This is a genomic window from Brevibacillus sp. HB1.2 (assembly GCF_013332495.1).
In the GTDB taxonomy this organism is placed as follows: domain Bacteria; phylum Bacillota; class Bacilli; order Brevibacillales; family Brevibacillaceae; genus Brevibacillus; species Brevibacillus porteri.
This window is the reverse complement of record NZ_JABMIU010000005.1, coordinates 173,014-288,356: the sequence shown is the minus strand read 5'-3', so window position 1 is coordinate 288,356 and position 115,343 is coordinate 173,014. Positions and strand designations below refer to the sequence as shown.

General features: G+C 48.4%; 100 protein-coding genes and 2 riboswitches (2 of these 102 only partly in view). Of the genes, 18 read left to right on the top strand and 82 right to left on the bottom strand.

All coding sequences use genetic code 11. The features are described 5' to 3' along the window. From prmC to HPY28_RS15125, 14 genes are all read right to left on the bottom strand, one after another. On the bottom strand, positions 1-764 hold the 5' portion of the coding sequence (prmC, locus tag HPY28_RS15190; RefSeq protein ID WP_174230855.1) for a peptide chain release factor N(5)-glutamine methyltransferase. It extends 127 nt beyond the left edge of the window; 764 of the gene's 891 nt are visible here — the first part of the coding sequence; it begins with the start codon at positions 762-764; its stop codon lies beyond the left edge, outside the window. After that, positions 748-1,824, bottom strand: coding sequence for a peptide chain release factor 1 (prfA, locus tag HPY28_RS15185; protein ID WP_017252377.1), 1,077 nt, complete (start codon positions 1,822-1,824; stop codon positions 748-750). The genes prmC and prfA overlap by 17 nt, the downstream gene beginning before the upstream one ends. A 235-nt stretch (positions 1,825-2,059) precedes the next feature. Continuing rightward, entirely contained in the window at positions 2,060-2,557 is a 498-nt protein-coding gene (locus HPY28_RS15180) for a Sporulation lipoprotein YhcN/YlaJ (Spore-YhcN-YlaJ) (RefSeq protein ID WP_017252378.1), read from the bottom strand. An 86-nt stretch (positions 2,558-2,643) separates the two neighbouring features. Then, the gene (locus tag HPY28_RS15175; RefSeq protein WP_017252379.1) at positions 2,644-3,219 is read right to left on the bottom strand and encodes a thymidine kinase; all 576 of its coding nucleotides are present in this window, start codon (positions 3,217-3,219) and stop codon (positions 2,644-2,646) included. Between the two features lie 28 nt (positions 3,220-3,247). Beyond that, entirely contained in the window at positions 3,248-4,702 is a 1,455-nt protein-coding gene (locus tag HPY28_RS15170) for a cryptochrome/photolyase family protein (RefSeq protein WP_174230854.1), read from the bottom strand. An 86-nt stretch (positions 4,703-4,788) separates the two neighbouring features. Next, on the bottom strand, positions 4,789-4,986 hold the full coding sequence (gene rpmE, locus HPY28_RS15165) for a 50S ribosomal protein L31 (RefSeq protein WP_017252381.1): 198 nt from the start codon (positions 4,984-4,986) through the stop codon (positions 4,789-4,791). 106 nt (positions 4,987-5,092) lie between these two features. Next, on the bottom strand, positions 5,093-6,358 hold the full coding sequence (locus HPY28_RS15160) for a radical SAM family protein (protein ID WP_026043394.1): 1,266 nt from the start codon (positions 6,356-6,358) through the stop codon (positions 5,093-5,095). Positions 6,359-6,428: 70 nt separating this feature from the next. Beyond that, entirely contained in the window at positions 6,429-7,331 is a 903-nt protein-coding gene (locus HPY28_RS15155) for a M23 family metallopeptidase (protein ID WP_069851039.1), read from the bottom strand. A 75-nt stretch (positions 7,332-7,406) separates the two neighbouring features. Then, complete coding sequence (gene rho, locus HPY28_RS15150) at positions 7,407-8,687, bottom strand: transcription termination factor Rho (RefSeq protein WP_017252384.1); 1,281 nt, start codon at positions 8,685-8,687, stop codon at positions 7,407-7,409. 66 nt (positions 8,688-8,753) lie between these two features. Beyond that, positions 8,754-9,716, bottom strand: a complete 963-nt coding sequence (gene glpX, locus HPY28_RS15145) for a class II fructose-bisphosphatase (protein ID WP_017252385.1) — start codon at positions 9,714-9,716, stop codon at positions 8,754-8,756. A 28-nt stretch (positions 9,717-9,744) separates the two neighbouring features. After that, positions 9,745-11,028: a UDP-N-acetylglucosamine 1-carboxyvinyltransferase gene (locus tag HPY28_RS15140; protein ID WP_174225223.1), complete on the bottom strand. Its 1,284-nt coding sequence runs from the start codon at positions 11,026-11,028 to the stop codon at positions 9,745-9,747. A 79-nt stretch (positions 11,029-11,107) separates the two neighbouring features. Beyond that, positions 11,108-11,752, bottom strand: coding sequence for a fructose-6-phosphate aldolase (fsa, locus tag HPY28_RS15135; protein ID WP_017252387.1), 645 nt, complete (start codon positions 11,750-11,752; stop codon positions 11,108-11,110). A gap of 14 nt (positions 11,753-11,766) precedes the next feature. Continuing rightward, positions 11,767-12,621, bottom strand: a complete 855-nt coding sequence (gene fba / locus HPY28_RS15130) for a class II fructose-1,6-bisphosphate aldolase (RefSeq protein WP_048035114.1) — start codon at positions 12,619-12,621, stop codon at positions 11,767-11,769. 103 nt (positions 12,622-12,724) lie between these two features. Then, positions 12,725-13,099, bottom strand: coding sequence for a response regulator (locus tag HPY28_RS15125; protein ID WP_007725537.1), 375 nt, complete (start codon positions 13,097-13,099; stop codon positions 12,725-12,727). A 171-nt stretch (positions 13,100-13,270) separates the two neighbouring features. Between HPY28_RS15125 and HPY28_RS15120 the strand changes: the two genes are divergently transcribed. After that, complete coding sequence (locus HPY28_RS15120) at positions 13,271-14,065, top strand: lipid II flippase Amj family protein (protein WP_017252389.1); 795 nt, start codon at positions 13,271-13,273, stop codon at positions 14,063-14,065. A gap of 71 nt (positions 14,066-14,136) precedes the next feature. Here the strand turns inward: HPY28_RS15120 and HPY28_RS15115 are convergent, their stop codons facing one another. From HPY28_RS15115 to speE, 22 genes are all read right to left on the bottom strand, one after another. Beyond that, entirely contained in the window at positions 14,137-15,732 is a 1,596-nt protein-coding gene (locus HPY28_RS15115) for a CTP synthase (protein WP_017252390.1), read from the bottom strand. Between the two features lie 206 nt (positions 15,733-15,938). After that, the gene (gene rpoE, locus HPY28_RS15110; RefSeq protein WP_017252391.1) at positions 15,939-16,499 is read right to left on the bottom strand and encodes a DNA-directed RNA polymerase subunit delta; all 561 of its coding nucleotides are present in this window, start codon (positions 16,497-16,499) and stop codon (positions 15,939-15,941) included. 468 nt (positions 16,500-16,967) lie between these two features. After that, complete coding sequence (locus HPY28_RS15105; RefSeq protein ID WP_017252392.1) at positions 16,968-17,591, bottom strand: thioredoxin domain-containing protein; 624 nt, start codon at positions 17,589-17,591, stop codon at positions 16,968-16,970. A 34-nt stretch (positions 17,592-17,625) separates the two neighbouring features. Next, positions 17,626-18,246, bottom strand: a complete 621-nt coding sequence (locus HPY28_RS15100) for a MauE/DoxX family redox-associated membrane protein (protein ID WP_254613127.1) — start codon at positions 18,244-18,246, stop codon at positions 17,626-17,628. Next, the gene (locus tag HPY28_RS15095; RefSeq protein ID WP_217444803.1) at positions 18,203-20,005 is read right to left on the bottom strand and encodes an ABC transporter ATP-binding protein; all 1,803 of its coding nucleotides are present in this window, start codon (positions 20,003-20,005) and stop codon (positions 18,203-18,205) included. Before HPY28_RS15095 ends, HPY28_RS15100 begins: the two co-directional genes overlap by 44 nt. Positions 20,006-20,025: 20 nt before the next feature. Further along, positions 20,026-20,553 carry a TlpA family protein disulfide reductase gene (locus HPY28_RS15090; RefSeq protein ID WP_174230852.1) on the bottom strand — a complete coding sequence of 176 codons (528 nt, stop codon included), beginning with the start codon at positions 20,551-20,553 and terminating at the stop codon, positions 20,026-20,028. Positions 20,554-21,159: 606 nt separating this feature from the next. Then, entirely contained in the window at positions 21,160-24,411 is a 3,252-nt protein-coding gene (gene icmF / locus HPY28_RS15085) for a fused isobutyryl-CoA mutase/GTPase IcmF (RefSeq protein WP_017252397.1), read from the bottom strand. A 122-nt stretch (positions 24,412-24,533) separates the two neighbouring features. Next, positions 24,534-25,166: a TetR/AcrR family transcriptional regulator gene (locus HPY28_RS15080; RefSeq protein WP_017252398.1), complete on the bottom strand. Its 633-nt coding sequence runs from the start codon at positions 25,164-25,166 to the stop codon at positions 24,534-24,536. Between the two features lie 171 nt (positions 25,167-25,337). Then, positions 25,338-26,480 (bottom strand): acyl-CoA dehydrogenase, encoded by a 1,143-nt coding sequence (locus HPY28_RS15075; protein WP_017252399.1) that lies wholly within the window; start codon positions 26,478-26,480, stop codon positions 25,338-25,340. A 36-nt stretch (positions 26,481-26,516) separates the two neighbouring features. Continuing rightward, positions 26,517-27,659, bottom strand: a complete 1,143-nt coding sequence (locus HPY28_RS15070) for an acyl-CoA dehydrogenase (RefSeq protein ID WP_174230851.1) — start codon at positions 27,657-27,659, stop codon at positions 26,517-26,519. A gap of 212 nt (positions 27,660-27,871) precedes the next feature. Next, entirely contained in the window at positions 27,872-28,723 is an 852-nt protein-coding gene (locus HPY28_RS15065; RefSeq protein WP_017252401.1) for a 3-hydroxybutyryl-CoA dehydrogenase, read from the bottom strand. Positions 28,724-28,738: 15 nt separating this feature from the next. Next, entirely contained in the window at positions 28,739-29,917 is a 1,179-nt protein-coding gene (locus HPY28_RS15060; RefSeq protein WP_017252402.1) for an acetyl-CoA C-acetyltransferase, read from the bottom strand. Positions 29,918-30,077: 160 nt separating this feature from the next. Further along, entirely contained in the window at positions 30,078-31,193 is a 1,116-nt protein-coding gene (locus HPY28_RS15055; protein ID WP_174230850.1) for a hypothetical protein, read from the bottom strand. Further along, entirely contained in the window at positions 31,190-31,729 is a 540-nt protein-coding gene (locus HPY28_RS15050; RefSeq protein WP_173623315.1) for a sigma-70 family RNA polymerase sigma factor, read from the bottom strand. Before HPY28_RS15050 ends, HPY28_RS15055 begins: the two co-directional genes overlap by 4 nt. Positions 31,730-31,842: 113 nt before the next feature. After that, a complete protein-coding gene (locus HPY28_RS15045) occupies positions 31,843-33,918 on the bottom strand; it encodes a heterodisulfide reductase-related iron-sulfur binding cluster (protein ID WP_174230849.1) in 2,076 nt (691 codons plus the stop codon). 268 nt (positions 33,919-34,186) lie between these two features. Further along, positions 34,187-35,551 carry a lysine 2,3-aminomutase gene (gene kamA, locus HPY28_RS15040; protein ID WP_173623313.1) on the bottom strand — a complete coding sequence of 455 codons (1,365 nt, stop codon included), beginning with the start codon at positions 35,549-35,551 and terminating at the stop codon, positions 34,187-34,189. A 164-nt stretch (positions 35,552-35,715) separates the two neighbouring features. After that, the gene (locus tag HPY28_RS15035) at positions 35,716-37,134 is read right to left on the bottom strand and encodes a sigma-54 interaction domain-containing protein (RefSeq protein ID WP_174225231.1); all 1,419 of its coding nucleotides are present in this window, start codon (positions 37,132-37,134) and stop codon (positions 35,716-35,718) included. A gap of 77 nt (positions 37,135-37,211) precedes the next feature. Further along, positions 37,212-37,604: a membrane protein gene (locus HPY28_RS15030; RefSeq protein WP_017252408.1), complete on the bottom strand. Its 393-nt coding sequence runs from the start codon at positions 37,602-37,604 to the stop codon at positions 37,212-37,214. Positions 37,605-37,678: 74 nt separating this feature from the next. Next, the gene (locus HPY28_RS15025) at positions 37,679-38,092 is read right to left on the bottom strand and encodes a YwiB family protein (protein WP_106654809.1); all 414 of its coding nucleotides are present in this window, start codon (positions 38,090-38,092) and stop codon (positions 37,679-37,681) included. A gap of 55 nt (positions 38,093-38,147) precedes the next feature. Continuing rightward, on the bottom strand, positions 38,148-39,392 hold the full coding sequence (locus HPY28_RS15020; protein WP_173623310.1) for an MFS transporter: 1,245 nt from the start codon (positions 39,390-39,392) through the stop codon (positions 38,148-38,150). A gap of 181 nt (positions 39,393-39,573) precedes the next feature. Beyond that, a complete protein-coding gene (gene speB, locus HPY28_RS15015) occupies positions 39,574-40,443 on the bottom strand; it encodes an agmatinase (protein WP_017252411.1) in 870 nt (289 codons plus the stop codon). Positions 40,444-40,462: 19 nt separating this feature from the next. Then, entirely contained in the window at positions 40,463-41,296 is an 834-nt protein-coding gene (speE, locus tag HPY28_RS15010; protein ID WP_026043396.1) for a polyamine aminopropyltransferase, read from the bottom strand. Positions 41,297-41,491: 195 nt separating this feature from the next. Between speE and HPY28_RS15005 the strand changes: the two genes are divergently transcribed. Next, positions 41,492-43,543: a transglycosylase domain-containing protein gene (locus tag HPY28_RS15005; protein WP_174230848.1), complete on the top strand. Its 2,052-nt coding sequence runs from the start codon at positions 41,492-41,494 to the stop codon at positions 43,541-43,543. Positions 43,544-43,593: 50 nt separating this feature from the next. On the opposite strand, the gene HPY28_RS15000 is transcribed toward HPY28_RS15005, so the two are convergent. From HPY28_RS15000 to HPY28_RS14960, 9 genes are all read right to left on the bottom strand, one after another. Next, a complete protein-coding gene (locus HPY28_RS15000; protein ID WP_017252414.1) occupies positions 43,594-43,851 on the bottom strand; it encodes a hypothetical protein in 258 nt (85 codons plus the stop codon). A gap of 239 nt (positions 43,852-44,090) precedes the next feature. Continuing rightward, positions 44,091-44,588 (bottom strand): YwhD family protein, encoded by a 498-nt coding sequence (locus HPY28_RS14995; RefSeq protein ID WP_069851084.1) that lies wholly within the window; start codon positions 44,586-44,588, stop codon positions 44,091-44,093. Positions 44,589-44,671: 83 nt separating this feature from the next. Next, entirely contained in the window at positions 44,672-45,004 is a 333-nt protein-coding gene (locus HPY28_RS14990) for a hypothetical protein (RefSeq protein ID WP_174230847.1), read from the bottom strand. 30 nt (positions 45,005-45,034) lie between these two features. Continuing rightward, positions 45,035-47,797 (bottom strand): lipase/acyltransferase domain-containing protein, encoded by a 2,763-nt coding sequence (locus HPY28_RS14985; protein ID WP_174230846.1) that lies wholly within the window; start codon positions 47,795-47,797, stop codon positions 45,035-45,037. A gap of 66 nt (positions 47,798-47,863) precedes the next feature. Beyond that, entirely contained in the window at positions 47,864-51,847 is a 3,984-nt protein-coding gene (locus tag HPY28_RS14980) for an ABC transporter permease (RefSeq protein ID WP_174230845.1), read from the bottom strand. Next, positions 51,847-52,746 (bottom strand): S-layer homology domain-containing protein, encoded by a 900-nt coding sequence (locus HPY28_RS14975; protein WP_174230844.1) that lies wholly within the window; start codon positions 52,744-52,746, stop codon positions 51,847-51,849. The genes HPY28_RS14980 and HPY28_RS14975 overlap by 1 nt, the downstream gene beginning before the upstream one ends. A gap of 36 nt (positions 52,747-52,782) precedes the next feature. Next, complete coding sequence (locus tag HPY28_RS14970; protein WP_174230917.1) at positions 52,783-53,172, bottom strand: thioredoxin family protein; 390 nt, start codon at positions 53,170-53,172, stop codon at positions 52,783-52,785. Between the two features lie 183 nt (positions 53,173-53,355). Then, positions 53,356-53,886: a YwgA family protein gene (locus tag HPY28_RS14965; RefSeq protein ID WP_069851095.1), complete on the bottom strand. Its 531-nt coding sequence runs from the start codon at positions 53,884-53,886 to the stop codon at positions 53,356-53,358. Then, the gene (locus HPY28_RS14960; protein ID WP_173623305.1) at positions 53,879-55,174 is read right to left on the bottom strand and encodes an HD domain-containing protein; all 1,296 of its coding nucleotides are present in this window, start codon (positions 55,172-55,174) and stop codon (positions 53,879-53,881) included. Before HPY28_RS14960 ends, HPY28_RS14965 begins: the two co-directional genes overlap by 8 nt. Positions 55,175-55,372: 198 nt before the next feature. Here HPY28_RS14960 and HPY28_RS14955 point away from each other — a divergent pair, with 198 nt between their 5' ends. Next, positions 55,373-56,224: a CPBP family intramembrane glutamic endopeptidase gene (locus HPY28_RS14955; RefSeq protein ID WP_017252422.1), complete on the top strand. Its 852-nt coding sequence runs from the start codon at positions 55,373-55,375 to the stop codon at positions 56,222-56,224. A gap of 61 nt (positions 56,225-56,285) precedes the next feature. Here HPY28_RS14955 and HPY28_RS14950 read toward each other — a convergent pair whose 3' ends face one another. The 5 genes from HPY28_RS14950 to HPY28_RS14930 form a co-directional block, all read right to left on the bottom strand. Next, positions 56,286-59,396 carry an efflux RND transporter permease subunit gene (locus HPY28_RS14950; protein ID WP_174230843.1) on the bottom strand — a complete coding sequence of 1,037 codons (3,111 nt, stop codon included), beginning with the start codon at positions 59,394-59,396 and terminating at the stop codon, positions 56,286-56,288. Beyond that, complete coding sequence (locus tag HPY28_RS14945) at positions 59,393-60,625, bottom strand: efflux RND transporter periplasmic adaptor subunit (RefSeq protein ID WP_174230842.1); 1,233 nt, start codon at positions 60,623-60,625, stop codon at positions 59,393-59,395. Before HPY28_RS14945 ends, HPY28_RS14950 begins: the two co-directional genes overlap by 4 nt. Positions 60,626-60,656: 31 nt before the next feature. Then, the gene (locus HPY28_RS14940; RefSeq protein ID WP_174230841.1) at positions 60,657-61,283 is read right to left on the bottom strand and encodes a TetR/AcrR family transcriptional regulator; all 627 of its coding nucleotides are present in this window, start codon (positions 61,281-61,283) and stop codon (positions 60,657-60,659) included. A 127-nt stretch (positions 61,284-61,410) separates the two neighbouring features. Continuing rightward, a complete protein-coding gene (locus HPY28_RS14935) occupies positions 61,411-62,139 on the bottom strand; it encodes a polymer-forming cytoskeletal protein (protein WP_017252426.1) in 729 nt (242 codons plus the stop codon). Between the two features lie 14 nt (positions 62,140-62,153). Further along, the gene (locus HPY28_RS14930; protein WP_026043397.1) at positions 62,154-62,777 is read right to left on the bottom strand and encodes a YhbD family protein; all 624 of its coding nucleotides are present in this window, start codon (positions 62,775-62,777) and stop codon (positions 62,154-62,156) included. Between the two features lie 139 nt (positions 62,778-62,916). Between HPY28_RS14930 and HPY28_RS14925 the strand changes: the two genes are divergently transcribed. Continuing rightward, positions 62,917-63,930 carry a hypothetical protein gene (locus tag HPY28_RS14925; protein WP_174225240.1) on the top strand — a complete coding sequence of 338 codons (1,014 nt, stop codon included), beginning with the start codon at positions 62,917-62,919 and terminating at the stop codon, positions 63,928-63,930. A gap of 92 nt (positions 63,931-64,022) precedes the next feature. Here HPY28_RS14925 and HPY28_RS14920 read toward each other — a convergent pair whose 3' ends face one another. Together HPY28_RS14920 and HPY28_RS14915 are read right to left on the bottom strand one after the other, a co-directional pair. Next, a complete protein-coding gene (locus HPY28_RS14920) occupies positions 64,023-64,967 on the bottom strand; it encodes an RluA family pseudouridine synthase (protein ID WP_174230840.1) in 945 nt (314 codons plus the stop codon). A 549-nt stretch (positions 64,968-65,516) separates the two neighbouring features. Beyond that, positions 65,517-66,629, bottom strand: a complete 1,113-nt coding sequence (locus HPY28_RS14915) for an aminopeptidase (protein WP_106834756.1) — start codon at positions 66,627-66,629, stop codon at positions 65,517-65,519. Between the two features lie 568 nt (positions 66,630-67,197). Between HPY28_RS14915 and HPY28_RS14910 the strand changes: the two genes are divergently transcribed. Next, on the top strand, positions 67,198-68,445 hold the full coding sequence (locus HPY28_RS14910; RefSeq protein WP_174230839.1) for an MDR family MFS transporter: 1,248 nt from the start codon (positions 67,198-67,200) through the stop codon (positions 68,443-68,445). A gap of 79 nt (positions 68,446-68,524) precedes the next feature. Continuing rightward, positions 68,525-69,172, top strand: coding sequence for a hypothetical protein (locus HPY28_RS14905; protein WP_174230838.1), 648 nt, complete (start codon positions 68,525-68,527; stop codon positions 69,170-69,172). A gap of 55 nt (positions 69,173-69,227) precedes the next feature. Here the strand turns inward: HPY28_RS14905 and HPY28_RS14900 are convergent, their stop codons facing one another. Then, positions 69,228-71,762, bottom strand: coding sequence for a DUF4855 domain-containing protein (locus HPY28_RS14900; protein ID WP_371813485.1), 2,535 nt, complete (start codon positions 71,760-71,762; stop codon positions 69,228-69,230). Positions 71,763-72,037: 275 nt separating this feature from the next. Continuing rightward, positions 72,038-73,195, bottom strand: a complete 1,158-nt coding sequence (locus HPY28_RS14895) for a THUMP domain-containing class I SAM-dependent RNA methyltransferase (RefSeq protein ID WP_173623297.1) — start codon at positions 73,193-73,195, stop codon at positions 72,038-72,040. A gap of 205 nt (positions 73,196-73,400) precedes the next feature. Here HPY28_RS14895 and HPY28_RS14890 point away from each other — a divergent pair, with 205 nt between their 5' ends. Beyond that, positions 73,401-74,207, top strand: a complete 807-nt coding sequence (locus HPY28_RS14890; RefSeq protein ID WP_174230836.1) for an Fpg/Nei family DNA glycosylase — start codon at positions 73,401-73,403, stop codon at positions 74,205-74,207. 18 nt (positions 74,208-74,225) lie between these two features. Here HPY28_RS14890 and HPY28_RS14885 read toward each other — a convergent pair whose 3' ends face one another. Continuing rightward, the gene (locus tag HPY28_RS14885) at positions 74,226-75,134 is read right to left on the bottom strand and encodes a GNAT family N-acetyltransferase (protein ID WP_174230835.1); all 909 of its coding nucleotides are present in this window, start codon (positions 75,132-75,134) and stop codon (positions 74,226-74,228) included. A gap of 143 nt (positions 75,135-75,277) precedes the next feature. Here HPY28_RS14885 and HPY28_RS14880 point away from each other — a divergent pair, with 143 nt between their 5' ends. Then, positions 75,278-75,688 (top strand): 2Fe-2S iron-sulfur cluster-binding protein, encoded by a 411-nt coding sequence (locus HPY28_RS14880; RefSeq protein WP_017252439.1) that lies wholly within the window; start codon positions 75,278-75,280, stop codon positions 75,686-75,688. A 33-nt stretch (positions 75,689-75,721) separates the two neighbouring features. Then, positions 75,722-76,363 (top strand): thiamine diphosphokinase, encoded by a 642-nt coding sequence (locus HPY28_RS14875; protein ID WP_017252440.1) that lies wholly within the window; start codon positions 75,722-75,724, stop codon positions 76,361-76,363. 78 nt (positions 76,364-76,441) lie between these two features. Here HPY28_RS14875 and HPY28_RS14870 read toward each other — a convergent pair whose 3' ends face one another. Beyond that, entirely contained in the window at positions 76,442-77,131 is a 690-nt protein-coding gene (locus tag HPY28_RS14870; protein WP_069851122.1) for a uracil-DNA glycosylase, read from the bottom strand. A 223-nt stretch (positions 77,132-77,354) separates the two neighbouring features. Here HPY28_RS14870 and HPY28_RS14865 point away from each other — a divergent pair, with 223 nt between their 5' ends. The 3 genes from HPY28_RS14865 to HPY28_RS14855 all read left to right on the top strand — a co-directional run bounded on the left by HPY28_RS14865 (position 77,355) and on the right by HPY28_RS14855 (position 79,367). Beyond that, a complete protein-coding gene (locus HPY28_RS14865; protein ID WP_017252442.1) occupies positions 77,355-77,870 on the top strand; it encodes a stalk domain-containing protein in 516 nt (171 codons plus the stop codon). 203 nt (positions 77,871-78,073) lie between these two features. Further along, the gene (locus tag HPY28_RS14860; RefSeq protein WP_017252443.1) at positions 78,074-78,967 is read left to right on the top strand and encodes an arylamine N-acetyltransferase; all 894 of its coding nucleotides are present in this window, start codon (positions 78,074-78,076) and stop codon (positions 78,965-78,967) included. A gap of 76 nt (positions 78,968-79,043) precedes the next feature. Continuing rightward, positions 79,044-79,367 carry an antibiotic biosynthesis monooxygenase family protein gene (locus HPY28_RS14855; RefSeq protein WP_017252444.1) on the top strand — a complete coding sequence of 108 codons (324 nt, stop codon included), beginning with the start codon at positions 79,044-79,046 and terminating at the stop codon, positions 79,365-79,367. Positions 79,368-79,433: 66 nt separating this feature from the next. Here HPY28_RS14855 and HPY28_RS14850 read toward each other — a convergent pair whose 3' ends face one another. The 4 genes from HPY28_RS14850 to HPY28_RS14835 all read right to left on the bottom strand — a co-directional run bounded on the left by HPY28_RS14850 (position 79,434) and on the right by HPY28_RS14835 (position 84,823). Then, complete coding sequence (locus HPY28_RS14850) at positions 79,434-80,888, bottom strand: sigma-54 interaction domain-containing protein (RefSeq protein ID WP_017252445.1); 1,455 nt, start codon at positions 80,886-80,888, stop codon at positions 79,434-79,436. Positions 80,889-80,914: 26 nt separating this feature from the next. Next, entirely contained in the window at positions 80,915-82,123 is a 1,209-nt protein-coding gene (locus tag HPY28_RS14845) for a trans-sulfuration enzyme family protein (RefSeq protein ID WP_017252446.1), read from the bottom strand. Between the two features lie 220 nt (positions 82,124-82,343). Beyond that, a complete protein-coding gene (locus HPY28_RS14840) occupies positions 82,344-84,065 on the bottom strand; it encodes a GMC family oxidoreductase (RefSeq protein WP_017252447.1) in 1,722 nt (573 codons plus the stop codon). Between the two features lie 14 nt (positions 84,066-84,079). Next, positions 84,080-84,823, bottom strand: a complete 744-nt coding sequence (locus tag HPY28_RS14835; protein ID WP_217444801.1) for a gluconate 2-dehydrogenase subunit 3 family protein — start codon at positions 84,821-84,823, stop codon at positions 84,080-84,082. Positions 84,824-84,976: 153 nt separating this feature from the next. Here HPY28_RS14835 and HPY28_RS14830 point away from each other — a divergent pair, with 153 nt between their 5' ends. Next, positions 84,977-85,675 carry a hypothetical protein gene (locus HPY28_RS14830; protein WP_254613126.1) on the top strand — a complete coding sequence of 233 codons (699 nt, stop codon included), beginning with the start codon at positions 84,977-84,979 and terminating at the stop codon, positions 85,673-85,675. Between the two features lie 39 nt (positions 85,676-85,714). Here the strand turns inward: HPY28_RS14830 and HPY28_RS14825 are convergent, their stop codons facing one another. The 5 genes from HPY28_RS14825 to HPY28_RS14805 are packed head-to-tail and all read right to left on the bottom strand — an operon-like array spanning position 85,715 to position 89,626. Further along, a complete protein-coding gene (locus HPY28_RS14825) occupies positions 85,715-86,563 on the bottom strand; it encodes an alpha/beta fold hydrolase (RefSeq protein WP_173623293.1) in 849 nt (282 codons plus the stop codon). 16 nt (positions 86,564-86,579) lie between these two features. Beyond that, entirely contained in the window at positions 86,580-87,368 is a 789-nt protein-coding gene (locus HPY28_RS14820; protein WP_173623292.1) for an energy-coupling factor transporter transmembrane component T, read from the bottom strand. Position 87,369: 1 nt separating this feature from the next. Continuing rightward, positions 87,370-88,185 carry an energy-coupling factor ABC transporter ATP-binding protein gene (locus tag HPY28_RS14815; RefSeq protein ID WP_173623291.1) on the bottom strand — a complete coding sequence of 272 codons (816 nt, stop codon included), beginning with the start codon at positions 88,183-88,185 and terminating at the stop codon, positions 87,370-87,372. Next, positions 88,182-89,024 carry an energy-coupling factor ABC transporter ATP-binding protein gene (locus HPY28_RS14810; protein ID WP_174230833.1) on the bottom strand — a complete coding sequence of 281 codons (843 nt, stop codon included), beginning with the start codon at positions 89,022-89,024 and terminating at the stop codon, positions 88,182-88,184. Before HPY28_RS14810 ends, HPY28_RS14815 begins: the two co-directional genes overlap by 4 nt. Continuing rightward, on the bottom strand, positions 89,021-89,626 hold the full coding sequence (locus HPY28_RS14805) for a QueT transporter family protein (protein ID WP_017252454.1): 606 nt from the start codon (positions 89,624-89,626) through the stop codon (positions 89,021-89,023). The genes HPY28_RS14810 and HPY28_RS14805 overlap by 4 nt, the downstream gene beginning before the upstream one ends. Before the next feature lie 479 nt (positions 89,627-90,105). Between HPY28_RS14805 and HPY28_RS14800 the strand changes: the two genes are divergently transcribed. Then, positions 90,106-90,534 (top strand): GNAT family N-acetyltransferase, encoded by a 429-nt coding sequence (locus tag HPY28_RS14800; protein ID WP_174230832.1) that lies wholly within the window; start codon positions 90,106-90,108, stop codon positions 90,532-90,534. A gap of 70 nt (positions 90,535-90,604) precedes the next feature. On the opposite strand, the gene HPY28_RS14795 is transcribed toward HPY28_RS14800, so the two are convergent. The 3 genes from HPY28_RS14795 to HPY28_RS14785 all read right to left on the bottom strand — a co-directional run bounded on the left by HPY28_RS14795 (position 90,605) and on the right by HPY28_RS14785 (position 94,425). Then, positions 90,605-91,939, bottom strand: a complete 1,335-nt coding sequence (locus HPY28_RS14795; protein ID WP_069851145.1) for an APC family permease — start codon at positions 91,937-91,939, stop codon at positions 90,605-90,607. Between the two features lie 121 nt (positions 91,940-92,060). Further along, positions 92,061-93,728: a glutamine--tRNA ligase/YqeY domain fusion protein gene (locus tag HPY28_RS14790; RefSeq protein ID WP_017252458.1), complete on the bottom strand. Its 1,668-nt coding sequence runs from the start codon at positions 93,726-93,728 to the stop codon at positions 92,061-92,063. A 79-nt stretch (positions 93,729-93,807) separates the two neighbouring features. Beyond that, positions 93,808-94,425, bottom strand: a complete 618-nt coding sequence (locus HPY28_RS14785) for an SET domain-containing protein (RefSeq protein WP_174230831.1) — start codon at positions 94,423-94,425, stop codon at positions 93,808-93,810. Positions 94,426-94,674: 249 nt separating this feature from the next. Next, a riboswitch (cyclic di-GMP riboswitch) is annotated at positions 94,675-94,763 on the top strand. 182 nt (positions 94,764-94,945) lie between these two features. On the opposite strand from HPY28_RS14785, the gene ggt reads away from it, so the two are divergent. Together ggt and HPY28_RS14775 are read left to right on the top strand one after the other, a co-directional pair. After that, the gene (gene ggt / locus HPY28_RS14780) at positions 94,946-96,664 is read left to right on the top strand and encodes a gamma-glutamyltransferase (RefSeq protein WP_173623288.1); all 1,719 of its coding nucleotides are present in this window, start codon (positions 94,946-94,948) and stop codon (positions 96,662-96,664) included. A 119-nt stretch (positions 96,665-96,783) separates the two neighbouring features. Beyond that, a complete protein-coding gene (locus HPY28_RS14775) occupies positions 96,784-98,772 on the top strand; it encodes a methyl-accepting chemotaxis protein (protein ID WP_174225253.1) in 1,989 nt (662 codons plus the stop codon). Between the two features lie 63 nt (positions 98,773-98,835). Here HPY28_RS14775 and HPY28_RS14770 read toward each other — a convergent pair whose 3' ends face one another. Genes HPY28_RS14770 through HPY28_RS14740 form a run of 7 tightly spaced genes read right to left on the bottom strand, consistent with a single transcriptional unit; the run spans position 98,836 to position 105,069 of the window. Further along, positions 98,836-99,555, bottom strand: coding sequence for a glycerophosphodiester phosphodiesterase (locus tag HPY28_RS14770; RefSeq protein WP_017252462.1), 720 nt, complete (start codon positions 99,553-99,555; stop codon positions 98,836-98,838). A gap of 30 nt (positions 99,556-99,585) precedes the next feature. Further along, positions 99,586-100,914 carry an ABC transporter substrate-binding protein gene (locus tag HPY28_RS14765; RefSeq protein ID WP_017252463.1) on the bottom strand — a complete coding sequence of 443 codons (1,329 nt, stop codon included), beginning with the start codon at positions 100,912-100,914 and terminating at the stop codon, positions 99,586-99,588. A 31-nt stretch (positions 100,915-100,945) separates the two neighbouring features. Next, positions 100,946-101,773: a carbohydrate ABC transporter permease gene (locus tag HPY28_RS14760; protein WP_017252464.1), complete on the bottom strand. Its 828-nt coding sequence runs from the start codon at positions 101,771-101,773 to the stop codon at positions 100,946-100,948. A gap of 26 nt (positions 101,774-101,799) precedes the next feature. Continuing rightward, positions 101,800-102,756 carry a carbohydrate ABC transporter permease gene (locus HPY28_RS14755; RefSeq protein WP_017252465.1) on the bottom strand — a complete coding sequence of 319 codons (957 nt, stop codon included), beginning with the start codon at positions 102,754-102,756 and terminating at the stop codon, positions 101,800-101,802. Next, positions 102,756-103,823 carry an ABC transporter ATP-binding protein gene (locus tag HPY28_RS14750; protein ID WP_174230830.1) on the bottom strand — a complete coding sequence of 356 codons (1,068 nt, stop codon included), beginning with the start codon at positions 103,821-103,823 and terminating at the stop codon, positions 102,756-102,758. Before HPY28_RS14750 ends, HPY28_RS14755 begins: the two co-directional genes overlap by 1 nt. A gap of 6 nt (positions 103,824-103,829) precedes the next feature. Further along, positions 103,830-104,492 carry an HAD family hydrolase gene (locus tag HPY28_RS14745; protein ID WP_173623285.1) on the bottom strand — a complete coding sequence of 221 codons (663 nt, stop codon included), beginning with the start codon at positions 104,490-104,492 and terminating at the stop codon, positions 103,830-103,832. Next, the gene (locus tag HPY28_RS14740; RefSeq protein ID WP_017252468.1) at positions 104,470-105,069 is read right to left on the bottom strand and encodes a glycerol-3-phosphate responsive antiterminator; all 600 of its coding nucleotides are present in this window, start codon (positions 105,067-105,069) and stop codon (positions 104,470-104,472) included. The genes HPY28_RS14745 and HPY28_RS14740 overlap by 23 nt, the downstream gene beginning before the upstream one ends. A 296-nt stretch (positions 105,070-105,365) precedes the next feature. Here HPY28_RS14740 and HPY28_RS14735 point away from each other — a divergent pair, with 296 nt between their 5' ends. Both HPY28_RS14735 and HPY28_RS14730 read left to right on the top strand, forming a co-directional pair. Then, on the top strand, positions 105,366-107,090 hold the full coding sequence (locus HPY28_RS14735) for a SulP family inorganic anion transporter (RefSeq protein WP_174230829.1): 1,725 nt from the start codon (positions 105,366-105,368) through the stop codon (positions 107,088-107,090). Between the two features lie 24 nt (positions 107,091-107,114). Then, a complete protein-coding gene (locus HPY28_RS14730; protein WP_005827573.1) occupies positions 107,115-107,441 on the top strand; it encodes an ArsR/SmtB family transcription factor in 327 nt (108 codons plus the stop codon). Between the two features lie 327 nt (positions 107,442-107,768). Here the strand turns inward: HPY28_RS14730 and HPY28_RS14725 are convergent, their stop codons facing one another. From HPY28_RS14725 to HPY28_RS14695, 7 genes are all read right to left on the bottom strand, one after another. Further along, positions 107,769-108,494: a nucleoside phosphorylase gene (locus tag HPY28_RS14725; protein WP_173623283.1), complete on the bottom strand. Its 726-nt coding sequence runs from the start codon at positions 108,492-108,494 to the stop codon at positions 107,769-107,771. A gap of 1 nt (position 108,495) precedes the next feature. Continuing rightward, entirely contained in the window at positions 108,496-109,161 is a 666-nt protein-coding gene (locus HPY28_RS14720) for a sulfite oxidase-like oxidoreductase (RefSeq protein ID WP_173623282.1), read from the bottom strand. Positions 109,162-109,202: 41 nt separating this feature from the next. Further along, entirely contained in the window at positions 109,203-110,117 is a 915-nt protein-coding gene (locus HPY28_RS14715) for an ABC transporter permease (RefSeq protein WP_017252473.1), read from the bottom strand. After that, the gene (locus HPY28_RS14710; RefSeq protein ID WP_174230828.1) at positions 110,104-111,174 is read right to left on the bottom strand and encodes an ABC transporter permease; all 1,071 of its coding nucleotides are present in this window, start codon (positions 111,172-111,174) and stop codon (positions 110,104-110,106) included. The genes HPY28_RS14715 and HPY28_RS14710 overlap by 14 nt, the downstream gene beginning before the upstream one ends. Then, complete coding sequence (locus HPY28_RS14705) at positions 111,149-112,678, bottom strand: ABC transporter ATP-binding protein (RefSeq protein ID WP_174230827.1); 1,530 nt, start codon at positions 112,676-112,678, stop codon at positions 111,149-111,151. Before HPY28_RS14705 ends, HPY28_RS14710 begins: the two co-directional genes overlap by 26 nt. Positions 112,679-112,816: 138 nt before the next feature. After that, positions 112,817-113,845: a BMP family lipoprotein gene (locus tag HPY28_RS14700; protein WP_017252476.1), complete on the bottom strand. Its 1,029-nt coding sequence runs from the start codon at positions 113,843-113,845 to the stop codon at positions 112,817-112,819. A 201-nt stretch (positions 113,846-114,046) separates the two neighbouring features. Beyond that, positions 114,047-114,169, bottom strand: a riboswitch (SAM riboswitch). A gap of 271 nt (positions 114,170-114,440) precedes the next feature. Beyond that, positions 114,441-115,343 carry the 3' portion of a methyl-accepting chemotaxis protein gene (locus HPY28_RS14695; RefSeq protein WP_174230826.1) on the bottom strand. It continues 573 nt past the right edge of the window, so 903 of the gene's 1,476 nt are visible here — the last part of the coding sequence; the start codon falls outside the window, past its right edge; its stop codon occupies positions 114,441-114,443.

Here is a 115,343-nt window from a genome sequence, read left to right as displayed (position 1 = left end):
AACGCTGCGACCGCTCTTTCTTTCAATAGATTCGGCAGCGCCTCACACAGTCGACGGTAGCAATCTAGACCATCTTCACCGCCATCCAAAGCCAAGCGAGGTTCATGTACGCGTACTTCATCGTCCAGCTCCTCGACATCGCGACTCGGGATATAAGGTGGATTGGACACGAGGATGTCTACCTTTTCGCCTGCTTCCAAAAGCGGTTGCACCAAATCCCCTTGTAGAAAGCGGACATCTGCACCAAGACGACTTGCATTTTCCCGTGCGGTTGCCGTTGCCTCAGGAGACAGGTCCACCGTAGTCACGCGCCATTGCGGTTTTTCTAACGCGAGCGTAATGCAGATGGCTCCGCTCCCTGTGCCGATATCCACCACTGCTAGCTCTTCCCGCTCAGGCCAGAGCTTTGCTGCAGCATCCATCACTTGCTCCACCAGGATTTCCGTTTCCGGTCTTGGGATCAGCACACCTGGTCGTACCGTAAAAGGACGACCGTAAAACTCCTGTTCGCCAAACATGTATTGCAGTGGCTCGTTATTCGCCCGGCGCACGCACAGTCCGTCCAGCTTCACCAATGTTTCTGCATCGATTGAATCCGTCATCGCCATTAAAAAGCGCGTCCGATCCCAGTCGAGACAATGACGAATCATTAGCTCCGCTTCGAACAAAGGATCCTTTGTCCCTTTTTCCCGCAAAAAGGAAGAAGCCCGTAATAGGGCTTCTCGAATCGTCGTGACATCAGACCAATCAAGCTGAGTGTGCATGGCTTTTCAAAAGCTCCGTTTGTTCATGCAGGATCAGGTTGTCGATCACTTCATCCAATTCGCCTTCCAATACCGATTCCAGTCGGTGCAGGGTCAGACCGATGCGGTGGTCGGTCACACGGCTTTGTGGATAGTTGTAAGTGCGGATGCGCTCGCTTCGGTCACCAGTACCCACCAAGCTTTTGCGCGTAGCATCTGCTTCCGCATTTTGTTGTTGCATGTAGAAATCATACAGACGTGCGCGCAATACACGCAGCGCCTTGTCTTTGTTGGAATGCTGGGATTTCTCGTCCTGACAAGAAACCATGATCCCTGTAGGAATATGCGTTACGCGAACCGCAGACTTGGTCGTGTTAACGCTCTGACCGCCCGCACCACTGGAGCAGAACGTATCGATGCGGATATCTTTTTCGTGTACTTCCACTTCCACGTCTTCTGCTTCTGGCAGAACCAGTACAGTCGCAGTAGAAGTATGGATGCGTCCACCGGACTCAGTAGCCGGGATGCGTTGCACACGATGCGCGCCGCTTTCGAATTTCATTTTGCTGTAAGCACCGCGGCCAGACAGCGAGAAGACAATTTCTTTGTATCCACCGATATCGGTTGGGCTTGCCTCCAGCACTTCAATTTTAAAAGCGTTGCGCTCCGCAAAACGAGTGTACATACGGAAAAGCACCGCTGCAAACAGTGCAGCTTCATCGCCGCCCGCAGCACCGCGGATTTCCACAATGACGTTTTTCTCATCGTTCGGGTCTTTTGGAAGCAACAGGATCTTCAAACGATCTTCCAGTTGTTCCTTGCGTGATGACAATTCATTGAGCTCGAGCTTGACCATTTCACGCATCTCGTCATCCAGTTTTTCTTCGAGCATCGCTTTGGCGTCATCGATTTGACTCACCACTGATTTATATTCACGGTATGTCGTTACCGTCTCTTCCAACGAAGATTGTTCCTTAGACAGTTCACGCAAGCGTTTTGTATCACTAATGACGTCGGGGTCACATAGGAGATTCGTTACTTCTTCAAAACGCTCTTCGACTGCAGATAAGCGTGTAAACATTTTTATTTCACCCCATCGCAAAGAATAATAGCCTTTTGGCGCAGGCGAAGCCTTGGTAGCATGTATGTTAGATATGAATTGCGATAAAATGCTATCTACCATAAAAACGGTTATAACAGATAAATTATAGGAGGAATGTCGCAAGAAGTCAAAGCGCATTATTACTGGAAATGTTTTACCGATGCCAAACAGGCCCGGCTATGCCGAGCCTTGCTACATACGTCCTGCTCACCTGTCAGCGATGGTAACCGTCATGCGAGGTTAAGTGAAAATCGTAGTTTGGAATTCTTTCTCGTAGAAGTGAAATCACCTGCTGCTCGATGGTACGCGCTTGATTCGCAGTGATGTTATGCACAAGGTCAAGAGTAACATATGCATTGGCATCGCTGAGTGTGATGCGTGCATTTTCCACACCTTTCACCGACATAGCGGTCCTCTCCATATTCGTCACTTCGACTGGCGTATTGCGCACATTCGTTTTACCAGTAACCATGTTCGGGTTTTGATTGCGCCCCATTAGCGAGTCGCGATCAGCAGCAACAGGGGTACGGCCTTGCAGCGTATTTCCGCTTTGATCCCCTCTGACCTTCATATTGTGCTGCGTATTCCTCATATCCGTACGATAGCCCTGTTGCTTAGCCGTATTTCCACCGCAACCGACGGTGAGAGCAGAAGTCAGTGTCACCACGCCCAGTATGACCAACGCGCTTCGCCAAAAAGGCTGTGTCCGCATGAAAAAGCCACCTCCTGTTTTGCTTAGTCTGCGCATCGCCTCTTGGGCTCATGCACGGGACAAACAGGGGGTGGCTTCTGCTTTCTTTATTCGACAACTGGAGGCGTATAGTAATGCTTGCGACAGACGCTGCTGTACGTATCATTTCCAGCAATTTCAATCGTCTCGCCAGCGTAGACGGGTTGTCCATTTTTGAACTTGAGAATATGCGTCGCCTTTTTATTGCAGTAAACACAGACGGTTTTAATCTCTTCTACTTTGTCAGCCTCGCACAACAGGGCGGCGCTACCAGGGAAGAGCTCATTCTTGAAGTTTTTCAATAAGCCATAAACGATTACAGGGATGCCCAGCTTGTCTACAATCCTGACGAGCTGATCCACATGGTGGCGGCTGATGAACTGAGCCTCGTCAACCAACACGCAATGCGGCTTGACTGACTCTGCCTCTACGATTTGATACAGATCGGTCTCTTCGTTAATCGGAATCGCTTCTCGGCTAATCCCAACACGCGAAGCAACTTTTCCCACGCCATAGCGATCATCCACTGCTGGAGTAAACACTACTACTTTTTTCCCCGATTGCTCGTAGTTGTGGGCAACGGTCAATAATTGAATGGATTTGGAAGCATTCATCGCTCCATACCGAAAATATAGTTGTGCCACGTCTCTATCTCCCTTTGCCTAAAAGTCATTACTCAGTCTTTTGATGGCGGTCTTTTGCCTCTTGAAACAAGGCCATGGCCAGCTTTCTTCTTTGTGCATGGTCCACACACGGAATCGGATAGTCGAAGCCAATCTTACAGCCTGCTTGCTCTTGGATATGCTCCGGCATGTCCCACGGTTTATGAATATATTGTAGAGGTACTTCACGCAATACGGGAAGATATTTTTTGACGAAAATGCCGTCTGGATCAAACTTTTCCCCTTGTGTGACAGGATGAAAGATCCGAAAATACGGTTGCGCATCGGTACCAGTCGAAGCACTCCACTGCCAGCCCCCGATGTTTGCCGCTTCATCGAAATCGATCAACTGCTGTGCAAAATAGGCCATTCCCCAACGCCAATCCACGAGCAAATCCTTTGTCAAAAAAGAAGCGGTAATCATCCGCAGCCGATTGTGCATCCAACCCGTCTCATTCAACTGCTTCATAGCAGCGTCGACAATCGGGTAGCCCGTCTCCCCATGACACCAACGGGTAAATAGGTCCTTCCTATTTTCCCAAGCGACCGTTTCAAATTGTGGCAGGTAGGCATGGTCAGTCGTGTGCGGATGGAAATAAAGCACCTGCTGATAAAATTCTCTCCAAATGAGTTCCGTAAGAAAAGCTTCGATCGAGGTAACCTGCTCACCCCGCGCGGAAGCAAGCACTTCCTGTACGCTATGATACACCGTTCGTATAGACAGCGTACCTGCGTTTAGGGCAAAAGACAGCCGGGAGGTCGCATTTACCCCTGGCATGTCGCGTCGTTCTTTATACGTATAAATGTCTCCATCTAAAAATTGCTGCAATCGTTTACGTGCCGCCAGCTCCCCGAACTGCTCCATTTCCCACTCGGGGCCGATCGGTCGTTGCCGTCCAAACGCTTCCATAGTAGGAACTGGCTCACTCGCCAACTCCTTCAACCGCTCAAATAGATTCCATCTTGTCGGCTGAGAAAACGGTCTATCTTTGGTCAGCGTCTGCCAAACGCGGCGATAAGGTGTAAATACGGCATACGGTGTCCGCTGCTTCGTCATAATTTCCCCGGGCTCATGCAAAACCAGATCCTTGCATGTATGTACAAACACGCCTAGACTGCTCAACACTTCTGACACGAGCTCGTCTCGCTTGCGAGCCTCTGGCGTATAATCCCGATTGAAAAACAACTTATCTGCACCCGTCTCTTGCGCTAATTGACAGAGCACTTGCTGTGGGTTGCCGTGACGAATCAAGAGGCGTCCTCCCAGTTGAGCCAAAGTATCGCCGAGTGCAGCTATCGCGGCAAAATTCGCATGCAGTCGCTTATCTCCTACAACCGCAGAACGACAAAGCGAATCTTCCACTATATAAACAGGAATAATCGGATCGCTTGTGAGCATAGCTGCGTGCAGAGCAGCATGGTCATGCAAGCGCAGATCCCGACGGAACCAGACGATAGCAGTCATCGTTTGTCCTCCCGAAAAAATTAGTGCCAGAAAAAGACAAAACCAGGCAGATTGCTCTACCTGGTTGTTCCCATACATTCTGATACTTACAGATTGTATTTGCGTTTGAAACGGTCTACACGGCCGCCTGCATCAACGAATTTTTGTTTTCCTGTGAAGAAAGGATGGCAGTTGGAGCAGATCTCCACTTTCAACGCTTGTTTCACGGAACCGGATTCAAATTCGTTACCGCATGCGCAGCTAACTGTAACTACGTTGTACTTAGGATGAATGTTTTGTTTCATCTCTTCTACACCTCTTTCCGCCCTGAATCGTTTGCCGAAACAGAGTTATATAAACACATATCAGATAGTAGCATGAAACACTGCCGAAATGCAACTGGTTGGCCGATTACGCCATGTTTTTCCTGCGCTGGAGTTGATCTGGAGGAATATGTGTAAACGAACCGATTACAACATCGGGCAGTTCCTGCTGATAAATTTCGATGGCTTGCTTCATGCCGAATACTTCGCCTTGCGCTTTTGGAATCATCGCCAGATAACTCTCTGGATCGATATTCAGATTCCGCAGCTGAATCAGCTTAATGCCTGTTCTGCGAATGAACTCGATCATCGCTTCCATTTCCTCTTCGCGGTCAAATACACCAGGGAAGCACAAGTAGTTAATGGACGTATACACACCCTTGGATGCAGCGTACTCAGCAGAACGCGCTACATTTTCCAACGTGTAGTTGCGCGGGCGATAGTAAGCATTATAGTGTTCGTCAATCGCGCTGATAATACTCACGCGCATCAGATCAAGACCAGCATCGACAATGCCTTTGATGTGATCCGTCAAGCCCGCATTCGTATTGATGTTGATAAAGCCCATATCTGTCGTTTCCCGTACCCGACGCATAGCAGGAACAATGATGGAAGCCATCGTAGAAGGCTCACCCTCACAACCCTGTCCAAAGCTGATGATGCTCTCCGGTGTCTTCAGATGGTGCAGCATGACTTCCACCAGCTCGTCCTCTGTCGGCTTGAAATTCATCCGCGTCTGTGGAGAAGGGAATCCACTGTCATCTGGTTGCTCGGAAATACAGCCGTAGCACCCTGCATTACAGGTATAGGAAACAGGCAAGCTGCCTTCCCAGCGGTTGAAAAAGTTATTGGAGGCCGTTAAGCATTCGTATTCCAACGCACAGTGGGACAAGTGGTTCAAAATGCGGTTTTGCGGAAACGTCTCCAACGTCTTTGCCACTCGCTGGCGCAGTTCATCCATCGGGAAGTTCAACGGGTCCCATTTGTAAATATCGTCACTCGCTCGACCCGTTACCCAGAAACGGTTATCCTTCCAGACAACTGCGGAGTAGCCGAACAATGGCAGCTTGCTTTCCTTGTTCGTTTTCACGTAGCCTGGCAGCAAGAGTCTTGTAATTCCTTGTGGCACAAGTGCGCCTACTGCTGTACAGCCATCCAACTTGACCATTTCCCCTGTGTCAGGGTCCATTCCGATCGGCTCGGTGTCCGGCAAACTAACCAACGTCGATCCTTCTGGGAGTGGGATCAGTTCTTCTTCCAGAATTTCTGTCAATATATCTCCGTTACGAGCCACTGCAAAAAGACCTGGGTGGTCGTATACATTGCCTTTTTCATCTGCGTAAACTAAATACATGGGAAAATCGCCTCGCTTCTTTGCTTTGCCCATTGTATCGCATTGAAAAAGCAATGTAAATTGTATAGGGTTACCTGCCAAGATAGGGAAGTGGATTGATCGGCACATCATCCTGTCGCACTTCAAAGTGCAAGTGGTACCCCGTAGAATTACCCGTTTGCCCCATGTATCCCAATATCTCACCCGCTTCTACGTTTTGACCAGGTGACACCAGCAACAGACGCATATGGGCATAAAAGGTTTGCAAGCCATCGCCGTGATCAATCACGACCATCCGCCCGTACCCTGACCGGTTGGCGCCTGCCTCCACAACAACTCCTGCCCTCGCTGCCAAGATCGGGGTCTTTGATTCCTGTTCATTCCACAAATCCACACCCTTGTGTGTTTTTCCCCAACGCGCTCCAAATCCGCTTGTAATCGTAGCTTCTCTGACAGGCCAACTTAGACCAGCGCGAATCCTCGTGATGACTTGCCGACTTGCCGCTTGAACGGCACTTCGCTTCTGCTGAGGATCGTTGCCCAACATCGGATTGCCTTTAGCGATGGGGACATACACAACCTGCCCTACATACAGGTTGTCCGACAGCCATTTTAGCAGCGGATTTCGTTCGATTAACGATTCCCGACTTACACCGTACCGCCTTGCTATGTAATCCAGTGTTTCTCCGCGTTTCACCATATGTCCGACTTCATCACGCTTGATGATTAGCTTCATGCCCACGCTTAAAAGATGGGGGTTCGTAATGCTATTAGCCTCTACCAGATTTTTTAAAGAAAGACCGTAACGCTGGGCAATACCGGATAGCGTATCTCCTTGCCGAACAGCGTACATCACTGAATTTCCTTTTGTCGCTGGTGCAGGTGAAGCCAGACTAGCATAGGGATTAAACGCTTGAAATAGCGCCTGCTCCACGACTGCTTTTTTTGCTTCCATCTGTGACTCCACCGGAGCGCTAACTTGCACGTACTCCACAAAGCATCTCCTCCTTCTTTTCCAGCTCCCTTCCTAACGGTATGCCAACGCCACAAAAAAAATGACGGTGAGTCATCATGAACTCACCGTCGTGCTAGCTGCTTTCCCTCTGCCCTGTTGCTTAGACTCAAGGGTTTGCAAAAATTCTTCGTTTGTTTTTGTATCTGCCAACTTTTTAATAAAGGAGTCGACAAACTCATTTGTTTCATTCATGTTCTTCCGGATCATCCACAGCTTATCCAGCTCTTCTTTGGTGAGCAAAAGCTCTTCGCGACGCGTACCCGAACGACGGATATCGATCGCCGGGAAAATTCTGCGCTCCGCCAGCTTGCGATCCAAATGAAGCTCCATGTTTCCGGTTCCTTTGAACTCCTCATAGATCACATCGTCCATACGTGAGCCGGTCTCAACCAAAGCAGTCGCCAAAATGGTCAAGCTGCCGCCTTCTTCAATGTTCCGCGCAGAACCAAAAAAGCGCTTCGGACGATGGAAGGCTGCCGGATCAATACCACCGGACAATGTTCGACCACTTGGAGGAATAACCAAGTTGTAAGCACGAGCGAGACGTGTAATGGAATCCAGCAGGATCACCACGTCTTTTTTGTGCTCAACCAATCGCTTTGCACGCTCCAAGACAAGCTCAGCAACTTTGATGTGATTCTCAGGCAACTCGTCAAAAGTCGAGGCAACCACCTCTCCTTTGACAGATCGCTGCATATCCGTCACCTCTTCCGGACGCTCATCAATGAGCAAGACAAACAAGTGGATATCCGGGCGGCTTTCGGTAATGCTGTTGGCAATCTCTTTGATCAGCATGGTTTTCCCCGCTTTTGGCGGAGCCACAATCAATCCACGCTGACCCAGTCCAACAGGAGAGAGAAGATCCATCAGGCGAGTGGAAACACGTGCAGGAGCTGTCTCCAGTACAAGCTTGGTTTGAGGATACAACGGTGTCAATGCGGGGAAATGAAGACGCTCTGCGGCTGTCTCAGGGTCTTCTCCGTTCACTGCCTCTACTTGAAGGAGTCCAAAGTAACGTTCATTCTCCTTCGGTGGTCTTGCTTTTCCTGATACCACATCCCCCATCCGCAGATCAAAACGGCGAATCTGCGATTGGGAGATGTAGATATCTTCCGAGCTAGGGAGATAGTTAATGGGGCGGAGGAAGCCGTATCCCTCCGGCAATATTTCGAGAACCCCCTCCATAAACATGAGACCATCCCGCTCCGCCCGTGCTCGAAGAATCGCGAAAATCAATTCCTTCTTCTTCAGCTGGGAGTAGTACGGAATATGGTATTCCTTGGCCAGCTTATAGAGATCGGTCAGCTTCTTTTCTTCTAGTTCAGAAAGTAACATACATCCACCACTCTTTATTTACTCTTAAAAAACCTAGCTCAACATATAAATGCGAAAATTGTTTTCTTACAAACCGTTACTCGGATTGCGTTCTAAGCGGTGGTTCCCTTCAATGAAACGTACCGTTCCGGTTTTCGCACGCATAACAACGGAATTAGTCGTCGCACGAGTTCCTTGGAAGCGAACCCCTTTGAGCAACTCGCCATCCGTCACACCTGTCGCTGCAAAAATGGCGTCATCACCTTTCACCAAGTCGTCCATGAATAGGACTTGATGAGGGTTAGTCAATCCCATTTTAACACAGCGTTTAATCTCTTCTTCATTTTGCGGCAAGAGCTTACCCTGGATTTCTCCCCCGAGGCATTTCAGGGCAACTGCTGCCAGAACACCTTCCGGAGCTCCTCCAGAACCGAACAAAATGTCTACACCTGTATCAGGGAATGCAGTGTTGATCGCAGCGGCTACGTCTCCGTCTGAGATGAGTCGAATACGCGCGCCTGCCTCACGAATTTCGTGGATCACCTGAGAGTGACGATCACGGTCAAGCACAATAGCGACCAAATCGCTGATATCTTTCCCCTGTGCCTGCGCTACCGCTTTCAGGTTATCACGAACCGGTGCGTTGATATCGACTTTGCCGACTGCTTTAGGCCCTACTGCCATTTTCTCCATATACATGTCAGGAGCATGCAACAAATTTCCTCGGTCTGCAATGGCAATGACCGAAATCGCTCCCCATGTACCTTTTGCGAGGATATTTGTTCCCTCCAAAGGGTCAACAGCCACATCGACTGCCGGAGCCACTCCCTGGCCCAGACGCTCACCGATGTACAGCATTGGCGCTTCGTCCATTTCGCCCTCGCCAATTACTACGACGCCATCCATCGGCACTTTCATAAATTCATTGCGCATTGCGGTCGTTGCCGCATCATCAGCCTCATCTTTTTTTCCGAGACCCATCCAACTGGCAGAAGCCAAAGCAGCGGCTTCAGTCACACGTACCAGTTCAAGTGTTAAACTCCGTTCCATTCTGGAAGACTCCTCTCCTGGTGATTGGTTAACGCTGGTGGTTTTCCATGCTCTGCAGACCTACCCGAGTAATATCGGCTCCCAAGGCTTGCAGCTTGCCCACCAAGTTTTCGTAGCCACGATCTATATGTTCGAGTCCTTCTAATTCTGTCGTGCCGTTCGTTGCCAAGCCGGCAATGAACAGAGCTGCTCCCGCACGCAAATCCGAAGCTACCACTTTGGCACCATTCAGTTTGCTTCCGCCTTCGATGACAGCGGATCTTCCTTCAATCTTCAAGGAAGCTCCCATACGGCGCAGTTCATCTACATGACGAAAACGCGAGCTGTAAATATTGTCCGTCACGATGCTCGAGCCTTTAGCAAGAGTCAGCAAGGTCGTGATCGGCTGCTGGAGATCCGTTGGAAAACCCGGATACGGACTCGTTTTCACGTCGATTGATCGATAAGAATCATGTCCGATGACTTGGATGCTGTCATCCTCTTCTACCACTTGCACACCGATTTCGCGCAGCTTGGCCGTTACAGACTCCAAATGCTTTGGAATGACATTCTCCACCATCACATTGCCGTTGGTAGCTGCTGCCGCAATCATGTACGTCCCCGCTTCGATCCGATCGGGGATAATCGTATGACGGCATCCGCGCAAGCGTTCTACGCCTTGAATGCGGATCATGTCCGTTCCGGCGCCTTTGATGTTTGCTCCCATATTATTGAGCAAGGTTGCTACATCGACGATCTCAGGCTCACGGGCAGCGTTTTCAATAATGGTCACACCATCTGCTTTGGCAGCAGCCAGCATGATGTTAATGGTGGCACCAACACTGACCAGATCGAGATAGATTCGCGCACCCTGCAAGCGTCCATTTTGGGCACGGATAGTCATGACGCCGTTTTTGTTCTCCACCTCGGCGCCCATCGCTTCAAAGCCTTTGATATGCAAATCTACTGGACGCGGGCCCAAATCACAGCCACCCGGCAAGCCAACCTGGGCTTCACCGAACTTGGCGAGCAAGGCTCCCCACAAATAGTACGAGGCACGGAGCTTTTTGATGCGACCATTTGGCATGAGCATCAGCCTCATACTACGTCCGTCGATTTCCATCCAATCTTCTTCGAACAGCACGTCAGCTCCCATTTCCCGCAAGAGCTCGTGATAGATACCTACATCCTGAATACGGGGGAGATTCTCAATAACAACGGGTCCATCTGCCAGCAACGCTGCTGGGATGAGTGCGACTGCGCTGTTTTTTGCTCCGCTGATGGTCACCGTCCCCGCGAGCGGTTTTCCACCGTTGATGATCAGCTTATCCATGCTTTGCTCTCCTCAGGCGTAATCGGGAAAGAAGCACCTTCCCCGATGGAAAAGGTGCTTGGACTTTCAACACGTGTCCTTATTTTTGCATACTTGCCCAGTCAGCGAGGAATTTCTCCAAGCCACTGTCTGTCAGTGGATGGGCAATGAGTTGTTTAAATACTTTCGCTGGAATGGTAGCGAAGTGAGAACCACGGCGTGCTGCCTCCGTTACGTGAACAGGGTGGCGCACAGATGCCGCAATGATCTCGGTGTCGATACCGTGAACAGAAAAGATTTCAGCAATATCTTCGATCAATTGCATGCCATCTTGACCAATATCATCCAGGCGTCCCAAGAACGGAGACACGAAGCTCGCACCTGCGCGCGCAGCCAAAAGTGCCTGATTCGCGGAGAACACCAGTGTTACGTTTGTTCTGATTTTGCGTTTAGCGAAATACTTGGTTGCCTTCAAACCTTCTGCGGTCATTGGCAGCTTGATGACGATGTTTTTCGAAAGAGCAGCGAGCTTATCTCCCTCTTCGATCATGCCTTTTGCATCTGTACTGATGACTTCGGCACTAATCGGACCGTCAACAATATCGAGAATTTCTTTCAGGGTTTCTACAAAATCGCGTCCTTCTTTGGCAACCAGAGACGGATTTGTCGTTACGCCCGCCAGAACTCCCCATTCGTGAATCTCGCGGATTTCTTCAACGTTTGCTGTATCAATCAAAAAACGCATGATTATCCTCCCAGTTACGCGCGGTTGCTACTTCCGAACAAGCGCATTTTTCCTTTTACTACTTCCTTGATCGCATCGCGAGCAGGGCTCAGGTATTTGCGTGGATCGATCTCATTCGGCTTGGCAGCTAGCACTTTGCGAACTGTTTCCGTGCATGCGACTTGGCTTTCTGTATTTACATTGATTTTTCCTACGCCCAAACGGATGGATTCGATAATCGCTTCGTCTGGTACGCCGGAACCACCGTGAAGAACGATCGGCGCTCCAATGTTGCTCGCTACTTTTTCGATAATGTCGTAGCGGATTTTTGGAACTCCTTTGTACATACCATGTGCTGTACCTACAGCAATCGCTACGTAGTCTACTTTTGTTTCTTCCCAGAAGCGGATTGCTTCCTCAGGATTTGCCAGGGTAGCATCTTCCTCGTCAACAGACAGGTCGTCTTCTACCCCACCGATGGTACCGAGTTCACCTTCTACCGATACGCCAACAGCGTGAGCAGCCTCTACAACCTGTTTGGTCAGGCGAAGGTTATCTTCAAACGAATGATGGGAACCATCGAACATAACAGAAGAGAACCCAGCGCGAATGCACTTCATTACCATGTCGAAATTGCTACCATGGTCAAGATGCAATGCTACAGGGACTCCTGCGCGTTCAGCAGCCACTTTTGCAATCGCTACTGTATAATCGATCCCCATGTATTTCAGTGCACCCTCAGAAACACCAAAGATCACAGGCGATTTTTCTTCCATCGCAGCTTCAGTAATCGCTTGAGTAAACTCCAGATTGTTCAGGTTAAATTGTCCGACGGCGTATTTATGCTTTTTGACGTCTTCGGTAAAAGCGGTCATAGGTACCAGTGGCATTTTGTAAATCCTCCTCTAGCAGACTTCAGTCATGTGGCTTATTATACCACAGACAAGCATTTGTTAACAGGGACGCTTGTACCCTGACCTTAGCAGTCAGTTCTTAACAAGCTAATTGCTGATGCACTGCCATTCGTAGTTCATCGATATCAAACGGCTTTGTAAAATGAGTCAATGCTCCCAGTTGTGTTGCTTCTTTGATCATGTCCAGCTCTCCGTAAGCTGTCATCATGATGACTTTGATTTCCTGATTGATCTTCTTGATGTGTTTCAAGATCTCAATACCATCCATCCCAGGGATCTTCATGTCGAGGATAACCAAATCTGGCGATTCTTTTTCCACGATTTCCAATGCCATTTTCCCGTTTGCTGCCTGAAAGGTCTTGTACCCTTCTTTTCCCAGCACCTCATACAGTAAAATGCGAATCCCATACTGGTCATCCACAACCAGTACCTTTTTATCTTGCTTGTCGAACATTCTGATTCCCCCCTGACGAATGCGTTTTCTTAATTATTATGGGTTCGCCTAAAATCAGGAAACTCCTTCACCTTTTTTGCTGAACGTCTGCTTAAAATTTCCCATAAGCCTCATTTCGAGTATAATGGGAAAAACCAATTTCCCCTACACACAAGGAGCCAGATACTTACTATGGATGCTCTGTGGCTGATTTGCTTGTTAACATTTATTATCCATACGACAGAGACACTTACCTACGGAATCCGTTTTGCAGGGGTACAAACGGGCAGGATTGCTGTAGCGATGTCTCTGGTCGGGATCGTATTGCTCCTCTCCCGTACTTCCAACCTGATTCAAGGACCATTCACTGGGGGATTGATGGATCAAGCTGCGATCGAGCACGTTGATCCTAGCACACAGTTGCACGTGATTATTGCAGCGTCCTCGCTCGGAACCTTGGCGGCTATCGTACTGTTTCCCACTTTCGTCCAAATATCGAAACGAATGATCTCGCACTTGGAGTTAGCGGGCTCGATTCCGCAAATGATTCGCACGGCTGTTACTGTTGAAACCATCCGACGTGTTCACCATCATGTCCGGATTCCTAGCTGGCAAGCCATCTCTCGTTTTCGAATCAAAGGCATTCCCAAACGATTACTGTTATTAAATGCATTTGGGACAGCTATCTACACAAGCAGCGTACTGTCCGTGTTATACGCGACATTACTAGCCCCGGATTACAAAGCAACCGTTTTGATGTCTTCTGGATTAATCAACGGTTTTGCCACGATTTTCATGACGATTCTAGTAGACCCGCAAATTGCCCTTCTGACAGAAAAAGCAATGCAAGGGAAAACCACGCAGCAATCGATTCGCGACATGTACCTGTGGCTGATGTTCTCACGTTTTATCGGAACGATTTTGGCTCAATTCCTGCTCATTCCGGCCGCCTACTGGGTAGCCTGGCTATCGCCCTTGTTCCATTGATCTGCTTTTGAAAGCACAAAACGCACCTGCGACTTTACATCGCGGGTGCGTCTTTTATTTATGGAACTATGTTATTTGTTCAGGGAAGCCTTCACGAAGTCACGGAACAATGGCTGTGGACGGTTCGGACGGGATGTGAACTCTGGGTGGAACTGTGTCGCTACATACCATGGATGTTCTGGAACTTCCACGATTTCAACCAGTCGACCATCTGGAGTTGTACCCGCAAAACGCAAGCCCATTTGCGCCAATTGATCACGATATTCGTTGTTCACTTCATAGCGATGACGATGACGTTCATAAACCAGGGTACTTCCGTATGCAGCCTCAGTCAGCGTGCCTTCTTCCACTTTGGTTGGACCGAGACCCAGACGCATTGTACCGCCCTTGTCCTCGATATCTTTTTGCTCTGGCAAGAGGTCAATAACCGGATATGCTGTATTCGGGTTGATCTCGGAGCTGTTTGCGCCGTCCATACCCGCTACGTGGCGAGCGAACTCGATCACAGCGATTTGCATACCCAAGCAAATTCCGAGGAATGGCACTTTATTTTCACGAGCATAGCGTGTAGCGATGATTTTACCTTCGATACCACGATCGCCAAAGCCGCCTGGTACGAGGATACCATTTACATCACCGAGCAGTTCGCCAACATTTTCTGGCGTAACTTCTTCCGCGTGTACCCATTTGATTTCTACTTTGGAATCGTTCGCATAGCCACCATGATACAGCGCTTCTGCTACGGACAAGTACGCATCATGCAATTCTACATATTTACCAACGATTGCAATGGTAGTCGTTTTGGACAGGTTTTTGATTTTCGATACGAGCGATTTCCACTCTGTCATATCCGCTTCTTGGCAAGTCAGACCCAAGTGACGGCATACGTAATCGTCCAACCCTTGTGCTTGCAATTGCAGTGGTACATCGTAAAGGCTGTCCGCGTCTATACATTCCACTACCGCGTTTTTATCGATATCACAGAACAGAGCCAACTTGTCTTTCATTTCTTGCGTCATCGGTTGCTCGGTACGTGTCACGATCACATTTGGTTGAATACCCAAGCTGCGCAGTTCTTTCACGCTGTGTTGCGTAGGCTTGGTTTTCATTTCACCTGCTGCCTTGATATATGGTACCAGGGTTACGTGAATGTACATGACGTTTTCACGACCGATGTCACTTTTGATCTGGCGAATGGATTCAAGGAATGGCAAGCTCTCGATATCCCCAACAGTTCCACCGATCTCGGTAATCACTACATCTGCCCCGGTTTCGCGACCTGCACGGAAAATGCGATCTTTGATTTCGTTCGTGATGTGAGGAATAACTTGAACGGTTCCTCCCAAATAGTCGCCACGGCGTTCTTTGGCAATGACAGTCGAGTAAATTCTACCAGTTGTCATATTGGAGTTAGCGCTCAGGTTGATATCGATAAAGCGCTCATAGTGGCCCAAGTCCAGGTCTGTTTCCGCACCATCGTCCGTTACGAAAACTTCCCCGTGTTGATACGGACTCATCGTTCCCGGGTCAACGTTGATGTATGGGTCACACTTCTGGATGGTTACCTTCAGACCCCTATTTTTCAAGAGTCGGCCCAGAGAAGCCGCTGTAATTCCTTTTCCCAACGAGGATACAACCCCGCCTGTCACAAAAATATACTTCGTCATCGTTAACGTCCCCTCTTTCCCTCACCCTTAAGTTGTTATAAAAATCGAATGAAGACGGCTCCAAAAAAAAAGAAAAACAAAAGCGAGTCCTATCCCGTAAAGAAATGGGGTAGGGGCACTTTTGTTTTATAGTTTCCCATATTTGATCCTTCTTCATGTGAAGCCCAAGGAGTATTTTATCTGTCCCTTAAGCGGAAGTCAAGGACCTATTTATCGTCTTCCTCGTCGAGCTCTTCGTCAGATTCCTCTTCCGCAAGCTCTTCGTCTTCTTCGAACATCTCATCATCTTCGTCTTCGAGTTCTTCCTCGTCGATTTCTCCATCGATTTCTTCTTCTTCGATTTCAGAATCTTCGTCGACGAATTCCTCTTCGTCCTCAAAGATGACAACATCGTCTTCCTCGTATTCCTCGACACCTTCGTCTTCGGAATCGTAATCGTCGAAGTCGTCTTCCGTGACGATTTTCTTCTTCTTCGTTCCGCCACCCTCTTGGGTTTCTTCCACGGTGTCGGTTGGGTACCAGCGTTTCAATCCCCATACATTGTCACCGAGGCACACGAAGCGGCCATCAATGTTAATTTCTGTGTATACTTGCGCGATGATTGCCATGAGTTGTTCATCAGTCAGCTTGCGCACTGCAACCAGTTCATTCATCAGCTCGCGGAAGTTGTAAGTGCGGTTAGTTTCACGCAAAATTTCATACGCAATGTCAACTAACGCCATCTCACTCAGTTTCTCGGAATCAATATGAGCAAACAATTGACTCACTCAGGGCACGTCCTTTCCATATGAAAACGATTGATTTGAATACTGACCCGGTGCCCTGTTCGGGGGACGCAGGTTTGTATAAGTCATTCATAAATGATGTCAAAATCCCTAATTACACAACGCACAACATACGAAGGCTAACATACAGTATTCCTTATTTTAGCCGAAAATGCAAGGCTTTCAAACAAGCGAGACTCTTTTTATTAGGTAATGGTCGTAAATTTCCTTAATAATGAACTCACCCCTATACCAACCACTGATTAAACAGTTGGGGGCTAAGATAAGTGCTAACAAACGACCATTTGGAATGGACATACAAATTTTTATTACATAACATTTTGGAAAAGTAACGTACGATAGATAATATAATGAAGAGTAGAAGTTTAACTTCTACTCTTCATTATTACACACGACACCGCGTTAATTTACTGTAATATTCTTAAAATATGAATGGTAGGTTTTCTACAGTCATGAATATGGTTGAGGGGCAATTTTATTTGCTTTATTTTCTCCTAGATTTGTTGAGAGCGACGCAGGAATGAACTCCGAGGTGTCCGCTTCGATATGCACATGTTTTTCAAGCAATGCCAGTAGATAATGAAAGGTAGGAACCGATTCTTTGGCAAGGATAATTCCTTTTTTGTCGATCAGGACAGCAGATGGGATGGCATCGATTTGGTACATTGAAAACGAAATGGAAGAGTTGATATACTGAATATCGTCCTGGTTTTGAGTGTCGTGAATGAGCTTTCCTGAATAAACAACTAGTAATTTAAGCTGAGGAAATCGTAGTTTTACCTTCTCTAAATGTGGAATAATTTGCTGGCATATGGGACAACCTTCTGCCGTGAAAAGTGCAAGTGTAGAGTGGCTTTTCATCTCTGTAAAATCAATGCTTGTTCCAGACGGACTGTTATCGATCAGAACCGGGGCTCTGGAGCCTATCCAGTTGTCTACACTCGGTTCTTTTTCTTTTGCTTGTAATTTATTGATAAAATCTGCTACTAGTTTTGTTAGCAGGTAAATAACGACGAATTGCACAATGACAAATACCCATAACGCAATCACAGACCATTGTATAAACGTTTCCACAGAGGATCTCTCCTTTTTCGTGAGGGAATGATATTTACTTTTGTGCGACTAGCTCGTGTACTTTCTTCCGAATGCTCCCTAGATGTTGACCAATCAGAATCACAAGTGTGGACAACAATACGATGATCATTAACGTCCAGTACTCTTCTCCATATACGGTCCTGAAATTCCCTGTTTCTAATGCCCATGAGAGATTCCCATAGGTGGTCGGTATTTGATAGACCCAGAGACACATCGCAATGAGCAAAACGTTTCGGCTGACCAGTACCCATGATAGATTGTGATTGCCGACGATGCCACCGCAACCACATGATATTTCTCGTCTTCCGCGCAATAAATTGACCACAATAGCCACGCTATACAGGAGTAGTAAACCACTACCAGCCAGAGCTGCCCAAGAATAGTACAGCCCGAAAATGAGTAGCAATCCAATCAGCAATTCAGAATAAGTGTCGAGGACGGCAAAAAATCTAATAGATCGTTCAGGCAGTATTTTGTAGTCTTTTACAATTGAAGCATGAGTCGTTCTGTTTTTGATTTTTGATACAGACGAGCTTATAAACAACAGTGCTAGAATCATGCGAAAGATAAAGGATGCGATTTCCAATTTTTCACCTGCTTTCCACTGGTGTTGCATACCATTGTGCTTGAGCATGATACATCTGCGCATATTCTTTATTACGTGAAATCAGTTCATCATGCGTTCCAGACTCGACTAACTGACCATCCTTCATCACGATAATCCGATCTGCCATTTTAGCGGCAGCCATACGGTGTGAGACAAATAGGGTTGTTTTATTTTCGGTCAGATTTCGTACGAGTTGGTATACAGAAAGCTCAGTCATGGGATCAAGAGCTGCTGTTGGCTCATCTAAAATCACAATATCACTATTTCGAAATAGAGCACGAGCCAAGGCAATTTTTTGCCATTGTCCTCCAGAAAGATCGGTTCCCTCTTGCAAATAGCGACTTAAATAGGTTTGGTAGCCATCTGGAAGTTTGGAAACGATTTGATCCACGCCAGCTGTAGCGGCAACTTCTTGCATCCATTTTAGATCGTTTATTCGTTCGGTATCACCAAAACCAATATTATCTTGTAACGTATAGGCATATTTGATGAAGTCCTGGAAGATCACGGTCATATTTTTGCGTAAATCATCAGGTTTGATCTGGCTAATACTGAGGCCATCGAAGGAAATGTCACCCTGTGATATGGGATACAACCCCATCACACATTTGACTAAGGTTGATTTACCCGAGCCATTTTCACCGACGATTGCGATTTTTTCACCAGGCCGTATGTGCAAGTGAATATCCCTTAGAACAGGATTTGTCGTATTCACGTAGGTAAATGACAATCCTTTTATAAAAATGCCCTGTTGTAGCGGTGCAGGAAAGAGAGCCGAGCCTTCGTCGCTTGCATCCTTTTCAGGGTGTTCATATTCGATGAAATAAAAAAAATCGTTTATATAAAGAATCTCTCCAAATATTTTGGCAAACTGGTTAGATAGCTGATTGGTCAATCCTTGTGTTCCCTGCACAGCTTGTCCGATTGCTACAAACTCACCGATTTGCATAGAGGTGGTACGGATTAACCAGATGATAATTCCAGCTGTCCCAAAGTACAAAAGTGCGGTAAACCCATCTAGGCCGACCTCAGTTGCTTGTTGCTTTCGCAGCACCTTTAATGTTTCAGTGAACTGGTGGGTAATGGAGGTTGACCATCTTTTCAGTAGCATTTGACCTAAGCCAAATAGTCGAATTTCCTTGGCTGACTGCCGATCTTTCAATAAAAAACTGGTATATTGTATGTCGCGAATTAAGGGGGTTAAGCCGTATCTGAGCCAATAATTGATACTGCCAAACCGAATTTGAACAAAGAAGACGGGAATTGCCGCGATCAGACTTAAAATGACGAGGCTCCAGTGAACGGTAAACAAAAAGAGCAAGAAACTGAAAATAGTAATGCTGGCTCTAACGATCTCTAGTAGGATCGTGAGTGGTGATAAAAAGCGTGTGCCCACATTCAAGTGAACTCTCTCTAAATGATTGTAAAAATCGGGAATATCAAAATAGAAAAGCGGTACCGCTTCTACCTTTTGAAGTACAAGTGATTGTGCCGCGAGTTCCAAAACATTTTCAAGCTTTCCATTCAGGTATTGTTGGATATTGAGAAGCACAGATGTAGCCATCGCTATTAAAAATTGAAGTGAGAGTAAGAAAAAAGCATAACGATAATCACCCACTTGGAGTTGAATGATTTTCGCGACCTCATTGATCATTTCTTTGGATAGCCAAAGGGTGGCTACTGGTAGTAAACCAATCATGATTGTTAAGCAAACTAGAAGCGCGAGAAGTAGCCGGGCATGTGCCCATAAGAAAGTGAACAGCTTGATAAATGATTGAACAATCATGAGGAACACCTTTTCTAGTTTTATTGGATGTTGTGGAGCTCTTGCTTCTCCTTGTGCTTCAAGATGTCTACTAGCTCACCAACTGAGCGTCCTACATATCGAATGATCCCCTGTGAGTCAACAATAAACAGGCTTGGGAAGTTGAGGATTTGTAATTCGCTCATGGTTTTTTTGTCGACGGGAACCATCGTAATTTTTCCGCTAAATGTGTCGATAAAGTGCTGATAGTCAGAATCATCCTGCTTAACCGCACATAAGAAAGGAAGGTTGGTTGTTTTTTTCTTGATATGGGTTAAGTATCTTTCTACTTCATGATGGCATGTATCACATGAGGGGGCAGCGAACATGACAATGGTTGGTGTTTGTGAAAAATGCGTGGGGAATATAAGTGACTCTTTGAGATTTACACCGATAAAATACTGGTTTAGGAGTGAAAAAAAAGAATCTTCTACAGAAAAGAGAGTAACGATATTCCTGAACTTTCGGTATGAATAGAGTTGCATGCCGAATAAAGCAACTGCTACCGTTAGTGGAATGAGAACGTACACAGAAACCTCCCTCAAACTCTATTTTGGTAAATATTTGTAAATAATATATCATTTGACAGTTTTTGTTGCAATTCTTATAATTGAATCGAAAGTAAAAAAATGTAAAAATATGGAGGTTATGACTATGTTAGATCAATTTTCAAAGTTAATTGGTGTCAAGAATGATTCTAAAAACGGTTTCATTGATCCTCCCTGCACCATTAATGTGTTTTGTATTCTAGAAAAGGGGACAGCAAAACATAACTTGCAGAACCCTCTTAAATTTACTTGCTGCTAGGAAAAAGAATCATTTAGGGGATGAGGGTACCAGCAATACACGAAAAATTTGCTAGGATGCTAAATCATCCTCTCCAAACAAACCTTCAAAACCACTAGAAATGTGGAGCTGGAGGTTTGTTTTGCATTCACAAATTTTCTTCCTAATGAAAGAAACCCCGAAAATAGCGGGGTTTCTCTACAGTCTTAAGAGTAGAAGTTAAACTTCTACTCTTGTTTTACATTTTAGAATAAGACAAGGACCACCTCGTAACAAAGAAGTGGTCCTTGTGTGATTTTCGAATCTTTCCACGTTACCCTAGGATTTCTTTTAAGCCAATTACTCTGTTGCTACATATTTCTGCGGTATTGGCCGCCCACTTCATACAAGGCACCACTGATTTGTCCAAGCGATGCTACTTTGACCGTCTCCATCAGCTCGGCAAAGATGTTCTCTCCCGCCATAGCCACTTCTTGCAGACGCCGCAGCGCAGCCGCAGACACATCCTTGTGGCGCTCCTGGAATGCCCGGAGATTAATGATTTGCTGTTCTTTTTCCTCTTCGGTCGCCCGAGCCAATTCAATCTCGTAATCGTCCTCAGATGCATTCGGATTAATGAACGTGTTTACCCCAATAATTGGAAGCTCGCCCGTATGCTTTTTCATTTCGTAATACATGGACTCGTCTTGAATTTTGCCGCGCTGGTATTGAGTCTCCATCGCTCCCAGAACGCCTCCGCGAGAACTGATCCGCTCGAACTCTTGCATAACTGACTCTTCTACCAGATCAGTCAACTCATCGATGATGAATGCCCCTTGAAGTGGGTTCTCATTTTTCGCGAGTCCCATTTCCTTGTTGATGATCATCTGAATCGCCATTGCCCGTCGCACAGAGTTCTCTGTCGGGGTCGTAATCGCTTCGTCGTAGGCATTCGTATGGAGAGAATTACAGTTGTCGTAAATGGCAATCAAGGCCTGCAAGGTCGTTCTGATATCGTTGAAATCCATCTCCTGCGCATGCAAGGAACGGCCGGACGTCTGGATGTGGTACTTCAGCTTTTGGCTGCGGTCATTTGCACCATAACGATTTTTCATCACGGTTGCCCAAATCCGGCGAGCCACACGTCCAATCACGGTGTATTCCGGATCGAGACCATTAGAGAAGAAGAAGGACAGGTTCGGCGCAAAGTCATCGATGTTCATGCCGCGGCTTAAATAGTACTCAACATAGGTAAATCCGTTAGATAGCGTAAACGCAAGCTGCGTAATCGGATTCGCCCCTGCCTCCGCAATGTGATAGCCGGAAATGGACACAGAGTAGTAGTTCCGCACTTTCTGGTCGATAAAATACTGCTGGATATCCCCCATCATCCGCAAGGCAAATTCTGTCGAGAAGATACACGTGTTTTGCCCCTGATCCTCTTTCAAAATATCTGCCTGAACGGTTCCGCGAACAGTCGACAGCGTGTACGCTCTGATTTGCTTCGCTTCGTCCTCGGTAGGCTGACGCCCTTCTTTTTGAACAAAAGCATTCAGTTGCTGCTCAATCGCCGTATTCATGAACATGGCCAAAATCATGGGCGCGGGACCGTTGATGGTCATGGACACAGAAGTGCTAGGTGCACAAAGGTCAAAGCCGGCGTACAGCTTTTTCATGTCATCCAGGGTGCAAATGCTGACCCCACTCGTACCGATTTTTCCGTAAATGTCCGGGCGGTAGTCAGGGTCCTCACCATACAGCGTAACCGAGTCAAAAGCCGTACTGAGTCGCTTCGCTTCATCATTTTGAGACAGGAAGTGGAAGCGTCTGTTCGTCCGCTCCGGAGTACCTTCGCCTGCAAATTGTCGCTTGGGATCTTCTCCCTCGCGTTTAAACGGAAATACTCCTGCGGTATACGGGAATTCACCTGGAACATTTTCTTTTAACGACCACTTTAAAATTTCGCCCCAATCCTCGTAATCAGGGACGGCTACTTTTGAAATGCGTGTACCCGACAACGATTCGCTGAACAGCTTGGTAACCAGTTCCTTGTCGCGAATTTTCGTGACGAATTGATCCTTCCGATACGCTTCCTTGAGCTTGGGCCAATTTTCTAGGATACGTCGGCACTCCGGATGCAGCTTTTCTTCAAAGAGAACGATTTGTTTATCCAGCACCGCCACCAACTCGGCAGCTGCCGAATCTCCCGAGGCCAGCACCGTCTCCTTTGCACCCTGCAACTGGAACAGCTTGCGTGCAATCAACGACTGCTCTTCGGCATAGGCACGGTATTGGCGGACGGTGTTGGCAATGTCTTGCAAATAATTGATTCTCTCTGTCGGAATCAACGAAGTTTTATGAATCTTTACAGGAGTCGTATCCAAATTCTCTACAGACCAGTCAACGCTAGTCTTTTCTACAATTCGATGCATCAAGGCAGCAAACAACACATTCGTTCCCGGATCGTTAAACTGACTCGCAATCGTACCATACACAGGAACCTTCTCATCCGGCAGCTCAAAAAGCTGATGATTGCGTCGATATTGTTTGCGAACCTCACGAAGAGCGTCCTCTGAGCCTTTACGCTCAAATTTGTTGATCGCGATCACATCAGCAAAGTCGAGCATATCAATCTTTTCCAACTGAGATGGTGCCCCGAATTCACTCGTCATGACGTACATGGAGACGTCGCACACTTCTGTGACCTGCGCATCCCCCTGACCAATCCCGCTCGTTTCCACAATAATCAAATCAAAATGGGCAGAACGCGTTACTTGAATCGCGTCTTTTAAGGCAGCAGACAGCTCCATGCCCGATTTTCGGGTGGCGAGACTGCGCATATAAACACGCGGTGTCGAATTGGCATTCATGCGGATGCGGTCACCAAGTAACGCTCCGCCTGATTTTTGCTTGGATGGATCGACAGACAAGATCGCGACCGTCTTCTCGGGATAAGTGCGAATAAATCGACGAACAAGCTCATCAGTTAATGAGCTTTTTCCTGCTCCACCCGTACCTGTAATCCCTAATACCGGAATGGCTGAATCGGCTTCCACTAAACTTTCACGGAGAGGTTCTGTCCATTCACGCTGGTCCACTGCGTACTCTGCAACGGAAATAAGCCGGGCAATCGCCTGATGGTTTTGCTCACGCAAGCCTGCTACTTCTCCCTCCAGCTGCTTAACGGTTGGGAAATCGCTACGTCTAATCATGTCGTTGATCATGCCCTGCAAGCCCAATCGTCTGCCGTCATCTGGCGAATAAATTTTACAGACTCCGTACTCTTCCAATTCCCGAATCTCGCGTGGAACGATAACGCCGCCACCGCCGCCAAAAACACGGATATGCTCTGCTCCCCGCTCGCGTAATAGATCAATTACGTATTTGAAATACTCCACATGGCCGCCTTGGTAGGAGCTGATGGCAATCCCTTGCACATCCTCCTGAACAGCGGCTGTTACAATATCATCAACAGAGCGGTTGTGTCCGAGATGGATTACCTCTACTCCCGACGATTGTAAAATACGGCGCATGATATTAATCGAGGCGTCGTGACCGTCATACAGACTGGCTGCGGTCACAAAGCGAACCTTGTTTTGCGGACGATACACTTCTGTTTCCATCGTTCCACTCTCCTTTTAATTACGTTTAAAAAGGAGGAAAAACAGGGCCAAGCAGATCAAGGCGCGGTAGACGCGAGGTATGCTTGGCACTCTATGTTTCCCTGACTTTTTAAACTCTCCGCTTAATCGGAGACACTGATATCGCGAAGCAGAAGCGCGATCTGCTTCTCTGTGTACTCCTCAATGGTATAGTGCTTTTTCAATGCCCAGCGGCGGAATACCCACATTTCGCCCAGTACCATGATATTGTCCGCCATCAGCTTGACGTTCTTTTCGTCAATGTGCAGCGAACCATCGGCAATCCCTTTTTCCAGGATTTCGACGAAAATATGCGAAATGGCTTCTTCACGCCCCAACACGTAGCGGAGTGTTTCTTTTGGCAATGATTTGGCTTCCTGATAAATAAGCAAAACGCGGTCGCTCATCTGATCCATCACGCGGATCAGGCTCTTTAGTGCTATCTTTAATGTTTTCAAACCAGTTCCGTTGAAGTTGATCGCTTCACGCAAGCGCGTCTCCATCTCCGCATGAATGGCATCACAAACAAGATAGAGCACGTCTTCTTTTGACTCAATATACTCGTACAACGTACCAATACTAAATCCAGACGCTCGGGCAATCTCCCTTGTCGTCGTTTTATGAAAACCTTTATTAATGAAGAGATGAACGGCAGCCTCAATAATCTGCTCTCTTCTTCTCTCGATCAGTTTTGGGTCCTTTACTAGGGACGGTATCGCTTTTCTCTTGTCAGACACTCCAAAATCCACCTTTCCAACCGACTGAGCGTTTGGTCAGACGCCTCATAGAAAAGAAGGCGCAAACACTCTACTTTTGTATCATTCGCAGATCATTATACGCGAGTAAGAGCACAAAGCCAAACTTTTCTTTTCTATGTGTGTCATCGTGTTGGAAGACTGGACAGTTTCCTACTCTTTTAGCAGGAAATTACTGATCACGACACGTTGGATTTCATTGGTTCCTTCATAGATTTGTGTAATTTTGGCATCGCGCATGAAACGCTCCACAGGATACTCCCGCGTGTAGCCGTAACCCCCGAAAACTTGAACAGCCTCGATTGTTACTTCCATTGCTGTATCTCCTGCAAAAACTTTGGACATCGCAGATGCTTTGCCATATGGAAGACCTTGATCCTCCAACCACGCTGCTTGGTAAGTGAGCAAACGGGATGCCTCGATCTTGGTAGCCATGTCTGCCAGCTTGAACTGGATTGCCTGCAAGGAAGCGATTGGTTTGCCGAACTGATTGCGTTCTTTAGCATAGTTCCGCGCATGCTCGTAGGCACCTTGTGCAATGCCCAATGCTTGAGCGGCGATACCGTTTCTTCCACCGTCCAACGTCATCATCGCGATTTTGAAGCCTTGGCCTTCTTCGCCCAGCCTATTTTCTACTGGCACGCGCACATCTTCAAAATTGACTGCAAGTGTTGGCGAGGAACGGATACCCAGCTTCTTCTCCTTTTTCCCCATTGTGAAGCCGTCCATGCCTTTTTCTACGATGAAAGCCGTGATGCCTTTATGGTTCAACTCTGGTTGGGTGACCGCGAATACGATGTAGATTTCTGCTTCGCCCGCATTGGTAATGAAAATTTTGGTGCCATTTAAAATGTAATGATCACCATCGCGTACGGCTGTCGTCCGCATTCCCGCAGAGTCAGAGCCAGATCCCGCCTCGGTCAAACAGTACGCGCCCATCTTTTTGCCTTCTGCTAATGGACGCAAAAACTTTTGTTTTTGCTCCTCTGTCCCGAATTTGTAAATCGGCCAGCTCGCCAAGGAAACATGTGCGGACAGTGTCACACCGATGGAGGCATCCACACGGGAGAGTTCTTCCACTGCAATGACGTAGCTCAGGTAATCTGCACCTGCTCCGCCGTATTGTTCCGACCAAGGAATGCCTGTCAGTCCAAGCTCAGCCATTTGCTCAAATATGGAACGATCAAAACACTCTTCTTCGTCGCGCTCGGCTGCTGTCGGAGCTACTTGATTCTCTGCAAAGTCGCGAATCATTTTGCGCATCATTTCATGTTCTTCCGTCAGTTGGAAATTCATATGGATCACTCCCCCATGTCTTTTTCATCTGTCTATTTAATCAGCAAGCAAATGCTTGGCGATAACGATTCGTTGAATTTCGTTGGTGCCCTCATAGATTTGCGTTACTTTCGCATCCCGGAATAGACGTTCAACCGGATATTCTCGAGTGTAGCCATATCCACCAAAGATTTGTACGGCTTCTGTGGCGAGCTCCATCGCGGAGTCTGTGGCAAAACACTTTGCCATCGAGGCTTCCATCCCACAAGAAATACCTTGGCTGCGCAGCCACGCCGCTCGGTATACCAGCAACCGGGCAACTTCTGCTTTCGTCGCCATGTCAGCCAGCTTGAAGGCAATGGCTTGCTGCTTGGCAATCGGTTGTCCGAACTGCTTACGTTCCCGCGCGTACTCTGTCGCATACTCTACTGCCGCCTCAGCAATCCCGAGTGCCTGTGCCGCAATCCCGATTCGACCGGAATCCAGATTCGCCATCGCGATACAGAAGCCTTCCCCTTCCTGCCCCAGCAGGTTGGCAGCCGGTACACGCGCATTGTCGAATACGAGCTCTGTCGTATAGGAACCGTGCAGTCCCATCTTCTTTTCTTTTTTCCCAACCGTGAAGCCTGGTGTATCCTTGTCTACAATGAAGGCCGATATTCCCTTGGTTCCTTTTGTAGAGTCGGTTACGGCAAATGCGATATACGTATCTGCCTCCCCACCGTTTGTGATGAACACCTTGTTTCCGTTCAAGATGTACTCATCGCCCTTTTTCACAGCTGTGGTTCGAATACTGCTCGCATCAGAACCTGCATGCGGCTCGGTCAAGGCAAAAGCCCCGAGGTATTCCCCACTCGCAAGCTTGGTCACGTATTTGCGTTTTTGCTCCTCGGTACCGAAGTAGAGAATCGGGTTCGTCCCGACGGAGGTATGCACGGACAAAATGACGCCTACTGTCGCACTCACTTTGGAAATCTCGTGAATGGCCAAAATGTAGGAAATAAAATCCGCCCCTGCTCCTCCCCACTCTTCGGCGATCGGAATGCCCATGAGCCCCATCTCGCCCATCTTTTTCAGGATCTGACGCGGGAACTGGTCCGTCTCTTCCATCACAGGGATGAAAGGTGCGATCTCTTTCTGGGCAAAGTCTCGCACCATGCGGCGCATCATCTCTTGCTCTTCATTCAATCGAAAATCCATGTCCGTCCTACCTTTCTGCAAAGTTCCTCTCTAGCAAAAGTTCAAAAAGTCGTCATTTCAGCACCGAGAAAGTGGCGAGAACCTGAAGAAGGAGGAGCGGAATGTAGAGAACTACATGAGCACCGGACTTCAAAGGTGAACGCCACTTTCGACGTCGCATACGCTTTCAGTACTACTTCGTGATCAAAAGACGAATTTTTGAACTACCTTGCCTAGTTGTACACGTAGAAACCACGACCGGATTTTTTGCCTAGCCATCCTGCTTTGACGTACTTGCGCAGCAACGGGCATGGGCGGTATTTCGAATCACCGAACCCTTCGTGCAGTACCTCCATAATGTAGAGGCAAGTGTCCAGCCCGATGAAATCAGCCAACTGAAGCGGCCCCATCGGATGGTTCATACCCAGCTTCATGACTTCATCGATCGCTTCCGGTGTTGCAACTCCCTCGTACACACAATAAATCGCTTCATTCAGCATTGGCATCAGTACCCGATTGGACACAAACCCAGGGAAATCGTTTACGCTCACGGGCACCTTGCTCATTTGTTTGGACAAATCTTCTGTCAGCTGATAAACCTCATCGGATGTTTGCAGGCCGCGGATGATCTCAACCAGCTTCATCACGGGAACAGGGTTCATGAAGTGCATGCCGATTACTTTTTCCGGGCGCTTCGTCACTGCCGCGATCTCGGTAATCGGCAACGAGGATGTATTGCTCGCGAGCACCGTATGCGGCGGACATACCTCGTCCAGCTTGGAAAAAATTTGCGTTTTGACCGACATATTTTCCGTCACTGCTTCTACTACAAAATCTGCATCTGATGCATCAGCCAGATCGGTAGACAGCGTCAATCGTCCGAGAATGGCTTCCTTTTCCGCTTCGCTGAGCTTGCCTTTTTCCACGTTGCGCGACAAGTTTTTCGTAATCGTAGCAAGACCGCGTTCCACAAACGCCTGCTGAACGTCGTTCAAATAAACACGAAAGCCAGCCTGCGCTGCTACCTGGGCAATCCCACTGCCCATCTGTCCTGCCCCGATGACCATAATCGTTTGTACGTTCATGCAAAAAGGCCTCCCTTACTCTACTTTAATCAAGATGGCGTCACCCTGTGCGGCACCACTGCAAATTGCCGCGATCCCTAAGCCGCCGCCTCGTCTTTTTAATTCATAGGCGAGGTGCATAATAATCCGAGCACCACTCGCGCCAATCGGGTGTCCAAACGCGATCGCTCCGCCGTTCACATTCACTTTCTCCGCGTCCCAGCCGACGATTTTACCACTGGTCAAAATCACCGCAGCAAACGCTTCGTTCACCTCGAACAAATCGATGTCAGAAAGAGCTACTCCCGTCTTCTCCAGAAGCTTGTTAATGGCAAGCCCCGGAGTTGTCGCGATATAAGGTGCATCTGCGCCGACCTCGGCGTGACCAAGAATCGTCGCAAGCGGCTTGATACCCAGTTGCTGCGCTTTTGCATCCGACATCAACACCATCGCTGCCGCTCCGTCGTTGATTCCTGGAGCATTGCCTGCCGTGATTGTCCCGTCCTTTTTGTACACGGGAGGCAGCTTCGCTAATCCTTCCTCAGTGGTATCTGGACGCGGTCCTTCATCCACGATTACTTGCAGCGGCTCCCCTTTTCTTTGCGGAATGGAAACTGATACTAGCTCTTCGGCAAAAAGTCCTTTTTCCATCGCTTGAGCAGCTCTCTGCTGACTGCGCAGTGCCCACGCATCCTGCTCTTCTCGCGTAATCCCGTTCTCTTCCGCCACATTGCTACCGTGGACAGCCATCGCCACTTGATGAAACGGGCAAGTGAGGCCGTCATACATCATGAGGTCGCGAACAGTCGCATCTCCCATCCTCATCCCGTTGCGTGCATCCGGCAGTGCGTACGGTGCGTTGCTCATGCTCTCCATGCCGCCAGCGACTATGATTTCTCCATCTCCTGCGCGAATGATCTGGTCCCCCAACGTCACTGCACGCATCCCTGACGCACATACCTTGTTAATCGTCTCGCTCGCTACATTCCATGGCAAACCAGCCTTACGAGCCGCCTGGCGTGAGGGCACCTGACCCGCACCTGCCTGCAAGACCATGCCCATGATCACTTCGTCCACCTGATCGCCGGAAATGCCAGCGCGCTCTACCGCTTCCTTGATTACAATGGAACCGAGCTCAACTGCCGATAACGCTTTCAAAGATCCGCCAAATTTACCAAACGGGGTACGCGCTGCCCCAACAATGACCGTTTTCATCGAATGACCTCCATTCGGATGATTTTCACATCAACAAAAACTAAATTGATCGAGCGTTCGTTCATTTTGCATACTTTTATTTTGCCGTCTTCCGTACGAATAGTCAATCAATAATGAAAAAAAGAGCAGCCTGACTTTTGGGAGAGTCAGGCTGTTCTTGCTATTGTCGTGCCATCCAGCTTAGTTTCCAGAAGCCTTGCTTGTTTTTCTGCATTTTATAGGCAATCTTATCACTATTGTCCTTGAAGGCCACCCATACAACCGCTTCCTTGTCAGACGTTTGCTCAAGCGTTATGTCACTTGCCAATTCTCGCATCTTTTTCAACTGCTTCCAGCTATTTCTTGCTGCCACTGGATCTTTCTTCATATCTTCCAAGTATTGCTCCGGTGTCGGCTTCTCTGATCCATCGTCCTCGATATGCAAAGCGTACTGCATTTCGAGCTGACCCTCTTGCTGTGCTTGCACATACAGCTTCAATACATCAATTGGAGATAAACCACGCAAAAGCTCATCTTTTTTCTCATACATGTAATTGTAATAACGATCCTGTTCCTCTGGCTTTAAATCAAATACGGACGTAGCTACTGGGGTTTGTGTGCCATCCTGTGGGACATCTACGACATCCTCATTAACGGTACCGTTGCTGTTCAGTTTAAAAAGATAGACCTCTTTGCCTTGGACATAGCTTATGGTATACCAATAAAGCTTTTTATCCTTCCATCCAACAAACATCTCCAAGCCCACGTCTCTTTTTAGCAGAGCCTCCGTCTCGATCATTGTCCAATCTTTCCGCTGATATCCTTCTTTTGCGAGAATCGAATAGCCCCAGTACTCCTCTGTGCCATCGTCCCCGCTTCCGCCATAATTGTCTACAACTGTGTAAGGGAACGAAATCTTAGCTTTGATTTGGTCTTGTGTCATCCCAACACGCAAGACATCGATGATCTCATCTACCGTTCCCATAATCACCTGATCATCAGAAGCTGGGTGAGCCTTTGGATCGGGCTTTTGATGGGTACCTGGCTCAGCAGACGTTCCGTTCGGCGTATGTGTACTCGTGCTTTCCTTTTGCAGTAAATAAGGGGCAAACCCAATGACAAGCACAACCGCAACAAGTGCTGCGCTTACAGGGTAGATGAAACGAAACCTTTTCTTGCCTTTCTTCTCGATATTCATGCGAATCCGCTCCTCCAAGCCAGTCGTATTGTCCATTCCGCGCAACAGTGTCCGGTCAGCCGTTTCCTTGAATTCCTCCAGCAATTTATCCAGGTTCATTCGATCCCCTCCTTTTCCAGGAGCGCTTTAAGTTTCTGGCGTGCACGGTGCATTTTTGTATAAATCGCTCCTGCGGACGTGTCCATAATCACCGCAATCTCCTCGACGGACAGCTCTTCGTAGTAGTGAAGAACAATCAACTGACGATAGCTATGCGGCAGCTTCATGACAAGATGAGCAAAACGGGCGCGAAGGTCATTTTGCAAAACGGTCGACTCTGCTCCCTCGACTACCTCTATGTCCACTTCCGGTTTGAAAAACAGGTGACGGAACGACCACGAGCGTAGGTGTTTTTTCGCTTCGTTGACGGCGATTCGGTACACCCATGTTTGCATCGAGCTCTCTTGGCGGAATTTCCCCAAATTTTTGTAAGCTAACAGGAACACTTCCTGTGTGATATCCTCTGCAAGGCTGCGGTCCTTGACCATCAAATACACGAGTCGCAACACCTTTTTCAGATAGTGCCGGATCAATTCATCGAATAATGCCTCTTTTGTTTTGGTTAAGCCTTTCTCTGCAAGCTCCAGCTTCCTCACTCCCTTCCCACTCCATTAGATTCAGCTGGCTCCTCTATCTTACAGTTTTTTTGCAAAAAATAATGCGCAAGCCTCGTCGCTTGATCAGCACGAGACTTGCGCATGGTATGAACCTAGATGGCGTCTGCGAGAATTTCCGCGACGTCGCGTGTTTTGACGTGATCTTCCTGCTCTTTGGTCTTGATTCCATCGTTCATCATCGTCAGGCAGTATGGGCATGCACTGGCGATTTCCGTCGGCTTGACCTCCAGAGCTTGCTCCGTACGTGTAACGTTCACACGAGAGCCCTCATGTTCCTCCATCCACATCAAGCCGCCGCCCGCTCCACAGCACATACTGTCGCAGCCGCTGCGCTTCATCTCGACCACCTCTACGCCAGGAATGGCTTCGAGAATTACACGTGGCTTGTCGTAAATTTCGTTGTAGCGGCCCAGGTAGCAGGAATCGTGGTAGGTGATGCGTTCCTTGACTTCCTTGGTTGGCTTCAATTTGCCTTCCTTCACCCACTCCGCCAACAGCTCGGAGTGGTGGTACACCTCTGCATTCAATCCAAACTCCGGATATTCGTTCTTAAACGTATTGAACGCATGCGGGTCGCAGGTGACGATTTTTTTCACTTCATACGCTTCAAACAAGGCAATATTTTCTTGGGCGAGCTGCTGGAACAAGAACTCGTTACCAATGCGGCGGGCCGTATCGCCAGAGTTCTTTTCCTCGTTGCCCAAAATGGCGAACTTCACACCCGCTTCGTGCATGAGCTTCACAAATGCCTGCGAGATTTTTTGGCTACGCAAGTCAAATGATCCCATCGAGCCTACCCAGAACAAGTACTCGAATTCTTCGACCTGCTTCACAGTTGGCACCTCGTATTCACCGTTCAGACCTTCAATCCATTTCGTCCGGTCTTTGCGGTTAATTCCCCACGGGTTGCCCTGACGCTCGATATTGTTCAAGGCGCGCTGCGCTTCTGCTGGCATGCTGCCTTCTGTCATGACCAAGTAGCGGCGCATATCGATGATTTTATCTACGTGCTCGTTCATCACCGGGCATTGGTCTTCACAGTTACGACAGGTCGTACAAGCCCACAGCTCCTGCTCGGTAATGACATCGCCGATCAAGCTTTTCTCATAGACTGCAGTTGCTCCTTCCGCTGTCGCCGCTACTTCAGATGCTTGGATTGCAATCTGGTTGGCAGTCGTCTGCGAAAAGGCGAAGTTAGGCATCCATGGTGTACGCGATGTCACCGACGCACCTTTTTCGGTCAAATGGTCGCGCATTTTCGTAATCAAATCCATTGGGGAGAGCATTTTTCCCGTTCCAGAGGCCGGGCACATATTCGTGCAGCGACCACACTCCACACAAGCGTACAGGTCGATGAGCTGCGTTTGCGTAAAATCCTCGATTTTGCCGACACCAAATTCTTCCTGCGTCTCGTCCTCGAAGTTGATGCTGGTCAGCTTACCTGGCGGGTCCAGCTTCTTGAACCACACATTGACAGGAGCAAACAGCAAATGCGCGTGCTTGGACTGCGGCACATACACCGCGAAACCGAGCAGGATGATCAGATGCAGCCACCAGAAAACGTAAAAGCCTACCACTGCACCTGTTGTCCCTACTCCAATCGCAGAGAGTACGATCGCGAAAACAGATGAGATCGGAGCGAACGCCGATGGCTCATGTCCGAGCCAAATTTGTTCAAAAGCGAGCGAGAACAGCACAGTCGCCATCAGGGAGGAAATCAGCAAGAGGACGATCCCCGATTTGAAGCCGCGCTTCAGACGCTTGAGCTTTTCGATATAGCGGCGGTAAAAAGCGTAACCGACCGCAGCCAAAATGAGAAATGTGGTGATCTCCTGCATGACAGAGAAGTATTTGTGGGCGCTACCAAAAGGAAGCTCGTAGCCTTTCGAAAGCCCTTTGATAACCAGCTCGATGGCTCCGAATTGCAGGGTGATAAAGCCGTAAAACATCACAACGTGCATCACGCCGCTCTTTTTGTCCTTCAACAGCTTCTTGTGGAAAATGACGTTGTCCAGCATCAGATTGATGCGTGCCCCAAAGTCATTTTTCACATCCGGCTTTTTCCCCAGCTTGATAAACAAGTATCTGCTGTACACGACATGCCCGGCTAAATACAGCCCGTAAGCGAGAACCAGGAAAAAGGCGATCAAATTAATGAGTGCCAGCATGTTTTCTACTCCCCTCTATTGCGAGTTTGTCTTTGGACGTGGAAATCGTTTTTTCTATCTTATCAGAATCATGGAAATAAATGAATGAGTATTCAGTCAGTCCGTTTATTTTTTTCGAAAAATGCAACGATACTGAGCGACCGCTCATAATGAGTACAACTCGATCTTATCACACAAGTTGCGAATCATCCATCCTCTTCGAAGAGTTGGAAATATTCTTACGAAAAAAAAAAACAGCTACCTTCATACAGGTAGCTGTTGATCATGTTTATTTTCCTGAGGCTTCCTTCGTCTCGGCAGTAGGTTGGTCTTTCTTGGCCTTTTGCTCTGACCGTACATCTGCGAGTGATTTGACCTTGGTTGCTTTGATGCGCTTGTTACGCGGCAGATCAGTCGGCTCCAGATTGTCTACCTCGTCTTGCATGAGTGCTGCGATACCAACCGCTTTGCCTTTTGCAGCCATGCAGTATTCGCAGTTTTCCTCGTCGTGCTCGTGGTATTGCTTCGGCTCTGGATAGGACGTGATAACGCCTTCAAAATTGCGCAGCACAACTTTATCGGATGCTTGTGAGATGATGTAGTTCGGGCTGACAGGAATTTTGCCTCCGCCGTGTGGAGCGTCTACTACAAAAGTCGGAACTGCATAGCCGGAAGTATGGCCGCGCAGGTGCTCCATGATTTCGATCCCTTTGCTGACAGGTGCGCGGAAGTGTCCGATTCCCTCTGACAGGTCGCATTGATAGATGTAATACGGGCGAACGCGGATTTTGACCAGGTCCTGCACCAGCTTTTTCATCGTATTCGCACAATCGTTGATACCAGCCAAAATAACTGCTTGGTTGCCGAGCGGAACACCAGCGTTGGCGAGCATTTCGCAAGCTAGCTTCGCTTCCGGTGTAATTTCTTTCGGATGGTTAAAGTGTGTATTTAGCCAAACTGGATGGTATTTTTTCAGGATATTGCACAGGTTTTCGGTAATGCGCTGCGGGAATACAACGGGTGCACGCGTACCGATCCGAATAATTTCAACATGTGGGATGTCGCGCAGGCTGCTGATGATGTATTCCAATACACGGTCATTGATCAACAAACCGTCTCCACCGGAGAGCAGTACATCGCGGACTTCTGGTCTTGAGCGGATGTAATCGATACAGGCATCCAGCTGTTTCTTTGGTACGCCCATGCCGATCTGACCGGAAAAGCGACGGCGCGTACAGTAACGGCAATACATGGAGCATTGGTTCGTCACCAAGAAAAGCACGCGATCTGGATAACGATGCGTCAGACCAGGCACAGGAGAATCGGTATCCTCGTGGAGTGGGTCTTCCATGTCGTATTTGGTACGAACCATCTCAGAGGACAAAGGTACAGACTGCATGCGAACCGGATCGCTTGGATCGTCTGGATCCATCAGATGAGCATAGTACGGTGTGATATTGAGTGGAATGGTTTGCGTAGAAATACGTACGCCCTCTTCCTCTTCCGGTGTCAGGTTGATTACCTGCTTCAAATCATCGACCGTCTTGATGGTGTGCGTAAGCTGCCACATCCAGTCATTCCATTGCTCGTCCGTGACATCCTTCCAAAGTTCTATCGAACGCCAATCGCGTTTTGTCGCTACTGTCATGTGCATCCCGTCTCCCCTCGTCTTATGGTGAACCTCTTCGTTTCACTCAACCAACAAGAGATGCAAGTGCCATGCCAACAAATCAAAAGATTTAGAAAATAAGGAATAGAGCGTTTCGTGAGCGCTTCTTATCCATTTGATCCTTCGCGAGTCTGCCGAATTTTCGGCAATCAACAGGGAGGGATCACCCGCTGCGAGAGCTTGTATTGCAGTGTCTGTCTGGGGATGCCCAAGAGTTTGGCAGCACGAAGTACATTGCCGTCCGTTTGCTGCATCGCATCTTTGATCACCTTTTCCTCTACCTCACGCAAAATCTCGGGCAGCGTACAGCCTTCCTTTGATAAAAGTTGTGCCGAAATAGGTGCTTCATTTTTCTCAGACGGCGAGCGTTCCAGCAAATGAGCCGGAAGATGGTCCAACAAAATGATGTCCGACTCCACCATATTCATGGCTGCTTCTATGACATGTTCCAGTTCACGTACGTTTCCCGGCCAATCATACGCAGCAAACAAACTAGCCACTTCACCGCTGATTCCACGAACATTCATACCGAAGATCCGGTTGAACTTTTGCAAGAAATGATCGATCAGCATATCCACATCTTCTCTGCGCTCGCGCAATGGCGGCAGTTCAAAAGAGACGACGTTGATCCGGTAATACAGGTCGGTTCGCATGATTCCTCTCTCCACGAGTGACTGTGGTGCTTCGTTGACTGCGGCGATTACTCGTACATCCACTTTGGTCGACTGGCTCCCACCGATCCGTCTAATCTGACCGTCCTGGAGGACTCGCAGCAGCTTTGCTTGCAAATCGAGCGGCATGCTGTTCAGTTCATCCAGAAATAGAGTACCACCGTCCGCCAGCTCGAATAACCCTGGCCGATCATCGGCTCCTGTGAAGCTTCCTTTTGTCGTGCCAAACAGCAAGCTTTCGAGCAGCGCGGCCGGCAGTGCGGCACAGTTTTGCGCGATGAATGGCTTACTGCTGCGGACAGACGCGTGGTGAATAGATTGGACAAACAGTTCTTTTCCCGTCCCGGTTTCGCCGTATATCAACACGGGAGAAGTTGTCCGTGCAGCTTTTCGAGCGCGTTCTTTGAGACGTTTCATTTTTTCACTCATCGTCAAAATGTCTTCGAAATGGAAAGTCGTTTCATCCACCGAGCGTTTTGTCCGTTTCGGCTTGCTAATCTGGGCCTGAAGATCAACCAAGCGCTCCGACAGTTCTTTTAGCTTGCCGATATCCTTCGCCACCTCGACTGCCCCGACTAACCGTTTGCCTACTCTCACTGGAAGTGTCGTGTTGATTGTCTCCACGCGCATTCCCTTCCAGTTCTTATATGTCTGTGTCTGGTTGTAAATTGATTCGCCACTATCGATGACACGAAGCAGGGTACTCGACTGCCGATCAAGCGAAGGAAAAACCTCCAACAATGGCTTCCCCAACACCTCTTCTGAGGTCAGCCCATCTAGCTTGGCTGCGACGTGATTGTAGAAAATCGTAATGCCATTAGCGTCCACAACGTGAATTCCTTCATCGATAGCGCCCAAGATCGCCTGCAACATTTCTACCGTATCTGACAACGGCATCCTGGCTTTCACTCCTTCCTTCCATCCATGCTGCCAAAAAATCATCACTTCGCCGAATATTCGGCACTTTTACAAGGTTATCGATTACGCCCTACCTGAATGGCAAGCATTGCGGTATACAATAAATGTCCCAATACCCAGATGAAAAACGCTGTCAAACTCATCGCGGATTGACTCAACAGGCTAAATGGGAAAAACGCGACAGAAAAACCGAGCATCCAGTACAGCAAGTATCGTACCGATCGGGCTTTTCGTTCCCGCGGGTAAAAGTGCATGAGAAAAAAGGCGACGATCACACTAATCAGCAGATGAATCAATAGTTCTACAATAGAGGGCAGGTTTTCCATACCCGGCACATAGCTGACATCAATTAAAACGGGAAAGGTATTGGTATCAAACAAACCATCTCCGAGCGCCAAAAAAGCAGCAAGACCCAGACCGGCTATTAGTCCATTTGTGAGTACAAACATGCTGTATCCCCCTTTCACTTCAGCCGCAAGTAATCCTATTGTACGTGCAAAAAACCGCCCTTGCAAAGGGCGGCTTATTTTCCTAGCTCTATTTTCAGCTCATGCTCACCAGCATACTGCTCATTCATCCATAGCTGGTACGCAATTTCTACCTGTACAGGAACCTCTGCTTCGTAGCGGATTCGCAGTTTGTTCGTATGCGTCTCCATTGCAAACGGACCATAGGGACTTTGATAGGTAGAATGGGTGCTGGCTCCTTTTTCGAATTGCTGTCTGGTTGAAACTCCGCCCTGACGAACCAGCGTAATGGACGTATCTGTTAGCTTCAGTGTCGTGCTTACCTCGCCTACGCCTTCCATCTGCTCTTTGTAGGTCAAGTACCACGCGGTTGCTTTTTGTACGCGCTTGCCTTCATAACTGTGGGTCGTTTCTTCCCAGTTGCCTTCGACATGATGTCGTGCCGTCAATTTCACTTGTATGTCTTGCATGCTGCTTCCACACTCCACTTTCTTTCGCTTCCCATTTATCCCTACATTCTACCCTTCATCGCTCTGGTGTGGCAACCGCCGCCTCCGCTTTGGCATCAGCCAGCAGGTATTTCATGGTAGCAGCAATCCCGATCGCCGCAAGCAACAGCAGACCTGCCAACACCAAGTACCCGACTCCTGCCCCCGTGTAATCGATCATAGCCGTAAACAAACCAATAAGGACCAAACGCATCATCATTCCGATTGAGTTGAAAAAGCTCATCACCCGCCCCATCTGATGCTTCGGCACAACTGTCATATAGAGCGATTGCCGAATCAAGCGCACGGAAGCGTTACTCCACCCGTAAAACGTGTACGCCGCAATTAACGCCCAGCCATACGGCAAAGCAACCATGACAACAATGGCAATCGCGAACAACAACGTATTGACGATCATGGCTGCCAGCTGCCCCATCTTGCGAACGACGATCGCAACGAGTAAACCTGCCGCCACGGCCCCCAGTGCATACGTGACTTCACCTAGCGAATAAACCGAGACACCCTCCTGCAGCGTTTGGCTTATGTAAACAGGCTTCAATAAGTTCGTCGCCATAACAGCAATGAAGGGCATGAGTGCCGATATGCCAAACAGCAGGAATCCTTTCTTTTGCCGAATGTACCGCCAGCTTTCCATCAGCTGCCCCGTCCAAGCGACACCCTGGCTTTGCTTCGCTTCTTTTTCCAGCGTGAAGGTATACGTCATGGTAGACAGCAAGGTAAAGGCGAACAAGTAGGTAATCGCATTGAAAATAATCACCACATGCAGCCCGTAGGAGCTAAGCAAAATCCCTGCAAACGCGCCAGCAAGAACAGATGCAGTCTGTCCTTCGATCTCGAGCAGACTGTTGATGCTGTTGTAATGCTTGGGCTCAAACGTCTCCTGAACCAGTGCGGACTGCGTCGGGTAATGAATTTGGTACATAAAAGTCGTCGTCAAATAGATAACAATCAGCATCCACTCGGTGTACTCTCCGAAAAAGCCCCAGATCGCAAGCATGCCAAGCACACCAAATCCGATCAAGTTTTCTACCAGCAGCATTTTTTTGCGGGAATAACGATCGATGAGCGTCCCGATATACGGCCCGATGAAAAACATCAGTACCGCAGAAGTAAACATGGTGGAGCCCAAAAGTTGAGCAGAGCCTGTCGTTTCCACGAGGTACCAAGCAATCCCGATCATCGTCATGCCTTGCCCAAAGCCGGAGAACAGATTGGAAAAGAACAGCTTTCGAAATGGTGCGTAGGCAAATACTTCTCTCATGCAGACAACTCCTTTGTAAGAAAACCTCCGTCGACTATTAAATCATCTCACTATTATGATTGTACTGACGATTTTATACTTTGTAAACTAAAATGTTTATTAATTGAATTGAACGTCTACCACCAATAAGAAAAGCCCCCGGTTCTTTTACAAAAACCGGGGGCTTAATTACGCGGATATCTTATTTCACAAAGCTCAAGAGCAGCTCGCGAACGATTTTGGATGCCGCGATTTGCGTCATTTCACTGTGGTCATACACAGGAGCAACCTCCACCAGGTCGCAACCGATGACATTCGCACCGTTGTTTGCCATGAAGTGAATGGTATCGAGCAACTCACGAGAAGTGATGCCGCCTGCTTCTGTTGTGCCTGTTCCCGGAGCGTGCGCAGGGTCCAATACATCGATGTCAATCGACAGGTAGATTGGACGGTTGCCGATAGTAGGCAGCACTTGCTTCACTGGCTCCAGTACATCGTATTTGTACAGATGCATGTTTTCTTTTGCCCACTCGAACTCATCTTTCATACCGCTACGGATACCGAAAGAGTAAACATTTTTGCCGCCGATCAGGTTGCATACCTTTTTGATCGGGGTGGAGTGGGAGTATTCGTATCCCTCGTAGTTGTCGCGCAGGTCTGTATGCGCGTCAAAGTGGAATACGACCATATCCTTGTACTTTTCATAAACCGCTTGGAATACTGGCCAGGAAACCAAGTGTTCTCCGCCCAGACCCAATGGGAACTTGCCATCTGCCAATACTTTTGCCACGAATGTACGGATCGCATCCAGGCTACCTTCCACGTTTCCGAAAGGAAGGGGAATATCGCCAGCATCAAAGTATTTGATGTCTTCCAACAGCCTGTCCAAGTACGGGCTGTACTCTTCCAGACCGATAGAAACCTCACGAATACGGGCAGGACCAAAACGAGAGCCTGGACGGAAGCTCACTGTCCAGTCCATCGGCATACCGTAAATAACGGCTTGGCTTTCCTCGTAATTCCCGTGACTACGGATAAAAACATTTCCAGAGTATGCTTCGTCAAAACGCATAGGTGTTGTTCTCCCCCGATTAGTCGCGGGTCAGCTCAGCCACAAAGTTAGGCAGTTTGAAAGCAGCGTGGTGAACTTCCGCATTGTAGTATTTGGTGCCCAAATCTTTGATTTTCGCTGGATCTACTTCCAACGGATCGTGTTGCTTGGATGCGATGGTGAAGCTCCACAGTCCGGATGGATAAGTAGGGATGCTGCAAGTGTAGAGACGAGTAACCGGGAAGATCGATTTCAGGTCTTTGAACACGCGCTTGATCAGTTCACGGTTGAACCAAGGAGATTCCGTTTGAGCAACCATGATGCCGTCTGGTTTCAAAGCATCGTGAATGCCTTGGTAGAAACCTTTTTCGAACAGACCTACAGCTGGACCAACTGGCTCTGTAGAGTCAACCATGATCACATCGTACTCACCTTTGTGGTCATGAATATGTTTAATACCATCGATGACTTGTACATCTACACGCGGATTGCCTGTCAATGCACTCGCAATCTCAGGGAAATATTTTTTGCAAGACTCAATGACGCCACCGTCGATTTCAGCCAGAACTGCTTTTTCTACAGACGCGTGCTTTACGATTTCACGAATAGCACCGCCATCGCCGCCGCCTACAACCAGAACCTTTTTCGGGTTTGGATGCGTATTCAACGCGATATGAGAAATCATTTCATGGTAGACAAACTCATCGACATCGGTAGTCATAACCATGCCGTCGAGCACTAACATGCGACCAAACTGCTTCGTATTAATTACGTCGATTTGTTGAAACTCGGATTTCTCACTGTATAGGGTTTCTGTAATTTTCGTTGTTATCCCGTGATTTTCCGTCTGTTTTTCGGTGTACCACAATTCCATGTTCATGGCTATGTAACCTCCTTCAATTAACCGCATGAAAATACATATAACAAGAAAATTATAGTAGCTGTCTTCCAAATTGCAAGATATTTTTCTAGCAAGGAAAGTTTAACCAGCTTGCAAGCGACACATACTACTAGTAACGTAGTATGTCCTATTTTATTGATTCAACCGCAGAAAGGAGGAGAGGCACACATGGAAGTCATTCGCGAAGCCCCATTGCTGCGCTATTTGCGTTGGGCTAAGAGATTTGTAAAATTTACCATTCTCAGCCTATTATGTTTTTCTTTTGCCATCTTGCTACTCATTTTGTACTTACGCTCTCAACCACTCCCGGAAACGTTTGTGAAGCAAACCACGACGATCTACGCTTCCAATGGAGAGGTTTTGGATACGATGCACCGTGGCGAGAACCGGATTTCTGTGCCACTTGCAGAGATTTCACCCGCATTGCTTGATGCGACTATTGCGATCGAGGACCGTTCGTTCCGCGAACATTTCGGTTTTGATTGGAAACGATTAGCCATGGCCGCTTATGTCGATGTCATTAACATGGACAAGCGCCAGGGTGCCAGCACCATCACTCAACAATTGGCAAGAAATCTGTACCTCAGCTTGGACAAGACATGGGAACGAAAAATCAAAGAAGCTTTGCTTTCAATTCAGCTTGAGCTGAATTACAGCAAGGATGAAATATTAGAAATGTACGTGAATCAGATTTATTATGGTCACTCAGCTTATGGGGTACAAGCTGCTGCCCAAACCTATTTCGGCAAGAACGCCAAAGATTTGACAGTTGCAGAGAGCGCCATGCTGGCTGGCATCCCAAAAGGTCCTACTTATTATTCACCATTTGTCGATTTAGAACGCGCCAAAGCCAGACAAAAGCTCATTTTGAATGCCATGGAGCGTGACAATCTACTGACATCGAAGGAAGTAGAGCAAGCCTACGCGGAACCAATCAAGCTGAAACAGCGAACAAACGAAAATGTAACCGAGCCAGCTCCTTATTTCCGTGATTACATCGCCAATTTGGTAAAAAACAAATATGGCATCGACGAAGAAAAATTTATTCATGGAGGCCTAAAAATCCATACGACCCTTGATCCAGTCGTACAAAAAAAGGCCGAGGATATTGTCGCCTCTGTCTTACCGAAGAACAATCCGAATTTGCAAGTAGCCCTCGTCGCCATGGACCCAACTACCGGCTATATTAAAGCGATGGTAGGTGGACGTGACTACAAGGTGAGTCAGTTCAATCGCGTGCTTGGCAAGCGGCAGCCCGGTTCCTCCTTCAAGCCAATCATGTATTTGTCAGCCTTGCAAAACGGCTATACACCGCTCACTTTGATGAAAAGCGAACCGACCGTTTTTACCTACGATAACAATAAACAGTACATTCCCGGCAATTTTGGTGGAAAATATGCAAACGCACTGATCAACATGCGTGATGCAATCAAAACTTCCGACAACATTTATGCCGTCAAGACCATTGATTTTCTCGGGCCACAAAAAGTGGTGGATCAGGCAATGCAATTAGGTATCACCAGCTCGATGCAAGCAGTTCCCTCTCTGGCACTGGGAACTTCACCCATCTCCCCCTTGGAGTTAAACGCAGCTTATGCAGCAATTGTCAACAAGGGACAAGCAGTGAAGCCCATTGCTATCACCTCCATCGAGGACAGCGAGGGCAACATTTTGGTCGAAGAAAAACCGGAGAAAACACAGGTAGCCGATCCTGTCGCGTCTGCTCTCTTAGTGAATATGATGCAAAGTGTATTTGAACAAGGCGGTACGGGATATCGCGTAGCTGGCGAAATGAACCGACCGGTAGCAGGGAAAACAGGATCTACGGATTATGACGCTTGGCTGAGTGGGTTCACTCCGCAGCTAGTCTCTACCGTATGGGTAGGTTACGACAAAAATCAAAAGGTCGATGATGTAAAGGAAGGCTATCTGTCCAAAAAAATTTGGGCCCAGTTCATGGAAAGTGCGCTTAAAGGTCAACCCCCTGCACTCTTTGACATGCCAGCTGGTGTGGTTTCTGTCTATATTGATCCCGCTTCTGGAAAACTGGCGACCGAACATTGTCCGAATCCACAGCTCTTTTATTTTGCCAGCGGAACAGAGCCTCAAGATTACTGCACGGATCACATCCCGACAAATGAGACACCGACACCTTTAAAGCCGCCAGATTCTGCGACCTTCTGGCAGCGCATGGGCAGTTGGTGGAAACCGAATAACTAAAGAAAAAAGGACGTTTCTCTTCATCGAGTACGTCCTTTTTAATATACCTATTAACCTTGCGTGCTCTGATTGTCCCCGCCGCCCACGACTCCATCTCCATCTGCAAAAACATGGTCGTTGACGATTGTAATCAGACCGGCATTATCAAGCTGCTCCAATACTTCAAACAAGCTTTCCCTTTTTCCAGCAGGGAGCTTACTCACAAAGTTGTTTATCTCGGTCGGAGTCACGTGTGTGTGGAAATGGACGCCACCGTGCTTCACAAAATGATCATGCGATTGTTCATTACCACGGAGATCTTCTCCCAATGGGTACCGCCCCTTCCGTCAAACAGTTTGGTTCAATCCCCATTAGTGTTCCGCGATATCCCAAAAACTATGATCAATAAAAGAAATTATATACACAAACAGGGAAAGAGTGACGGCTCTCTCCCTGTTTGTTGACCTAGTGTACATGTTACACAGATATGGAAATAAGTTTACCTGACTTCAATTGTGTGAACAATTGATTTCACGATTTGTTCACAGACCGTTCACGATTTCCAACTTTAGGACAAATTTTGCTTTAATTCCTCGGTGGAGTTCTCAAACATGTCCGCGTTATTATCAATCAAAAGCTTTTTCAGAGCGGCTTTTTCCTTCTCGGATAGATCGGACAGCATAATACGTCTCTTCATGGAGTAATCCATGCGATTCACGTGATCTGCCAAAATTTTGTAGCCCCGACGCGCTTCCCTATCGATTTCCATATAGCACGCGGTTGCCCCTGCATAATAAGGACCAGCTTCATTGCGATCGACGGTTACCCAAACGAGCCAATAAGGCTTTCCATTTGGTACTTCTTCTTTATTCATCGTCCATTTGATGCCCTTTTCTACAGAACTTTTGGCATGCAAGGCACCCATGTCAATGTACGCTTCGTCCCCATCGATAATGACCGAAGACACAGCATTCAGGTCAAGTACACCTTGACCAAAACCTCCGTGTACATCGGTTTTTCCACTCATGATGGTAAAACCACCTTTTTTATTATCAAAAATATCCATTTGAACAACCTCCAGACAATCATTCTCCTTCCTTTTATTCTACTCGAAAAACGTGCGATGACGCAATTTGCCTATGTGCCCAGTTATTTATCCATGGGATTTTGGGTGTTTCGTTTTTTGTTTACGAGCTGGATGATTTTTTCGATGCCCGACATGATCAGGATCGTAACGACTGCTGTATGGACAGCCATAGCTACCTTCATGACTAACAGTTCACCTAGCATCGTGTCAGAGGGAACAATAAACAGGTAGTACACAAAGCTGATAAAAAGAACACTTAGAAAGATCAGCCAGCCTCGAAAGCCTAACGTGAAGCGAATGAATGCGGCGATGAGCAAACCGATCAAAGGCCCCGCAAACATCAATGAGAATACGAAAGGACCGAGTATGAACCAGACAATCCAATTATCATCCATTGTCTTACTCCCCTTGCTTTAGGTGACTACTCAATCATTGAAAGCCATTGATTCTTCTACCTCTGCCAGTCCACGCTCATCGAGCACGTAATGTCTACCTGTTTCTTTGTAACGCTCCGAATCATCTGACGAGAAACGTTTGATCAGAAAGCGCGCTGGCTCCTCTCCCTCTACAGCTACAGGCGGCTGGAATTCCAGGTCTTCACCATCTCGAACATGGATGACAACGATGCGATCGTGATATTCAATAGACAGGTCTTCCCGTACTTCTTTTTTATTGGCGTCGAGCGTAAAGGTCTGGCCGGATTTTTGTATCGTCACTTCAGGAAAGCTTTTGTTAGCTTGTGCAATGATGTAATACAGATAGTCAGCATTTTGATCCGGAGCATTGCGCAATCCTGATTGTAACTCCTCATCTCCCTGTAGCAATCGCGTTACTTGGTCGATGACTTCTGGTATGGTCGGGAGCTTGGCGTGTTCGCCTTTCACGTAGTAACGTTTTTTCATATCCTTCTGGGCGTAATTGGCACTCATATACGGAACGGTACCGTCTCCAACGCCAGGATCGAGAATCGGGGACCACTCGTTATAAAAAGAATCATAAAAGTAACCGAGCAGTGTTACTTGACCTGTACCGACAATGGAATACTGTGGAACATTGATCGTTTTGTTATCCCACTTTTCATGCATCTTGCCGCCATGTCTAACAAGCGGCGCATAGTCGAGGCGAATATTTTTGTCCTTTAAAAACTCGTCGTAGGTGTAGTACTGGATGTTACTCTTTTTCAGGAAGCCAACCGTTTCAAAGTATTTTTTGGAGGGTAACAGCTCGTAAACGGCAGGCGCATAAGAGGAAATCACTTTCCCTGTCTCCTCATCCAGCCATGGGATCGAAAAATTGTATCCATGCTTAAGAGCCTGATATGCCCGTGGAGAGCCTAGGAAGGGTGTGCCCATATACACGACACGATTCACTTTGCGCTGGTAGGACACATTGGATAGAAGTGTTTCTTTTACCAAGAGCCCACCCATGCTATGTGCCACCAAATGCACCTGATTTGCCCCGCTTGCTTTCAGTGCAGCATCAATTTTTTCTTTTAGAAGGTTGGCATTTTTGGTGCTGCTGTATCGCCAGTCGTACGGCAGTGCAAATAAGGTGCGATGCTTTTTGTATCCCGCTTTCTCCAGTTCCTTTACCATGCTGTAATACTGTTCGGTAAGTTCTTTTAAAAACGGCGCATAGGAAAGATATTCGATGGCATAAAAATCATCTTTTTCCGGGTGGATCGTCGCATCACGGACGACTGGCTGTACATCTACACTGTTTGGCTTGATCGGCTCCAATGAAAGCAGCCTGCGGTGTTTGGGATCATTAATACCAATGAGACTATCGCCAAGTGCCAACCATATTTCCGATCTCTTTCCATTCTGCTCCACTTCGAGTCGCGATCCACCTACTCCCGGGATTAAGATAACTGGGATCGTTCTGTCTCCAATATAAAGACTGTACGAGTTAGCGGTAAATCCCGAGCGTTTGCTGGCCATGACCTTGACTTTATAAGTTCCAGGATAGGCATTGAAAATCATATGTTCATCCGAATTCTTTGCTTTCTCAGATCTAGCAACAACTTTTCCAGCCTCGTCGAGCAGAAATACGTCCATATCCATTCCAGTAGGGATATCCTTGAGGGAGACCTCCACAGTAGAGGAGAGCTTAACGGATAAGCTGTAAAAATCCACATCTGTCTGTGAATGAAGATTCCCTACGATATTTCGGTTATACGCATCCAGCTCGTAGGCCTCTTCCATTGTGTCATTCGGCTCGTACCCATCCGCCTTGCCCCCTCCTTGATCCGCGAAAAAATCAACTCGCAAGCGGTAATAGTAATCTTTCGAAAAGGAGCCCTGCTTTCCAACGACCTTGATGTAGTACCATTTGTCTTTTTCCAGTGCCAGTCCCTCGATTAGCTCAGGCTCATTTCCATGTTGCTCTGAACGGGCAAGCTCCCGCTCCTCCTCATCATACACATACAAATCGTAGTCTTCGTTTGTCTGAATATCTGTGAGGGATATATTCATCTGTCCATTTGTTGTTCCTCTGATTTTCCAAAAATCCACATCATCTTTACTACTAATCTTTCCATGGCTGTCCTTTCCATCAAAGAGCCAATCCGATCTGCTGCCCAAGGTGTCATTCGGTTCTACCTCAAAGCGAGCTTCTCTACTGCGCAGTTCCACTTCTCCAGGCTTCTTCTCGCCTGAAAAATGCGCATAAAATTCCTCTGCCAGCCGCGAAAGCTCTTCATCGGTGGCATCCTGCTCTGGCGGAGCTTCGTTTGGGTCTTCGATCTCTAGTTCAACCAACTCTAACGGTTCTCCCTGATCGGCAGCCATTTCATTCCAAGGTGCCTTTTTGATTTTTATTTTATCTACGGTCGGCTCTATGTGTTCAGGCAACGACAGCTCCCAGCTACGTAACGGCTCTTCTGAATCATCTATGAACATCGTTATCTGGAGAGGGCTATCATCCAAAGGCATTACAGCGAGGGAAATCTGAGACTCCTCGTGAAAAGAACGGGTTTTGCTGTCGATGTCCTGATTGACAGACAGCTCGATTTTATCCGGAGTACCCGATAATTGTGCCTGAAAACGCACCTCTCCCTCGTCGATCCATGCCCACGCCTCCTCTACGAATATCTCCCGTTCATTTGCCCAGCCCTGTTCCACTGTATTTCCCAAGCATAAAGCGAATAGGAGAAGTGCACATAGCAAGCGCCGCGTGATTAATCCCACAAAAATCCCCCTCATCCTTTTTCTAGCTTTACAGTAGAAAAAGACAGAGAGGGGGTGCAAATATTTTTACTGTGTCGTATGGTTGCGGATTCCTTGTCGTTCCCATGCATTTGCAATGATACGGAAAGGTAGTTGATAATCTTTTAGCTCGTGCCCTTGCCCAGAAGCTTTATTTTGATAGGAGAAACCCTTGTTCACGTCAAAACGAAAGGAAACAGAGTAATAGACAGCGTAGCTCGCATCCTTTTGGAAGCCATGCTGTTTATCCCCCATCAAAGGCGTATCTACTCCCACTTCGCGAGTTCCTAGCTTGGAAGCGGAATAAGAAGGACCTCTCCAGAGCTGGGGAGTCGCTTGTTGCAAGGCTAACAACGACTGTAACGGCGTTTGGCGTAAGCCAGTTTCTGAAATCCACGCCCGCGCAGATGTTACGACAGGAAACTGGTTGCTCACGGGATGGCGATGTCGATCCTGCAGCTCCACTTGTGTCAAGATTCGCTCCCCCGCATAGTAATCGTTTGGCTGGCTGTTTGGATACCGGTCCCTGGCATGATACGCTGCCCATTCGGCTGTATGGCGAATCGAGCCTGTTGCATTCGGCTCAAATACTTCAAAGGAACGCTCTCCCCCTTTTACCGTTATGGTATAGCCTCCTGTCATTGTTTTGGATATGTTCTGTGGTTCACAAACCTCTTCATCTTCGTCGTTCATCGCGCAGCTCTCGTAGGACAATTCAAAATCGACCTGATAATCCATTACGATGACAAAGCCGTTGATTTCTGCTTTGTACTTTTGCGATTGGAGTACTTGGCGCCAAGTCGTCTGCGTGGGGACAGTGGTTCCTGTGTACACGACCTCTGTACCTGTAGATGCACTGCTTACCTGCCATTGCATCGGCGCACCGGGGCCTGTCAGCTTCAGATCAAGCTGCGATGGTGTATACACCGCCATGCTCTTTGCATCTGAAATCCACCCGGGATTCGCAGTGACGGTTACGTTTTTGATAGTGTCCCCGCTGACTGAACTCTCCAATTGTGCTTTAAATTGTGTAATTTTCTGATTGATCTCCTGCTCTGTTTTTTGGAAGCCTTCATTTATTTTCGTCTGATCAATGACCACGCGAATCGTAGCAGGCTCACGTTCCCACACGCCATCTGCATGTAGCGGCAGTTTTTGTAGCTGTCGACCATCACTGTCATAAATCTCTAATCCAATTTCACCGCCATCAAAATCGTCTCCACCACCAGGCGGCTCGAGAACTCCCCCACCAACTATCTTCACGGGCCAAACCGCACGATTGTCTGTCCAGATCGTCTCATTTTCCGGCATGGATTTCGCAGGGTTGATATGGGCGATGAAATCCTCCGATTTTTGCGGATACTTCGTCGGAACCGTGATCTTACGAACCTCACCCGGCTTGAATTCCTTCACATCCAAGCTGGTTTCCTTCTCTGAGCTAGCCCACCGAACAGCCAATTTCGTATCATGCGTTAATTTCCCGGCATTCTTCACGTTGAATGTAATTGTCGCATCGGTTCCTGCGGCTTGAGGGCTCTTCGGATCAATTTGAAAGCTCGATTTCACAATAAGCAAATTCTCTCCATCCGGCTTTGGAGTGCCTTTGCCAATTTGCACAAAAAAATGACCGTCGCAGCCATCACTCTGGGTTGAGTAAAATTGCACCTTGTACAGACCTTCTAGAAGAAGATCGTTCCCATCTTCCGGAAAATACACCCAATGTCCATTTGTGGAGGTGTTTGATCCATCCAGTTCTTTTCCATTCCGCTTTCTTTCCCAGTTTCCTGTGGCCGGATCGAACCACCTCATCGAAAAGTGACTATCCTCGGACAAAAACATGTGAAAACGATACCCGTCTGGAATTTCATCTGCTGCTAATTCAATTGTTTCTCCACGTTTAATTTCTTTGCTCCACTTTTGGTTTTTCAGATTAATTTCTACAGACACCAAAATATCCTGGCATTTTTGGTCAGATTCAATGGTGAATCGTACCTCACCCGTGCAGCCCGTCTCGGACTCGAACAGCAGTACAATTTCATCACCAACATCCACAGTGACTGGCAACATCAGCCTGAATTGATCTCCCGCTGCAAGCTTGTCGGTTAACGCTGTTTTTCCTTCGGGGGTCTTCAAATACCAGGTACCAGATACCTTCGAGGAAAACCATAGATTGGTATCGTAGTGGTTTCCGAGATCAGTAAAGTATTTGAAATATACCGGGTCTGTCAGTGTATATCCTGAACTGGGTGATCCATTCATCAGTTCGCCTTCTGGAGAAAATGGTAGCGGCGGCTCGCTATGTACCAGGAATTTAACCTTTTTTTGGTCCGCTATTGTACAAGAGGCATCTTTTACTACGATCGTGATTTCCCAATTGCAGTCAGGCCGATCTTTCCACTGTGTCCCATCGAAGTTAAGCTTAAGTTTGTACGTTTTTCCTCTCTCAAACTGAACATCATACGGGTCATGAATATTCCCGTACGGAAGTTTTAAGCTGGAGGAATGATAGGATCGCCATCTGCCATTGTCACTTTCCTCGACTGGTAAGGTATAAATTTTTCCGTTTGGAAGTGTTACATCCCACTTGAGCGATGCTTCCTCGCTATCTCCGTATTTGGTTGTGTATTTGGCTCGGAACGTCAGCGTGTCAAACGGCATAATCTCAATCGTTTCACCGTTTCTCACTGCTGATGTCGACAGTGTAACGATGGGGCATGAGCCTTCGCCGTCTGGCGACTTGACTCTCAAATATTTCTCCCAGCATTCGGTTCCATCATCACTGACGTAGATGACTTTTACCCGTCCAGAGCTACCGATGCTTCCTGTCCCGACTTTCCTGTTGCCATTCGCCCCAGGCTTCATATCATAACCATTCATGGTGAACTTCCCCGATTTATTGGCATAGAGAGTGATTTCGGCATTTTTTTCGACAGCAATATCTGAGCCGCCGCTTGCAACAGCATTGTGGTCTTTAATATCCTTATCGCCAACGACTTGAATGTTCAGTTTGGTTTTTGTTGATCCGATCGAACAGGCTGGACCTGGATCAGGCTTTTCAGGATCGGGTTTTTCCGGTGGGGTTACATCACCTACTGTGAATTGTGCTGTGTAAGGTGTCGAAACGCTTATGCTGCTTGATCCTTGGCGACTTCTTTGATGCAAGTCAGTGATTGTCAGCGACACCTCATACACGCCTGGCTCGGAAGGCTTATATTCGGTATTTTTATAGGTCCACTTGTAGCCTGGGGGACTGCTTGTCTCGTTTACCGTGGGAACGGCGGTACTGGGATCGTTGAATTGTCGATTAGACAAGAGGCTTTTGTATCCACGTCCCGTTGTCTTGTTGATCACGTTTAAAGACCATACAAAAATGCCGCGGTCATAGTAAGAAAAGTCCGTGGCATTTGCATGAATCTCAACTGTTTCGTTGAGGTTGTATTTGGTTTTGTCGGTGGTTATGTTGCCGCTGGGTTGTGGGGTTGTTCGGAAGTGGCCTACTGAGATGTATCCGCCTTTGCCGTCTGGGACGAGGTTGTCTCCTTTGGTGTAGCCTGCGCCGCCTGAGGCGGAGGCTAGTTCTGCGAGGTTGTAGGCTTGGTACTCATTAGGAACGGTTAAATTGATTACTGTCTTACTATAAACATTAGCAGTTCCACCTAGAATAAAATTAGAATTCCCCCCCAACCGATTGATCCAGTATACAGCTTCACTGTTATCTACAAAGTACCATCCCCTATCTGCTTTCGCGTTTGTATCAGCAAAACCCAATACTTTGGTCCCATCGATAACTCTATCTACTTCTATTTGAGAAATAGTTGCACCTAGATATCCTACTATGTCAGTAATCTGAATAGTGTCGTACTGTCCTTTTGGAGTAAGTTCTTTATTCGAATCAACAGTCGCAACAGTAATACCATGGAGGTTAGGAGCAGCCTCAACAAAATTAGGCTGAATGGTAAGTAGCCCGCACAAAAGAAAAAACGAAAGCACAGAAAAAAATAATTTCCTGTACTTCATAAAATGTATGCGCATTATTTAGCACCTCTTGGTGTATGGAATTTTTGACTTATACTTAATCGCTCCAATTCGGGAAATTTTGAATATCTAAAAGAACCGGCATCTGTTGAGTCATTCTTATTTGTCACAAAAAAAACCATACTACTTACACTATTTATTAAGATGTTAAAAGATTGGTTGTTTATGAAGCCTTCTCTTCCATTTTGCTTAGTAACAAATGTTGCTGTAATCATAAAATCACTATCACCCTTAGGTACCTTCCCACTAATCTTCCCATTCACAACCTTCAAGCTCTTATGAAACTCATCCGCATACTTAGCCCCTTGCTCAAGCTGCCACTTATCCTTCCACAAATAACGCAAAATCTCCGCAGCTTCCCCTCGCGTCACAGGCAAATCTTCACGAAATTTAGGCTGACCACTAGGTGCTGGCTTCATCCATCCCCACGTGATTAGCGCCCCGGTATTGGTTAAATTCGGATTCTTTTCACCCCGAATTGGCTTCCATGCAGCATACACCAGCGCTGCCGTTTCTTCCTTCGTCAACAATCTATTTGGCTCTACCTTCACCCCCGCCAAAATCCCCGCCTTCTGCGCCTTCTCATAGCTCATCGTCGCCCAGTGCCCTGCTGGGAGCTGCGGTACGGGTGCTCCCTCCTTCAATTCGCGGATGGCTACTAAACTCGCGATAAACTGCCCCTGCGTGATTTGACTATTCGGATAAAAGTTCCCCTTGCTATCCAGCCATAAGTATTTCTTCTGTACACCAAAATCAATGGCTGCCTTTGCTGTATGTGAAGCGTAGTCCTTCGCTTGCGCAGCAGCTTTTACCGTATGACTGTCAGCAACTCCAATAAACCCTGCCAATGCTAGTACAGATGCTAGTAGGTATGACATCATTGCACGTCTGTTCATGGAATGACCCCCTCTTTACCGGATATTTTACCTATATTATCCATTTTTAGAAAGTGTCTGATTTAGGTTCCTTTGCAAAAAGCTTCGCAACGTATTCTCGGGTACGGCTCCTTCCAGCTTGTCGACCACCTTCCCTTTTTCGACGACAAAAACAGTGGGGGTTGCCTCTGCACCGAGTCGCGACGCTTCATCTAGCTCTTTCTGCTTATGGATATCCAGTCGTTGAATCATTTCCGGTGGATACGCCTTCACAACTCTCTCGAATGTCGGGCCGAACTCCGTACAATATCCGCAGCTATCACTATAGACGTACACCACTCTTACTTCATGGGCACTGGCTGTACCCCACGCACTTATACCGACGGCAAGCATAACCACACCGAGCGCGATCCACAGCCACCATTGCTTGCTTCTACTCACGTCCATCTCCCTTTCGCTCATCAAAATGTTTCATCCCTATGCACTTGTCAAAGAACGATGCCCGTATTATGCAGCCCCGAACTGAGACAAAAAAAGCCAGCCCCATTGGACTGGCTGACATGTATAAAAAAAAGACGTACCACAACTCTTGCAAGTTCGTACGCCGTGCTTGTCCTCGTATGATGTTCCCTATTGCATATGTGCAGTGCCGCCGTCTTCCTTCATCAGCGCACGCAGTTCTTCAACAAACGCCTGCCCTTTTTGAATCTCTTCTTCGGTGTAGCGTTGCTTGCTCTTAAATGTAAAGATTTTGCCCTTCATTTCCTCATAAGGCAGGTGGTTGAAATACAGAATCGTAGAAACCAGCTCAAGAAAACGGGAATTCTCCTCATTCATACGCAAAATCGCACGTTCTCCACTACCGAAATCAACCTCATGAAACTTGAGAAAATCACGACCGGTTTCGTTCAAAGAGTAACGATACATATGAATGGCACCTTTACTCTCCATTTGCTCATCCAGAAGCCCCATGTTGCACAGCTCATCTACTCTGAGCGTCAGTTCCTCCGAATATGGACCGTACATGTGAAACTCGTAGCGCTCATCGAAATCCATCTCCAGATGTTTTCCTATGTACACCATCTTTTGCAATTTTTTTCGCCCGCTCACTTCGCCGACTATCTCAATCAGGCGTATGATCTTGGCGTGACGATTAAGCATCCTCCATCACTCCCAGACGTTCTCGAATCTTACGGGAGAGATCCCCCGGCAAAGCCATGACTTTATCCAACGGAAAGTACAGCTTGTAATCAAAGCGCCGCTTTCCACTAATGGCCTGTACAATTTCTGACTTCTGTGACAGCTCGACCAGTTCGCCTGAAGGCATTTGGAGCATAATCGGAATGCGCTCCTCTTCTTCTCCGGCACGGTAAAAATCATACGGAAGATCGGAGGTCGTGTCTACCTCCAAATAATACATCGGGTCAATTCCGGCAGATTGAAATAGTTCTTTCAGCTCAGACAGCAAGCGGAAATCCCTCGGATTATATTCGACGTATTTAAAGAGATTCCTGTCCAAAAAACGGGCGCACAAATCTTTCAACACGGGGTCATGCTCTCTGCGCCAGAGCTGCATATAGAAAAGAATAATGGACTCATCAAGCGCCAAATAGTCAGCGAGCTCTACCTTTTCCTGCAAGAAAGGCAGCAGCATGACAGGCTCCTGCATGAACGGATAGCCTTGGGAGAACAAGAGCTTTGCCCTTTGAAAAATTTTGCACAAGATGACTTCGGCACTTCGTGTCACGGGATGGAAATAGACCTGCCAGTACATTTGATAGCGAGACATGATGTAGTCTTCGACAGCATGCATCCCACTGAATTTAAAGACAATACCATCCTCCTGCGGCCGCATGACACGCAAGATTCGTTCAATCTCGAAATTGCCGTAATTGACGCCCGTATAGTAGGCATCACGCAGCAAGTAGTCCATCCGATCGGCATCGAGCTGGCTGGAAATAAGGCTTACGATCAGTTTATTGTCATATGTCTTATTGATCACTTCTGCCAATTTCTTCGGGAAGCTATCATCAAACCGACGAAGAATTCGGTTGATTTGCGTATCTCCAAGCAAAATGGCGCGCGTCCAATCCTCGTGGTGATACTTGAACACCTTTTCAAACGAATGAGAAAACGGACCGTGGCCCACATCGTGGAGCAAAGCCGCACATAGGCACAGCAGCTTTTCCTCATACGTCAACTGAATTCGGCCTTCGAACGTCTCCAAAATCCTGCGCATCAGTTCATATACACCAAGCGAGTGGTTAAAGCGGCTATGCTCTCCACCATGAAAGGTAAAAAAACTGGTGCCCAGTTGCCTGACTCGGCGCAAACGCTGGAATTCTGCCGAGTTGATCAAATCCCAGATGAATTTGTCACGCACGTGGACGTAGCGGTGGACAGGGTCTTTGAATACCTTTTCTTCATGAAGAAGCTGTGGCTGTTGCATCCTGGACACTCCCTTCCTGTACTGCGTTCTCTCTATTACTGACAGTGAATGTTGATTCTATCATATCATACGTCTGCTACCGTTTCTTGCTCAATCAAACTCTTACAAAAATCTGAAGAATGCCATTTCCATCTAGACCGAGTAAAAGGCATGTAGGATCATATAGAAAAAAATGGTTTGGATGAGAGGTTTTCACAAATGTTGAACAATACATTTCGATACATAACGAAAAACCCACTTTTACTCCTTTTATTGATGATTATGCTCTTTCTGCCCTTACTCGCCTCCTGGGGGCAGTTTCTCTCCTCAGGTTTTTTGCGGGAAACGGTTTCCGTCTCTCTCCTATTCTGGCCGAAAACCGATTGGAAGGTCGCTATCCCGCTTCCTGGCTGGCTCATTTTTGGTGTTATCTCGCTGATTTACGCTTGCGGAATCTTATGGCTTGTACAAAAGAAAAAATTGGGCCAAGCATTTCTGTTCATCCTTGTCGGTCTCTTATTGGCAAAAGCGGCCGGAGGTGCGTTTCAAGCGATTAGCGGATGGTCTACCACGCAGCCAATCGGTACACAGTCACTTGCTGGCAAAGCAAATCTGCTTGTGTTTGCCACCTGGCATAACCCTTTGTGGGAGGAGCTTGTCTTTCGTGGCATCCCGTTTCTCTTGCTAATACTCATTTATCGAAGGAACACAGACCTGCCCACTGGTGCGAGGTGGATCTATCTTCTCATTCCTTCGATGATTTTCGCTTACTATCACGTACCCGGGCATGGTCTAGGGACTCTTTTTGAATCGTTTCTCATTGGTGTTTTGTGGGCATGGGCAGCACTTCGCTGGGGACTGCTAGCTCCGATCATTCTGCACATTTATGCAGATGCGATGATCATCCCTTCTCTCCCCAAAATGAAAAACATGCCTCTAGAGGAGATTCCCTGGCTGGTCAACCACAGCATGCTGCTACAGTCGATCTGGGCTTTATGTGTACTCGTTTTTCTCATACTGGCTCTTGCTCTTTTGATAATCGGCTGGCGAAAAGCAAGAAAAGCTTATTAAAACAAACAGCGGCAAACTCCCGAACGAAATGAATCGGAGAGTTTGCCGCTGTTGCATGTCATTACAATGTCTCTGCCTCAGCCCCATACAAATCCGGGCGCTTCGCGGCTTTTTTCGCCAGCTTTTTGATCTTGTGCTGCGTCAGAACCGTATAGAAGGACGGTACGACGATCAAGGTCAAAAGTGTCGAGAACGCCAAGCCGGAAATAATGGTGACCGCTAGCGGTTTGAACAAAACGTCACCCGAAATAGCTAACGGCATCATACCTGCAATCGCTGTAAGCGAGGTCAAAAGAATAGGCCGTAGCCGTGCCTCACACGCAGAAATAACCGCCTGCTTCAGCTCCATGCCTGTATGACGTGCCTCCTCGATGAACTCGATCAAAACAATCCCGTTACGCACCACGATGCCCGCCAACGCAATAATCCCCATCATTGTCATAAAGCCAAGTGGCGTCTGGGTCACGAACAAGCCGATCAAGCTCCCCGATACAGCGAGATAAATCGTACTGGTAACCAGTACAGGAATGGTCAAGGAATAGAATTGCATCGCGATCAAAATCAGGATCAAGAAAACCACAAGAATCGAAAGTTTGCCCATGTCGATAAAAATATCAGTCTGCTCGGAAGTCTCGCCGCCAATCTCATAGCGGTATCCTTCAGGCAAGGACATACTATCGAGCATCGGCTTGATCTCTGCCATTACGTCTGTAGCCGTTCTACCTTTCAGATCACTAGTAACCGTCACGCTCCGCGACAAATCGCGATGCGGGATCGTCTGTGTACTGAAAGTCGGTTTTACTTCCGCAAGCTGTGACAACGGAATCAGCTCTCCACGCGCATTGGCGATGCTGAGTCGCTGGAACAGCAATGCAGGGTCTTCCTCACCTTTTTGCAAGAACAGCTTCATATCTATCAGGTCTGAGCCCGTATCAAACTCGCTTACGGTAATGCCTTCGCTCACCAGACGCAATGTCGTGGACAAGTCCGTGTAGTTGACGAGCTTTTGCTCCATTAGCTCTTTATTGACGACAAATTCCAAGGTGTAGCGTTCTACCCCGAAATCGTCTTGTACATTGTACGTTCCCTCTAATCCGGCAACCTTTTCTTTTACTTGTGCAGAAAGAGAGCGCAGCGTCTCAATATCCTCTCCATAAAAACGGATCACGACTGGTTTTCCAACCGGAGGACCTGCCTCCAGCTGCTTCGTCAAGATACTGGCTTCCGGATACAGCTTTTTGAATTCCTCTGTCCACGGCTCCAGCATGTTCTCGAGATGGGTCTCTTTTTCATTATAACGAACCACTAGCTGTCCGACGGTAATGCCGCTTCCGGCAGCTGTATCTCCGCCGAACATTTTCGGTGCACTGCCTCCCGCGTACGCAGATACTGTCTCGATGCCAGGCTGCTTCAACACCCAGTCTGCCGTCCCACGTACCACTCGGTCTGTTTCCTCCAGACTGTTGCCTACGGGGAGACGGATATCGATGAGAAACTGCGGGCGATCATCGTTCGGGAACAATTCCACTGGAGTGAGCGGTATCAATCCATATGCTGCCGTTCCAATCAATACGCCAATCATTCCTGCCAAAAGCGGTCGCTTCAAAATTTTCGGCATGAACTTGCTCGCATACCACTTGGTCAGCTGCAACAATTGTTTCCCCAACAGTCCAGCGGGCTTACGATACCCTTCTACGCCAGCCTTTCTACGTTGCTCATACCATTGGCGAAAGATCGGGATGATCGTCAGCGACATGACCATCGACGCCAGCATCGTCATCGAAATAATGACGGGAACCGGACGAATGAACTGCCCGACGTTGCCGCTCAAAAACATCAAGGGCGCAAACGACGCAATCGTAGCCAGCGTAGCAGTCGTGATCGATATCGATACTTCCTTGGCACCATGAACCGCCGCAGCCATCGGTTTTTCACCCAGGACAGACAGTCTCCGCTCAATATTGTCATTGACTACCACAGCGTCATCGACCAATATCCCCAGCACAATAATCAAGGAAACGATCGAGATCATATTGAGTGAAATACCCAGAGATGGCAGGAACATAAGCCCCACAGCCAAGGAAATCGGAATCGCCATCGCTACTACCAATGAAGTGATCAGGTTCAATCCGAGTGCACACACCACCAAAACAGCGACGATGGCAATCATCATTTCTCGGGTCAGGTCGCTAAAAAGCTCATCGACGCGTTCATTTTGACTGTAAATCGAGTGTCTCTCGGCCCCTGCCGGAAGTGTTTTATCCAAGGTAACCATCATCTCGTCAACGCGCTTCTGCAAGGACGGCACATCACTTCCTGTCTCTGCATTAACGCTGATCGTGATCGAAGGCTTCCCATTGAAATACGAAGTCGTTTTCACCGTTTCCGTCGTCATTTTGACCGATCCGATGTCCTTCAGATAGATCGGGAAGCCCTCTTTTGAACGAGAGATAATGACTTTATTCAGTTCTTCGACATCTGTATTTTCCGCCAGCTTAAGCTGGTAGGTCCGTTTTTCTGTGGTCAGGTCGCCAAGCGGGATTTTTTCATTTTCCTTTTTGACCGCCATCATCACCTGACTCCATGTGATCCCGTACTGGCTCAGCTTTTGCGTATCAACCTCGATGTGGACCTCCTGCTCCGGTAGACCTTCCACCAGTACATCCGCTACGTTCGGAATGGTGCGCAGCTGTTCTTTCCACGATTTCAGCATGGTACGCATGCTGTACAATTCCTCACGCGTGTTAGCGGTGACCGCAAACGATTGGACAAACGTACGATTCAAATCATCATTGATGATCGGTTGTTTCGCATCGGCTGGCAGATCAGCCTCTGCGTCCTTTACCTTCTTCCGCAATTCATCCCATTTTTGCTTCGGGTCTACGTCACTCTTTGCTTCCACCATGATAAAAGAGACTCCGAGGGAAGATGAGGATGATATATAGTTAAGTCCCTGTAATTCATTGATTTTTTCTTCCAGCTTTTTCGTAACAGCCTGCTCGACCTTTTCCGGCGAAGCTCCCGGGTATACCGTCGTGATCGTCGCCATGTTGACGATAATATCCGGCATCTCTTGCTTGGGTAGCTGAAAAAAGCTCAGGGAGCCTACAAGTGCAATCATGCTGAAAAACAGAAGCGTGATTTTGCGCTTTTGTACGATGTACTTGATCACGGTTGTGTACCTCCTGCCGCCTCGATTGGATCACCGTCAAACAAACGGTCCACCCCTTTGACGATCAGTTGGTCTCCTTCTTTTAATCCGTTCTTGATCTCGAGCTTGTCACTGACAATCTGCCCGATGGCTACGCTTGTTTTGACAGCCTTGCCGCCTGCATTGACGAAGACATGCGCGTCATCTTTTCCTCTGCTGATGACTGCTTCCACTGGTACGTAGACACCTTCCTGCCCCGTTACCGTTTTGGTCGCTTTCACCACCTGACCAGCAAACCAGTCACGAGCTTGGTTGGCGATTTGGACCTCTACACCAATCGTTCCGGTATTTTGGTTCGTGGCAGGAAATATTTTTGTCACTTTGCCATCCCGTTTTTGTCCATACAGGTCTAAGGAGATCGTCTCGCCTACTTTCCATGCCGAAATCTCACGGTCAGGAACGGGCAATACGACTTTTAATGTGTCGATGTTGCCGACTTGAAAGACGGGGGTGCCTGAACCAACCAAATTGCCAGCAGACGAGAGCTTGGCGATGATCGTCCCGTTTATCGGCGAACGGAGCTGTGTTTTGGCAAGTGTATTGGCTGCCACTTCTTTGGCAATGACGGACTGATTATAAACAGCCTGGCTCAACTGTTTGTCTTCCACACGAGCGCCTTGGGTAACTAGCGAATAGGACTGCTGTGCGTTTTGCAAATCCTTTTGCGCAATCGTCAATCCATTTTGTGCACTTTCATACTCGCTTTTGGAGATGGCGTTTTGTTGGTAGAGCTTTTCAATCCGGTTGAAATCATCCTGCATTTTTTGCAGAGCGACTGTTGCTTTCTCTACCAGCAATCGCGCCTGTGTCACTTCTTGCTCTCTCGCCCCATTCGTTACCTTGCTAAGATTTGCCGCACTCTGCTGCATAGCAGCGTTTGAAGAGGCGACTTGGAGCGAGTAATCCTGGGCGTTCACACGGGCGAGCACATCTCCCGCTTTGACTGTGTCTCCTTCTTTACGGTTCATCTCCACGATACGACCGCCTACTTCAAAAGAGACGAGTGCTTCCTCCAAAGGAGCCAGTGTACCAGACAACTCTGTAACGGTAACAGCCTGCTCCTTCTTCACTTGTGCAACGATGACATGCTTCATTTCCTTCTGGGGTGCCGAAGCAGGCTGTTGCTCGCTGCAAGCCGTCGTTGCCAATAGTCCGATCATCATTACAGATACAAGCCATCTTCTCTTCATGACTTCCTCCGCCCCTATGTAGCTATGCTGTTTATTTGAATCCCTTGATGCCTTGTAGCAAGATTTCAGAAGCATTTTCAAAAAGCTCTTCTTCTACCATTTCGAGATCGAGATTGACCCGATACTTCGCCATAAAGGCATAGAAGAAAGTGGAGACGAACATAAGAGCTGCCGTGAACGGATCTACCTTTGGCAAATGCCCTTGCTCCTGAAACTCTAGGAGCTTGTTGGACAATACCTCGACTGCGGTCATCGGCAGGCTGCTGAACATCTGCACGACTTCCGGGTGGTTATCCGCTTCAATCATGCAGATCATGAAAATTTCTTTGCGCTCGACCAATAAGCCGTAATACGTGCGTGCGTAGCTGACTAGCATTTGCTTGAGATCAGAAAACTCGCCTTGCAGCCCTTGCTCCAGCTGCTCCCGGACATCCATGATTTCTTTTAGGAGTTCTGTCAAGATGCCTACCTTGTTCTTGAAATGACGAAATACCGTCACCTCATTAACTCCTGCAAGCTCAGAGATCTTGCGTGTAGTCGCTCCCTTGTATCCCTTCTGTGCCATTAGCTGACGTGCGGCTGATAAAATTCGCTCACGGGTTTCCTGTTCCTCTTCGCCTCTCCCCCCCAGCTTCTGTTCTATATCTGGGTGATCCATAAAGCACCTCCGTGCCAAGCAAGCAATTACTTGCATTTTCATTTTTTTCCAAACTCATTATATAAAGGAACTGCATGCATGTAAATACTTGCATACAGTTCCAAATGTTAATTTTTCCTTGTCAGCCTTACCGTTGTGTCTTCGTCTTAATCTGCGAGCTTGGGTCTTGCTTGCATTCTGTGCTGTATTCGACCAGATCGATTTCGCAGTCCGGCCCAATCTCGATCTTGTTGCCGCGAACGACCTTGGCCTTTGTGTTTTCCAGATAGATTTCGTCTCCTTCGATCGTCTCTACAGACAAGGTATTGTTGAGAAAATGCTTCAACAGCTTGCCCAAGGTGCTATTCCCTGTTCGGCGCACCTCGATGTGCTCTCCACCCATTTCTTTTGCCTCACAGCCGCCATGCAAAAGCACCTCGATTCGCCCTGCATTCAGCAGTCCTCCGATACTAAACGCACCGTTTGCCCGGAACACTTCCGCTTCGCAATCCCCTGCGGTTTTCAATGACCCGAGAACCTTTACGTCCTCGCCTGCCATATTGCCCTGTACCTTGACGTTGCCACCTACTTTTAGACTCGTAAAATTCAAATCGTCCGCAACATCAAGCTGACCATATACGGATAACGTATCCATTTTCACTTTGCCTTTAATCGACGCGTTGCCCTCCACTCTTGCCGAAGAGCCAATGAGATCTCCCGTGATACTGACATGTCCTGCACAATGAAGCGACTCGCACTCTACGTCGCCATTGATCTTGCCGTAACCTTGCACATCTACTTTGTTGTATACGCCACCCGTAGCATTCACTGCCCCATGAAAGATCAAATCTGTTTTATTATTGTTCTCGTTCTGCATGGTATGGTCTCCCCCTACATAAATTTTGCTTTTAATTCTTCGATGCAATTGGCGAAAATGAGCCGCGTCACTACCTTTACACCGTTGTCAAAATACATTTCGGTAGAGCCAGATACCAACACGAACGTGGAAATCCCCATCTTGCGCATAAAAATCAGCTCACAAGGCTTCCCATCGAACTTAGGATAGTGGCTAGCCAGTACCTGCAGCAATCCGCCGCCTTCTTCTACAGTTAAGTCTCCTGCTGCCAAAAGTTTTTCCAACACATAGGCGTATAGTGCCTGCTGGAAGGTAAAGGTCCTTAGGCTTCCGAGAAAAACGTTAAACACTTCTAAAGAGGTAACAGAAACAATGTTTCGTGCCAATAGTTCATCTGCGGACAATGACGTTTCACTCATATTTGGTGAAAACATGTCCGCCAATTCATCCAGCGACAAGTCGTCTTTCATGTTCAGGATCTTGTCGATTCGAGCTAAAATCTGTTCGCGCGGGAAAAAGGTTTCTTGCCCTGTAAAAGTCGCTCGGCGAATGAACCACTCCTCTGGAATCAAGTTCTTTCGTTTCCAACGGTATAACTGTCCGTACGAAATGCCTGTCAGCTCCAGCAGGTCCTTCTTCGAGATTACATTTGTGTCCAAGTGAAGCACCTCCAAAAACAATGTAACATAACACTGTTACGTTATTCAACTACAGACTGTTTGACACTCGAGGGACTGTCACAAAATCCCTTTAGCTGGATCAAATAAGTGATTTGAATGCAGAAAGGAAGCATGACATATGAAAAAACAAACACTAGCCGTGACAAGTATGATTGCCTTGCTGTTATCCGTTGCATCTCCATTTACAAACACACAAGCGCCAGCATATGCAGCTGGTCAGGCGCCAGCAGTAGAGCCAGAAATGAAAACCCTTGCTCAGTTAAACAAAAATGTCGTAGAAGCGGCGAAACAAGCGATGCAAAAACAGGCTGGCGGCGTGCCGATCGAACTGGACGAGATGATGGGAGAAACGACAGATTGCTGGGTGATTTCGGCCAAAAACAACAGAGGTGAGGTGCTCGTTACCAAGCAGGAGGGCAAGATTGTATCCGTATCCGTGAAATTAAAATGGAGCGAAGTGGCTGCTGATTTGCAAAATACAGCTACGAGCACGTTAAAAGAAATGGATCATCAGCATGCCTTTACGATTGATTGGGTAGAACGGATCAATTGGGAAAAAGAAAACATTTGGCAGTTCAAAGGGCAAAATGCCTCGGTCAGCATTGACGCTGCCACCGGGAAGGTCAACGCTGCGACATTGAATTATACAAACGAGAAAATGAACCCCAAAGTGGTCGATACAGCGCAAAGGGCGCTGAAGCCTCTTTCCAACGGTAAAGCATCGGCGCTGCTTCCTGACGTAACACTGATGAAAGAATCAAAAGAACGCTTGGATCAAGTATGGAATTTCATGGATATGGAACGAAAATACAGAATCGTCATAGGGGCGAAAACAGGGAAAGTAGTGGCAGCGACCATGTTCAGTGAGTTCAGAGATGGGAACTATACCGCGGACGAAGATATTCCCAAGGTGTTTGCCAAACCATTCTTTACAAAAGAAGCGGCGATTGCTGCTGCCAACCCGATGATGAAAAAAGTTTTTAACCTCGATCTGACCGGATACAATGTTTCGTCCAAATATAACGTATATACGTTTACGAAAAAGGGGAAACCGACTGTTACAGCAGCGATCAACCATAAAGGAATCTTCTATGATTTCGCCGTTACGCCGGAAAACGGCTTGATCAACTAGGGATGCTCTAAGATATTGGGGCACAATCCACCTTTACCAAATACACCAATGAAACCACCTATTGAAAGGTGGTTTCATCGTGTTGGCCGTTCTTATGTAAATTCTGCTTGCATCAAGCGTTTCAGATCAGTTGGTATTGGTGCCTCGACTACAATCTCTTTTTCGAGAAGCGGATGCAAAAAAGACAACTTGGAAGCATGCAGAGCCTGTCGGCGTAACAAACCTCTCGCTCCTCCGTACATCGTATCGCCAGCAAGCGGGTGTCCAATATGGGCAAAGTGAACGCGAATCTGATGGGTACGCCCCGTCTCCAGCCAAACGCGTGCGAGCGTCATTCCCTCAGAGGTCTGTTGTACCTCGTAATGTGTGATGGCAGGATCGCCACTCTCCACAACACGGCGCTTCGTAGGATGACGCGCATCTCGGCCAATTGGCGCATCAATCGTTCCAGCTCCCTCTGACAGCACGCCACTGGCAACCGCAAGATACTCGCGATGAATGCCTCCTTCGCGTAGTAGCCTGTCAGCCAATTGATGACCATAGCTACTTTTAGCTACAAGAATAGCTCCTGATGTATCTTTATCCAGCCGATGCACAGGATGTACACTCGTCTGCTCACCCCTTGCCGCCAGTACGGCAGCGAGTGCATGTACCAGTGTGTCGGTCTCCTGTTTAATCGGGTGCACCATCATGCCTGCCGGTTTGTTTGCAATCAAGAGATGATCGTCCTCGTACAAAATATCGATGGACGGCATTGGTGTAATCGGTCCCTCGGGCTTCGTATCATGTTGGGGCTGCCCAGGTGCTTGTGCTTGCGATTGCTCTTGCCTCTCGATGACACGAACAGCGATTGTATCTCCCACTTTTACTTGTCTTTGCAGGAAGGGCTGCTTGCGATTGAGTAAAATCCCCTTACTTCTCGTCAGCCGCTGCATCATACGACCCGACACGTTGAGCTTTTGCCGGACGATTTGTTCTACGTTCATTCCCGTGTCTTGTTCACTGACGATGTATTCGATCCAATCTTTGCGGCTCACGTCTAATCCCTCTGTTCCATGCTTTTTTCTTATTGTAGCAAAAGGATGCCAGAGATGCTCGTCTGTAGTCGTCCCCTTACATTTGGCGGTGGGGGAAGCCCTGTCACATGTCTTCCAGTCGCCTGTATCCTCTCTTCGTTCGGGCGGTCTCCTTCCAGACATGTGACAGTGCTTACGGACAGCTTGTGTTTGCTTCTTGCTTTTAGAGCGTTTTGGTTGTGATACAAGGGAGGTTTAGAACTTTCATCAACATGAATCAACTTACAAGAAGTTAAACAACAGCCACATAGAAGAAGCGCATTTCCAGTCCAAGCGCCTCTGGAGCCCAACCCAGCTCCGGAATAAATGGCGGGGAATTTCAGCTTCACTTATGAAACCCTTCCTCGAAACTTCTACGTTTGAAGCGCTCCCGCCATTTATTCCGGAGCGGGCAGTCAATCCCCTTTGCGGGGCGTAGGCCGAAGCGTAGACTGGAAATGCGCTTCTTCCTTCACAACGGCTACTTTATAAAGCAAAAACCACCACGCTAAGCATGATGGCCCTGTTAACTTACCCTTTTAAGTTTTCCGGATTGAGTCCTTGCAGCTCTGGCAAAACGAACAAACCGTCTTTGCGAATCAGCACATCATCAAACCAGATTTCTCCGCCGCCATACTCGGGACGTTGGATGTTTACCATATCCCAGTGGATTTGGCTGCGGTTGCCGTTATCTGCGTTGTCGTATGCACGTCCTGGTGTGAAGTGGAAGCTGCCGGCAATTTTTTCATCGAACAAGATATCATTCATTGGGTGCAGGATGTACGGATGCACACCAATTGCGAATTCCCCGATGTAGCGCGCTCCTTCGTCCGTATCGAAAATTTCGTTGAGTCTCTCGGTGTTGTTAGAAGTCGCCTCGACGATTTTTCCGTCTACAAACTTCAGGCACACATTTTCAAATTTCGTGCCCATGTAGCTTGTTGCTGCGTTGTACGTAATGGTTCCATTCACGGAGTTACGCACTGGGGCTGTAAAAATCTCGCCGTCTGGAATGTTGCGAAGCCCGGAGCAAATGATACTAGGGATGTCCTTGATTGAGAATTGAAGATCTGTTCCAGGTCCAACAAGACGCACTTTGTCCGTGCGATCCATCAGTTGCTGCAAAGGCAAAAAGGCTTCGTGCATCTTTTTATAGTCAACGGAACATACGTCAAAATAAAAATCTTCAAAAGCAACGGTAGACATGTTGGCATTTTGCGCCAAAGCCGTGGTCGGGTAGTTGAGCAGTGTCCAACGTACATTGTTGGTCAGGTAGTCATTCAATTCTTGCATCACACTTTGGTGTGCACGACGACGCTCTACCGGGACATCGGCCATCTCACTGTCGTTGGACGGACCATTGATGACGATATATGTATCCAAATCTTTGTACATTGGCTCTTCCCATCTCGCCAAATGAGTCGCACGCTCTGCACTTGCACCGAGCATCAGCTCACGTTGGATAGACGGGTCAATAATCCGTACGAACGGATAAGCTCCCAAGTCATACGCCTGCTTAACCAATTCTTTTGCCAAAGCGTGACCCTCGCCACGAACTTCAATCAACAAGCTTTCTTTTTCCTTCAGGCGTACAGAATGGCTCAGCAAATTTGTAGCCAGCTTAACGATGCGTGCATCCAGCATGCGATATCCCCCACATTCCTAACATGATTGGTTATTGTTAAAAAATATTTTACCGAATGAAGGTACCTTTTTCAATTCTCGATGTTCTTGGTACTATTCAAAAAAAACCAAAAAATTATCTTGCATAAATTCGACTCTTTCGAGTATTCTAATCAACAAGAGTTTACCTATGTAAAAATTTTGAAAGACGGGAGTGCTGAGTTCATGGTGTTTTCTGTAGTTATCTTCGCTTAGGTGGGGCCTCTCTAAGGGGCACTGCCTCTTACAACCCTATCAAAAGCTAGAAGCTGCAGGATGCCTGAACCGCTTCCGTCTTTTTCCCGATATAAATTGCGGGCCATGTTCTTGGGTGAACAGTCGGTTTACTGTACCTAAAATTAAAGGTATATAACCGTCTCTCTTTTGTACACCATTGAACTGGTTATTTCCCGCCACCCTTGTATCGTTTGATAAAGCGCAAGTGGAAGAGCATTGTCTCTACCCCGTTTGCGCTTTTTTACGTGGAATTTTTCCAAGAAGAGAATCGCAGTCAAAGCACCTGCAGAAATAGAATGGAGGAATTCGTGTCATGATATGGCGTTCGTGGGATCTTAACTTGAAGGTACGTCTCTTTGGTGAATTGATTACGCACACCTTCTTTTGGATGTACTTTCCGTTTATGGCGATTTATTTTAGCGATACGTTTGGGAAGGATGTAGCGGGTCTTCTGTTGATGGTACCACCGCTGCTCGGGATGCTGTCCAACCTGTTTGGCGGATATTTGGCTGACCGGGTAGGTCGCAGGTTCACGATGCTGCTCTCGCTCTGTACATCGACCGTGATGTTCGCCCTGTTTGCTTTCTCCCCGTCTCCTTGGGTCGACTATATTGCCTTCATCGGGATCGGGATCGCTGGGGCTCTCTACTGGCCTGCCAGCTCCGCCATGGTGGCTGATTTGACCACAGAAGAAGATCGAAGAATTGTCTTTGCTACCTTTTACACAGCGATGAACATCGGGGTGGTTGCGGGTCCCGTATTGGGTTCTGTCTTTTTTGTTCATTACCGCCCGCAGCTGTTAATGTTCTGTACCATCGTTGAGTTGCTTTTTGCGATTGCCGTCTTTTTCCTGATCAAAGAAACGCTGCCTGAACACGTCCGTCAGGAGAAGGCAAAGGAGCGTTTTTCCCTAATTCAGCAATTCAAGAGTTACGCCATTATTTTCCGAGATAAAGCATTTGCCCTGTACATTGGCGCAGGGATTTTGATCGCCATTGGATTCATGCAGTTGGACATTTACATGGCGTTGTATGTCAAAGAGCATGTTATGCAGCAGCCCTTATTTTCGTGGGGCAATTGGACTTATTCTGTCGGCGGAACCAGCGCATTCGGCTGGCTCATGGCTTTAAATGGTTTTTTGGTGGTTCTGTTTACACTGCCGGTCACACGCTGGTTTGAAAACTGGAGCGATCGCAACAGCCTCGTCATCTCCTCCATCTTATTCGGTCTCGGCCTGTTCTTGATGGCCTTTACGACGAATATTTGGCTCCTGTTCGGCTGTATGGCGATTTTGACATTCGGCGAGCTGATGCGCACACCAGTCGCCCAGAGCTTTATCAGTAAATACTCGCCGGAGGATGCACGCGGTCAGTACATGGGAGCTTCTTCGCTCCAGTTCTCCATTGGTCGCTTCTTCGCTCCCCTGACGATCGGACTATCCCAATGGCTCACTCCTGTTGGTGTATTCGGTGTCATCCTGGGCTTTACCTTAGTCAGTGCCTATCTGTATATCATTTTATTCCGGATGATTGGTACCATTGAAGTTAGCAAGAGTAGCTAGAGTAGAGCATGTCCGTTCTACCAAATCTCCTCCTCTCATATAAATGAGTCATAGATAGCTTGACCAGGAGGGGATCGTCATGAACCAGCCGAATGCCTTTGCTACATTTAAAGAACATCGAGGAATCGTCTACCGAACTTCTACCTATCTTCAATGGGGAGCGAATTCAGAGGGGCATCGTTCTCTTGGGAGCTGTCTCTTACTGAACCCTGGTAGTGCCAAGCTTTTTCGTGAAAGACCTGCTCCCGGTCATAGCGTCATAGGTCAAACCACACTCGATCCCACCATGCGACAATTGATCCGGCTGGTGGAGGCGATCTATGGAAAGCGGGCATTGGCAGGCAGATTCCATATTTACAACCTGTTTTCCGTACAAAATGCTGATGCCGTGAGTGCCATTTCTCATTTCGAGCAGCTCATTCACGAGAAAGAAACGACGCTTGCGGCTCAGCTCGTATCTACACAGGAACTGCAAAAGCATCCGTGGCTCCTGCTGGGGTGGGGGCTTTCACATCACCATTCCTGGCAGCATTTTTCTTCGCTCAAGAAACTGTGGAAACAACGGATCGCAGCAGCAGGGATACCGACTTTTGGCAAGCCCTGCCCCAAGGGAATCGATTACTACCATCCGAGTCCGCTTCTACATGCGACGAAAGAAATGATCCTGGAGGAACTGGTGGAGATCTATAGGAAAACGATTGGGCGAAAGTCTGCCCATCCGCTTTAGATAAAAAAAAGAGTCTGTCTCCCCACAAAGCGGGAAACAGACTCTTTTCCATTCACTACGGCATCTCGCTGCCCTCGAAAAATTCCGTTCTGTCAAAACGACCGCGCATCCATTTGTACGTATCTTCATAGATGGCGCGCTTGACAGGGTCCGTGCTCTTGACAGACTCTAGCAATGTCTTGGAGCCGAAGTAGTAAGCGTGTACGTTGTTTTTATCCATCCCCAGCTTGTGGGTGGCCACTAACTGATTGTAGTAGGTCTGATAGAACTTCGGATCATTGTACATCTTCCAGTCGCCTTCGATCTCGATGTCCATGTCGTACTTGTTGACGACGTCCAGTACCCCTTGAATACGGTCAATTCCTACCGGCTTGTCGCTATAATAGCTTGGCTGCAGGAATGCCTTATCGAAATAAAGAGATTTCCACTCGGACACTCCCGGTGCACCGAAATACGGAATCCAATAATATCGCAACGCCTCGTCATGCACCATGCTACCCATGTCACGAATCAGCTGGCGTTCTTTCGGTGCACCATCCTCCACCAGCTCATGGAACCAATAGATTCCTTCCAGCTTCAGATACGCGTATCCTTCCTTGTTCCAGCGCTTCATGAGCTCCTGGAAGTACCATTCCAGTGCAGCTTTGCGGTTCTGATACGCTTGCTCTTCCCCAATTCCCGCAGGGCTGAAGGAAAGGGATGGTTTCTTTTCATCCAGCTGGCCAAAATTGGTCTGACTGGCATTCGGATATGGCAGAGCCAACACAACATTTTCCTGCGTCGGTGTTGAATACAGCGTTCCGCGCAGGCGATTGTATTCCCGCATAGCTTGGTTAAGAGCATCCAGCTGCTTATTCGAGCCGAACAAATCATTCATATACGTTGTCCAGCTTTCCTTCGTAGCAGGAATAGTCTGATACGGCAGGAACAAAATCGTGTCAAACATCTGGTCACGCATATAACCATCTACGGTGCGGTAACCAACCATCGGGAGGAAATCCTCTTTGGTCCATGTCCCGAGTTCGCCATGCTCTCCGGTATAAGCGAGCAGCATATTTTCCACACGACGTCCTGCTTGTTTGGCATCTTCCAGCTTTGCCGGGTTTGGTGGCGGCAACAAGACAGCGCCATTGTTCCACTCGCTATCCGTTTTTGCCCATACCTCCAGCTGGCGAGCGAACGTAAATACTTTCACCGGGAAAGATACCCGGACATAACGGGTGTTGACGTCCGGCAAGGTCACGCTCAATGTGCGTGTAACCAGCTTGTCCTCTTTGGCGGAAACATCGTGAACGGCTCTTCCCGCATACGACCACACTTTTCCGTCGCGAGATACCTCGACTTCCATGTATTCTGGCATCGTGATGCCCGAGGTCTTCTGTTGCTTAAACGTCAGCGCAACTCTCTCCAATGGCTTCGCCTCGTCGAGCTCAACGGTCACCTTACGCCCAAACTGACGGTGGTATCCCGTCCAGTCTTCTGTAGGCGTAACAAGCCCGCCTACTGGACCCGGATATTGTTTCTCCAGCTCTTGGAAATACGAATCTGGCGCTCCAAAAGTAGTAACCGATGTATAACTGCCTGGTGCGATATTGACCAGTTTGTCCTTCTCTGCTGGCTCTTTCGCCTCTTCTTCTGGATCAGCAGGCTTCGTTGTATCCGTTTCTGTTGCTCCGGTGTCTGCGTCTGGCTTTTCTCCCTCTACTACCGTCTTGCTTTCATCGACTTTCGTTGCCGAGTCATTGGCGGAAGTCACCGGCGCAGTCTTTGGCGTGTCCTCTACCTTTTCGACAGCTGGCTTACCAGCGTCCTTGATCTCAACGGGAATCGTCGTCGTTTTGTAGCCGACTGTCACCGTGAGATTTCCTTTTCCTGCTGTAGGACCAGCAACAAAGGTTCCGTCAGCCGAAACGGCTCCCAGCTCGGGACGATCAAAAGCGAAAATAGGTGTAAAAGGCAGATCATCTCCGCCGATGCTGCTTACCTTCAAGCGTTGGCTCGTGCCAGCAGCCAAACTCAGCCGCTCTACATCTACCTTGTATTTCACCTGTTCTGCTTGCTGGTAGCGTGCATCCAAGACGCGCTCAGCGATCACAGCAGCCTCTGCACGCGTGACAGTACCTGTCGGATTAAACTTGCCGCCTGCACCTTGCATCCAGCGCTGATTCGTCACTTCTTCCACGGCCGTTTTGGCATAATTGGCGAATTCTTCTTCATCGCTGTATGCAACAGGAGTCTGACCTGCCACTTTGGTTACAGCGCCTTCTTTCATCAAGCGAGACAGCATGACAGCCAGCTCTTGTCGTGTAAGCGGGTCTAGAGCACCCATCGTGTGCTCACTTCTACCGTTCATCACACCCAACTCAGAGAGTCCATATACGTATGGTGCATAAGGACTTTCCAGTGGTACATCTTCAAAAGCGGCATCGTCGATTTCTGTTGGTTGAAGACCGATTACTTTTGTCAAAAGCACCGCAATATCCTGTCTAGAAATCGTGTTTTGCGGGTTGAAGCGGTTTTCTCCCTGACCACTGATCATATGAAGGGCTGCAAGTCTGGTTACGGCTTTACTGGCGTAGCTGTTGCCCAAATCCGTAAACTCCGTTTGCGCTTCTTCTTGTTTTTTGAACTGATCTTCCAGCTTCTTGGTCTGTTCTGCTGGTTTCTCGCTCTCCACCGCCGGTTTCTCTGGCTCTGTCGCAGCATGAGTCAACGGCGTGCTTTGGACCAGTAATGTCGTCGCTGCCAATAGCGCAGCCAGCATTCTGCTCCCGAATCTACTCTTGCTCATTGCATTTTCTCCTCCAATTATGCCCCTTCTTTAGAGGTAGTTCAAAAAGTCATCTTTGAACAATACTCTTATGTCTACTCGGTCGGGGTAACCATTGGCCCGCGCGGCGGTCTAGGTCCGAAAAACTGATAGTAATCTACCTTGATATTTCCGTTGTAGAGCTTGCGCTTTTTGCTTGCTGTACGACCAAAATGCTCCTCAAACTGTTCATCGGACGTAATAACATAGAAAGACCACGTATCCATGGCAGCAAAGGTTTCCCCCATTTCGCCATACATCTTGGCAACCTGCTTCCATTCTCCCAAGCGCTCCCCATAAGGTGGGTTGCAAATTAAGTAGCCGTACTTGCGCTTGGTCCGCACATCCCTCACATCCATGCGCTGAAAATGAATCAGGTCATCTACACCGGCCTCAGTGGCGTTGTGGCGGGCAATTTTCAAGATCTCGTCATCCATATCTGTCCCGATAATCTCCAGCTTTTGATCATAACGAGCCAAATCATGGGTCTCTGCGCGCGCTTCACGCCAAGCTGTTTTCGGAATGATAGGCCACGCCTCGGAAACGAATTCCCGATTCATCCCCGGAGCGATGTTTTGTCCGATCAGTGCCGCCTCAATCGGAAGTGTACCCGAACCACAGAATGGGTCCATGAATACCCGATCAGGCTTCCAGCGAGACAGCATAATCATCGCCGCAGCCATGGTTTCCTTCAGTGGCGCTTGTCCGATCAATTCCCTGTAGCCGCGCTTGTGCAGGCCCGGTCCTGACGTATCAATCGTCAGCGTCGCCACATCCTTGAGAAGTGCCACCTCGATCTTGTACAGCGGCCCTTGCTCATCGAACCACTCGCGCTTGTAGGTCTTTTTCAGACTTTCTACCACTGCTTTTTTCACGATCGCTTGGCAATCCGGCACACTGAACAAGGTAGATTTGACCGATTTCCCTTCCACTGGAAACGTCCCATCCTCTGTGATCCAATCGGCCCACGGCAGTGCTTTTGTCTGTTCAAACAGCTCGTCAAACGTAGTCGCTTTGAACTCCCCTATCTTAAGACGCACGCGGTCGGCAGTTCGTAACCACAAATTTGTGCGGGGAATCGCAGAAATATCTGCGGTGAACGTTACCTTGCCGTTTTCCACCTGTACCGGACCGTATCCGAGTGCCTTTACCTCTTCTGCTACTACTGATTCCAAACCAAAAGTCGCCGTAGCGATCAATTCTACTTTTTGCATATGTAATCTCCTGTCCGTCCGATATCCTTCGGGCAAATGCCCTGTCCTACTACCTTACATATTATATTACCCCATTTACGAATAGCGTTGGTAAACTTGTCTAAATTCAAAAGACCCATCACCGAAAAACAGTGACGGGGTACGGCATGTGGATCATCCATATGGGACATCCTACGAAAAACTTTGCGTACGGGAGGGAGTCAGGGTGCCAGAATTACCTGAGATGGAGACCTATCGCCGACTGCTACAGGAAAAAATCGGTGGCGGAACAATTACTGCCACACATGTTCAGCGGGAAAAAACGATTAATCTACCACCTGCGGAATTTGCTCGTCTCTTGCAAGGCAATCGCCTGACACTTGTCGACCGACGTGGCAAGCATCTTCTCTTCCATCTGGAAAGTGGACATGTCCTGCTGCTTCATCTGATGCTCGGCGGCTTTCTATACCTGGGCTCTGCGGAAGACAAGCTGAAGAGAACCGCCCAAGTGACTCTTGCCTTTGACGAGCGCATTTTATATTTTCACGGCCTCCGCTTAGGCTACCTGCACTTGCTCACCAACGTTCAGATCGACGAGAGACTGGCTCCACTCGGTCCGGAGCCATTGGACCCGCTGTTTACCTTTCCCCGATTTACGGAGCTACTCGCTGACAAGCGCAGCGTCCTCAAAACAGCATTAGTCAATCAGCATTGGCTGGCGGGCATCGGCAACTGCTATGCGGACGAAATCTGCTTTCATGCCGCCATCCTGCCTACCCGGACGATCCCGACGCTTTCTTTCGAGGAACAAAAACGACTGTATCATTCCATGCAAACCGTGCTTACAGAAGCCATTCGATTCGGCGGTTACATGCAACCGCTCTTTTCCGGTGATTCCCTGACAGGTGGCTTCGATGAGCGCTGTCAGGTGTACGATCGAGGCGGAGAGCCTTGCCCGCGCTGTGGACAGCCTATCGAACAGAGCGAGCTCTCCTCCCGCAAAGTGTTCGCCTGCACGAACTGCCAGCATTGACAGGAGCGTATTCACTCCCTAGACGACAGGAGTCTTTGCGGCTTCCATCTGCTTGATCATAAACACTTGCTCCGTCTCGGAAGGACTGAATCCCGCCGCTTGCAGGCTTTCGACAAGCAAGGTATCAGCCGCGCGCAAATTAAACGTAGAACGGCGGCAATCGTGTGCAAGCGGCCCATACACGTGCGCGAGTGCGGTTTTCAAAATGTCTTGGGCATCAGGATGCTCTGGCTGTGCAACACATTGACGCAGCACGATCCCACTCACTTTGCCTTCTTCGTTTATCGAACACTTGTACATCGCATAGCCGACCGCCTGACCCTCTCTGTCTTCTATAAGCACGGCCTGCGCATCTCGCAAGTTCAGCCAGTAATTTTGCCATGGGACATCGGTCACGTAAAACGGCAGCATGGCGACTTCCGGAGCCAAAATGCGCCGAACCCGATAATCAGCCTGTACATTTGTCTGAAAGGCATTCTCTGCCAGCGGCCCACTCTGCTGTAAAAACAACAGACGATCCACAACGTCATAGCCTTTTTGCTCATACAAGGCAATCGCTTTGGTATTTTGGCTCAATGCCTCCAAGGTAGCTACCTCCACCCCAGCTTCCCGGTACAAATCCAATGTCGCCTCAATCAGTTGCTTCCCTACTCCTTGTCGACGATATTCCGTGGCGACACCCGTTCCACCATTCCACGCGACTTTTCGCCCTGCAATGGTTCTCATCCCGCTGGCCACTACGCCAATCGGCTCCGTGCCGTCAAAAGCAACCACAGACAGGGACAGCACATATCCCTCGCCCCCCAGTCGTTGGACAAGCATTTCTTCTGTCATCGTAAACTCGATAAAATAGCCTTCAAATCCTCTGTTCCACGCTTTGGTCACTTCTGCAAAGGTACAGTCGCTCATCCGTTTGATGGTAATCATGGTATCACCTTCCTGATATTTGATAAAATAATTTTAATCGATAAAATCAAAAAATTCAATCATCTCGGAACACCTTTCTCCAGCTTTGTCACCCACACGCCTGACATGGTAAAATTAAATAATCACTTACTCGGGAGGTTCCTATGCGCAAACAGCTTACGGTCGGTTCGCTCATTCCTGGACGATCTGACGTACAGATGTCGAGTCCAGCCCCCGTTCCCGTGCAGACGCATACATCATTGAAAAAAACAGAAATGAGTCCGGCTCGCCCCCAATCAGAGCAGAAGCTCGTACAGGTGAAGCAACGCTCACAAACGATGCCAGTCCGGTACACTCCCTCTCAGACACTATTACAAGCTGCGCTCACGCAAGATCAACCCATCGCTTACAAATGCCAACAAGGGCATTGCGGCAAGTGCAGTGTACAGATCGTAGCTGGTGCATCATTACTCGACACCCCAACCGGACAGGAAAAAGCAAAGCTGGGAGAAAAACTCGCTACAGGCTATCGCCTCGCTTGTCAGAGCACATTTCGCTCTTCGATTCCTACATAGAGGGTATTTCTAATAGAAAAAGGTGGCCGTAGCATGAATCCTACACGCATCCTACTATTCGCTGGGGGCAATCTGGGCAACTGGGCGATCCAAGAGATTCGCGAAAATGATTGGCTCGTCGGCGTTGACAGAGGTGCCTTGTTCCTCATTCGCAACGGTCTTGTGCCAAGATTGTCGATTGGTGACTTTGATTCTGTCAGCACCGAGGAAATGGCAGAAATTGAACGCCACAGTATGCACGTCTCCTCCTGCGATCCCGTCATGAAAGATTTGACTGATACAGAGATGGCGCTTACTTGGGCAATCGAGCAACAGCCCGAGGAGATTGTGCTGCTTGGTGTACTTGGCTCTCGTTTTGACCATATGCTGGCAAACGTACACTTGCTGAACAAAGCGTTGCAGACGGGCACCAACTGCCTCATCCTCGATGAGACCAATGAAATCCGTCTGATTGACCGCCATAGTACGATCGAGCAGAATCATTTTGATCATATCTCTCTGCTGCCTTTTACACCGGAAGTCACAGGGATCACCTTAACTGGATTCCTCTATCCGTTGAAGGACGCGACCCTGCGGATTGGCGACACGCTTGGCATCAGCAATCTGCTAACGGAACAGACTGGAACGATCACGATTCAAACGGGCAAGCTGCTCGTTGTCAAAAGCAAAGACTAATCGTTAGAAAAAGAAAGGATCTCCCTGCATGATGCAAAACAATGGAGATCCTTTTCCTTTTCCCTGCACAAATGCAGGCTACTCTTCCTCTACCTGCATCGGCAACTGCCAATCAATCTCTTGAAGCTCGCGCGAACGCAAAAACTCATTGGTCCGCGAAAAAGGACGACTGCCAAAAAAGCCGCGATTCGCCGAAAATGGGCTCGGATGCGGGGAGGCGATGACGAAATGCTTGTTTCGGTCAATGAATGCCGCTTTCTCCTGCGCATGCTTTCCCCACAGGATGAAAACAAGGGGAGTCTCCCGGTCGTTCAACAAATGAATAATTCGATCCGTAAACGTCTCCCACCCAATGTCCTTGTGCGAATTCGGAGTGCCGCGACGAACCGTCAGAACGGTGTTCAGCATCATGACGCCTTGCTTCGCCCAATGGTTCAGGTAACCATGCTGGGGAATTTCAAAACCGACATCGCTTTTCAACTCTTTGTAAATGTTGACCAGAGACGGAGGCGGCTTGATTCCCGGCTTGACCGAAAAGCTCAATCCATGTGCTTGTCCCGGTCCGTGATACGGGTCCTGCCCCAAAATCACAACCTTTGCATTCTGATAGTCAGTCAGGTGCAGCGCTGTGAATATATGAAACATATCTGGGTAAATTGTCTGTGTCTGATACTCTTCCTTCAACGTCTGACGAAGCTTTACATAATAGGGCTTTTCGAATTCATCGGCCAATACGGGGGCCCAGTCATTTTGCAATATGGTAGTCATGTTCCTCACCTTGTCCGCTGTTTTTTTCTACCTTACCACAAACCTCCCCATCACTGAACCACTGATTCGAGAACTAGGACCATTCTGACTTGGTCCTATCTTTCCCATGTTTCCTAGTCTTTGTTTCCTAGTACCCTCGTTTGATAGCTTTTCTCCTATGATCTTTGACATAATGATTGCTGGGAAGATTTAGAGAAAAGAGAAAGGGAGAGGGTTTCACATCATGAAATGGGACATAAAGTCATTTTTGGGGGGCATTGTTGTAGGTTCGGTGCTCTTTTCCGGAATTGCCATTGCAGCACCCGCTTTTCCAGACGCGGAAGAAGGAATGAAAACACCGTTCACCTACTACTTTGACGGGATGCCGAAATCACCAAACAGCGACGTACAAGGCATCATGTACAAAAACTCCGTCTATGTACCAATCCGCTTCGTAGCAGAGAACCTGAACAAACCGGTCATTTACGATGCGAGAACCAAATCGATTTTCATCGGTAAAATTCCAACAGCAAAAATGTACTCCAAAATGGAAGCGATCGAGCTGGTGAAAAAGAAATTCGCTGGCAAACTCTCGCCGACACATGTAGTCGAGTACGCTCATGACGACGAAAAAGGTCACTATGTCATCCAAGTGTACCAAACGGTCGTGAACAACTTCCAATCTGGCGACAGCTACACCAGTACGTATGGCTGGTTCGTAGTGAACCCGAATACCGGGGAAATTAAGTCGTTATTATAATTTCTTCTGCACTTATTTATTCGTACGAAAAAGACAGCGGACTAGGGACCCGCTAGCACCGGAGGATATCCTTCCGGTGCCTTTTTTATTTACTGGAAAAATTTAGATTGATTACCACTTGTCCCATGTGATACGATCTCCCTACCGAAACTTAACAGACATTTTTATTTACTATTTATTTTATATAAGGAGTGAACTTGTTTATGTCTACCTTACCGAACTGGGCGAGTTTATACCTTCAACGTTTACAGCTAGATCACAAGTCCCCTAACCTCTCTTATCTCAGTGAGCTCTGTCGCGCGCATCTGCAGACCTTCCCTTATGAAAATGTAAGCAAGCTGCTCTTCTTCCGTGACGGAAAACATGTGGCACCGACCCCTGAGGAATATGTGCACAATGCGATCCACCATCATTTTGGCGGCACATGCTATACCACCAATCACAGCTTTCTCGCGCTACTTCGCTCCCTTGGCTTCTTTGGTCACCTCATCTTGCCAGGCGGTGGGCATACTGCCATCCTGATCGACGGTCCGAACACAGGAGAGACACCCGTCTATGTGGATACGGGGGCTACCGCTCCTATCTTTGAGCCGATTCATTTTCTGGAAGACGGGAACCATTCCAGGCCTTTTGGCACTGTTTCGATGGAATTGACCAAAAGTCCCGATCATCCTGAACACTATCGCTTTACGCGGTATGAAAACGGAAAAGTGGCAATTCCTCCGTGGGATTTTCATCCGAATGAACGAAAAGAACTGTCCGACTTGTCGGAGGTCATCCGCTCCTCTTTTTTACCAGACGCCTTATTTTTGAATCGACTTCACATTCATCGTTTTCAGCTAGAGCAAGATCGCTTCGTGGTCCTCAAAAACAACACTCTCCACATCGGTTATTCAGATGGCACAGACCAGATAACACCACTCCACACGATCTCTGATATAGAAGCCGCCGTAGCCGATGAAATGCAATTGCCACTTCTCCCTGTTCGCGAGGCGGTAGAAATCTTGCTCGAACGTGGTATTGATATTTTCTCTGCCCCCAAGAAAAAAGAAGTCCCACTTGAAAACGAAGCTCTCGATCGTCCTACCATTTGCTAATATCTGGTTGACAATGATAATATTTCTCAATAATATGGAAAAGTAGGGAAATGGTATATAAGGAGTGTCGCACTTCATGATGATGGAGATAAAAACATACGTCGTCCAGGAAGGTCATTCTGACAAAATCGTACAAGGCTTTAGCGAGCCTGGTGCTGTTGAGAAGGCTCCTGGTTTTGTAGATTTGAGCGTGCTGGTACAGAAGCCACGCAAAGGTGAAGAAGAAGTGGTCGTCATAATCCGCTGGGAATCAAAAGAAGCATGGAAGCAGTGGGAGTTGAGTGATGTTCATCTGGCAGGTCACCGCGAAGCGCGCGAAGAAAAAACCCCTGAGTGGTACATTAGCGGCAATACCGGCCATTACGAGTTAAAAGCGAAAAAAGAACCGCAGCCTTCGTAAATACAAACAAACCAGCCCAGACCTCGGAAAAACTCCGATCAATCCAGGCTGGTTTTTTATTTTCCTCTATCCTTTTTCCAAACCGTATTTCTCCATCTTCCGGTACAAGGTCGACAAGCTGATTTGCAGCTCATTGGCAATCGCGGCTTTGTCCTGTCCAAACTTGCCTGCATTCAAATATCGGTGGAGAATGGAGCGTTCATATTCTGCCACCAGCTTTTCCAATCCCAAATCGCTGCCTACTGTCGTCGGTTCATCCTCGAACAGCAAATACTCAGGAAGCTCCTCGTTGCCGATGACTTGCCCCTCCGCCATGTTGACCATATACTCGACGGCATTTTCCAGCTGACGAATATTCCCCGGCCACTCGTATGCCTGTAGTCGTTGGACGAGCTGGGCTTCGAGCTCCAGTCTACCTTTTTGCAGCAACGTCCCGTATCGATACAGAAAATGCTGCAAGTAAAGCGCAATATCCTCCGTGCGTTCACGCAACGGCTTTAACCGCAAGGGGATGACATTGAGTCGATAATATAAATCCTCGCGAAACGTTCCTTCCCTGACCATGCTCTCCAAATCTCTGTGTGTAGCAGCAATAACACGTACATCCACGCCTAGCGTCTTCACGCCGCCTACCCGATCTACTGTTTTCTCCTGAAGGACGCGCAGCAGCTTGGGCTGGAGGGACAACGGAATATCGCCTACTTCATCCAGAAAAATCGTTCCCTTGTGGGCCAATTCAAATTTTCCCGGCTTCCCTTCGCGTCTCGAGCCTGTGAATGCGCCACCTTCGTACCCGAACAACTCGCTTTCTAACAAGGTCTCAGGAATCGCCGCGCAATTGACTGCGATAAATGGCTGTCTGCTGCGCGCACTCTCGCAGTGAATGGCTTTTGCTAACAGCTCCTTGCCCGTTCCGCTCTCTCCCCGGATCAAAACAGTGGAAATACTGTGCGTCACTTTTTTCGCTTTGGCAATCACATCGCGCAAGCCAGTTTCTGCCCCAATCAGCTGGGCGAAATACACCGGATGAACCGAGGCCTGCGGCATTTCCTCTTGAATGTTACAGCTCTTCTCCCGTTGCGCATCCAGCTCTAGCAGCTTGTGCTCAATCAAGGAACTCGTATGCTGCAAAAACGGCATCCATTTTTCCGAGTGGTGCAGCATTTTTTCTTTTTGTTCAGGGGAAAAACCAATAATTCCGATGACCCCTACCGTCTTCTCCCGTTTGTGCACCGGAAATCCAATCGTCGCCAGCTCCCGGCATTGCTGCAAAAACTTGCAATTGCCACACTCCGATTCGTTCTTTTTCATGTCAAAGATCATTCCCGGCTGTCCGGTTTGCAGGATCATTCGAAAAAACGATCCCTCCGGTGCAGGCAATCCAATCAACTCCTGATAGTAGCCGGTCCCGCTCACACGTATCCCTTGTTCATCCAGGATGGTGACATCGAGTCCCAGTACCTTGGAAATATTGTCGGCGTACGATTGAATGAATTCCTCGATCCGGGAAAACTCTGTCATGCCCAATCCTCCAGTTTCACGTTCCTTTATCCCCTAGACACTGCCGCCATTGGCAGACTAGCTAGCGCCTGCTCCAAATCCGCGATGATATCCTCCACATCCTCCAAGCCAGTCGATAAACGAATCAGACCGTCCGTAATGTTGAACTTGATTCGCTCAGAGGCAGGAATCGAGGAATGCGTCATCGAGGCAGGATGCTGTACCAGTGTCTCGGGATCTCCTAAACTAAACGATATCATAGCCAAGTGCAGAGCGTTAATGAAAGATTTGGCTGCTTCGTAGCCGCCTTTTACTTCAAAGGAAACGATCCCGCCCATTCCGGCCATTTGCCGTTTAGCCAGCTCATGCTGTGGATGAGAAGGCAGACCAGGGTAGTAGACGTGCGAGATTGCAGGGTGCTGCGCCAAAAACTCCGCCACTGCCTGCGCGTTTTGCCCATGCTGTCTGACACGCAAGCCGAGTGTTTTCAGCCCACGCAAGATCAAGAAAGCATCCCAAGCATTCAAATTTTGTCCCAAGTCTCCCATGACGTTTTTGCGCATGAATTGGATTTGCTCCTGCTTCCCGACGATGAAGCCCGCGATGACATCCCCATGTCCATTCAAATATTTGGTGGCGCTATGCACGACGACATCCGCCCCTAGCTCAAGCGGTCGCTGCAAGTATGGCGTTAAGAAGGTATTGTCGACGATGACCACAATGCCATGCGCGTGCGCCAAACGTGACAACGCCGAGATATCTAAAACAGTCAGGCACGGGTTCGAGGGTGTTTCGAGGTACAGGACTTTTGTGTTTGGCAAAAAAGCGCTCTCGACTGCCTGCAAATTGGTGCAATCGACGAAGTCCGTCGCAATGCCATAACGCGGGGCCATGGTCGTAAGAAACTTGTAGCTACCCCCGTACACATCTCGGGTACACACGACATGATCACCCTGCTTCAAAAAGGCGAGCAAAGCTCCCGAAATGGCTGCCATCCCACTGCTTACGCCCAAGGCAGCTTCGCCATTTTCCAACGCGGCGATTTTTTGTTCCAAAGTGGTGATGGTAGGGTTGCCATATCTTCCGTAGTACGTTCCTTCCCGCTCCCCAGCCACGCACGCCGCTGCGGAGTCTGCATCTGGAAACGCGTAGGCCACGGCAGGTACCACCGCGGATACGACTGCTCCTGTTTTTTGGCAAGGCGTTTGTGCTGTATGAATAATGGAGGTGTCCATCTTCCACTTGTTTGTCGTCATTTCTCGTCTCTCCCTTTTGCTTGTGCTGTTACCAAAGGGTATAGCAAGGAGCGTGCCAAGGTGAGAAACCGCATCATTCCAGCGCTCTTCCCTTTCTGCGCTCGCAGACATTCGCAATCATGCAAATGATTTTTTTCGAATTCACGAGAAAAAGCCGTTAGTTGCCCCAACGACTTTTTCGCATAGTTGCAATTACGTTTTGCATTACTAGAAAAACAGCTTATACGAGCATGCCGCCCGCGCTTTTCCTGTATTTCAAAATGCCTTCTGCCGCTCGATAGGAGAGAGCACCCATCGTTCCTGTCGGATTGTAGCCGCTATTGTGCGCAAAGGCAGAAGCCCCGACGACAAATACGTTTTCCGCATCCCACATCTGCAAGTAGTTGTTAACGGCTGAGGTTTCTGGAGAGGCTCCCATGATGACGCCACCTGTATTGTGCGTCGATTGGTATGGTGTGATATCGTAGGGTCCGAGCTTGCGGTTGATTTCGAGCTTCTCGTTCGCACCCATTTCTTTCACAATTTCTGCGCACTTATCCGCACAAAAAGCCGCCAGCTCCCTGTCCTGATCCACGAAATCATACGTAATGCGCATCAACGGATCACCAAATGCGTCCTTGTACGTCGGGTCCAGATCAAGGAAGTGCTGTCGAAATGGCATGGAAGCTCCTTGGGCGCCTACGGATATGAACCGATTCGTGTATTTGATCGATGCAGCCTTGAAATCCTTGCCCCAGCTAGGCGTTCCCGGTGGCACCTTGTTCGTGCCGATTGGTCGAAAGCCAGTTTGTGTGACAGCGATATTCGCCCCATGGATAAATTTCAAATCGGAGTGATCGAAGTTATCACCGTTGTAGTCATCCAAACACATTCCTAACGAGCCTGCGCCTGCATAATTGTTAAACTCCTTGTCGTCGAAGAAGCCGACTGCGCCTCCTCTCATGACCTGGTAGGCATAATTTTTTCCGATTACGCCTTTTCCTGTTGCTGGATCATACGGTTTCCCCAGCTTGGACATGAGCAAGATTCGCGCGTTGTTGAATACATAACTCGTCATCACCACAATATCGGCGGGCTGTTCGAATTCCTCCCCTGTCGTGACATCCGTATACAAGACGCCTGTCGCCTTGTTCCCTGTATGTAAAATTCTGCGGACATGGGAATGCGTGCGAATTTCAAACTTCCCTGTCTTTTTCGCTACCGGGATCACCGTCACCACTGGATCGGCTTTTGCTCCGTACTCGCAACCAAACCTTTCACAGAAGCCGCAGTACTGACAAGCTGCCCGAGCCACCCCGTCTGGATTGGTATACGCTTGCGAGAGATTTGCAGATGGTAGGATGTATGGATGCAGGCTTTTCTTCTTCGCCGCATCTGCAAACATTTTCATACTCGGTGTCGTACGCATCGGAGGTATCGGATAAGGACTGGAGCGTTTTCCCCCCAACGGATTCTCCTCGCCTGCGATTCCCGCCATCTTTTCAAACTTATCGAAGTACGGCTCCAATTGATCGTAGGTAATGCCCCAATCCTGGATCGTCATTCCCTCAGGAATTTTCTTTGCCCCATACCGTTCAATCGTCTTGGAGCGAATTTCGAAATCATACGGCAGGAAACGGAAGGTCTGTCCGTTCCAGTGGATACCAGCTCCCCCGAGTCCTGTCCCGATCAAAAAGGAACCGTATGACCGCATGGGAAGCGCGCGAACGTTCATTTTACTGCGGAACGTAATCGTTTCCTTGGACAAATCTTGCATCATCTCGTAACGAAGAGCGTAACGCAATTCATCGTGTACCATGAAGTAGTCTTCGGTTTTCCGCTCCTTGCCTCGCTCTAGGCCCACTACTGTCAAACCTTGCTTGGTTAGCTCGGAAGCAATAATGCCTCCTCCCCAGCCCACCCCCACGATTACGACGTCAACCTTGGGCAGCTTTTTGGCCATATGTACAGTCCCCCTTAATGTTGTTGATGATCCCGCAAACTTAAGGGAGCCATCTTCACAAACTCAGGCTTATCGATCAGCTGTGTATACGCCATCTGATTACCTGGGAAATTCTTCATTTTCCAGCCGTCCATATTTTTATTACCTCCGTACAGAGGGTCTGCATAAACGCCTTCGATCGTACTGGCCCGCAGCATTTTGAAAAAAGTGCTCGCCGAAATGGTCGTCAATTTTACTTCATCGGTTTCAAAAGCCTTTAAAACCGCGTCCTGCTGCTCCGCCGGGAGTTCATAAAACCGTTTTCCATGGGTACTGTTACTGTAGTTGTTCATCTCTTGAAGGCCGATATCGAATATTTCCCTACGTTTCAACCTGCCTTGATAGCCCTGTGTGATCTCACCTGGAAAAAAGGGCGCTTGCATGTATTCACGAGCATTAAAGCCCCAATCACCCGCTAGCTGGTGGTCAATGAAATAAGCGGCACCGAGTGCCTTCGCGCCCGGACCTAGCTCATCCTCAGGATAAATGCGCTCACAAGCGGCATCCGCCACCTTAAATTGCTCAGGCGTAAAAAACATGAGTGCCTGATTGTAATCGGCAGCAGGGGGCGGTGCTGCTGGCTGCGCCGGAGGTTCTGGTTTGCGGAGCAAGCTCCCTGCTACGCCACCCACGACCAAGCTTCCGAGCACCAGGCCGGAGTTTTTCAAGAAGTTCCTTCGGGATACTGGCTGCTCCTTCACGTTGTTTGAATCTGCCAAATCTACCACCTCCAGTGATTTCCTTCCTTTGGTTTGTGCATTTTTTCCACAAGATACTCGTGATCACCGGAATTTTTTCCAACATACTCCACTCATAACTTCATGCAGCGAACAAAGGATAAGTTTATCTAGGCAGGAAGACTTGGAGGGATCATGATGAAGCACTTCCATACATGGGTAGGAACCGCAGGGTTAGGGGCTGTACTTCTAATGACAGCTTGTATGAATCAGGCTGCTCCGCCTACGAAGCCGCATCCGCCAGCACACACACAGTCCACCGTGCAAACGCCCAAAGGCGCAAATGTTATTCCAAGCGTGGATCATGATAAGAAATTCACGACAAACGCGCACGGCCATACGTATAGCGGAATGGGCAATGCTCTCTACAGCTCCATGGGCAGCTCACACTTGCACACGGGCGGTCCTTCTACAAAGCTGGAAGCCCAACTGAAGGCAACAGGCGTTCACGGCGTTCAGGCATTGATCGTGAACGATGCCATCTACTTGGCCCCTTCTACTGCCAATACACAATCGATCAATCAAATGGACCCGATGCAGTCCCATCTCATCAGCAATTACTCGGGAAGCTCCAGTCGAGGGCATGATGCTGCCCATACAAAATCAGGGAGCGGAACCGCAGGTACATTGGGTACGAGTGATCATCAGAACACATTCGCACAAGCACGCACCCAAATCGAGCGTATCTATGGAACGGATACACCCGTGAAGGTCGTGAACTCGAAAAAAGGCATCCAAGCGCTAGAAACAGTGAAAAAGCAAATGAAGGAGCACAAAAATAATCAAACCATGGCCGAACAGCTGAGCGTGCTCATACGCGAAGCAAAGCGGTAAACAAAGAAAAAGGGACAAGCATCCTCGCTTGTCCCTTCCTTATTTCGATAAAAAATCTTGGATTTCGTTCACGGTCTCTTGCGGATGCGTTACCATCAGCAAATGTTGAGCTTCCTGTATCCTTTTCACCTTGGCCTGCTTCACAATCCCCTGATAATGGGCGACTGCCTGATGATGAAACTGCTGCTCTTCTTTTGACAATAAGCTGTCGTCAGCCAGCAGTAATAGCACGGGGCATGTCAGCTGTTGGAACAATTCCGGTTGGCTATGGACGCTGTACTCTTTGAAATAAGCGGAGAAAGCTTCCCTCGGCAAACGGTATCCGTAGCTGTCGTCTTCCCTTTTCAAAAGCTCGTCTCGCATCCAGCCCTCTGGCATCACTCTCGTACCATACCGCTCTGCGAACTGCCTTTCCGCTTCCTCTACAGAAGAAAAACGCGTGGTTGCCAGCCGCTCGACAACCTTCTCCCTATTGAATCCAGGCACTTCTCCCAAGGAATAATACCCTCCATCCAGCAATACGAGCGACGCTACACGCTTAGGCTCGCGAATCGCAAGCATCTGGGCAGGCACAGCAGAAAAGGACGCTGCGACAATCGTCACTTGTTCAAGCTGTTCTGCATCCAAAAGTTGAATCAAATCCGTTACAATCCGCTCAAACGAAAAGGAACCATGGCTCACAGAATTCCCGTGACCACGGATATCTACCGCAATCACCCGATATCGCTCTGCCAATCGTGGCAGGATGGGCGCAAATAGCAGCTTAGTGTTGCGAATGCCATGCAAAAGCAGCAAGGCAGGTGCATCTGACTTTCCTGTTACGCCGTACTCCAGCGTGCCCTCTTCTACCTGCAAACGATTGACCTGCGAAAACAATGCTTCGTCCATTTTGCCTACCTCCTCACTAAATACGCCCCGGAATCAGCACGCCAATATGATCTGGATGCAGCCTGGCGATGTAAAACAGTGCCGAGACGATACATACACCGGCCACTAGTGTGAGTACTTCTGCTTTTTTCCAGCGTTTGCTACGGTAAAACCGATGCTGACTGTTACGCATGCGAAAGCCTTTCGCATCCAATGCATTGGCAATCAATTGTACACGCTTGAGTGAGTTGAAGATGAGCGGTACGAGCAAGTAGCTGTACTTCCTGATGCGTTCCGGAACATTTCCTTCGCTCGTCGACATCCCTCGTACCATCTGCGCTTCCCGAATGATCGCCAAATCATTTTTGACGAGGGGGATAAAGCGAAAAATGAGCGAGAGCAAATAACTGATCGAAAACGGAACGCCAATTCCGCGAAGTCCCATCGCTATCTCTCTGGGCGAAGTCGAAAACACATAATACATGGACAATAACGCGACATTTGCCAGTCGAAGTCCCATTCCCAATGCCCATAAGACACCGACATCCGTGATTTGCACGGGATAATGGATCAACGGAATGGTGCTGCTCCAGTACGAAGTGCCTACATTGGTAAACGGTAGCCACGTAATCACTGCAAAGCACGAACCGATTCCACCAACCAATATGTACGCCTTAATCATAGAGCGCTCCCAGCCCAGCTTGGCAATCAGTACGATGTTTATCGCCAACAGAACAATTAGCACACGCGGGTCCTGGAATAAAAAAGGGAGCAAGCCCAGCAGCACGAATACAAGCAGCGTGTAGCTCGGATGGGCATTCTTCATCTTAGATCCCCTCTCCCAGCAACTGTTTTTTCATCGCTGTCAGCGTGAGGGGAATCGGGTCGTCGATCCCCGCAGCCTTCCCAAAACGATAAATGGCAGGCGCTTCTACTTGGGCAGCAGCTAATACTTGTGGTTGCGAAAATACGTGCACTGGGTCCCCGTCGCATAGCAGCTTTCCTTTATGCATAACGATCACTCGCTGGGCGTACTCCGCTACCAGACGCATATCGTGCGTGATGACGATGATCGTATGACCTTCCGCGTGTAAATGCCGCACCAGCTCCATCATTTCTTGCATGCCTCGGTAATCGAGACCGGTCGTAGGTTCGTCCAGCACGATGACTTGCGGCTTCATTGCCAAGATCGAAGCCACCGCAATCTTTTGCCGCGTGCCTTTGCTCGAAAAATAGGGTTCTTCGTCACCCTTGTCGGATAACCCTACTGCTGCCAACGCCTCCGCGACAGCTTGCTCTATTTTTTCAGGCGGCCAGCCCATGTTTTTGGGCCCAAATGCTACCTCTGCCTTTATGGTCGAATGAAAGATTTGATGATCAGGATTTTGATAGCAATAGGCCACGATTCTCGATAGTTGGGCAACGCTCATCGTCTTGGTATCGAGACCATTCACTTTGACGGTACCCTGTGTTGGCTTGTATAGACCATTACAATGCTTGGCCAATGTCGTTTTACCGGAACCATTTCCCCCGATGATGGCGACGAATTCTCCCTGTTTCAGTTGGAGCGAAACGCCATGCAGCACCGGCTTTTCCTTTTCATAGCCATACCAGACATCATTAAGTTCAATAACGACACTCACAGGCTTCCCTCCCGAACGAGCCGTGCTTCTTTGTAGTAGAGTGCCAGCTCCTCAACAGTCAGAGGCACACCAGCAGTGGACGCCGACAAGACGCCTTGCTGGCATAGCATGTGATAGAGTCGGATGACATCCGGGACCAATATGCCATGCTCGTCCAACACGTCCACTTGGTCAAAAAATTGGCGAGTTGGCTGGTCCAGAACGATTTTCCCCTCGGCAATCAGAATCATTCGGTCGCAAAAGGCTGCGAGCTCTTCTGTCGCATGGGACGATACCACAATCGTCATTTCTTTTTCCCGCTTCAAACGTGAAAGAAGCGAGAAGACCTCCCGCGCTCCCACCGGGTCCAGCTCAGAAGTAGGCTCATCCAAAATGAGTACCTGTGGGCTGTGGGAAAGAGCGGATGCAATTGCCACCCGCTGCTTTTCTCCCCCCGATAGCTCAAGAGGCGAACGATTAGCAAAGCCGTTCAATCCGATCAGATCGAGTACCTCTGCCATTCTTTTGTCGATTCGCTCGTCCGACCACCCGGCATTCTCAAGCGAAAAGGCAAGCTCCTCTTCGACGGTCAGCCCGATGAACTGCGACTCCGGGTCCTGAAAGACGATGCCTTGCTCGCCATTGGACTCGACACTCCCCACGAAATGTCCACCGTAGTTAGCTGGAATCAGACCCGACATCGTCAGTAGCAACGTCGTTTTCCCTGCGGCAGCAGGCCCGACTACGCCGACTACTTCCCCTGGATAAAGCGCCAGATGAATGTCCGCTAGCGCAGGCTGTGCTCCCTCTTCATAATGCCAATAGACTCCGTTTACTCGCAGCAATGGTTCTGTTTTCACCTTGCGATCCTGCTTTCATTCCCGAGATAGTTAAAATCCTGCAAGGGGCGACCCCGGTATAGTCCAGAACGCTTCACGAATGGGTACAACAGCTTTAAGAGGATCGGTCCCAGAACTGCCGTTGATATGGCTTGGTTCAAGAACACCGTCGGGATGAAAACAGCAACTACCTCTTTCGGAGTCAATCCCAGTGCAAAATTAACGAGAATCCCGCATGCTACTACTGCCGAGCTGATGATGACTACAAACACAATGTATTGAAAAACGCTTCGTTTTGTTTTCAGGGCAGGATGACTCACAGCAAGTAGCCCGATAAAGCCCCCCATAAAATTAGAAAAGAAACCGACCGCGATCGCATGAGGCGGTGCGCTTCCGGTTAACAAATCACTGACCATATTTCCAAAGGCAAGACCAATGCATCCCGGCAAGCCGAATAACATGCCAAAAACGGGCTGAAGGGCATTGGCCGGACGAATCGGTACGGAAGGAATGAGCTTGATATTGGCAAGCATAATAATGGCAACAGCGTAGAGCGCGGCAGTGACGACAATCAGGACGTAATCTACCGTCGTCCACTTCCGCCGGAACAGATTCGAGAGCATCAGAATAACTCCTCCTTGTGTCAAGTGTTAATGTTTGGAATATTCCTGTAGCCAGTTTACTCTCTCTTTTCTGGATCGTCTAGAAGAGGGTGGGTAAAACCATTGGTTCTAGCGGTAGGGTGGGGAGGAAACAGGAGAAAACGCTCAGCTTCTAGGGCCACCAGCTGGGGGATTGACTGCCCGCCTCCATGCAAAAAGCGAAACCGCGTCCAAAGTGGCCGGTTCAGGATGTGTTTCAGAGGTGGACGCTTAAGGACGTGTTTCGCTTTTTGCATTCCGTCTCGGTCGGTGTCCCTAAGATCTTCGCTTATTTCTCCTGTTTCCTCTGCGAGCTGTTTGCTTTCCCCCTGCTTTCTTAGGGAGAATCTAAATGAATAAAAAAGAGAGAGCCACGTGCGGCGGTGTCTTCCATACACCCTCGTGATATACTAGTAGTCAAACTAATCAAATATTCAAGATAACTAAATAAAGGAGTTATCATGGGACAATATGTAGTCAGAGAAAGCACGAAAGATGACGCTGAATTTATTGAGCAAAGAATCGTTGAATACAATGAATCGAATGTTCCTTTTGAACTGACCGTTCCTTTTTCAAAAATCAATAAACACGTTCGTGATGAAGATGGCACTATCATTGCGGGAATAAATTGTGTGTACTATTCTTGGAGATGTTTGTACATTGATGCTTTGTGGGTCAGAGATGATTTGAGAAAGACCGGATTGGGAAGCAAACTTCTTCTTGAAATTGAAAACACAGCTAGGGAGTATGGCATTCATTTGATTCATTTAGATACTTTTGATTTTCAAGCAAAGGACTTTTATGTAAAACACGGGTACGATATACATGGTGTACTCGATGATTGCCCTCTTTCCCATCAAAGATTTTACCTACAGAAGAGAATTGATTAGCAGTCTAATCTTCCGCAAAAAAGTAGCCCTACATCCAATAATCGGTGTAGGGCTCTTTGTCTTCCACATGTTACTCCTCAAACTTCACCATTTCCAAATTGGTTTTTTTGACCTTCACCAGGTACAACAAATAGATCAAGCCTACAAAGCTCCATAGCAAGCCCAGCATCATGGACGTTGTTTCGAGGTTGACCCACAGAAAGGCGATGAACGTTGTCCCGATGAGTGGAGACAACACGAAGCCCCACCAATCCTTGCTATGCTTGTTCTTTTGTTTACGGAAATAGTACGCCATTACGCTGATGTTCACAAAGCTAAAGGCGATCAGTGCGCCGAAGTTAATAAAGGAAGTTGCTGTTAACAAATCCATGTACAAAGCGAACAGCATCAACGCTCCGACCAGTAAGACGTTAAGCAAAGGGGTTCTCAGCTTCGGATGTACATAACCGAACCAGCGTCGCGGCAAAAATCCATCTCGTCCCATTGCGTACAACAAGCGTGTCACGCTCGTGACTGATACCAGTCCGGATGCCAGTGTCGAAGACAACGCTGCCGCCAAAAACACCAATTGAAAGATCGTCCCACCGATAAACAGAGCAATCTCCGCAGAGGCCGCTTCTGGATCAGACAATACCGAAACATCAGGAAATAATGATTGCATGAAATAAGAGGCCGTAATAAATAACGCTCCTCCTGCGAGTGCTACGAGCATAATCCCGCGAGGAATCGTCTTTTTCGCATCGACGGTTTCCTCCGTGAGCGTGGTTACTGCATCAAAGCCAAGGAAGGAAAAGCAAAGAATCGACGCACCGGAAAGCAGTGCAATGACAGACATATCCGGTGACAAAAATGGACGCAGGTTGAATACGTGGCCAAGCCCGTCACCTTGCATAAGACCACGGATTGCCAATCCCGCAAATAATACGACGACCACGACTTGAAACAGCACTAGAATCGAGTTAACGGATGCGGTTACCGTTACGCGAAATACGTTTAACCCCGTCACCAATACAATGAAACCAATAATCCACCACGCTGTCGACACGTCAGGAAACACGGATGATAAGTATACTCCCGTCAACAAGGCGTTAATCATCGGTAAAAATAAATAATCTAGCAAAGACGCCCAGCCTACCAAAAATCCTGCATAGGGATGAATCGTTTGTTGCGTATACGTGTACGCAGTCCCTGCTGAAGGGAATAGCCGTACCATCTTTCCGTAGCTTGCCGCCGTAAACAGGATCGCAAGAAGTGTGACTGCATAAGCAGCAGGAACGTGTCCCCCCGTTTCTCCAGATACAATGCCAAAGGTGTCAAAAACGGCCATCGGGGCCATGTAGCCCAGTCCAATTACGACAATATGTCGCAACTTCAAACTACGTGTTAGTTCTGCTCTCCCGTTCACTACCTGTCCCCCTTTATGTAACAGAATAATTATACACGTTGATTTATAATCACGAAAGAAAAAAGCACTGCTGCACACGGGTTCTCCATGTACAGCAGTGCTTGATTTATATGCATATTCCCTATGCTTTTGGCAGTTCAAAGGAACTCTTCAACGATACAATCCGGTTGAATACGAGCTTATCATCTGTCGTATGCTTCGGATCGACATTGAAATAGCCATGACGGAAAAATTGATACTTGTCTTGTGGCTTGGTTTCTTTCATATTTGGCTCCACATAGCCTTGCAACACTTCCAACGAATTCGGGTTAACGTTGTCGAGGAATGTGCCCTCCGCGTCTTCATCATCCATAATCAATGGCTCGTACAAACGGAATTCAGCAGGAAGCGCATTGGTCGCATCCACCCAGTGAATCGTCCCTTTTACCTTGCGACCTGTAAAACCGCTGCCGCTCTTCGTCTCAGGGTCATACGTGCAATGGATCTCGATCACGTTGCCATCTGCATCCTTCACGACGTCATTGCATTTAATGAAGTACGCGTGCTTCAAACGCACTTCATTTCCCGGGAACAGGCGGAAATACTTGCTCGGCGGGTTTTCCATGAAGTCGTCTTGCTCAATGTAGATTTCGCGGGAGAACGGAATTTGACGATTGCCCATCTCTGGGTTCTCTGGATTGATCTCCGCTTCGAGCATCTCGACTTGTCCTTCCGGATAGTTCGTGATGACGACCTTCAACGGATTCAAAACAGCCATCGTACGTGGTGCCTTCAGCTTCAGGTCCTCACGGATGAAATACTCCAGCATTTTCTCGTCAACCGTGCTGTTAGCGCGCGCTACCCCTACTTCACGAGCGAATGTACGAATCGCTTCCGGTGTATAGCCGCGACGACGGAAGCCTGCGATGGTTGGCATGCGCGGGTCATCCCAGCCGTCTACTACATTCTCATCAACAAGCTGTTTCAGCTTGCGTTTACTCATAACGGTGTTGGTCAGATTCAAGCGGGCAAATTCGTACTGGCGTGGTACACTCTCCATTTCGCACTCGCGGACTACCCAGTCGTACAACGGACGATGATCTTCGAATTCCAGTGAACACAGGGAGTGTGTCACGCCCTCGATGGCATCCTCCAACGGATGAGCGAAGTCGTACATCGGATAGATGCACCATTTGTCGCCCGTGTTGTGATGCGTTGCATGGGAGATTCGATACAGAACCGGATCACGCATGTTGAAGTTCTGAGAAGCCATATCGATTTTCGCACGCAGCACCTTTTCTCCGTCCTTGAATTCCCCTTGGCGCATACGTGCAAACAGATCCAGGTTTTCCTCCACAGATCGGTTGCGGAACGGACTATCTGTGCCTGGCTCTGTCCATGTTCCACGCATTTTACGCATTTCTTCGGGAGACAGATCGTCTACGTAAGCCAGACCTTTTTTAATCAACAGCACCGCACGGTTGTACATCTCTTCAAAGTAATCAGATGCAAAAAACAGCCCATCCCATTCGAAGCCAAGCCATTGAACGTCCCTTTTGATGGCCTCTACGTATTCGATGTCTTCCTTCACCGGGTTGGTGTCGTCAAAACGCAGGTTGGCCTTGCCGGAAAATTCACGTGCCAACTCAAAGTTGAGGCAGATCGCTTTTGCATGTCCAATATGAAGATACCCGTTCGGTTCTGGGGGAAAGCGGGTAATAATTTCTTTTACTTTGCCCTCTTGCAAGTCATCAATCATGATATTGCGGATAAAATTGGATGCCGCTACCTTGTTTTCCAATGAAATCAACCTTTCACTTCACCTTTACATTCCATAATACTGATTCTCTACCCAGAGTTCAACAAAATCGGGTCGTGGACCGACCCGCTCACGTCTTCCATTGCTGCCTCGTTTGCCATTGTGGCCTGCAATACAGATGAATGACAGAATCAATGGCTAAGCGCTGCTCCGTGATCCCTCGAATCGTTTCGAGATGCTTCGGGAAAATCAGATGCAACAAAGGCTGTTCAACATGATTGAAACGTTGGAATGCTTCCGCTGCAATCCGATCCCACTGTGGGTAATACCGAAGCAAGTCATCGGGCATTACACGGGAGCGATCCGTGTCAGACTCGGGCAAACACTCAAAAGGTTCATCCAGATTTAACGTTCCATAATCATCGGTCAGCTCTTCGCCCGGAAAAATATCCCGTGCAGCCAATTCCATATCATACATGGTCGGCACACAATTCGCATGAAAGCTGTGGTTCACGTACCTTGCCTTATCCCAACAAAGAATGTACTTTCCGAACTGGTTCTTGAATGAATATTTTTGCACGTCCTGTTTCCGTAATGAGTCAAGTTTTTCCACAAATGCAGGGTCCAATACCTGGTCCAAATTATCCTGTGCCCATACAATCGTTCCTTTTGGGATAAACCTTGTCGCAAACACACCGTACCCGATCTCATCGTTGATATAGCGCAATTCTGTATCGGGATGCATCATGGTCTTTGTTTCACTCCTTGGCTTATGTGCCTTTTTATCATCATAAGCAATTCAGCCCCATGAGGTGTGTGAATGTCTGCGAAAAACACCCCTCCCCATAGCTTTCCTGACTATTTTTCTGGATTAAAAAATTTTTTCTTATTTACCACAAATGGTAAATAGTCTATATTATTGGCAAACGGTGTTTTAGGAACATTTTCCCACAACGATCGCATCAGTAAATGTGTCAATTTTATGCTTCATCCATTGATATCGAAACGGCAAACCCGGGGAAATCCGGCGACGCAAAGCTACAGGGGCTACCTCCGCAACAGCGGACACGCTTGCCAGCTACCGAAGTATTGATGTAGGACGAGACCAATGATCCTATATCATTGGTCTTTTTTTGCGCACATAATGTCTATTTTTGTCTATTTTTGTATGTTTGTGTATTTTTGACTTTTGAAGGAGGTGAGGCAACAGCGGATAGCCGGTTTAATGAATTCATTATTCTATTCATCATGAAGGAGGTTTCATAGGAATGTCATTCTGGAAGAAACTCTCAACCGTCGCGCTGACTGCTGTCATCGGGGTATCAACATTCTCTGGGGCACAAGCTGCTAACCGTCCAACAACGATGTCACCGAACGCAATGGTGACGACTCCTCACTATCTGGCTACGGCTGCGGCCCTGAAGACATTGGAAAACGGTGGAAACGCTGTAGATGCTGCTATTACAGCCGCTTCCACATTAGCTGTCGTCTATCCTCATTACACAACCATTGGTGGAGATAACTTCTGGCTCATCTACAATGCCAAAACAAAAGAGCTGAAGGCACTGAACGGCAGTGGTCGCGCAGGCGAAAAGGCAACCATCGACTATTACAAAAACAAAGGCTACGAAAAAATCCCGTCCCGCGGTTATGAATCGGCAAACACTGTCCCTGGTGTCGTCTCCGGCTGGTGGGAGGCTTACAACTACGCCCATAAAAGCATGGGCAATAGTAAGGTTCAATGGAACAAACTGCTGGAGCCTGCCATTGGATACGCCGAGAACGGATATCCAGTCTCCCCCAACCAAGTATATTGGACGAAATACGCGACAGATCCAACTGACAATAACTTGAAGAATCTTCAACGTTTTGATGGATTCCGTAAAACATTCCTGAAGCCCAACGGTGATCCCTATGCAGCAGGCGAAATTCTCAAACAAAAGGATCTTGCCAATACTTTGCGAATCATTGCGAAAAAAGGCGCTGACGGTTTTTATAAAGGAGAAGTAGCTAAAAAAATCGTAGCAGACATGCAAGCCAACGGCGGATTGCTCACGTTGAAAGATTTTGAGAAGCACACCTCCACTTGGGCAGATCCGATTTCGGTAGACTACCGCGGATATAAAGCGTACAACGTTCCGCCTAACTCCCAAGGCATGGCATCGCTCTCTATTCTTAATGTTTTGAATAACTTTGACCTCAAGAGCATGGGTGAAGGAACACCCGATTACTATCACACGATTGTGGAAGCTACCAAACAGTCTTTTGCTGACCGTGACAAATGGCTGACTGACCCTGCCTTTGTGGATATCCCTGTGGATGAGCTGTTGTCCAAGCAGCACGGGAAAGATTTAGCTGCGCGCATTGATATGAAGCAAGCTGCCAAATCCGTAGAACCGCTTGATCCAAAAGGCGATACAACCTGGTTCGGGATCGTCGACAAAGATGGAAATGCCGTGTCCATCATTCAGAGTCACTATTTTGACTGGGGTTCCGGCATCGTAGCGAAAGATACGGGCATCCTTTTGCAAAACCGCGGAAGCTATTTCTCTTTGGACTCCAAACACATCAATCACTTGGAACCAGGAAAACGTACCTTCCACACCATTAATCCAGCTATGCTCTTTAAAGGGGACAAGCCTTATCTTCTCTACGGGACACAAGGGGGAGAAGGACAGCCGCAAACGCAAGCCGCTCTCGTCACGCGTATCGTCGACTTTGGTTTCAGCGTACAAGACGCAATCGAAGCACCAAGATGGCTGCATGGACGCAACTGGGGATCTGATTCCAACAATCTCAAGGTGGAAAGCCGCATCCCTCAAGACGTCCTGGACGAGTTAATAAAACGTGGGCATCCAGTCGAAAAGCTGGAAGCAGCCTATACCGATACGATGGGACAGTCCGGCGCAATCCTGATTGACCCGCAAACCAATGTAAAATTTGGCGGTGCTGACCCTCGCGGTGAAGGCGCAGCAATGGGATATTGATATTTTGTCAGACTGCTGAGTTAAACTCAGCAGTCTACCTGTATTATATTTCCTTGTGGCAGACCGCTTTTCACAAAGAAAGAAATATCTCAATCACGGATTAGGAGCGGAAAAATCCTATGTTTTTGTTCAACAAACTCAGGAACAAAATGATCCTTTGGTTTCTCGTCGTGGCCGTCATTCCACTTACTGCCGTTTCGATGTTTATCACGAGCAGCTTTTCATCCATTCTGATTGATAAACAAAAATCATCCTATGTTGACCTTACTTCCAGTACAGCCATAGCTATGGATCAATATCTGGACCGGCGTATGACAGAAATTCAGATTTTAGCCCGTACCTCGGATATTCAATCCGATGATGCAGCGGCAAAAAATGAATTCATCCGCAAGTTTACCGAGGAAATGAAACTGTATGACGGAAATACCTTTATCGCAAGTGATGGAAAAGTAACGGCTGATACGTTCCCCAAAAGCGTTGGAATCAATCTTGGCGAGCGCCAATTCTTCAAAGACGGTATGCAGGACAAGCCCAGCTTCTCCGATGTTCTAGTTGCGAAGACAACCGGCAATCGCTCTATCATCGTCGCTTCCCCTGTAAAAGCGAAAAATAATGAGAAGCTTGGTGTCTTGACCGGGCTCGTCAATGTAGATGACTTCACAGCTACATTCCTCAAGAATTTGAAAGTAGGCAACGATGGCTATCCGATTCTCGTTGATAACAAGGACCAGATTCAGTACCATCCTACCCAGGATCTGATCGGAAAACCGCTTGAGGAATCCGCTCTGCCGCAACCATTAATGGAAATCCTGAAATCAGGAAAAACAGAAAAGGGCTCATACAGCTACTCGGACAATGGTAAGGAATACGTTGTCACCTATTCCCCCATTCCCAAGACCAACTTTGGTTTGTATCTGCATATCCCTGTCGAATCCATAACGTCTGCGGTTTCATCCGTTACCAACATGGTTACGATCATTGTCATCATTGTTGTTGCTGTCGTGATCGCAATCGCGTACGCTGTTTCCCGGCAAATCTCCCGCCCTATTGCGGCAGTTGCCTCCGTGGCTAACCGCATTTCCGAGGGTGAACTGACTGTACAACCCTTGCAGATTCAAACCAAGGATGAGGTTGGACAGCTATCCCAATCCGTAAACACAATGGTGCTCAACCTGCGAACGATTATTCAACAAGTAAATGATACAGCTTCAGATCTTGCTTCTTCAGCAGAGGAATTGTCTGTCAACTCCGACCATACGAGCAAGGCTACCGAGCAAATCGCCATAACGATTCAGGAAGTAGCTTACGGTGCGGAAAAGCAAGTGAAGAGTGTAGAGGAAAGTGTCACCGCAATTCAAGGTGTATCGACAGGGGCCCAGCGGGTTGCCACGAATGCACAGCAAGCTGCCGAATCAGCTTTGGGCGCTTCCCAAATTGCAGTGGAAGGCAATCAGGCCCTTCAGGTCGTTATCAGCCAGATGCAATCGATCGAGAACACTGTTGGCAACATTGCCGATATCGTCAAACGATTAGGAAACAGCTCGCAGGAAATCGGACAAATTGTACAAGTCATCACCGGTATCGCTGAACAAACAAATCTGTTAGCACTTAACGCAGCTATTGAAGCGGCGAGAGCTGGTGAACAGGGGCGCGGATTCGCCGTTGTTGCAGACGAAGTGCGCAAATTGGCTGAGCAGTCCGCGCAATCCGCGCAACAGATCACACTGTTGATTACGACGATTCAGCTCGAATCAAACCAGGCTGTCCTTTCGATGGAACAGGGCACCAAAGAGGTCGCCACTGGACTTACAGTCGTTAACAATGCAGGCAAGTCCTTCGAACAGATCCAAGATGCTGTCACGCAGGTAGCAAGCCAAATTCAAGAAGTAAAAGCTTATTCTGAGCAAATGTCTTTTGGTACCAAACAGGTGGTAGAATTGGTCAGTGTCATTGAAGAAGTAGCGGAGAATTCTGCTGATGGAACACAAAGCGTGTCAGCCGCCACAGAAGAACAGCTGGCAGCTATGGAAGAAGTCAGTTCATCAGCTACTTCTCTGGCAAGAATAGCCGAAGAACTGCAATCTCATGTAAGCAAATTCAAGATATAGTCCAAACAACGAAAACAAGAAAAGCCGCCTTGCATGTGCACGGCGGCTCTTTCCTGCTTTCGCTTACACAAACTCCCACATCCGGTCAGGATGGTTCGTGCAAATTTGAACCTGAGGATGCCACGAAATGACTTCGCGGATATGCTTCGGATCATCCAGCGTCCACGCGATGACTTGGAAGCCTTTTTCAATCGCGGCTGCAGTTAGCTCACGCGTCAGAAACGGATATCCCATGGAGAGGATCGTGGCACCTGCTGCCTCCATCTGTTCCAGCATGAGTACAGGTCGGCCATATACAATCAGGCCTGTCTGTACTTCTTGGTCGAGCGTGCGAACGTGACGGATCAAATCGTGGTCAAAGGAAGTCAGGTACACCTCTTGCTTCATTCCATGCTTTTCTACAAGCGCGAGCACCTTTTCAGCGATACCCGGGTACATGTCACTTGTTGCTTTCAACTCGATATTTAGCGCGCAGCGACCTTTTACTGCGACTAGTACTTCCTCGAGTGTAGGGATTTTTTCGCCTGAAAACTTGTCGCCAAACCAGCTCCCTGCATCCAGCTCACGCAGCTCTGCCAAGGTATGATCCATGACCAGACCGTGGCCATTGGTCGTGCGTTCCAACGTAAAGTCGTGAATCAGCACCGGAACACCATCACGCGTCAACTGTACATCAATTTCCATTGCTTTGATAGCTGGCTCTGCCAAAGCCAGTCGAATCGCTGTCATTGTATTCTCCGGGGCTTTGCCTGACCACCCGCGATGTGCCATACAAATGTTCATTTCGCCAGCTCCTCTATCATTTCGTTTCTGTTATTTTTTCAAAAGCTTGCTGCCTTTTTCCGTCGCCGCCTGCATCGCTTCATCTACTGTCGCTTGGCCAAGCATCGCACGCTGCAGTTCTTTTTGAATCACATCCTGCAATTCTTTGTAGCCTGGAGCCATTGGACGAGGATAGCCGTATTGCAGTTGATCTACCGCGACCTTGAAGTTTGGTTCTTTTTCATAGAAAGCCTTCATTTCAGCCGAATCGATTGCTTCTGTCGTGACAGGCATATAACCGGAAGCGATTGACCAAGGAACTGTTTGCTCGGTATCGGTCATCCACTTCATGAATTCCCACGCTGCTTTTTTCTCCGCATCGGTCGACTTCGCCAGCATCACGAGATTCGCACCGCCCGTTGGCGTACCAAGCGTTTTATTGGCTGGCAAGAAAGCTGCACCCATGTCAAATTTGGCATTTTTCTTCAATTCCGTCAAGGAGCCTGTCGAGGTAAAAATCATGCCCACTTTTTGATTCAGGAAGTCTTGCTCCGCTACATCCCACGCATTGTAGTTCTCTCCTGGAGGGTTTTTCATGATGCCTTCCTTCACCATTTTGGACCAGAGCTCAAGCGGTGCTTTTCCTGCTTCGTTGTTGATCGTCAGCTCCTTGCCGTTCTCGCTCAGGATGTTGCCCCCGCCTTGGAAAACAAGCGCTTCGTAGAACCAGATATCCACGGGCGTCGAGAAGCCGTACCGAGTAATTTTGTCTCCTTCTTTCTTGCTCAGCTTTTGAGAAAAGCTGACGAGCTCATCCCATGTTTTCGGACCGTTTGTATCAAGTCCTGCTTCTTTTAACATATCGCGGTTGATGTACAGCAGTGGAGTGGAGCGGTTAAATGGCACTGCGTACAGTTTGTCATTCCAATAAGAGTTTTTCATGAGACCTGGAATGTACTTCTTTTCATCCCCTTGCGAATAGGGCGTCAAATCTTCCAAAACCTTTGCATCCGCAAATGCTGCGATCGAAGCGATCTCGACCATCGTCACATCCGGATTGTTGCCCGCTGCTACAGATGCCAGTACTTTGGAATGGTTTTCTTGATACGCACCTTGGTAGGCTGGTTTGACGATAATATCTTTATGTGTTTCATTGAATTTTTTGACCATATCCTCGATGGTTTTCCCACGAACGCCACCCAACGCATACCAGAAATCAATTTGGACTGGGCCGCTGGATGCTGTAGACGCTGCTGGCTGAGAAGTGCTGCCTGTACTAGCAGACTGTTCTTTTCCAGATGATCCGCATCCAGCCAACACTCCTGATAAACCGATAGTCAATGCACATAGAATCGTTCCCGTCTTTTTCATGGAAAACATGATTTGATTTCCTCCCTAAGAGCTATCTTTTTTATTTGGATTGATAGATGAACGCTTTGATAATATGCCGTTGTGCCACAAAGAAAATCACGAGAATCGGTAGAATGAGGATCATGTTGCCAGCCATCATGACGTTCCACAAGGTTCCGCCGTCGGACATGTGTAAGCTGGATATTCCGATCGGCAAGGTGCGTACCTCGTCGCTGTTGGTCATAATCAGCGGCCAGAAATAGTCGTTCCAGTGGTAAATAAAGCTGAATAGTCCAAAAGTGACCAGCACAGGTTTCGCCATCGGCACCATGATCGTCCACATGATCTTCCATTCAGACGCGTTATCCAGACGTGCTGCCTCGATCACTTCATCGGGCACCTGCATGAATGCTTGCCTGAGCAGGAAGATTCCGAAAGCACTGGCTGCGTACGGCAAGATGAGCGACCACAGCGTATTAACGAGTCCCCAACCGCTCAATTGCACGTAGATCGGCAAAAAGATGACTTGTCCAGGAATCATCAAGACAATCAAGACAAGACCAAACAACAGATTGCGACCCGGAAACTTGTAGCGGGCAAAAGCGTAAGCCGCAGGCACCGCTGTCAAAAATTGCAGGATCAAAATCCCTACCGCAACCAGAATGCTGTTCCACGTATACATAAGGAACGGACCTGATTCCCACGCTTGGGCGAAATTGCTCCACTCCCACGTCTCAGGCAAAAGCGTCGGGGGAAATTGCAGGACCTCTGGCATCGTTTTGAAAGCCGTCGATGCCATCCACAGAAACGGGAACACAAACAGGAAAGCCACGATCAAAAGTCCAATCCATTCCACGGTCTTGCGTGAAGCCAAAACCACTCGATACATGCTGCCCCTCCTTTCTCACGAGTTCATCAGCGATAATGTACGCGCTTGGACATCACTAGGAAATGCAAAGCTGTTAAAATCCCTACCAGTATCAGCAAAATGACAGAGGCAGCCGAAGCAATCCCGCCATTGTAGAAGTCCATTCCCTGCTCGTAAATGTAGTAGACAAGCATGTTCGTACTATTGATTGGACCACCCTGCGTCATAATGGCAATCGTGTCAAATGCTTGAAAGGATGAGATCGTATTGATAATGAGCAAAAAGAAAATCGTCGGCGACAGCATCGGTATGGTAATCCGTCTCAGCGTCCGCCACCATGGCGATTGATCGAGCGCTGCTGCCTCGTATATATCGCCCGGTATGCTTTGCAAACCTGCGATGAAAATGAGCGTGTTATAGCCGACACCTTTCCAAATGCTGACGATAATTAGTGACAGCAAGGAGCTTTTCGGGTCAGTCAGCCACGTATACGCAGGCAATCCGACCGCTTCCAGTCCTGCGTTCAATAGACCAAACTGTGGGTCCATCAGCCACATCCACAGCATCGAGACGGATACCAGGGAAATGATGTGAGGACTGAAGACAGTCGCCTGAATAATGCCGTACACTTTTGCCTTTTTGTTCAGCCATAGTGCGAGCAGGAAGGATAGCGTCAGGCCGATCCCCACTGTCGCAATGGTAAAGACCGCGGTATTTCCCAATACTTGATGAAAATCTCCGTCTACCATCAAGTCCTGATAGTTTTGCAAGCCTACCCATTCCATTTGCTCCAAATTGATCAAGGACCAGTCCTGAAAGCTCAAATAAATGATCGAGCCAATCGGGTAAAAGAAGAACAGGACAAAGCAAATCAATGCGGGTGCCAGATACAAGTACGGACGCAGTCGGGATGCGAGCTCAGACCAGGCAAATGCCGACGGACGCACTTCTGTTTTCGACTGGCTTACACCCGGCAACTCCTGTACAGTTGCCGCTTTTCGCATCAGCTATCCCCTCCTGCACGTGTCGATACAGGCTCTCGTCCACTCATGCGCCCCACTCGTTTTCCGCTCCCTTTTTCGAACACATATATGTACTCCCACGGTACAGTGACCGTGACCGAGGAGCCGACCTGCATCGCTACCTCCGAGTCCGCTTTGACGATGACCCTGCCTTTTTCCGTCTCTACATGAAGGAGCGTATCTGAGCCGAGAATTTCTCTGGATACGACCTGACCTCGTGCGTTCCACATCTCTTCGCTCGTGATGGCAGAGACAGCAGTAGGCAACAACACTGCTTTTTCCGGGCGGAATCCCCATACGTGCTCAATCTTGCCCTCCGCAGAAACAATGTTCATCGGCGGAGAGCCGATAAATTGGGCGACAAACAGATTTTCCGGCTCCTGATACAAATTCATCGGGGCCGCTACTTGCATAATGTGTCCGTCATTCATGACAACGATCTGATCGCCCATGGTCATCGCTTCTACCTGATCATGTGTCACGTAGATGAAAGTGCTACCGAGCTGCTTGTGCAGGCTCGTCAATTCCACACGCATCTGATTCCGCAGCTTCGCATCGAGATTGGAGAGCGGTTCGTCCATCAGGAAGACCTTTGGCTTTTTCACCATGGCCCGCGCGAGTGCAACACGTTGCCGTTGACCACCGGAGAGCTGAGAAGGCTTGCGCTTGAGGTAATCGGTTAGCCCGACGATTTCCGCGATCTCCTCTACCAGCACCTGGCATTCCTTTTTCGATATTCCGCGGTTTCTCAACCCATAAGCGATATTGTCATACACGTTCATTGTTGGGTAGAGAGCGTAATTTTGAAAAACCATCGCAATATCACGCTTGCCAGGTGGCAATTGGTTCACCGTTTGATCACCGATCATGATTTTGCCGTCCGTCACTGTTTCCAAGCCAGCGATCATCCTGAGTGTGGTTGATTTCCCACAGCCGGACGGACCTACCAGAACCGTAAAGGAGCCGTCTGGAATGACCAAATCCAATCCTTTGACCACGCTTTGATTCTGAAAGGCTTTCGTTACCTGCTCCAACACCACACGTGCCATTTGTTTTTATTTCCCTCCTTGTGCCTTTGCGGCCAGCATTTCCGTAACAAATGCCTCGAAATTAGCGTAGCGGTAATCCGGAAAAGCGTAGAGCCAGTTCTCTTGTCCGTACCACTCCAAAACGACAGACTGCACACCCGCTCCTACCGCAGCCAGTACATCATATCGACTGTCACCGATCATCATGGCTTGCTCGGGACGTTTGTCTAGCGCCACCAGTGCTTTTTGTACAGGCTCAGCCGACGGCTTACCTCGTGATACATCATCGACCGTGACGATTGCCTCAAACAGATGCTCAATCCCCGCCATCTCCAGACCAGCCAATGTAAACTCCCGTTGCTTGTTCGTGACGATCGCCATCGTGAAGCCCGCCGCCTTCAGCTTTTCCAACCCTTCGCGAACAAACGGAAACAGTTTGACGTGTTCTTCATGATGCTCCCGTACATAGGCGAAGTATCTCTGCAGCACTTCCTTTTTGTCAGGTACGCCTGCTGCTGTAGCAACTGCCGCCAAAAAATCATCAAACGATTCGCCAAAACGCGCGAGCAGCTCTTCCCTGCTAAAATGTCCCGGTGCGTACTGCTCAGCCGTAAAAGCAACGGCATCCACGACCGCATCCCGACTGTCTAGCAAAGTCCCGTCCAAATCAAATAACAACGCTTGAATCAAGGTTCACACACTCCTTCCACAGCAGGGGACTTCCGACTGAAACAGCTGTCGCCCCATGCTTTAATACTTCCTCCATCTGTTCCCGCTTGCGAATCAGCCCGCCAGAAATGATTGGGGTATCGATAACACTTCGAAATTCTTCGATAAACTCCGGCAGCAAAGCAGGCATCAGCTCAACGGCGTCAGGCTGTGTATCTTGCAGGGAGGTTAGGCCTGATTTAATCGAGTCGCTATCGACCAAAAACAATCGCTGAATCGTCAGCAGGCCTTGCTTTTTCGCCAGCTTGACCAGTGTGTTGCGCGTAGTGACGATCCCGTCTGGCTTGACGTAATGCGCCAGAAATGCGATTCCTTCCCGGTCATGACTGATTCCGCCGATCCGCTCCAAATGAAGAAATACAGGGATATTTTTCGACTTAAAATAATCCACGTAGCCTTTGATCACACCAATGTTACCAATCGAGAGTACCGCAGCACTCAAATTTGCCTCTGCCGCTTTTTCCAGGTGCTTCGCTTCTTTTACGGAAGCGATCAGCTTGTACTTTGCCAGTCTTGCATGAAATTGTTCCTGGTTCACTCGCTTAAGCCTCCTTATGCCCAAGACAAAAAACCCTGCGACATGACAATGCCAAAGAACTCTCGATGAAAGTGCTTGGAAAGGCTGTCGGGGGTTTCTCCATGGCTCCAACCGAAGGGATTGTTCACTTGTTACTTTGAATGGTACTGTACGAGCGTTAAGGAATCTTGAAGCAAATGTTAATAAACGGAAAAGTTCCTGTAAGGATGGAATTGACGGAACGGAAGAGCGGATGTATGATCCATTTATATTCAAATAATCAAATATTCGAAAATACGAAAAGAAGGGTTGCAATCATGAAGTGGGCACCAAGATTCGAAGGCTACGATCTCGTTTCCTTTCGAAAAGACTGTGTATCAGGCTTAATCGTCGGCATTATCGCGATACCATTGGGGATGGCATTTGCTATCGCCTCCGGAGTAAAGCCTGAGTACGGGATTTACACGACCATTATCGCCGGAATATTGATTTCTCTCTTTGGCGGTTCCCGCTATCAAATCGGGGGACCTACGGGCGCTTTTATCCCGATATTATTTGCAATCGTCATGCAATACGGTTATGCAGACTTGCTCCTCGCTGGATTCATGGCAGGAATTCTCCTTGTTCTCATGGGGGCTCTACGGCTGGGAGGGCTGATCAAATTCATTCCGCGACCCGTCATCATCGGATTCACTTCGGGGATTGCTGTTATCATCTTCTCTGGTCAAATTGCCAACTTTCTCGGCCTGGAACAACTGCAAAGACACGAGGATTTTTTGTCCAACATGGGGGAAATCGTCCTTCATCTAAACACGATTCATGTATACAGCGTAGCCATCGCTATTTTGAGTCTCGCCCTTATTTTGGTGACTCCCCGATTCTTCCGTAGCATACCGGCCTCTCTCGTCGGACTCGTAGTCTCCAGTGTCGTTTCCGTCCTCTTTTTGGAAGGAAAGGTAGCGACAATTGGCTCTACCTTTGGAGAGATACCGAGTACATTACCCGGCTTTCATTTTCCTGAAATCACATGGGAACGTGTCCAAAAGTTACTGAGTCCTGCCTTGATCATTGCTATACTAGGAGCGATAGAGTCTTTATTGTCTGCTGTCGTCGCCGATGGGATGACACGCAGTCGCCACAACAGCAACCGGGAATTAATCGGCCAAGGAATTGCCAACATCGTGACTCCGTTATTTGGGGGAATTCCGGCTACTGGCGCGATTGCGAGAACAGCCACCAACATTCGAACCGGGGCAACCTCCCCCATGTCTGGCATCATTCATGGTCTGGTCGTTTTGCTCATCCTGGTGCTGTTCGCCCCTTACGCCTCGCACATTCCGTTGGCGAGTATGGCGCCGATCTTGATGCTGGTTGCCTGGAATATGAGTGAGCGCAAGGAATTTGCCCACATGCTAAAAGCGAAGACGAGCGATTCTCTTGTGCTGGTGCTCACCTTCCTTTTGACCGTTTTCACCAATTTAACCGTCGCTATTGAAGTGGGGTTGGTGCTGTCTATCCTGTTATTTGTCAAACGAACACGCGATAGCTTGCGTGTAGCTCAGGTACTGCCTGATCCCTCGTCCAAGCACGACAAAGTCATGCCGCATATGGTTACCGAGGGGCACGATTGCCCGCAAATCAGCATCTACACGATTGAGGGTCCTCTGTTTTTCGGGGATGCCGACTTGTTTGAAAGCTCCCTCATGCAAACCCTTCAACGACAACCAAAGGTATTGCTGCTGCGGATGGGAAAAGTCCCCCTGATGGACATGACCGGGGAAGCGAAATTGTCGCGGATTGTGAAACAATGTATGAACCAAGGGACAACAGTCCTTATTTCCGGAATCCAATCTGGCCCCAAGAAAATCTTGCAGCGTACGGGGCTATATGGCCTCGTAGGCGAAGCTCACTTTTTTGCTCATACTGGAGACGCGATCACGTATGCCCTCAGTTTACTAGATACTGGGAAGTGCCTCGGATGCAAGCATTTTGCCTTCCGCGAATGCACGCGTCTATCCGCTCCTACTGAAACTTCCACATGATGTTACGATCGGAGGAACCTATCATTGAATTTGGAACTACAACAATTTAAAGCGAATTTTTTCAAGGCATTGGGTCATCCCCTGCGGATTCGGATTCTGGAGCTGCTGGCGGAAGGAGATAAGAATGTAAACGAGCTTCAGACACTCATCGGGAGTGAAGGCTCCGCTGTTTCCCAACAGCTCGCCATTTTGCGGAACAACAATATCGTGTACGGAACGAAGGACGGAAACAAAGTCACCTACTCGCTGCGTGATCCGATGATCATCGAGCTATTGAGTGTGGCCAGACAAATTTTTAACAATCACCTGATTGATACGATCTCTATGCTGGATCGTTTTAACGAGGAATGATTGCTTGAGTCAACGTTGGGGAGGAGAAGAAAAAGCACAGTTCTCTTCGACTCTGACACGCCCGCAAGGGGGATTCACTGGCCTTCTACACTGCAAAAAGGGGACCGTCGAGCCAAAGCCACCCTACGGGCGGAAGCTTCTCAAGGAAGAAGTGTTCGACAAGCGTGGTCCCCTTTTTGCAGTTCCGACTGGGTTGGCGTTGTCAAGGTCTACGAGCCCTGTGCTTTTTCTTCTCGCCAGCTTTGTTGGTTCATCGATGTCTTTTAAAACTTAACCGCTATTACAAAAAAGCCCAGGACCTTTAAAACGTCCTGGGCCTTCCTATGTTTACTGGGAAACGGCAATGACTGCATCCAATGCGATCAACGCTTCTGCTTCAATGGCTTTTGCCATCACATCGGTGTGCGGGTTATAGGATTCGATCAGGTCTGCATCTGCATACCCGTCAATCGCCAAAATAGAGCCTGCCTTCATACCACGGAGAGCCGCAATCACGAAGAGGGCGGTGTTTTCCATCTCGACTGCCAAAACGCCAGCTTTTTGGTACAGCTTGTGCGGGAACTCCAATACCCCACTGTAAAAGACATCGAGTGTCAGCGTGATTCCTTCGAATACCTTCAAGTCTGATGCGTTTGCTCCTGCTGCTTGTACAAGCGCGTCCACGACATGGCGATTGGCAACAGCCGGGAATCCCACAGGAACCAACTGACTGGTCAAGCCATCTTGGCGAACCGCTGCGGAGCTGATGACGAGGCTGCCTGTCTCGATTTCTTTTTGATATGACCCGGCAGTTCCTACACGAATGATGACCTGAACGCCGCCCTTCGCCAGCTCCTCGAAGCATACGGCCGCTCCCGGTGCACCTACCCCATGGCTCACTACCGCTACCTCAACGCCTTTCCACGTACCCGCATAGCTGTGATATTCACGGTTTTCCCCGATTTGACGCTGATCGTCGAGTTTCGAAGCAATCAAGGCTGCACGTTTTGGATCACCGCACACGATGACGCGCTTTGGCAGTTGTTCTGGATCTACCTTTAGATTCGTCAACATCTCAATCGAACTCCTTTTTCTCCCACTCATCCTCTGGGATCGGCAATGCTTCACCGGAGAACCGCTCTTCACGAAACGGGTCTGCGATCAAGTGAAAACCATTTTGCTCCCAAAAGCCGGGCTTGTTTTCGGTCATAAATTCAATCCCTCTGATCCACTTCACACTTTTCCAGAAATACAGATGAGGAACAACCAGGCGAAGCGGCCAACCGTGCTTGTCCGTCAGTCGCTCTCCATCAAAGGAGTGAGCCAGCAGCACATCATCACGCTCCAGATCCGCGAGCGGCACATTGGCGGTATAGTCGTGATCACCGTGCAGCATGACGAAGTTCGCTCGCGGAGTCACGCCAATTGCTTGCAAAAAATCACGAAAACGCACGCCTGTAAATGCATTGTCAAAACGGGACCAGCGTGTCACGCAGTGAATGTCGCTCGTCACTGTCACCTGTGGCATCGCCATGATCTCTTCGTAGGAGAGCGTCACTTCCCGGTCTACCTCACCGAAAACACGCAGTGTCCATTCGTTCATGTCATACACCGGCACGTCTCCCTCATGCAAAATGGGAAACCGCTCTGTCAGGATTTGTCCTGGCGGAAGTCGTCTGGCGAGTCCCGGTCCCACTGGGGCGGGTACTTTCATTTTTTTGATCCGATCTGCCTTGTTCATATCGCATTTCCCCTTGTCTTCGCTGTCTATATGACCTGTGTTTAACGGGTGCTCTGCTGATTGTCGCTGCCGATCTGACTCTTGTTTTTCAAGAAGAACATCGCCACAATCGTCAGCACGTATGGCAGCATGGCAGTGAACTGGGTCGGAAGCGAAAAGCCCTGCAACCGAATACTAAGGGCATCCATCAACCCGAACAAAAAGCTCGAAGCCAAAATACCGAGTGGATGCGACTGCCCCATCATCATCGCTACCAATGCGATAAAGCCCCGGCCAGCCGTCATTCCTTCTGTAAACATCGTGACTTGCCCCAGTGAAAGCTGTGCCCCTGCAATCCCGCACAATGCGCCACTCATCACAATCGCCAGCATCTGAAGTCCCGTCACTTTCAGACCGAGACTGCGTGCCGCAACGGGATTCAGACCAACTGCGAGGACGCGGAAGCCCGTAACCGTCCGATAAAAGAACACATACAACAGAATGGCAGCCAAAAACGCAAAATACACGAGCGGCGAATGACCAGAGACAATGCCTCCGATGACTGGAATATCGTGAATAAAAGGAATCTCGACGGTTGGCAAGCCAACCATATCCTTATCGTAAAACGCCCCTTTGACACCGAAGATCGCCCGCAGTGCAAATGTCGTCAACCCCAGCGCGAGAAAGTTAATCGCCACACCGACGACGATTTCATTCGCCCTAAGCTTGATCGTCATGTACGCGAATAAGAGAGAAAAGACAATGCTGACCAGCGCTGCAATCAAAACGGCCAGAAAGAGATTCCCGGTAAAATGATTGCCGACGATCGCGGAAAAGGCACCGACCAGTACCAATCCCTCCAAGCCAACATTAAAAATTCCGACACGTGCGCAGAGCGCTCCACCCAAAGCTGCCAACAAGATCGGCGTGACCATCCGAATGGTAGAACTGAGGAGGGACCAATCAAATAGCTCCATGCGATTCCCCTCCTTTTGCCTTCCGCTTTTTCCACCAGTCGTAGCTGAACTTGGCGGAGATGAACAATATCAATACGGCTTGTATAACACTTGCCAGCTCCAGCGGCACATCCGTATTGCGCTCTACACCCATGGCTCCTGTCTGAAAAGCAGCAAGCAGGATCGAAGTCACAATGATGCCAAGCGGGTGCGAGTTCGCAAGCAGAGCGGCCATCAGCCCCGTCCAGGCGAATCCTGGTACGGTCAGGGCACCGTCAACAAAACGATAGTGCGCCCCCATTACCTCTACGGTTCCCGCCAAGCCAGCCAGTCCACCACTGGCAAACATCCCGGTCAGCATCACCCGAATGCGATTAATTCCTCCGTATTGAGCAAACAGCGAGTTTTGACCCAGCATCTTCACTTCATAGCCAAAAGGCGTAAAACGAAGTACCCAGAACAACAGCAGCGCTGCAACGATCGCAAACAAAAACCCTGCATGCACGCTCATCCCGGCAAACAGCTTCGGAAGCCAAGCGCTTTTCTCCAGCATGACGGTCTGTGCCAGTGCCGCAGAACCCGAGCGATCCCGGAATGGCTCTGTCACGAGATAGCTCGCAAACAATACCGCGATATAGTTGAAAAGCAACGTAGAGATGAGCAACGGAATACGAAAGCGGGCTTCCATAAAGCCTGGCAACAACGCCCAGAACCCACCGACTGCCATCCCTGCGAAAATACCCGCCACAATTTTGATCATTCCCGGTGCTGGCAAGTAGATCGCAACTAACGCAGCACTGACGGCACCCAGCACCATTTGCCCTTCCGCCCCAAGATTGAATACTCCTGCCCGAAATGCGAGGGAAAGACCCAAGGCAATCAGCATGATAGGCGTGGCTCTCGCTAATGTAGACGTAAAGAAATAAAAACTACCAAAGGCCCCTTTCCACATTTCCTGGTAGGTGCCCAAGATCGATTCGCCAACTGCAGCAATGACCAGCGCCCCGGTCAACAAACCGATGACGACAGCCAAGAACGGCTGAACCAATGACTTAGATAGTTCTTTGATTGCTGCCATGAATGCTTCCCCCCGCCATGATCACGCTGATTTTTTCTTCGGTTGCCTCCAGGCGTGAAAGCTCTCCAGCGATTCGCCCTTTATACATGACCAAAACCCTGTCAGACAAGACGAGAATTTCGGACAACTCGGAGGAGACGAGCAAGATCCCGTCTCCCTGATTGCGCTTTTCAATCAGCGCCTGATGGATGTACTCCATGGCACCGATATCCACCCCTCGCGTAGGCTCAGCCGCAATCAAAAACGGGGTTTCATGTCCCAGCTCCCTTGCTACGATCAGCTTTTGCAAATTTCCACCTGACAGATTCCCTGCCAGCTCCTGCAATTGTCGAGAGCCAGTCTTGATGGCAAACTGCTCAACCCAGCCTTTTACGACTTGGCGGAATTTCTCCCGCAAAACGACGCCTCGGCGGTTGTAAGCAGGCTTTCGCTGATAGCCCATCAACGCATTTTCCTCGACGCTTGAGAGTTTGGCCGTTCCCCACAGGTAACGATCCTCCGGAATATGCGCCAAGCCGGCATCCCGAATGGTGGCTACTGATTTATTCGTCACATCTTTGCCGCCTAACCGCACCGTACCCTCCTGTGCCGCACGCAAACCACTGATTGCTTGGAGCAGCTCGGATTGACCATTCCCGGAAACACCTGCAATTCCTACGATTTCCCCGTGATGCACGGTAAAGCTGACTTGATCGAGCAGAGTCTGCTTTTCTCGAACCGTGAGATTCTCCACCTGCAACAAGGGGCCTTTATCCAGAGGAACTCGCTCAGCTAGCTCCTGCAATTCACGTCCAACCATCAATCTTGCCAAATCATCTGCATTTGTCTCATTCCGCGAAACCGTTCCCGTCACTTTGCCTCCGCGCAGTACCGTAATACGATCGGCTACCTCCATGACTTCCTGCAACTTATGTGTAATCAAAATGACGCTCTTGCCACTCTCTGCCAGGTTTCGAATCGTTTGCAGCAGGTCGCGTACCTCCAGCGGAGTAAGTACAGCGGTAGGCTCGTCCAGCACGATAATATCCGCTCCTTGATACAGGACCTTAAGAATTTCGACCCGTTGCTGTTCCCCAATCGAGCAATTCGCTACCTTGGTCTGCGGATGAATCGGAATGCGATACTGCTCACTAAGCGCACGCACCTTGTCCTCCGCGTCATTTCTTTTGAAAAAACCCGCTTGTTTCGGCTCGTAGCCGATCACGATATTTTCAGTCACACTGAATTCTCCGAAGAGCATAAAGTGCTGGTGAACCATCCCGATTCCATTTCGAATCGCGTCCTCTGGTCCGCGAAAAACAACTGGCTTTCCGTTTAACACGATCTCTCCCGACGTCGGCTGCTCCATCCCGTACAGCATCCGCATCAGTGTCGTTTTGCCCGCTCCATTTTCCCCGACAATCGCGTGGACTTCTCCTGCTGCCAGTGAGAACGACACCTTGTCGTTGGCGGTAAAATCTCCGTACTTCTTGGTCATGGCCCTCATTTCCAAGCGATCGGTCATTCCCACTCCCTCATTTCTGTACGTCCTTTTATGAAAATGGAAGACCGACTACACAGCCGTAGTCGGTCACATCCATCACTGTGCACAAGCTTTAAATAATTGTTCAAAAAGTTAGCTTTTCAGCACCGAACTACCTTATTAGAACTTGTCTGGTACTTGGCGGGTGCCTGCTACTATCTCATCACTGATCGCTTTCACTTTATCCACGACTTCTTGTCCAATAAAAGCGTTCAGAGGCGTTTTGCTTTCGTGCGTGACATAGGTTACGCCAACACCTTTTTCTTTCAAGCCGTACGCAACAACACCTGGTTTGAACGTTCCTTCTACAAAGTTCTTCACGGTTTCATAAGCTGCCGCGTCGGTCCCTTTCAATTGGGACAGAACGATATGCTCTGGATCGATCGTCGTACGGTCAACGTCCTGACCTGCTGTGAAGAAGCCTTTTTCCTTCGCCGCTTCGAAAACGCCGAGGTCGCCTACAGCTGCTGCACCGTTAATGAAGTCAGCGCCTTTGGAAGCTTGGAGCAAAGCCAATTCCTTCGCTTTTGCCGGGTCAGTGAAGCTTCCTACATAGTTGACCATCAGTTCTGCCTTTGGATTCGTCGCTTTCAAGCCCTCTTCGAAGCCGACTGTCCATTTTTTCAACTGTGGAATATCGAGAGCGACAACCATACCTACTTTGTTCGTTTTCGTTGCCAGACCTGCTGCTGCTCCCACCAGGTAAGCCGCTTCCTGCTCGCGGAAGGTAACACTGCGAACGTTTGGCAAATCCACTACGGTATCAATAATCGCAAAATTACGGTCAGGATTTTCGGTTGCTACTTTTTTCAATGCATCCTCTGATGTAAAGGAAGAAGTGATGATCAAATCATAATTTTCTGCAACAGCCACGCGCAGATTCTCTTCAATCGCTCCATGGTCCGTAGATTCAATCGTTTTCACTTCTGCGCCCAGCTCTTGTGCGGCTTTCTTTGCACCCTCATCCATTTGTTGAAAGAACGGGTTCACACCAATTTTCTCGGGCAAAATCAAGGCAATTCGCTTTTTGTCCGCGCCCTCTTGTCCTGCTGCTTGTCCTCCTGGCTGATCTGCCGGTACGCTTGTGCCAGTCGAGCACCCTGTTGCCAATACTGCGAATGTCGTTAAAGCCAGCAATAACTTCTTCATGATGTATCTCTCCCTATCCGAACTTTACGTTTTTCTTTATCCTATTAGGTAATGTACGGCTTTTTACCCATTTTTTCAATACTATTTACGAATATTATCTTATAAAATTAATTTATCGTTCGTTTATTTACCCCTCCCCTTTTACAAATACAACAAAAAAACTCTTCCCGGAGGAAGAGTTTGCGTACGTAGCCGTTCTCTTCCTCATCTGTCAAAACCATGGTACAGGTTTTGCAGGAATTGGCACCTTTCTGTTCATGCATAGACATGATCAGTGGTTGCCGGGCATCATCGGGCCAGTCCCTCCGCCGCTCTTGATAAGGTAGCTGAATATATTTAGTTACAATGGAATTCATTCTAGCAGAACGGTTCGAAAATGCAATTCTTTTTTCTCAATTCCAAACACTTCTAAAAGTGAATATAAGTTTAAAAAGTCGTCTTTTCAGCATCGAGAAATTGGCGAGAACCTGAAGAAGGAGGAGCGGAGTGTAGGAGACCTACATGAGCACCGGACTTCGAAGGTGAACGTCAATTTCGATGCCGAATCAGCTTTCAGAACTACTTCGTGATCAAAATACGACTTTTTAAACAACCTTTAATTTACGTGAAAGGTTTGCTGGAGACGATGAGACAACGTATTCAGCTCGCCCAGCTCTTCCGTAATCTCACGTACTTTTTGATGCTGGTTTTCTGCTGTCGCAAACAGCTCTTCTAAGTTGGCTACCGATTCCTCGGTTACGGCTGTAATGGTCGACATCTCGATGGCAACTTCTCCGGAACGCACTTTTACCCGGTCCATGCTGGAGCTTACTTGATCAGCTGCTTGCAGGAAGGCCATCATCCCGGCACGCACTGCTTCGATGGAGGCCACTGTTTTCACGGCCAGTTCTTGGCCTTTTGCGACAGACGTTTCCCCATTGCTCATATGCTGCACCGCATTCTCACTTTCCTGGTGGAGTGATTTCAGAATGTCGGTAATTTCCTGCGTAGCTGTCGCGCTTTGTTCTGCCAGCTTGCGTACCTCATCCGCTACAACAGCAAATCCCCGTCCATGTTCGCCTGCACGCGCCGATTCAATCGCCGCATTGAGCGCCAAGAGATTCGTTTGTGTCGCGATCTGATTAATAGCGCCAACAATTTCCTCTACACGGTTCGCCTGCCGATTGAGCTGGTGAATCGTGGAGGCTGCTACATTGACTGCCTGCACTATTTGCTCCATCTGCGAGGACAGCTCGTTCATCATCTGAACGCTTTCTATCAGACGACGGTTGTTTTGTTGCGATTCCGTTTTCATTGCGTTGGTCTGTGTTGTGACTGCCTCGATTTCCTGGTCGATGGATTGAACCTCTTCTTCGATTTTCACCGTAGAATTCGCCTGCGATTCCATACCTGTAGCGACTTCCTTAAAGGCCACCATCATTTCATCTGTATTGCGCTTCGTACCTTCCGCATGCTCATGCACATGATCGCTTGTACGATCCAGCTGTTCCGTCATTTG

Excerpts from the sequence above, each read along its gene's own strand:
- prfA (WP_017252377.1), bottom strand. The coding sequence starts at position 1,824 with ATGTTTACACGCTTATCTGCAGTCGAAGAGCGTTTTGAAGAAGTAACG.
- HPY28_RS15180 (WP_017252378.1), bottom strand. The coding sequence starts at position 2,557 with ATGCGGACACAGCCTTTTTGGCGAAGCGCGTTGGTCATACTGGGCGTG.
- HPY28_RS15170 (WP_174230854.1), bottom strand. The coding sequence starts at position 4,702 with ATGACTGCTATCGTCTGGTTCCGTCGGGATCTGCGCTTGCATGACCAT.
- rpmE (WP_017252381.1), bottom strand. The coding sequence starts at position 4,986 with ATGAAACAAAACATTCATCCTAAGTACAACGTAGTTACAGTTAGCTGC.
- HPY28_RS15160 (WP_026043394.1), bottom strand. The coding sequence starts at position 6,358 with ATGTATTTAGTTTACGCAGATGAAAAAGGCAATGTATACGACCACCCA.
- rho (WP_017252384.1), bottom strand. The coding sequence starts at position 8,687 with ATGTTACTTTCTGAACTAGAAGAAAAGAAGCTGACCGATCTCTATAAG.
- glpX (WP_017252385.1), bottom strand. The coding sequence starts at position 9,716 with ATGGAACGGAGTTTAACACTTGAACTGGTACGTGTGACTGAAGCCGCT.
- HPY28_RS15140 (WP_174225223.1), bottom strand. The coding sequence starts at position 11,028 with ATGGATAAGCTGATCATCAACGGTGGAAAACCGCTCGCGGGGACGGTG.
- fsa (WP_017252387.1), bottom strand. The coding sequence starts at position 11,752 with ATGCGTTTTTTGATTGATACAGCAAACGTTGAAGAAATCCGCGAGATT.
- fba (WP_048035114.1), bottom strand. The coding sequence starts at position 12,621 with ATGCCACTGGTACCTATGACCGCTTTTACCGAAGACGTCAAAAAGCAT.
- HPY28_RS15125 (WP_007725537.1), bottom strand. The coding sequence starts at position 13,099 with ATGTTCGACAAGCAAGATAAAAAGGTACTGGTTGTGGATGACCAGTAT.
- HPY28_RS15120 (WP_017252389.1), top strand. The coding sequence starts at position 13,271 with ATGGATGCTCTGTGGCTGATTTGCTTGTTAACATTTATTATCCATACG.
- HPY28_RS15115 (WP_017252390.1), bottom strand. The coding sequence starts at position 15,732 with ATGACGAAGTATATTTTTGTGACAGGCGGGGTTGTATCCTCGTTGGGA.
- HPY28_RS15100 (WP_254613127.1), bottom strand. The coding sequence starts at position 18,246 with ATGCTCAAGCACAATGGTATGCAACACCAGTGGAAAGCAGGTGAAAAA.
- HPY28_RS15095 (WP_217444803.1), bottom strand. The coding sequence starts at position 20,005 with ATGATTGTTCAATCATTTATCAAGCTGTTCACTTTCTTATGGGCACAT.
- icmF (WP_017252397.1), bottom strand. The coding sequence starts at position 24,411 with ATGGAAACAGAAGTGTATCGTCCGCAAAACAAGGTTCGCTTTGTGACC.
- HPY28_RS15075 (WP_017252399.1), bottom strand. The coding sequence starts at position 26,480 with ATGAATTTCCAACTGACGGAAGAACATGAAATGATGCGCAAAATGATT.
- HPY28_RS15070 (WP_174230851.1), bottom strand. The coding sequence starts at position 27,659 with ATGGATTTTCGATTGAATGAAGAGCAAGAGATGATGCGCCGCATGGTG.
- HPY28_RS15065 (WP_017252401.1), bottom strand. The coding sequence starts at position 28,723 with ATGAACGTACAAACGATTATGGTCATCGGGGCAGGACAGATGGGCAGT.
- HPY28_RS15060 (WP_017252402.1), bottom strand. The coding sequence starts at position 29,917 with ATGAAAACGGTCATTGTTGGGGCAGCGCGTACCCCGTTTGGTAAATTT.
- HPY28_RS15055 (WP_174230850.1), bottom strand. The coding sequence starts at position 31,193 with ATGAACCTGGATAAATTGCTGGAGGAATTCAAGGAAACGGCTGACCGG.
- HPY28_RS15045 (WP_174230849.1), bottom strand. The coding sequence starts at position 33,918 with ATGCTGGCACTCATTAATTTGATCGCCTTTTTCCTGGTTCTCGCTTAC.
- kamA (WP_173623313.1), bottom strand. The coding sequence starts at position 35,551 with ATGCACATGACAGTAGCGACAAAACGCGATTGGCGTTCGATAGAACTT.
- HPY28_RS15035 (WP_174225231.1), bottom strand. The coding sequence starts at position 37,134 with ATGCCGTTGTCAGATACGGTAGAAATGTTGCAGGCGATCTTGGGCGCT.
- HPY28_RS15030 (WP_017252408.1), bottom strand. The coding sequence starts at position 37,604 with ATGTTTGTACTCACAAATGGACTAATAGCCGGTCTGGGTCTTGCTGCT.
- HPY28_RS15025 (WP_106654809.1), bottom strand. The coding sequence starts at position 38,092 with ATGCAAGACATACAAGTGAAATTGACGGCACGACATCATGTCGAAGGC.
- HPY28_RS15020 (WP_173623310.1), bottom strand. The coding sequence starts at position 39,392 with ATGAGAGAAGTATTTGCCTACGCACCATTTCGAAAGCTGTTCTTTTCC.
- speB (WP_017252411.1), bottom strand. The coding sequence starts at position 40,443 with ATGCGTTTTGACGAAGCATACTCTGGAAATGTTTTTATCCGTAGTCAC.
- speE (WP_026043396.1), bottom strand. The coding sequence starts at position 41,296 with ATGGAATTGTGGTACACCGAAAAACAGACGGAAAATCACGGGATAACA.
- HPY28_RS15005 (WP_174230848.1), top strand. The coding sequence starts at position 41,492 with ATGGAAGTCATTCGCGAAGCCCCATTGCTGCGCTATTTGCGTTGGGCT.
- HPY28_RS14995 (WP_069851084.1), bottom strand. The coding sequence starts at position 44,588 with ATGGATATTTTTGATAATAAAAAAGGTGGTTTTACCATCATGAGTGGA.
- HPY28_RS14990 (WP_174230847.1), bottom strand. The coding sequence starts at position 45,004 with ATGGATGATAATTGGATTGTCTGGTTCATACTCGGTCCTTTCGTATTC.
- HPY28_RS14980 (WP_174230845.1), bottom strand. The coding sequence starts at position 51,847 with ATGCGCATACATTTTATGAAGTACAGGAAATTATTTTTTTCTGTGCTT.
- HPY28_RS14975 (WP_174230844.1), bottom strand. The coding sequence starts at position 52,746 with ATGAACAGACGTGCAATGATGTCATACCTACTAGCATCTGTACTAGCA.
- HPY28_RS14970 (WP_174230917.1), bottom strand. The coding sequence starts at position 53,172 with ATGGACGTGAGTAGAAGCAAGCAATGGTGGCTGTGGATCGCGCTCGGT.
- HPY28_RS14965 (WP_069851095.1), bottom strand. The coding sequence starts at position 53,886 with ATGCTTAATCGTCACGCCAAGATCATACGCCTGATTGAGATAGTCGGC.
- HPY28_RS14960 (WP_173623305.1), bottom strand. The coding sequence starts at position 55,174 with ATGCAACAGCCACAGCTTCTTCATGAAGAAAAGGTATTCAAAGACCCT.
- HPY28_RS14955 (WP_017252422.1), top strand. The coding sequence starts at position 55,373 with ATGTTGAACAATACATTTCGATACATAACGAAAAACCCACTTTTACTC.
- HPY28_RS14945 (WP_174230842.1), bottom strand. The coding sequence starts at position 60,625 with ATGAAGAGAAGATGGCTTGTATCTGTAATGATGATCGGACTATTGGCA.
- HPY28_RS14940 (WP_174230841.1), bottom strand. The coding sequence starts at position 61,283 with ATGGATCACCCAGATATAGAACAGAAGCTGGGGGGGAGAGGCGAAGAG.
- HPY28_RS14935 (WP_017252426.1), bottom strand. The coding sequence starts at position 62,139 with ATGCAGAACGAGAACAATAATAAAACAGATTTGATCTTTCATGGGGCA.
- HPY28_RS14925 (WP_174225240.1), top strand. The coding sequence starts at position 62,917 with ATGAAAAAACAAACACTAGCCGTGACAAGTATGATTGCCTTGCTGTTA.
- HPY28_RS14915 (WP_106834756.1), bottom strand. The coding sequence starts at position 66,629 with ATGCTGGATGCACGCATCGTTAAGCTGGCTACAAATTTGCTGAGCCAT.
- HPY28_RS14910 (WP_174230839.1), top strand. The coding sequence starts at position 67,198 with ATGATATGGCGTTCGTGGGATCTTAACTTGAAGGTACGTCTCTTTGGT.
- HPY28_RS14905 (WP_174230838.1), top strand. The coding sequence starts at position 68,525 with ATGAACCAGCCGAATGCCTTTGCTACATTTAAAGAACATCGAGGAATC.
- HPY28_RS14895 (WP_173623297.1), bottom strand. The coding sequence starts at position 73,195 with ATGCAAAAAGTAGAATTGATCGCTACGGCGACTTTTGGTTTGGAATCA.
- HPY28_RS14885 (WP_174230835.1), bottom strand. The coding sequence starts at position 75,134 with ATGATTACCATCAAACGGATGAGCGACTGTACCTTTGCAGAAGTGACC.
- HPY28_RS14880 (WP_017252439.1), top strand. The coding sequence starts at position 75,278 with ATGCGCAAACAGCTTACGGTCGGTTCGCTCATTCCTGGACGATCTGAC.
- HPY28_RS14875 (WP_017252440.1), top strand. The coding sequence starts at position 75,722 with ATGAATCCTACACGCATCCTACTATTCGCTGGGGGCAATCTGGGCAAC.
- HPY28_RS14870 (WP_069851122.1), bottom strand. The coding sequence starts at position 77,131 with ATGACTACCATATTGCAAAATGACTGGGCCCCCGTATTGGCCGATGAA.
- HPY28_RS14865 (WP_017252442.1), top strand. The coding sequence starts at position 77,355 with ATGAAATGGGACATAAAGTCATTTTTGGGGGGCATTGTTGTAGGTTCG.
- HPY28_RS14860 (WP_017252443.1), top strand. The coding sequence starts at position 78,074 with ATGTCTACCTTACCGAACTGGGCGAGTTTATACCTTCAACGTTTACAG.
- HPY28_RS14855 (WP_017252444.1), top strand. The coding sequence starts at position 79,044 with ATGATGATGGAGATAAAAACATACGTCGTCCAGGAAGGTCATTCTGAC.
- HPY28_RS14850 (WP_017252445.1), bottom strand. The coding sequence starts at position 80,888 with ATGACAGAGTTTTCCCGGATCGAGGAATTCATTCAATCGTACGCCGAC.
- HPY28_RS14845 (WP_017252446.1), bottom strand. The coding sequence starts at position 82,123 with ATGACGACAAACAAGTGGAAGATGGACACCTCCATTATTCATACAGCA.
- HPY28_RS14840 (WP_017252447.1), bottom strand. The coding sequence starts at position 84,065 with ATGGCCAAAAAGCTGCCCAAGGTTGACGTCGTAATCGTGGGGGTGGGC.
- HPY28_RS14830 (WP_254613126.1), top strand. The coding sequence starts at position 84,977 with ATGATGAAGCACTTCCATACATGGGTAGGAACCGCAGGGTTAGGGGCT.
- HPY28_RS14825 (WP_173623293.1), bottom strand. The coding sequence starts at position 86,563 with ATGGACGAAGCATTGTTTTCGCAGGTCAATCGTTTGCAGGTAGAAGAG.
- HPY28_RS14820 (WP_173623292.1), bottom strand. The coding sequence starts at position 87,368 with ATGAAGAATGCCCATCCGAGCTACACGCTGCTTGTATTCGTGCTGCTG.
- HPY28_RS14805 (WP_017252454.1), bottom strand. The coding sequence starts at position 89,626 with ATGCTCTCGAATCTGTTCCGGCGGAAGTGGACGACGGTAGATTACGTC.
- HPY28_RS14800 (WP_174230832.1), top strand. The coding sequence starts at position 90,106 with ATGGGACAATATGTAGTCAGAGAAAGCACGAAAGATGACGCTGAATTT.
- HPY28_RS14785 (WP_174230831.1), bottom strand. The coding sequence starts at position 94,425 with ATGATGCATCCCGATACAGAATTGCGCTATATCAACGATGAGATCGGG.
- ggt (WP_173623288.1), top strand. The coding sequence starts at position 94,946 with ATGTCATTCTGGAAGAAACTCTCAACCGTCGCGCTGACTGCTGTCATC.
- HPY28_RS14775 (WP_174225253.1), top strand. The coding sequence starts at position 96,784 with ATGTTTTTGTTCAACAAACTCAGGAACAAAATGATCCTTTGGTTTCTC.
- HPY28_RS14770 (WP_017252462.1), bottom strand. The coding sequence starts at position 99,555 with ATGAACATTTGTATGGCACATCGCGGGTGGTCAGGCAAAGCCCCGGAG.
- HPY28_RS14765 (WP_017252463.1), bottom strand. The coding sequence starts at position 100,914 with ATGTTTTCCATGAAAAAGACGGGAACGATTCTATGTGCATTGACTATC.
- HPY28_RS14760 (WP_017252464.1), bottom strand. The coding sequence starts at position 101,773 with ATGTATCGAGTGGTTTTGGCTTCACGCAAGACCGTGGAATGGATTGGA.
- HPY28_RS14755 (WP_017252465.1), bottom strand. The coding sequence starts at position 102,756 with ATGCGAAAAGCGGCAACTGTACAGGAGTTGCCGGGTGTAAGCCAGTCG.
- HPY28_RS14750 (WP_174230830.1), bottom strand. The coding sequence starts at position 103,823 with ATGGCACGTGTGGTGTTGGAGCAGGTAACGAAAGCCTTTCAGAATCAA.
- HPY28_RS14735 (WP_174230829.1), top strand. The coding sequence starts at position 105,366 with ATGAAGTGGGCACCAAGATTCGAAGGCTACGATCTCGTTTCCTTTCGA.
- HPY28_RS14725 (WP_173623283.1), bottom strand. The coding sequence starts at position 108,494 with ATGTTGACGAATCTAAAGGTAGATCCAGAACAACTGCCAAAGCGCGTC.
- HPY28_RS14720 (WP_173623282.1), bottom strand. The coding sequence starts at position 109,161 with ATGAACAAGGCAGATCGGATCAAAAAAATGAAAGTACCCGCCCCAGTG.
- HPY28_RS14715 (WP_017252473.1), bottom strand. The coding sequence starts at position 110,117 with ATGGAGCTATTTGATTGGTCCCTCCTCAGTTCTACCATTCGGATGGTC.
- HPY28_RS14710 (WP_174230828.1), bottom strand. The coding sequence starts at position 111,174 with ATGGCAGCAATCAAAGAACTATCTAAGTCATTGGTTCAGCCGTTCTTG.
- HPY28_RS14705 (WP_174230827.1), bottom strand. The coding sequence starts at position 112,678 with ATGACCGATCGCTTGGAAATGAGGGCCATGACCAAGAAGTACGGAGAT.
- HPY28_RS14700 (WP_017252476.1), bottom strand. The coding sequence starts at position 113,845 with ATGAAGAAGTTATTGCTGGCTTTAACGACATTCGCAGTATTGGCAACA.